This window comes from Microbacterium rhizosphaerae (assembly GCF_034120055.1).
Lineage (GTDB): Bacteria > Actinomycetota > Actinomycetes > Actinomycetales > Microbacteriaceae > Microbacterium > Microbacterium rhizosphaerae.
On record NZ_CP139368.1, the window covers coordinates 914,463 to 1,029,291 of the forward strand.

A 114,829-nucleotide genomic window follows, 5' to 3' on the forward strand; every position below is an offset into this window, starting at 1 on the left:
TCGGGGTGTCCCTGACACAGCTGGCGCGCGCCGACAGCGTGCAGCCGGAGCTTCCCATCGACTGGGACGAGGGCGTGCGCCTCGACACCGTGCTGGATGCGGTGCGCGATCGATTCGGCGCGGCATCGGTCTCACGCGCCGCGCAGCTCGGCCGTGATCCGGGCTGGTCGACGCCGCTGCTGCCCGAGCACGAGTGATCCGCACCGCTCTAGGCCGAAGTGTGAACCGTCGGCGCCGCCGGCTCGTGTTACGGATGGGACCGTCGAACAGCCGCATCAGCCCAACCGAGGTCGAGCCCATGACCGTCAGAACGGAAAGTCGCCTCACCGTCGCCGCGAGCATCGTCGACGTGTGGGCGTACCTGTGCGACGTGGGGCGCTGGCCGGAATGGGCGCCGACCGTGGTCGAGTGCCGGGTGAGCGGGGGAGGCCCGTTGACGGCGAACGGGTGGATAGAGCAGCGCGCCAGGGACCTCGGCGTGCGTCACCGCCGCCGCGAGCACGTGGCCGTTGTGGATCCACCCGGGTCCATGGCGTTCGCGGGGACGATGTGGACGTCACCGGCGCGCTGGGGGATGGAATTCGAACCGGTGGATGCCGGGCGCACCGATGCCATGATGTGGGTCGAGGTGGACCTCGCCAACGTCATGCGCGTCGTCCCCGCGCTCGCGCTCGCGCGCCAGATCCAGCGTGTGAGCGACATCGAGATGGCGGGGATCAAGGCTGCCGTCGAGGCCGACGCGGGCATGAGGGCACGTGCGTCATGAGCACCTCCGAGCGCACCCGCGAGCACCTTCTCGAGGTGTACCGACGCAAGGCGAAGCATTACGACCTCATCTCGCAGCTCTCGCCCGTGCCCGGCTATCCCCAGCACGCGCAGCGCCTGCGTGCGATCCGTGCCCTCGGCTTGCGCGCCGGCGATCTGGTCGTCGATCTCGCGTGCGGGACGGGTCTCAACTTCCCGCTCCTCGAACAGGCGATCGGCCCCGACGGGCGGATCGTCGGCGTCGACCTGACCGATGCCATGCTCGCGCGGGCACGGAGTCGCGTCGCAGCCGGCGGATGGGGCAACGTCGGCCTCGTGCAGGCCGATGCCGCGGACTACGTCTTCCCCGACGGGGTCGACGTCATCCTGTCCACCTACGCGCTGACGCAGGTGCCGGAGTGCGGCCGTGTCGTCGCCCAGGGCGCCGCGGCGCTGTCGCGCGGGCGGCGCTGGGTCGTGCTCGACCTCAAGCTGCCGGATGCGACGCCCGGCTGGGTCTCGCGGTTCGGTATCGCCGCGGTCGGCACCTCGGCTTCCCTCGACGAGTGGATCGACCGGCGCCCCTGGGAGACCATCCGCTCCGCGATGCAGGACAGCCTGTCGGATGCCTCCTGGACCGAGCTGTGCTTCGGGACGGCCTTCCTCGCCGTCGGCTCAGGTCGCGGCGACGTCCGTGTCCAAGACGCCCGACATCCTCGGAAGGTTCCGCGAGGCCTGGATGTTGACGCATCCATGGGTTGGAATGATGACGTCATCGACACGTTCAGAACGAGCAAGGGCACCGAGAACTACTGGGGCCCGAAGCTCATCGTGCTGCATTCGATCGGTGCGAAATCCGGCGAGATTCACCTCAATCCGGTCGTGGGCTTCCGCACCGACGGCGGATGGCGGGTGGTGGCGTCCAAGGGCGGCGCGCCGGAGAACCCCGCCTGGTACCACAACCTCCGCGTGAACCCCACGTTCGAGATCGAGGCGCTCGTGGACGGCGACGTCGTCACGGTGCACGTCACGGCGACAGAGATCACCGGGGACGAATGGCGGGATGCGTATGACGCGATCGCCGCTGAGGAGCCGCAGTTCGGGGACTACCTCGAGAAGACGGATCGCCGCATCCCCGTCTTCCAGCTCACTCCCGTCGCCGGCTGAGGCGCCCAGCCCGTCCGCATCCGACCCGCGCGAGCCGGCGTCGGCCGAGAGGCGCGGATGCGCCGGTCGGCACGAGGCTCGACGGCTCTCGGTAGCATGCACCGCATGCCCATCAAGCTGGAGAACGTCGGCATCGCCGTCCGCGACCTCGAGGCGGCCATCGCCTTCTTCACCGACCTCGGCCTGACCGTCGTCGGCCGCGACACGGTCAGCGGCGAGTGGACGGACACCGCTGTCGGACTCGACGGCAACCACGCCAGGATCGCGATGCTCGAGACACCGGATGGCCACGGTCAGCTCGAGCTCTTCGAGTACATCCATCCCGATGCGATCGAGACCGCGCCGACCCTCCCGAACGAGGTCGGAATGCACCGCGTCGCGTTCTCGGTCGACGACATCGACGAGGCCCTCGCGATCGCCGCACGACACGGATGCCACCCCCTTCGCGGTGTCGCGAATTATCAGGACGTCTACAAGCTGACGTACCTGAGGGGTCCGAGCGGCATCCTCGTGATGCTCGCCCAGGACCTGCGCCGCTGATCAGCCGTGGTAGAGCTCGCCGACGGGCACCGGCGCCGCCAGCACGTTGCCCGGCTGGGCGAGCGGACATGCCCACGCGGGGTCGTAGGCGCAGGAGGGGTTGTAGGCGAAGTTGAAGTCGAGCACCATCGTGGCCCGCCCGGCGTCGGAACCGAGATCCGCACCCTTGATCGTGTCGATCAGGTAGCGGCCTCCGCCATAGGTGCCCTCCTCACGTCCCGCGAGGGCGTCGCGCAGCGGGATGAAGATCCCCCCGCCGTAGGAGGCCAGTCGCCACACGTCGAGGGAGCCGACATCCGGGATCTCCACGCGGCCGAGCCGCTCGAACGGCACGATTCCGTCGGTGCCGGTCGCGAACTCGAAGCCTCCTGGTTCGGCGGGAAGGATCGGAAGCTCGAAGCGCCAGTCGGGTTCGTACGGCGCGATCGGCAGGCCGAGGAAGCCCGGCCTGTCCTCGGGGAGAAGGGGAGTGGCGGGATGCCGCAGCATGAGCTCGTCCCGGCCTCGGCGCCACAGCACATGAGCGTCCCCGGCGTTCGCCGTGCGGCGCACCTCCGCGTAGAGGGCGAACACCCGCTGGCGCCAGTCGACGACCTCGAGTGCGGTGCGAGCGGTCACGGCCATGCGCTCAGGCTACGCGCCCGGCGCCGAGGCAGGGGTTGCGTGAGGGGGTGCCACGCAGCGCCGGTGGTCAGCGCAGACGTTCGAGCGGGTTCTCCCGCAGCTTGCGGACGACCCCGCCGTCGACGAGTCGGCGCGCGGAGGTCGTCGGCTTCCGTTCGGCCTGATCGGTCACGCACGCGCTGAACTCGTCGGCGAGACGGCCCCGCGGGTACTCCTCGAGCACCTCGAGCAGGAACTCGGGAGGGAGCGCGTCCGCGTGCGCGCCGGAGATGTCCAGTGCGGTGGCCGTCTCGAGCAGGTGCCCCTCGACGTCGAACTCCGGGTCGACGCTCGGCCAGTTGTGGCGCACGATGACGTCGAGCACACGCTGCCGGCGATCGGCATCCCATCCCGCTCCCGCCGTGAGGGCGACTGCGACGTGCCCGCCGGCGTGCTCGTACGAGATCGTGTGGTTGTCGTACTCGGTGACCGTGCCGATGTCGTGGAGAAGTGCCGCGACGTACAGCAGTTCGTGGTCGAACTCGCGAAGGCCTTCGACGACCGCGAATCCCTCGGCCCAGAGCCAGGAGCGGATGGCGTGATCCGTGATGGCCTTCGACTGGTACTCGACGGCGATGCTGCGCGCGGCCCGCGCGGCGGCGGTGTCGGGCGGAGCGAAGTCGGCGATGCGCATGCTCCACTGTGGCACGGTGGCCGCGCGTCCCGCTGCCGGGTCTACGAAAGGCTCTGCGTCCGCGCGGACTGCCGCCGTGCGAGGGCGATGGCGCCGACGGCGACGTACAGCGCGGCGGCGGCCACGAATCCCACCGACATCGCGAACGACAGCCAGTCACTGCCCGTGAACATGGTGCCGACCCCCGCGAGGAACGTGAGGATGATGACGATGAAGGCCCACAGCGCCGCGCGTCGGGCGATCCCCTCGCGTCGCGCCACCAGCCAGGCGCGCACGGCGACCACGATCAGCCCGATTCCGACGAGGGCGTGCAGACCGAGGACGATCCCCGCGACGATGCGAGCCGCACCGGTGTTGTCTTCGGGACTGCCGAGGAGGTTCGCGCCCATCCCCAGCAGGAACTGGGCCGCGAGCGCGGAGAGCGCCTCGCGAGAGCGCCGGACGAGATCTTCGGAGGTGTTGCTGGATGCGGCGGACATCGGCGGTCCCTTTCGTTCGACGATTCGCATGTCGGGTCCATCCTGTTCCTGCGTCGACTCCGTGTCATCAGGCCGCCGCCGTATCTGCGCGTACTCTCCGCGGAGTAGCGCGGCGCAGGCATGCGAACCCCGTCGCTCTCGCCGATCGGGCGACGCGCAACGTGCGAGGGCGTGCGATGACCCCGGCAGGACGTTCCCCCGACCCGCCGGGGTCGTCACGACATGCCGGGCGCCGATCAGGCGACGAACATCGGGCTCCGCTGCATACGTGATTGCCCCACCAGCGTACGGTCGGGCATGAGACGCCCAGCGAGGCTTGACGCGGCTCCCCGCCCGCTGATATGCCCTCGGCCTGGGTAGGGTGGGGACGGTGTGCGCGACTGCTGCCGATGACCCTGCAACCTCCCCCGACGGGCGGACCACCGGAGTGGATGCGGCGCTGCAGGCTGCGATCGACCTCGGATACGAGCGGCGCGACCGCGGGAACATGGGCCCGACGATCGCGTACTTCCGCGAGCTTCTGGAGCAGCATCCCGACGAGGCCGTCGTGGTCTACGAAGTCGCCGGCGCGTACGACACGGCGGGAGAGGAGCAGACGGCGCTCGGCTATTACGAGCGCGCGCTGTCGATCGGCCTCAGCGGTGACGTCCTGCGCCGCTGTCTCTGCCAGTACGCCAGCACGCTGCGGTGGCTCGGGGGCTTCGACGAGTCGCTGGCGGCGCTCGAGCGGGCGCAGCGCGAGTTCCCCGATTCGGATGCCGTCCGCGTCTTCCGTGCCCTCACCCTGAACGACGCCGGGATGACGGATGCCGCGGTCGCCGAGCTTCTCGCGGTGATCGTGGACCACGACGACACCGACCTCGGACGCTGGCGCGACGGCTTGCGCGGCCTCGCCGGCTGGCTCGCCGACGGCCGTCCGGACTGACGCATCCGGGGGCGCGCAGGGCGCCCAGGGCACCGCCTGTCGATCCGCCGACCACAGCATCGTCATCGTGGTGAACCGCCCGCGAGTGCGGGGGGACGAAGGAGCGAACATGAGCAACGCCACCCACATCACGGGCGTCCGGACGGTCAGCATCCCCGTCGAGGATCAGGAGGCGGCGCTCGCCTTCTACACCGCGACGCTGGGCTTCGCCCTGCTCCGGGACGCGCCGCTCGCCAACGGGGGCCGATGGATCGAGCTGGCGCCGTCCGAGGATGACGTCATCCTGACCCTCGAGCCGGCACGGCCGGACGTCACGCGCGGTGCGATCGGCATCCGCTTCACGACGGACGACATCGACGAGGCCCGATCCGTGCTCCTGCGCCGCGGGGTCGACGTCGACGAGATGCTGGCGTGGCCCGGGATCCCGCGGATGTTCGCGTTCCGCGACCCCGACGGCAACGCCTTCTCGATCACCGCCACCGCGTGACGACGGCGGAGCGGCGACGTCCCTCCGCAGCCCCTCTCCCCCGAATTCCCGGCACAGCCTGCGCCTTCGCCACGCGTTCCGCAACGGGGTTGACGGGAGCGCGATCGGCGCGCACCCTCGACCGCGTACGACCCCGCTCCCGAGCCTGAGCCGAGGGGATCCTCGGACGGCTGTGAGAGACGGGTGCGCCCTCGGAGCCGATGGCGAGGGCGGAAGCACGGAACGAAGGGAGACGGCGTGGGCCGCATCCACCGCAAGAGCATCCGTCGCACCGAACCGGCCCTGCGGGGCATCGACCGACTGGTGCGGAACATCGAGACAGGCCGTTTCGAGCGGTCGCTCTCGGCGCTGACGGCAGTCGGAGCAGTCGTCACGGCCGGTGAGATCTACTTCGAGCACGACAAGGCGAGCTTCGGGAACAGATGGATGTGGGTCCCCGTCGTCCTCGGGCCGATCGGGGCCGTCGCCGGCATCGCCGGTGTCGTCAGCAAGACGGCGGCCAAGACCGTGCTGCCGATCGCCGCCGCCACGATCATCGCCAACGGCCTGCAGGGCACGTACCTGCACGCGCGCGGGGTCGCCCAGAAACCCGGCGGCTGGCGCAACCTCCGCTACAACCTGGAGATGGGACCACCGCTGCTCGCGCCGCTCCTGGTGACGCTGGTCGGGGGAATGGGACTGCTCGCGGCGATCCTGAGGCGGGAGCGATGACCCCCGGCTCCCTGCGCGACGACGTGCCGGGGCGCTTCCCCGGATTCCAGGTGCTCGGTCAGGCGGGCGCCTGGGACGACGTCACCCGTGCGGTGGTGCTCTCGCGTGTCGGCCCGCAACCGCCTCTGCGGTTCTTCACCGAGATCGAAGCCGCGGCGGCGACGGCTCTGTTCGACCGGCTGCTCGACCAGCATCCCGGCGACCGCGTCCCGGTGACGGCGCTCGTGGACCGCCGCCTCGCCGACGGCCAGACCGACGGCTGGCACTACGACACGATGCCCCCGGACGAGGAGGCGTGGCGGCGAAGCCTCGCCGCCCTGGACGACGCTGCGCGCGAGGTCTACGGCGCGGCGCTCGCGGACTGCGGCGAGGAGCAGCAGAGCCACCTGCTCGCCCACGTGAAGGACGGCGCCGGCCCCTGGCGCGGCTTCGACCGTCCGCAGCTGTGGAGCCTGTGGACCCGGTATGCGTGCACCGCGTTCTACAGCCATCCGGACGCATGGAACGAGATCGGCTTCGCCGGCCCCGCCTACCCCCGGGGCTACAAGAACCTCGGGGTCGACCGTCTCGAGCCGTTCGAGGTGAAAGACGCACGGCCCGGAGACGTGCCGCGCGTGGAGGCGCACGGATGACCTCGGCGCTGCGCGACCGGAACGGCTCCGCATGGCTCCTCACGCCCGACGGCTCACGCGCCGAGCCGCGGCTGACCGCGCAGATGCGCCGGTTCGATGACACGCACGAGGTAGACATCGCGATCGTCGGCTGCGGCGCCGGCGGCTCGGTGCTGCTGCAGCGGCTCGCTCGGGCGGGATGGGATGCTGTGGCCTTCGACGCCGGCCCGTTCTGGGACCCGGCGAAGGACTGGGTGAGCGACGAGGCCGGATCGCACCACCTCTACTGGACCGACCAGCGCCAGATCGGCGGGACGGATCCGGTGCCGCTCGGCTCGAACAACTCCGGGCGCGGCGTCGGCGGATCGATGGTGCACTACGCCGGCTATGTGCCCCGCTTCCACCCGAGCGACTTCCACACCCTCTCGGGCGACGGCGTCGGCGCCGACTGGCCGATCGACTACGCCGACCTCGCGCCGTATTACGCCGACATCGAGGCCGAACTGCCGGTCGCCGGCGAGGACTGGCCGTGGGGCGATCCGCACTCCTACCCGCACCGCCCCCATCCCGTGTCGGGCAACGGCGAGACCTTCCTGCGCGGGGCGCTGGCCGCCGGCATCCAGGCGAAAGTCGGACCGGTCGCGATCGCCAACGGGCGCTTCGGGCATCGCCCGCACTGCATCTACCGCGGCTTCTGCCTGCAGGGGTGCAAGGTCAACGCGAAGGCGTCCCCGCTCATCACGCACATCCCGGACGCGCTCGCGCACGGCGCCGAGGTGCGCGCCGACAGCATGGTGACGTCCATCGAGATCGACGGGCGGACGGGACGGGCGACCGGCGTCCACTACCTCGAGGACGGGCGACCGCGCTTCCAGCGCGCGCGGATCGTGGCCGTCGCCGGATACTCCATCGAGACGCCGCGGCTGCTGCTGAACTCGACATCTGCGCGGTTCCCCGACGGCCTCTGCAACGACTTCGACCTCGTCGGGCGCTACCTCATGGTGCAGGGCGCTCCGCAGACGGCGGGACGGTTCGAGTCGGAGATCCGCATGTGGAAGGCGCCCCCGCCGGAGGTCAGCACGGAGGAGTTCTACGAGACCGATCCGTCGAAGCCGTACACGCGGGGCTTCTCGATCCAGACGGTCTCGCCCCTGCCCATCACGTGGGCGGAGCACGTGATGGCGCAGGGCCACTGGGGAGCCGACCTGCGCCGCTACATGTCGGACTACGTGCACTGGGCATGCTTCGGCGCGCTGTGCGAGTTCCTGCCGCTGCCGGACAACCGTGTGACGCTCGCCGACGAGAAGGACGGCTACGGACTGCCGGTGGCCCACTTCTCGTACACCCAGTGCGACAACGACCGCGCGCTCGCGAAGGCCGCCCAGGCCACCATGGAGCAGCTGCTCGAGGCCGCCGGAGCGAGCGAGACGATGACCGTGCAGCGCTACGCGCACCTCGTCGGCGGGGCCCGGATGGGCGCAGACGAGACGCAGGGGGTGGTGGATGCCGATTGCCGCACGTTCGCGGTGCCCAACCTGCTCATCACCGACGGGAGCGTGCTTCCCACGCAGGGCAGCGCCAATCCGGCCCTCACCATCATGGCCGTCGCCGCACGAGCGGCCGAGCGGCTGATCCATCGCCCGGAGCCGTGAGCGACGCGGGCACCATTCGAAGGAGGGACAGCATGACAAACGTCAGCGATTTCGTGATCGCGCGCATCCGCGAGTGGGGGGTGCGACGAGTGTTCGGCTTCCCGGGCGACGGCATCGGCGAGTTCGACGGCGCTCTCGAGCGGGCGGAGCGCGCCGGCGAGGGGGTGGAGTACATCCGCCCCACACACGAGGAGATCTGCGCGCTCATGGCCACGGCGCACGCCAAGTTCACCGGCGAGGTGGGCGTCTGCATCGCGACCTCGAGTCCCGGCGCCTTCCACCTGATGAACGGTCTCTACGACGCGAAGATGGACAACCAGCCCGTGGTCGCCATCGTCGGCCAGCAGGGGCTCAACGCGTTCGGCACGTTCAACCAGCAGGAGAGCAATCTCGAGCGCACGTTCTCGGATGTCGCGGCCTACGTCCAGACGGTCGTGTCGCCCGAGCAGGCGCAGTCCGTCGTCGACACGGCGTTCCGCACGGCCATCACGCGGCTGCAGCCGTGCGTGATCATCCTGCCGCACGACGTGCAGGGCATGGACATGGTCGAGCCGGGCACCGAGGTGTGGGTCTCGCGCTCGAGCGCCGTGGCGCCGTCGACCGCGCTCGCTCCGCCGATCGAGCAGCTGCAGGCGGCAGCCGACATCATCAACGCGGGGGAGCGGGTCACGTTCCTGGTCGGGCACGGGGCCGGCGGCGCCACCGCCGAGGTGCTCGAGGCGGCGCGGCTGGCCGGCGCCGTGCTCATCACGACGTTGCGCGGCAAGCAGGTGATCCCCTCCGACGTGCCGTATCACACGCAGCAGCTCGGGCTCCTGGGCTCGCGGCCGAGCTACGAGCAGATGAAGACGTGCGACACCCTCGTGCTGCTCGGCACCAACTACCCGTACGGCCAGTTCCTCCCGAAGACCGGCCAGGCCCGCGCCGTGCAGGTCGATCTGCGGCCCGAGCAGCTCGGCCTGCGCTACCCGACCGAGGTCAGCATCTGGGCCGACGTGGCGCAGACGTTGCGCGGCCTGATCCCGCTGCTCGAGCAGAAGACCGACCTCTCGTGGCAGAACCGCGCCATCGAGGGGATGCGCGACTGGGACGACGAGATCGCCGCACAGGCGTCGGTGCGGTACGACGACGGCATGAACCCGAGCCACGTCTACCGCGAGCTGAACAAGCGGCTTCCGGCGGGCGCGATCGTGACGGCGGATGCGGGCACGTCCGCCGACTGGTACGGGCAGCAGATCCGGCTGCGCGCGGGGATGCGGGGCGACCTCTCGGGCCGGCTCGCCACCATGCTCGCCGCGATGCCCTACGCCGTCGCGGCGAAGTTCGCGTACCCCGAGAACCCCGTCGTCTGCACCATCGGCGACGGCGCGTTCCAGATGCTCGGCATGAACGAGCTCATCACGGTCAAGAAGTACATGGCGCGGTGGGCGAATCCGACGTTCATCGTGCTGGTGCTCCACAACAACGACCTCACGCAGGTCTCGTGGGAGATGCGCACCGAGGATGCGAACCCGGTGTGGTCGACGTCTCAGGACGTCGAGTCGGTGGACTACGCCGGCTGGGCCCGTCTGCTGGGATTCAACGGGGTCTCGGTCACGGATGACGACGACATCGGCCGGGTGTGGGATGCCGCGTTCGCGCACCCCGGCGTGACCCTGATCGACGCCCACACGAGCCGGAACGTGCCGCCGCTGCCGCCCCACATCACCTTCGAGTTCGCGAAGAACACGGCCGAGGCGCTCCTGAAGGGCGACCCGCTGGCGGTGGGCGCGATCACGGACTCCGCGAAGTCCATGTTCGCGGAGGGCAAGGCGCGCCTGAAGGACGCGCTCCACCTGGGCGACCGCGACGACGACGCCGACGACGATGAACAGTCCTGACTCCGGCACCCGCATCCACTCGATCCGGGCGAGCGCGTACACCGTCCCGACGGCCACCGGCGGGCGCGAGCGCCCGGAGAGCGACGGCACGATCGAGTGGAGCAGCACCGGCGTGCTCGTCGTGCGGCTGACGGCGGGGGATGCCACGGGCCTCGGCTACGCCTACACCTCTCCGGCGGCGCTCGGCCTCGTCCGTGACATCCTCTGGGGCGAGGTCGAGGGCGGCGACGCGCTCGACACCGCCCGGCTGTTCTGGGCGATGGCGCGTGCATCCCGCAACTCCGGCTGGCCGGGCGTCGGCGCGAGCGCCGTCGCCGCCGTCGACATCGCCGTCCACGACCTGGCCGCGCACTTCCTGGGCGTGCCGCTCACGCAGCTGCTCGGCGGCGCGCACGACCGGATCGCCGCGTACGGCAGCGGCGGCTTCACCGACTACACGGATGACGAGCTCGCGGAGCAGCTCGCATCGTGGGCAGGTGCCGGCATCCGGGCGGTGAAGATGAAGGTCGGATCGGTCCCCGGCGACGACCTCCGGCGCGTGCAGGTCGCGCGAGCGGCGATCGGGGACGCCGTCGAGCTGTTCGTGGACGCCAACGGCGCCTACGACCGCAAGACGGCGCTGCACCTCGCCGAGGAGTTCGTGGGCGAGGGTGTGACCTGGTTCGAGGAGCCCGTGTCGAGCGACGACCGGGAGGGCCTGCACCTGCTGCGGGCGCGCATCCCCGCTCCCGTGCGCGTCGCGGCCGGCGAGTACGCCTACCGGCCGACGGACTTCCGCGACCTGCTCGTGGCCGGATGCGTCGACGTGCTGCAGGCCGACGCGACCCGCTGCGGGGTGACCGGCTTCGGCGTCGCCGCCGCGCTCGCGGGCGCGTTCGGCGTGCCGCTCAGCGCTCATACGGCGCCGGCGTTGCACGCATCCGTCGCCGCCGCCCACGAGGAGGCGATCAACGTGGAGTACTTCCACGACCACCAGCGCATCGAGGAGCTCTTCTTCGACGGGGTGCCGCCGCTCGTCGGCGGAGACCTCGTGCCCGACCGCTCCGCTCCGGGCCACGCACTGGGGTTCAAGGAGGCGGACGCCGAACCGTATCTCGTCGACGCCTTCCGCGCCGGATGACGCCGCTGCCCGGGGACCCCTGTCCGCGGCAACGGCGCAGGTCTATCCTGTGGCTGTACCATCGTCGGGGAAGTCACCCGCGCTGTGCGGAGGTGTCTGGTGGTCGGTTCGAGCGTGCCGGGAATGCTGCGCGCCGCCGCGACGGGCGACGCGTCGCCGGCGCCGCAGGCGAGCTCCCCGCCGGAGTTCTCGGGGAACGCGCTGCCGCCCGGACTCGAGTCGTGGGTCCTGGTCGCCATCATCGGCGCCGCCATGGTCCTGGCGATGGTGGCGCTGCTGCTCTACGGGCTGCTCAACAAGTCGACGGGCAAGACCGAGGGCAACAGCGTCGTCCGCGCGTGGATCGCCGTGAGCCTCGTCGCCGGAGTGCTGATCATCACGGCGGCGACGCTCGGCGGCAGCGATCAGGGCCTGCAGAACGTGCTCATCGGCAGCATGGTCGCCGGCTCCGGCAGCGCGGTGGCATTCTACTTCGCCACGAAGTCGGCCGAGAGCGCGAACGCCGCCGTGCTGAAGGCCGCCGGCATCGGCGCGCCCGCAGCGGCCAAGGCCCTGCTCCTGAGCAAGGTGGCCGATCCGACGCGGATCTCCGGTGCGACGGCGGGGAACACGATCACGTACCACTACAGGGTCACGAACGCGGGGAAGGATCCCCTGACGGGGGTCCACATCTCCGATTCGCTCGCGCCGCCCGCCGCGACCGACTGCGTCTGGCCGGCCGCGCCGGGCGAGCTCGCTCCGGGGGCGGTGATGACGGCGACGTCACGGGTCACGATCACGGACGACGACATCAAGAGCGGATCCGTCACGAGCAGCGCGACCGCCACCGGCTCTCCCGGCACCGGCAAGAGTCTGGAGTCCGAACGGGAGTGGACGACCACGAAGCTCGTGTGAGCGCCGGGGATGATCGAGGGGTGAGGCTGAGCGAGCAGGACGCGCGGGCACGAGTGGATGCGGCGCGCACGGCGACGCTCGCGACGGTGGGGGATGACGGGCGCCCCCACCTCGTGCCGATCACCTTCGCCGTCGAGGACGACCTCATCTTCACGGCCGTCGATCACAAGCCGAAGTCGACGCGCAGGCTGCGGCGGCTGCGCAACATCGCACACAACCCGCGGGTGGCCCTGCTCGCCGACGAGTACAGCGAGGACTGGACCCGGCTGTGGTGGGTGCGAGTGGACGGGGTCGCAGACGTGATCGACGATGCCGAGGGGATGCGGCATCCCGTCGACGCCCTCGTCCGCCGCTACGAGCAGTACCGCGAGCACCGCCCGGAAGGGCCCGTCATCGTCATCCGCGTCGACTCCTGGAGCGGCTGGTCGGGCTCGTAGGGCGGAGTGTTCTGCCGTGATCACGTCGTCGCCCGTGCCGCATCCGTGCTGCGCTACTCCTCGGTGTCGCCGAGCAGCGCGCCGGGCACGAAGGATGCCGCGGGCTCGATGACGGCCTCGAGCTCGACGACCACCAGCGTGTTCTCGCCGGCGCGGACGACCGGCCGCGGCACGTACAGCGTGCGCTGCGGTCCGGTCGCCGCATAGCGGCCGAGCGCGAAGCCGTTGACGAACGCGAAGCCCGTGCCCCAGCCGGCGGTGTCGAGGAAGAGATCGGTCGCCTCGGCGAGTGCGAACACCGTCCGGAGCACGGCCGGCCCGGCGACCGGGCCGTGCGCGGACTCGGCGTCGGCGGAGAGCGCCGAGGCGGCCAGCCGGTCGAGGTCGATCGGCTGCGCCGCCCAGCCGCGCAGCGGCACGCCGTCCAGCGTGACGCCACCGATCAGGCCCTTCGGCTCGCCGAGGCGGTCGGCGTAGTTGACCCGCCCCTGCTCCTCGACGAGCAGCTCGACGGTGTCGCCGGCGGGCACGGCGATGGCACGGTCGTGGCGGGTGCGGCTCAGTATCCCGACCCGCACGCCGTCGACCGCGACCCACGCGCGGTCGCGCACCTCGCCGACCACGAGCACGCCGCCCGCAGGGAGGGATGCCGTGTACCGCACGAGCCCCGAGCTGCGACCGAGCTGGTCGAACGTGGGCGGCTCGTCGCAGCCCTCGACCGCGAGGGCCACGGCATCCGTCATCGACACCGGCGTGGAGGCGAGCGGGACGGTGAACGCAGGGCGGTCGGCGCGTGCCGCAGGAGCCTCGGCGGGCACCGGCGAGTAGCGGGCGATCACCTCGCGGAACGCCTCGTACTTCTCGGTCGGGTCGCCGGCCTCATCGAGCGGGGAGTCGTAGTCGTACGACGTCGTGATCGGCAGGTAGCGACCCTTGTCGTTCGCGCCGTTGGTCAGCCCGGAATTCGTGCCGCCGTGGAACATGTAGATGTTGACGGATGCGCCGGCCGCCAGGAGCGTGTCGAGCTCACGCGCGGAGTCCGCGGCGCTCGTCGTGTGGTGCGCGCCGCCCCACCAGTCGAACCAGCCGTCCCAGAACTCCGAGCACATGAGCGGACCGGTCGGCTGGTGCTCGCGCAGGGTCGCGAGGCGCTCGGCCGCCTGCGATCCGAACGATCCCGTCCGGTGCAGCGTCGGCAGACTCCCGTTGCGCAGCATGTCGGGCTGCGGCTGGTCGACCGTGGTCAACGGCACGACGACGCCCGCCTCGCGCGTGAGCCGCACGAGCTCCTCGAGGTAGTCCGCGTCGTCTCCGTAGGCGCCGTACTCGTTCTCGATCTGGACGAGGATGACGGGTCCGCCGCGATCGATCTGCCGCGGCACGACGATCTCGTACACGCGCCGCAGGAACCCGCTCACCGCCTCGAGGTACTGCGGCTCCGAGCGGCGGAGGCCGACGCCATCCATCCCCGTCAGCCACACCGGCAGGCCGCCGTTGTGCCACTCCGCGCAGATGTACGGGCCGGGGCGCACCATCGCGTGCATGCCTTCCGCCGCGACGAGGTCGAGGAAGCGTGCGAGGTCGTTGGCGCCTGTCGCGTCCCACTCGCCGCGCACGGGCTCGTGCGCGTTCCAGGCGACATAGGTCTCGACGGCGTTCAGACCCATGAGCCGGGCCTTGCGGATGCGGTCGGCCCAGTCGTCGGGGTGCACGCGGAAGTAGTGGATCGCACCCGACAGGATGCGGTGCGGCTCGCCGTCGAGCAGGAAGTCGGCGTCGCCGATGGTGAATGAGGGCACGGGTTCTCCTGGTCGTTCAGGTGAGCGGGGCGGGCTCGGGGCGGTGCACGCCCCGAGGTCGGTAGCCGAGCGCGTCCGAGACTCCGACGAGGTCGGCGAGGTACCAGACGGTGGCGAGCCACATCTCGGTGCCCTGCAGGCCGGGGATGGATGCGGCCCGGGCCGGGTCATCGGCGCTCCCGGCGCGGAAGCCGAACCCCTCGCCCTCGACCCACCGGCCGAGTGCGGCCTCGAGCAGTCGGCGGGCGGTCGAGGTCACCTCGTCCGAGCGATGGCCGGTGGCACGCGTGAGCCAGAGGGGGTGCGCGACGTCGAGGATGTTGCAGGCATCGTGCCGATCGGGCCGGAAGAAGCGGTCGTCCCGAACGTGCGCCAGCACGGTGTCGACGACGCGTCCGGGGGAGGGGAGGGGCACGCCGAACTGGGCGAACGTGCCGCGGGACGCGCGGTAGAACCCGTTGACGAGCTGCAGGCTGCTGCCGTCGGCCGCGATGCGTCCCCACATCCCCGTCGCCGGATCGGCATGGGTCACGAGCCAGCCGAAGAGGGCCTCGCGGATCCCGGAGGGCACGAGGTCGCCGCGGCGGTCGCTCCACAGGAGGGCGGTGCCCAGGGCGTCGACCTCGGCGCCGGCGTGCCAGGCCCGCGTCTCCCACGGGAGACCCTCGCAGAGGGCGACGACCTCTCCGGCGGTGGATGCGGTGACCAGGCTGAGTGGATGCGCGAAGCCCGAGCCGAGCAGGTCGAGCGCGTAGCCCACCGAAAGGACGTGATACGCCGAATCGTCGGAGTCGCGCGGATCGTCGAGCGTGCCGTCGGGCCGCAGGCGCGGCACGCGGCCGGTCGCCGCGTCCTGCCACCCGCGCAGCCGCTCGACCTGCTCGTCGGCCGGCAGCTGCGCAGGTGCGCCACCGAGCAGCAGGTCGGCGATCTCGATCGCGTCGGCCTGCGCGCGCACGGTCGGATCGTCGCCGGGCCGGTCGACGAACAGCCGGAGGTCCTCGCGCCAGGATCGGTCGAGGATGCCGGCCGCCTGCGCGCGCGCCCGATCGGCGAAGGCGGCGAGCCGCGAGCCGAGATCGCTGCGAGACGCCGCGCCCGCGGGGGCGATGCGCCAGCGCAGGTGCTTCGCGGGATTCCCGCCGACGATGGCACCGGCCGGAACGTCCTTCGTCACGACGGCCCCGGCCGCCAGCACCGAGTGGTCGCCGACCGTGACGCCGTCGAGGACCACGACGTGCGACCCGATCCACACGTCGTGCCCGACCCGGATGCCCTTCGCCGTGAGCGGCTGCCGGAAGACCGGCAGGCCCGGGTCGCTCATCGTGTGGTTGAAGCCGAGGATCGACGCGTGCGCGCCGATCCGCACGCCGTCGCCGAGCTCGACCCGGCCGCGGACCACCGTGTACGGGTTGATGCTGCAGTCGGCGCCGGCGCGCAGCGACCCCGTGACATAGGCTCCGGCCGCGATGTACGTCCGATCACCGAGCCGCAGCTCCTCGTTGTCCACCGAGGCCAGTTCGGAGACGAAGCATCCGTCGCCGAGCTCATGGTCGGGGCGCGCTGCGAGCCGCCGCAGCGCCGCGCGCTGGCGCTCCTGCGCGGATGCGTCCGCCTCTGCCCAGAAGCTCCACGGCGAGTAGTCGAGCGGGTCCACCGCACAATCCGCCTGACCGACTCGGTGGCGGTGGATGCCGTCCGCGCTCACGGTCCGGAGACGGGCGCGGTCGAGGCGCGCACGTTCAGGGCGGGGCTCACGCTGACCCGGTGCACGGGCCGGTCGGGGTCTTCGATGCGGCGCACGAGCAGGTCGATCGCGGCGGCTCCGATCGCCTCGCGCGGCGGACGCACGGCGGTGAGCGGCGGCGTGAAGAGCGAAGCGACCTCGTCGTCGTAGGCGATCACCGACAGATCCCCGGGAACCGACAGACCGCGGTCGAGGGCGAGGTCGATGAACGCCATCGCCTCCGCGTCGGAGTGGACGAGCAGACCCGTGACGCCCCGAGCCAGGGTGGTCTCCAGGACGTCATCGACCCGAGCCGAGAAGTCCGGGCTCGTCCGCGGCGGGAATCTCTCCTCGAAGTGCTGCGAGGGGTCGAGCCCCAGCTCCGCGCACGCCTTCTCCCATCCGGCGACGATCTCGTCGCGGTGGGGCGAGTCCCGGGCGACGATCAGGCCCACCGTGCGGTGGCCGAGCTCGGCGAGGTGGCGCGCGGCGAGCACGGCGCCGAGCGCATGGTCGGTCACCGCGCTCTCGACAGGCGTCCGCGCGGGCAGGACGACCGCATCCCGCTCGACGAGCACGCTCGGAAAGCCGATCTCCTGGATCCACTGGATGACGTCCTGGGAGTGCGGCGTTCCGGGGTTCGGTGCGACGACGAGGCCGCGCACGTCCTCGGTCCCGACGAGGCGCTCGAGAACGGGTCGCTCGTCCTGCATCTCGTAGGAGGCGGCTCGCACGAGCAGCCTCATGCCGCGCCGCTTGGCCTCGGCCTGCATGCCGCGCACCACTCCGGGCCAGTAGTAGGCGAGCGAGGGCACCAGCACGGCGATGGTCCCGGACGGGCCGCCGACGGTCTCCGGGACCTCCGCCACCGTGTCCGGTTCACCCGTCGCCGGCACGGCGCCGCCGTGGATGCGGACGAGGAGCCCCTCCTCCTCCATCTGCGCGAGGTCGCGGCGCAGGGTCACCGGCGAGACCCCGAGCTCGTCGATGAGCTCCGAGATGCGGACGACCCCGTCCCGCGAGAGCGATGCGAGCACGTGCGCGCGACGTGCCGGGGCGAGCAGGGCGTGCATGCCGTTGTCGTTCATCGGAGTTCCTCCGGGGTCGATGTGAACAGTTCTACCGTGACCGACAGGGACCGCCGGTCGGTGACGACGAGGTCGAGCCGGGTGAGTCGCGGGCCCCATACCGAGGTGAGGAGCGGATCGCCGAGCTCGAGCTCGGTCGTGCGGGCCGGGATGTCCGACGGCCAGCGCACGACGAGCGGGCGGGCGTCCTCGAGAGCGGTGACATGCGCGGCGCCGTCGATGAGACGCACTCCGCCGGCGAGAAGCATCCGGACCGTCGTCTCGGGCTCCGGCTCGGCCCCGGTCCAGGCGTCGAGCTCCCAGGCGTCGTCCACGACGACCCGTGACCGCGGTCCTCGATCGAGCCGGATGCGGCGGTGCCACCTGCGCAGGCCGGGCACGTCGTAGGCGCCCGCCAGATCCAGGGCGAGCCCGCCGTCGTGCGGCCGAACCGCGCGCGCGGCGAACTCGGTGCCAGGCGATTGGGGGATGCCGCGCACCTCCGGCACCGAGTGCCACGAGCTCTGCATGGTCCAGATGTCGTAGCGATCCGGGCCGAAGGTCTGGGCGGTGTACGTCGGACGCCCGGCATCCACCACCACGGGCACGCCGTCGACCGCCACGATGAACGAGCCGACGTCGTTGTGGTTGTGCGACTCGCCGTTGTGGCCGCCCTTGGCTGCGAGCGCCAGGCCACGGGCGGTGCCGCCGCTCTCACGGACGACCGTGAGCTCGACGGACGGCAGCCAGATGTCGCGGGGAAGCGGCGCTGCGGCGCGCGCGGCGCCCATCCACGCCGGGTCGGTGAGGGCGCGCAGGAGCCGGCCGAGGCCCTGCTCCTCGGTCGCCGCCGGAGTGCCCGGCACGCGGTGCGACGCGGCGAACGCCTCGGCGCCGGCATCGCCGAAGCGGCGCGCCGCGCGGTGCAGAGCCGACCACGGCAGGCCCGACGGCGGCTTGGCGCGGCCGTCGGCGACGTTGACGAACCACTCGTCGCCGAGCTGCATGGAGTGCGGGTAGGCGACCGTGGCGCGCAGCGCCGGGATGCCGGCGGCGTACGCATCCACCTTTCCATCCGTGGCGTACCGGAGGAGGTCGAGCGCCTCGAGCGCGCGCAGCGCGCCCTCCCACCAGTAGCCGTAGCCCTCATCGATCGCACCGTCGGCCGGGAGCACCGCGACGAAGCGATCGAGATCCGCGACCGCAGTGGAGACGACCCGCGACCGCAGCTCGGCGTCGTCGGGGCCGTCGAGCAGCCGCAGGGCGGCTGCCAGGACGTTGGCGTGGATCCACGCGTTCCAGTTGATCGGCGTGCGCTCGTGCCCGATCCACCACCAGTCGCGGCGGTGGAGGAACGGCTCGAAGACGCGGCGGGATGCCTCGTACCGGATGCGTGCCCGCAGCCCCGGGTAGCGCTCGTCGAGGGCCTGGCCGAGCACGTGATCGGCCCACGCGAGCTGGGCCACCGCCTCGCCGGCGCCGAGGTCGAGGTACGGGTCATCGGCCACGGGCACGACGGAGCCGTGCCGCTCGAACGAGTCGTCGTGCGCCGGCCAGCACCACGAACTCTGCTCGCACAGCAGGGTGATGCCGTCGGCGACGTCGTCGATCCGCGCGTCGTCGAGCGTCACCGCCGCCGCGACGACCGCGCGACTGAGCCGGCGCTGGCGGGCGAAGGCCGCGTCCTCCCAGGCCGAGCGATCACCGTCGCGGTGATACCGCACGGCTGCGCTCGCGAGGGGCTGCGGCCACGGCGTGCCGTGCTCCTCCGCTGCGGCGGCCAGGATGCGGTCCACGGTCGTGTGGGCCGCGGCGACCGCGGCCCAGGCCGCGCGATCGCTCGCGGACGGGACGGGCAGTGCACGGTCGGCGGGTACGAGGAGGGCTGCGGCATCCGCGCCGAGTGCATCGGAGAGCGGACCGCGGAAGACATCGCGGGCGGGGGATGCGGTGGCTCCGGTCATCCGGGGGCTCCTCTCCGAGCGGCAACGGGCGTCTGCGCCCGAAGTCATGGCTGATCGAAAATGATCGTATCACGATCGCATTTGGTGTTGTGGTGTCTGTTTTCCTTTGCTAATCTCCCAAAGTGATCACGATGATCGTGGTCCCGCCCCACCTATTCGAAGGAGAATCCGTGAGCACTGCGCAGGTCGCCACCCGCACGGACTGGACCCGTGACCAGTGGACCGCGCACGCCGATCGCCTTCTCGCCGGCGCCCGCCGGTGGGCGTCTCCGGGCCACGGACGCATCACCCCTCCCGGTGCGGAGGGCGGCTACGGCAACGCCGTCGACGGGCTCGAGGGATTCGCGCGCACGTTCCTTCTGGCGGGCTTCCGCATCGCCGGAGAGCGCGGGCAGGGCGTCGACGACCTCATCGACTTCTATGTGAAGGGCATCGCCACGGGCGTCGACCCCGACGCGACCGATCGCTGGGTGCGACCCGAAGAGCACGCGCAGGCGAAGGTGGAGGCCGCATCCCTCGCCGTCATCCTCGACATGACGCGTCCCTGGATCTGGGACCGGCTCGACGCCCGCACGCAGGAGCGCGTGATCGGCTACTTGACCGCGATCGTCGGGGACACCACCTACCCGCGCAACAACTGGCTGTGGTTCCGGATCGTCGTCGAGACCTTCCTCCGCTCGGTGGGCGGACCGTGGTCGGCGCAGGACATCGCCGACGACCTGGGCCGCCACGACTCCTACGTGCGCGCCGACGGATGGATCGCCGACGGCGACGAGCGCTCGTTCGACCACTACACGGGCTGGGCGCTGCACTTCTACCCCATCCTCTGGTCGCGCATGCAGGGCGCCGCCGACCTCTCGGGCGGTCGCACACCGAACGACGTCGCCGCGCTCGATCGCTACCTGAGGGATGCCGTGGCCCTCATCGGCGCCGACGGCTCGCCGCTCATCCAGGGCCGCAGCCTCATCTATCGCTTCGCGGCCGCCGCTCCCTTCTGGGCCGGTGTGCTGGCCGACGTGCCGTCGACGCCCGCGGGCGAGCTGCGGCGCGCGGCGAACCTCGTGGTCGCGCACTTCGACGAGATCGGTGCGCCCGACGCACAGGACCTCCTCACGATGGGGTGGCACGGCGAGTGGCGCCGGCTCGCGCAGTCCTATTCGGGCCCCGCATCCCCGTATTGGGCGACGAAGGGGATGCTCGGCATCTCGCTCCCCGCCGATCACCCGGTGTGGACGGCACCCACCGCGCCGCTGCCCGTCGAGGCCGGCGACGACCTGCGCGTGGTGCGCGCCGCCGGGTGGCTCATCTCCGGCACCCAGACCGACGGCATCGTCCGCGTCGTGAACCACGGCACCGATCACTCCGTGCCCGGCTCGTCGGTCGGCGACTCCCCGATCTACACACGTCTCGGCTACAGCACGGCGACCGCGCCGCTGCATGACGGCCGCGCCTGGCGCGAGCCGCTGGAGCAGACCGTCGCCCTCGTGGATGACGGCGGCCGCGCATCGCACCGGGCCGGAATGGAGCTCATCGACACCCGGATCGACGGCGAGGTCGCGGTGGGCGCATCCGTCGCAGACGCGCACTGGATCGAGCCGGCCACGGTGCAGAACCGTCACGGCTCGGGCATCACGGGTGACACGACCCCGGCGGGGCGCATCCTCACGATCTCCCTCGTGCGCGGTCCGTGGGAGGTCCGACTCGTCCACGTCGAGGCCGTCGGTTCCGCTGCCCGCACGCTCCGCATCGGCGGGTGGCCGCTCGCGGCGGATGTCGCCCCGGCGGTCTCGGCAGACGCATCCACCGCGCGCGCCGTCATCCCCCGCGGTGCGGGCCGGCTCGAGAGCAGCGTCCGCCTCCTCGCGGGCTCGGGAACGGCGGCTATCATCGAGCGCGACGACGCGAGCCCGCTGGGTTCGGTCGCATCGGTCCCGGTCATCGAGCGGGATGCGCGCGCAGCCGACGAGTGGACCGCCGTCCTCGTCACGCTCGACGGCGCCGGCACGGGCGACGTCGAGCGCGCCTCCGTCGCTGTCCAGGGCGGACAGGCCGCCGTGACCTGGCCCGATGGCGTCGCCACGACCCATGACCTCACCCTCTTCCGGTCCGCAACCCCGACGGATCGGTAGTCCGGACCCGGTCCCACGCGGGTCCGGAACCAATTGCAAAGGAGCAGCATCCACATGAATCGCAAGTACGCAGCCGCGGCGGCCGTCACCGTCGTCGCGACGCTGTCACTCGCCGCCTGCAGCGGCGGCCCGGCGGCGGCGCCGTCGGCCTCGGACGACAAGAAGCCGGTCACCATCTCGGTGTCGGGCTGGAGCCTCGCGACGACGCCGGAGTTCCAGGTCCTCGCGGACGGGTTCCACAAGGAGCACCCGAACGTGACCGTCCAGGTCAAGGACTACGACGCCGCGCAGTACGCCACACTGCTGACCGCCGACCTCGCCGCGGGCACCGCCCCCGACGTCGTCGCGATCAAGCAGGTCACCGACATGGTCACCTTCGCCTCCGGCGGGCAGCTGGTCGACGTCTCCGACCTCAAGCTGACCGACGGCATCAAGGGTGCGAGCTCGTACAAGCTCGACGGCAAGCAGTACGCGATCCCCTACCGCCTCGACGGCAACGTCCTGTTCTACAACAAGGACCTCTTCAAGGCCGCCGGCGTCGACGCGCCCGACGGCACCTGGACGTGGGACGACTACACCGCGGCCGCGGAGAAGCTCAAGACGGGTCTGAAGTCGGCCGGCAGCTCCGCCCTGCCCGCCTACCTGCACACCTGGAACTCGCAGGTGCAGGGCTTCGCGACCGCGCAGTCGCCGAAGGCCGACATGCTCTCGGGCAACTACGCGTACATGAAGCCGTACTACGACCAGGCGCTGAAGATGCAGGACCAGGGCCTGCAGCTGCCGTTCGCCACGGCGTCGGCCAACAAGACGACCTACCAGGCCGAGTTCGGCAAGCAGCAGGCCGCCATGGAGCTCATGGGCTCGTGGTACGTCGCGACGCTCCTCGCCCAGCAGAAGAGCGGCGACGCCGACACCTTCCAGTGGGGCATGGCTCCCGTGCCGCAGCGCACCTCTGCCACAGCGGGCACGGACAAGACGCCCGTGACGTTCGGCGACCCGACCGGCTTCGCGATCAACATCAAGACCGAGGGCGCCAAGCTCACCGCCGCGAAGCAGTTCCTCGCCTACGTCGAGAGCGAGAAGGCGGCCGAGTCGCTCGCGCAGATCGGCATCACGCCGGCGCTCGTGACCGACTCCGTCACGAAGACCTACTTCGGCCAGACCGGCATCCCGACCGACTCGCTGTCGAAGTTCGCGTGGGGCAGCCAGAAGATCGCGCCGCAGAACCCGCCGTCGCCCAAGACGCCCATCGCGTCGACCGCGCTCACCGCGATGCACAGCGCGATCATGACCGGCTCGACCCCGCTCGACAAGGCCATCACCGACGCCGGCGCCCAGTTCAAGAACCAGGCCGGCTGACCTGACTCCCCGGGTGGGGTGCGATTCCCCGGCGCGCCCCACCCGCCCCCTCACTTCCCCGAACTGTAAGGACGAGCAATGACGGCGATCGCCACCGACGTCGACACGTCGCCGACTCCGCCCCACCCGAGGCGCAGGTCGCGGCTGCGGATGCGCAACACGCTCATCGGCTGGAGCTTCATCCTCCCGAATTTCCTGGGCTTCGCGCTCCTGACGCTGATCCCCGTCGTGACGCTGTTCTACCTCGGCTTCACGAACTGGAACATCTTCGGCACCGCCACCTGGACCGGTCTCGCGAACTTCCAGCGGCTGCTGGGCGACACGACGTTCCACACCGCGGTGCTCAACACCTTCTACTACGCGATCCTGCACATCCCGCTGACGTTCGTCGTCTCGCTGGGACTCGCGCTCCTGCTCAACACGAAGCTGCGCGGTGTCGCGTTCTTCCGCACGGCCGCCTTCTTCCCGTACATCACGTCGATCGTCGCGATCGCGGTGGTCTGGAATCTGCTGTTCAGCCCGCAGTACGGCCCGATCAACCAGTTCCTGCACGTCATCGGCATCCAGAACCCGCCGACCTGGCTGCAGTCGACGACGTGGGCGATGCCCGCCACCGTCATCGTCAGCACGTGGCGCGACATGGGTTACTACATGATCCTGTTCCTCGCAGGGCTCCAGACCGTGCCCCGCGAGCTGCACGAGGCGGCGCGCGTCGACGGCGCCGGCGTGTGGCAGCGGTTCTGGAACGTCACGATGCCGTGCCTGCGGCCGACGACGTTCTTCGTGACGGTCATGCTGACGATCAACTCGTTCAAGATCTTCGACCTGATCCTCGTCATGACAAACGGCGGACCGGGCAACGCGACACTCGTGCTGTCGCAGTTCATCTACCAGACCGCCTTCGTGCAGAACCAGTTCGGCTACGCCTCCGCGGCATCCATCGTCCTGTTCCTCATCTGCATCGTCGTGACGATCATCCAGTTCCTCATCAACAAGCGACGGAGTGCCTGATGAGTGCCATCACCGAGCCCGCCACGCTGCAGCGGAGCCTTCAGGACCTGGCCGAGCGTCCCCCGCAGCGTGACACCGGCGCTCCCCGCCACGGCGTGCGTCGTCTCGCCCGCGTCCTCGGCTACGTCGCGCTCGCGATCGCCGCCTTCGCCCTGCTCGTGCCGTTCTTCTGGATGGTCTCGAGCTCGCTGAAGCCCGCCAACGAGGTCTTCTCGGTCCCCGTGAAGTGGCTGCCCGAGACGTGGGACTTCTCCAACTACGTCAACATCTGGACGCATTCGAACATCCTGGTCTGGATCCGCAACACGCTCGTGCTCGCCGTGACGGTGACGATCCTGCAGGTGTTCACCGGCTCGTTCGCCGCCTACGGCTTCGCCCGCATCACGTTCCGCGGCCGCGACGTGCTGTTCCTCGCGTACATCGCGACGATCGCGGTGCCGTGGCAGTCGTACATGATCCCGCAGTTCATCATGCTGTCGAAGATGCACCTGGCGAACACGCTGTGGGCGATCATCCTGCTCCAGGCGTTCAGCGCTTTCGGCGTGTTCCTGATGAAGCAGTACTACGAGACGATCCCCGAGGAGCTCTCCGAGGCCGCCCGCATCGACGGCCTCAGCGAGTACGGCATCTGGTGGCGCATCATGGTGCCGCTGTCGGTGCCGGCCATCGCGAGCCTCACGCTGCTCACCTTCGTCACGGTCTGGAACGACTACCTCGGGCCGCTGATCTACCTGCGCAACCCCGATCTGTGGACACTGCAGCTCGGTCTCCAGACCTTCGTGAGCAACCAGTACGCCGCCAACTACGGGCTGATGTTCGCGGGCCTCGTGATCTCGGTCGTGCCCATCGCGGTCGTGTTCCTCCTCGGGCAGAAGTACTTCATCGAGGGCATCGCGACCAGCGGATTGAAGGGATGACGGCGATGCGACGGATCTCGCACGGCTTCGCGTCGACGGCCTTCGAGGTCGTCTACCTCGGCGTCGCCACCAACGCCATGCTCGCGCTCGCGTGCCTCCCGCTGCTCGTGCTGGCCATCGGCACGAACCCGGCGGAGTCCTGGCCCTACCTCGCGGCGGCCGCCGCGCTGGCCGCTCCCGGCGTCAGCGCCGCGTTCACCGTGTTCCACGAGCACGGGCGGAGCGGCGCGGGCCCGGTGCGCGCCTTCCTCCGCGGCTACAAGGCCACGTGGCGCAAAGCCCTCGGGATCGGCGCGGCCACGGCGGCACTGCTCGTCGTGCTGCTCGTCGACGTGCGGGCGCTTGCGGCCTCCGCGCTCGGCGTGGTGGTCGTGCCCGTGCTGCTCATGCTGAGCGTGCTGGCACTCGCGGCCGGGATGCTGGCGCTCGTCGCGATCGCGGAGGTGCCCGTCGCGCGGCTGCGTGACGTGCTGCGCGCCGCCCTCCTCCTCGGCGTACGCCGCTGGTACCTCACGATCGTGTCGCTGCTGATCGCGGCCGTGCAGATCGCGCTGTTCGCGAACCTTCCGGCCATCGCCGTCGGCGTGACCGCCGCGGCCGCGCTGTACCTGATCTGGGCCAACTGCCGCTACACCCTGCGCCCCGTGCTTCCGGCCGCCGAGCCGGTGACCGACTGACCCCCGACGATTCGACAAGGACTGCCACGCATGACCTCTCTCTCCTCCGCGCCCGGACACACCGGAGCGATCCAGACCGAAGCCCGCACGGCACTCGAGGCCGCCATCGCGACGACCCGGGCCAACATCCAGAAGTTCGGCGAGCGCTACCCCGACGACACCACCGTCGACGGCGTCTACCCGCCGCGCGCGGCGTGGCGGGACATCCCCGAGGGCGGCAACCACGGCTGGACGACGAGCTTCGTGCCCGGCATGCAGTGGATCGCGTGGGAGGCCACCGGCGACGACGTCTTCAAGGAAGCCGCGCTGCGCCACGCCCGCGACTTCGAGCGCCGGATGCAGGAGGGCGATGACCTCGACACCCATGACCTCGGCTTCCTCTACAGCCTCGCGTGCGTCGCCGCATGGCGTCTCATGGGAGACGAGGATGCGCGTCAGGCCGCGCTCGCGGCGGCCGACCACCTGATGACCCGCTTCCTGGAGCCCGCCGGCATCGTCCAGGCGTGGGGCGACCTCGCCGACCCGCGCCAGGCGGGCCGCACGATCATCGACAGCCTCATGAATATGCCGCTCCTGACATGGGCATACGAGCAGACGGGCGACGAGCGCTACGCCGACGCCGTGCAGCGGCACACCCTCCAGCTGCGCGACCACATCCTCCGGCCGGACGACTCCACCTTCCACACGTTCTACTGGGACGTCGAGACCGGCGAGCCGCTGCGCGGTGCGACCGAGCAGGGCGCGCACGACGACTCGTGCTGGGCGCGCGGCCAGGCGTGGGGCATCTACGGCTTCGCCCTCAACTACCGCGCCACGGGCGACGAGCGGTTCCTGGATGCGTCGCGCCGCTGCGCCGCGTACTTCCTGACGCACCTGCCCGCCGACGCCGTCGCCTACTGGGACCTCGTCTACACCGACGGAAGCGACGCCCCGCGGGACAGCTCCGCCGCGGCCATCGCCGTGTCGGGCCTGCGCGAGCTCGCCATCGCCGAGGACGACGCGGAGTCCGCGGCGCGGGCGACCGAGGCTGCCGACCGCATCCTCGGCTCGCTCATCGCGAACTACACACCGACCGGCGATCACTCGGACGCCCTCATCCTGCACGGCGTCTACAACCTGCCCGGCGACCACGGCGTCGACGAGGGCAACCTCTGGGGCGACTACTTCTACATGGAGGCGCTGCAGCGGACGGTCGACCCCGACTGGCGGCTGTACTGGTGAGCCCGGCGCTTCGCGAGCAGGAGACGCCATGCGCCTCGTGACGTATCGCGCCGCCGCGGAGGAGCGACCCGCCGCGGTCGTCTCGGTCGCGGGCGAGGATCGCCTGCTCGATCTGTCCCGCATCGCCGCGCGCGTCCAGGACATCCTGGCCGACGGGGCCCTGTTCGCGCGGGCGCGCGCGGCGGTCGAGACGACGGATGCCGCGGCCCTCCCGCCCGTCGCATCCGTCGCTCTGGCCGCCCCGGTGAGGCCCGGCAAGATCCTCTGCCTCGGCTACAACTACCGCGGGCACGTGCCGGACGGCGTCGATCCGACGGCGAACGACCCCGAGTGGCCCGACGTCTTCGTCAAGACGCCGAACACGCTCGGCGGTCCCGCGGACTCCGTCGTCATCCCGCCGGATGCCACCGACGTCGACTACGAGGGTGAACTGGCGGTCGTCATCGGCCGCCGGGCGCAGCGGGTCCCGATCGAGGACGCGCTCGACCACGTCGGCGGGTACGCGATCCTCAACGACGTCTCCGACCGGGCATGGCAGCGGCGGCAGAGCCAGTGGGCGCTCGGAAAGTGCTCCGACGGCTTCGCGCCGCTCGGCCCGTGGGTCGTGACACCCGACGAGGTGCCCGACCCTCAGGACCTGCTCGTCGAGGTCGTGCGCGACGGCGTCGTCACGGTGTCGCAGTCGACGTCGACCACGATCTTCAGCGTGGCGTTCGTCATCCACCACCTGAGCCAGGTGCTCACGCTCGAGCCCGGCGATGTCGTCTCGACCGGGACGCCGCAGAAGCTCTCCGCCGCGCAGGAGGCCCACCGCCCGCTCGCCGCCGGCGACGCCGTCACGGTGCGCATCTCGCGCATCGGCGAGCTCACGACCCGCTTCGTCGCATCGCCGGATCCGGTCGTTGAGCGAGCGAGGAACGAGCGAGACGAAACGCCTCGGCCCTCGCTGCGGCCTCACGGTGTCGCGTCTTCGGGCGCCGGCGCGCCCTTCGCTCGACGACCGGCATCACTGGAGGCGCCCGCATGATCCTCGATTCGTTCCGCCTCGACGGCAAGGTCGCGCTCGTGAGCGGTTCCAGCCGCGGGCTCGGACAGGGTGCCGCGATCGCGCTGGCCGAGGCCGGCGCCGATGTGGCGCTACTCGACCGCGGCGACGCGTCCGAGACGGCGGACCGCATCCGCGCACTCGGCCGCCGCGTCCACCCGATCCGCCGCGACTTCGCCTCGGCCGCTCCGGGCGAGCTGGCGGATGCGGTCGCCGAGGCGATCGCCGAGCTGGACGGTCTCGACATCCTCGTCAACAACGCCGGCACGATCCGCCGGGCTCCCGCCGCGCAGTACTCCGCCGGCGACTGGGACGACGTGCTCACCGTCAACCTCGACGCGGTGTTCCACCTGTCGCAGGCGGCAGGCCGCCACATGATCGCGCGGGGCAGCGGCCGGATCATCAACGTGGCGTCCATGCTGTCGTTCCAGGGCGGCGTGTTCGTGCCCGCCTATACAGCGTCCAAGCACGCGGTCGCGGGGCTCACCAAGGCATTGGCCAACGAGTGGGCCGCCTCCGGTGTCACCGTGAACGCGGTCGCCCCCGGCTACATGGCGACCGACAACACCGCGGCCCTGCGCGCGGACGAGGGGCGCGAGGCATCCATCGTCTCCCGCATCCCCGCCGGACGCTGGGGCACGCCCGCCGACCTGCAGGGCGTCTTCGTCTTCCTCGCCTCGGACGCCGCGGCCTACGTCACCGGCGCGATCGTGCCGGTCGACGGCGGCTGGCTCGTGCGCTGAGCCCTGCGAACCCCGCCGACACTGAACAGGAGCATCATGGCCATCCCCATCGAGCAGCGCTACGCGACCAATCCCGCCCAGGTCCCGGGTATGACGACCAAGGACCTGCGTGACACGTACCTCATCCCCGAGATGTTCGTCCCGGGCGAGATCCGCCTGACCTACACGCACCACGACCGGATCGTCCTCGGCGGCGCCACACCGGCGGGCGGTGTGCTGGAGCTCGGCGGCTACCCCGAGATCCGCAGCGAGTATTTCCTGGAGCACCGCGAACTCGGGATCGTCAATGTCGGCGGAACGGGCACGGTGACCGCGGACGGCGAGGCCTACGAGCTCGTGACCGGCGCGTGCCTGTACCTCGGCCGCGGCATCCGCGAGGTGTCGTTCGCGGGCGAGCAGGCGCAGTTCTATCTGTTCTCCGCTCCCGCGCACACCGCCTATCCCGCCGCGCTCGTCTCGCCCGGCGAGGGGACCGTGCGCGAGCTCGGCGACCAGGTCACGAGCAACCGGCGCACGCTCAATCAGTACATCCACGAGAACGGCATCCGCAGCTGCCAGATCGTGATGGGGGTCACGCAGCTGCACCCCGGGTCGATGTGGAACACGATGCCGGCGCACACGCACGACCGGCGCACGGAGTGCTACCTGTACTTCGACGTGCCGGCGGACGCGCGCGTCATCCATCTGCTCGGCGAGCGCGAGGAGACCCGCCACCTCGTCGTCGCCGATCGCCAGGCGATCATCTCGCCGAGCTGGTCGTTGCACTCGGGTGTCGGCACCGCGGCATACTCGTTCGTGTGGGCGATGGCGGGAGAGAACCAGACATTCGACGACATGGACCCGGCGCCCGTGACCGACCTCAGGTGACCGGGATGCTCCTGGCCGCCGGCGAGACGATGGCGATGGTCGCGCCGCGCGAGGCGGAGCGCCTGCACGCGGCGCAGGCCTTCCGCGTCGACTCCGGAGGCGCCGAGTCGAATGTCGCCGGCCATGTCGCGGCGCTCGGCCACCCGTCGGCCTGGTTCAGCCGCCTCGGCGCGGACCCCTTGGGCGACCGCATCCTGCAGCATCTCACGGCGCGCGGGATCGACGTCTCGACCGTGATCCGGGATGCGGCGCACCCCACCGGCCTCTACGTCAAGGACCCGGGGCACGGCGTGCACTACTACCGCGCCGGTTCCGCGGCATCGTTCCTGTGCGCGGCCGATGCCGATGCGGTCGACCTCGACGGCGTGCAGGTGCTGCACGTGTCGGGCATCACGGCGGTCATCTCGCCGTCGGCCGCGGAGTTCCTGGACCGCATCATCACGCGCGCTCACGACGCCGGCGTGCTCGTCAGCTTCGACGTCAACCACCGTCCCGCGCTGTGGGATGCCGAGACCGCCGGAGCTGCGCTGAAGCCCGTCGCGGCCCGAGCCGACATCGTGTTCGTCGGACGAGACGAGGCCGAGCGCCTGTGGGGCACGGCCACGCCCGCCGAGGTGCGCGCGCTGCTGCCCGGCGTCGGCGAGCTCGTCGTGAAGGACGGCGCGCACGGCGCGACGACGTTCGCGGGCCAGGACGAGGTGTTCGTCCCCGCCCGCACGGTCGAGGTCGTCGAGGAGGTGGGTGCCGGCGACGCCTTCGCCGGCGGCTACCTCGCCGCGCTCCTCGATCGTGCCCCGATCGACGCCCGGCTGCAGGCCGGGCACGCCCGCGCCGCCCTGACCCTCACCACCACCGCCGACTGGCCCGACGACCCGGAAGAAGAACGACGATGACCGACTGGTTCGAGGATGCCTTCGCCCACGCGCCGCTGATGGCGATCCTGCGGGGCATGGGCGTGGAGCGCTCCGTGGCGCTGTCGACGACCGCGTGGGACCTGGGGATCGACGCCGTCGAGGTGCCGCTGCAGACCGCGGAGGACGACGCGGCGCTCCGTGAGGTCGTGCGCCTCGGCGAGGAGCGCGGCAAGGTCGTCGGCGCGGGCACGATCCTCACGATCGAGCAGGTGGATGCGGCGCTCGCCGCCGGTGCGCGCTACCTCGTCTCGCCGGGGCTGGACCCTGCCATCGTGCGGGCCGCGCAGGAGCGCGGCATCCCGATCCTGCCCGGCGTGGCGACGCCCAGCGAGGTGCAGGCGGCGCTCGGGCTCGGGCTCACGTGGCTGAAGGCCTTCCCCGCGACGTGGCTCGGCACCGGCTGGTTCGCGCATATCCGCGGGCCGTTCCCGCAGGTGCGCTTCGTCGCCACCGGCGGCCTGAACGCCGCCAACGTCGGCGACTACCTCGCCGCCGGCGTGCGGGTCGCGGCTGTGGGCTCGGCCCTCGAGGACCCGGCCCAGCTCGAGCTCATGGCGCAGCTGCTGGCGACCCGGCGCTGACCCTCGCGGCCGCGAGCGCCGACGTCGCGAGCGCCGATGCCGTGAGCGCCGATGCGGTCAGGGGCTCCGGCGCGCGCGTCGACGCGCGGGCGTTGAGCTCGGGCAGTACGTACGTGCGCTGCACGGGCCGTCGCGCCCCCTCGCTGAGCCGGGCGACCATCGTCTCGACGACGAGCCGGCCGACGTGCTGACGCGGCGGGCGCAGCGCGGTGATCGGCGGCTCGGCGCTCGGTGCGACCTCGTCGTCGTACGCGATGATCGCGAGGTCGTCCGGGATCGACCAGCCGTGGTCCAGCGCATGCTGCTGCAGCAGCACGGCCTGCGGGTCGGAGTGCACGAACAGAGCCGTCGTCGCGGTCTCGCGGCAGCGCTCGAGCAGGTCGGCGATGTAGACCTGCCGGGCGTCGACATCCATCTCCTCGAGCGTCGCGGCGACGTCGATGATGCACTCGAGGCCCAGCTCTCCGGTCGCCCGGTCCCACCCGCGGCGCAGCTGCCATGACGTCGGCGAGCCGGTCGAGGTGAGGATGCCGACGCGCCGATGGCCGAGGCTGGCCAGATGGCCGGCGGCGAGCGAGCCGCCGAAGACGTGGTCGGTCGTGACCCACTCCAGGCTCGTGACCGCGAGCGACGACGGGGCCCGGCGCTCGGCCAGCACGACCGGGATCGGGAGCGACTCGAGCCAGCCGAGGAGCGCCCGGCCGTCCGCCCCGAGGGTCTCGGGCGCCACGATCAGGCCGTGAAGCGTGCCGGAGTACACGAGGGTCGCGATCTGCCGACGCTGGTCGTCGACGGAGTAGCTCGCGCCGCGCAGGACGAGCTGGACGCCCTGCTCGGTGGCCGCCGACCGTGCGCCGACGATGATCTGCGGCCAGTAGTAGCTGAGCGACGGCACGACCATCCCGACGCGGAACCGGATCGGCGCATCCGTCGAGCCGGCGACGGGGACCGTCGTGTCGAGTCGGCTGCGCAGCGTCGCCCCGCCGTGCACGCGGGTCAGGAGGCCCCGGTCGGCGAGGTGGCCGATGTCCCGCCGGATCGTGAGCTCGGCGACATGGAGCTGCCGGGCGAGATCCGAGACGCGGACCGAGCCCGTCCGCCGCAGCTCGTCCAGGATGCGCTCGCGCCGCGACACCGCGAAGGCCGGCGGGTCCGAGGTCTCGTTCATGTCGCGCCACGATACCGGCGATGTGTCCGGAACGTATCACCTCACTGCGAATCAGTGCGATCGCGATCGTTTCTGTTCGATTCGATTCCGCCCCGGTGCACGGCGGTGGACGATGTCACCGCAGAAGGAGATCGCCTCGTCGTGGAGGCGGAGAACGGAGACAGAGATGTCGGAGGCGACGACGCCCCGTGCCGGCTTCGGACGGAAGGCCCGCAGGGCCGCTTTGACCGTGGCCGTGAGCGCCGCGGTGGTCGCGGCATCCATCGGGTTCCCGGCGATCGCCGAGGCGGCGGTGACCGATCCCGTCGTCGTCACGCTCAACGGCTCCGACGTGGCCACCGCCGCGAAGAACGTCAACGGCCTCACCTTCAAGGGCTTCGGCCTGCTGTCGGGCAACTCGACGAGCTCGCTGCTCATGGATTACAAGGCCCAGCATCCCGAGCAGTACTGGCAGCTGATCCAGACGCTCTTCGGCGGCTCGAACCCGATCATGAACACCGTCAAGATCGAGATGGGCAACGACCGCAACACGTCGACGGGTCCCGAGGCCGCGACCATGCGCACCCGCGCCGAGTACCCGAACGTACAACGGGAACCCGGGTTCCAGCTCGCGGCCGACGCGCAGAAGGTCGCGAAGGGCACGGTGCACGTCAGCCTCCTGCGGTGGAGCCGCCCGACGTGGGTGACCTCCGATGCCGACCAGTACATCTGGTTCAAGAACACCGTGCTCGCCGCCTACCGCGAGTACGGCATCATGGTCGACTCGATCAACCCCGACACGAACGAGACCGGCAGCCCGAACATCGCGCTGTACGAGTCGTTCTCCGGGTGGCTCCGCACCGACGTGAAGGGCTACGAGGGCGCCACGGCCGGCGACCCCAACAACGGCTTCCAGAGCTCCCAGGAGCAGCAGCTCTTCCACAGCATCAAGACCATCGCGGCCGACACCGTGGGCACGCCGCCCCTGTCGTTCGGCAACGCGATGACCGGCACCGACGCCACGCTGCGCAACGCCGTCGACGTCGTCGGCTTCCACTACAGCAGCGCCGACGACGCCAACGGCAACATGAAGAAGCTCGCGCAGCAGTTCGACAAGGAGGTCTGGAACTCCGAAGGGCAGTCGACCTTCTCGAGCTCCGCCGACCGGCCGAACAACAACGCGAACAACGAGGCCGGCGGCAGCGGCACCCAGTTCGGCGGCACGAACAGCGCGCTCGAGATGGGCAACTGGATCACGACGGGGTTCGCCGCATCCAACCGCACGTTCAGCATCTTCCAGCCCGCGATCGGGTCGTTCTACGACGGCATGCAGTACTCGTCGAAGGAGCTGGTGAGCGCCCGCGACCCGTGGTCCGGCTGGATCTCCTACGACGGCGGCCTGGACGTCCTGGCCCAGTTCACGCAGTTCGCGAAGCTCGGGTGGGAGAACTCGGACAACACCGCCGGCATCTGGCGGGCGATCCCGCAGGCCTCGGCGAGCCAGCTCGGCACGGGCAACCCGCCGAGCGGCGCCCGCACCGGCGGAGCGTCGTACACGACCCTCGCGGCACCGGATGCGTCGGACTTCTCGACCGTCATCGTCAACGACAGCTCCTACACCCGGACGTACCGGATCGCCGCGAACGGTCTCAGCCTCGGTGACGACAAGACGATGGAGCTGTGGGAGACGCGGGCGGCGGATGCGGGCCAGCCGTACGACGCGAACTACCTGAAGCCGGTGGACGAGATCCAGCCCGCGGCCGACGGCTCGTACACGTTCACGGTGAAGCCGTGGTCTGCGCTGACCGCGACGACACTGGATCACGCGACGAAGGCCGCCGACGGCACCCTCACGCCGAAGGCGGGCTACGGCAACACCCTGCCGACGTCGAAGGAGTACACGGCGGCGGACGGCGGTCGGGACGTGCTGGACACCGACGCGACGGGGAGCACGAACGGGGTGACCGACGACGCGTACCTGTACGACGACGACTTCGACTACGCGAACTCGGGGAACGTCAAGACCTACGACGCGGCGACCGGAAAGCTCGTCGACAGCGGCGAGTCGTACCTCGACAGCCGAGGGGCGAAGGCGAAGCCGGCCGGGACCCCGGGAGTGGCGACAGCGGACAACGGCGCGACCCCCCGCTACACCGACGACACGAACGGGGCCTTCGAGTCGGTGTCGACCGCCGACGCGGCCCACGGCCGCGTCCTGCGGCAGCAGGTCGGCCCCGGCATGGCGGGCAGCGCCTGGAACTCGGGCGACCCGAAGACCACGATCGGCGACGGTCGCTGGGCCAACTACACCGTGTCGGCCGACGTGCAGTTCGAGGCCACGGCATCGGGCCAGTACGCCACGATCGGGGCACGCGAGCAGGGCGGCACCGCGAACGGGCAGAACGTGTCGGCGGCTGAGCTCAAGGTCGACCCGACCGGCGCCTGGACGTTCATGCGCTTCGGCACGACCGTCGCCAGCGGCACAGTCGCGGGCAACGCCGCCGTCCCATTCACGGCCGGCGCGGGCGTCTGGAACACCCTCGCGGTGACAGTCGCGGGCAGCGTCTACAGCGCCTCGATCAACGGCAGGCAGGTGGCGACCTACACGGATGCGTCGCCCCAGGCGACCGGCCGCATCCAGCTCGGGTCGAGCTTCAACTTCGTCGACTTCGACAACCTCAAGATCACGACCGTTCCCGGGTACACGCCGTACTACGCACAGCTCATCGACGGCATGCACCAGACCAGCTGGGCCGACCGCTCGACGCCGGTGCTGCAGTTCGACAGCGGCTGGAGCAGCATCAACGGCCAGGGCATGTTCGAGTACCAGCGCACGGCGTCCAACAGCACGCGCCAGGGCGCCGCGATGACCTTCACGTTCACCGGCACGGGCCTCGACCTCATCGGCACCAACACCGGTCAGCCGACGCTGAACGTCACGGTCGACGGCACGCAGCTGCTGGCAGGCGCTCCCACGTTCGCCGCCGGCAGCGAGCGCACCGCGTTCGAGCTGCGCGGCCTGAAGAACGGCACGCACACGGTGGTCATCTCCACCGCCAACGCGAGCCCGATCGACGTCGACGCGGTCGGCGTGATCACGGCTGACGCCGACGCGAGCAAGGTCGACACGACGGCCCTGGCCGGGGCGGTCGCGAAGGGCGACGCACTCACCGCGGGCGACTGGGGAGCGGACTCCTGGGCGCTCGTGAGCGCGGCGCTGACGGGTGCCCGCGCAGCCGTCGCCGACCCCGCCGGCTTCGGCCTCGACGCCGAAGGGGCAGCGGCGATCATCGCTCGCCTCACGTCCGCGATCGCCGCGCTCGTTCCCAAGGACGTCAGCACCGACGTCCGCGACCTCGGCATGACCGCGGTCGCCACGGCCGGTCGTGCGCTGCCGACGACCATGGCGATCGACGGCTCGGACCTCGCCGTGACGTGGGATGCCGCATCCCTCGCGAGCGTGGCCTCCACCGCAGAGCTCGGCACGTTCACGGCCACGGGACGCACGACCGACAAGACCTCGGCCGGGGTGTACCAGCGCTTCACCGTCACCGTGCTGATGGTGCCGGGCAGCCTGGCGTACTTCATCGACTCGGGCGCCTCGGCGACCACGGGAGCGTCGGCGTACTCGTCTGTCGCGGCCCTGTACCCGCGGCTGCAGAACGGCGTGCCGGACCAGAAGTGGGACGGCACGACCGCGGGCTCGACGTGGGGCTATTCCACAGCGGCGACCACCGTCGCCGCGGGGACGCCGGCCGACTGGGGCTCCAGCTACGTCGGCGCCGACTTCAGCAAGCCGGTGACGTACCACCTGAGCCTGCCCGCGGGCAGCTACAACGTGGTGGGCGTGCAGGCGCCGCGCGCCGGCCTGACGACGAACATCTACTCCAAGGTGGGCGTCCGCGGCGGCACGGCGACGACCCAGACGGCGGTGTCGACCGGCGCTGCGACGCCGATCGCGCAGCGCATCACGCTGGACGCGCCCGCCGTCGTCGACCTGGAGTTCGGCACGAACGGCACGAGCGGCTACAACGCCCGACTCGCCCTCGTCTACGTCCAGACGCTGCCGCGCGATCTCGGTGTGCAGGGGACGCTCGGCCTGACCGATGCACTCCCGCACACCGTGAAGGTGGGCGGCGTGGACACGGCCGTGACGTGGGACGACGCATCCATCGCCCGTCAGCGCACGCTGTACGGCAAGCTGCCCGTCTCGGGCACGATCGGGGCCGACGAGGTGGCCGTGGTCGCCTCGTACGAGGTGATCCCGAAGGGGGTCGTCTACTTCATCGACTCGGGCACGAACGGCGTCGCATCGCCCGAGTACTCGGCGGTCGCGCAGGCGGTGCCGAGCCTGCGCAACGACAAGGTCGACCAGGCGTCGACGACGGCCGGCCAGTGGGGCTACGACGCCACCGGGATGGTGACGAAGGGCTCGACGGACATCAACGACAAGTACTCCACCGGCCTGTACCAGAACACGACGAAGCTCATCTACCACCTGCCGCTTCCGGCCGGGACCTACACGCTGACCGGCGGATTCACCGAGTGGTGGAACGTCACGCGGCCCATGTACCAGACGGTCTCGGTGAACGGGACGGAGCTCGCGAAGGGAAGCATCGCGCTCTCCGGCTCGAGCACCCCGCTGACGGCGGACCTCACGTTCACCCTCGCCCAGCCCGCGACCGTCGACTACCTCGTGACCAACGAGGGAGCCGGCAGCTCGATGCCGGTCATCTCGTGGCTCGCCGTCGCCGACATCACGAAGCCGGCCGCCCCGACCGACGTGGAGGCGGTCGTGGCCGGGGACACGTCGGTCACCGTCTCGTGGACCGCCTCGTCGCCGACCGGCCTGGGGTTCACGGGCTATCGGGTGTACGAGGCGGATGCCACCACCCCGGTGTGCACCACCGCCGACACCTCGTGCACCATCACGGGCGTCGACCTCGGCTCCACGCACACCTACACGGTGTCGGGCGTGAACCAGCTCGGCGAGGGCGACGCCTCCGCCGCATCCGCTCCTGTCACGCTGCCAGAGGTGGCGTCGAACGACGGCGCGACCTCCGCGCCGGGCAAAGCGGTGCTCTCCTCGGACGACGGGTGGGACACGGGCCTCAAGGACGGCACGTTCGACATCACGATGAACCTGTGGTGGGGCGTCAACGGGCAGCTGTTCAAGCTCTACCGGGACGGCACGCTCGTGACGTCCGTGCGCCTGCCGATGATGTCGCCGCTCGCGCAGCAGGCGGTCGTGCACATCGACGGGCTGAAGAACGGCACCTACACCTTCACCGGACAGCTCGAGAACTCGAAGGGGACGACGGCGACCCAGACGCTCACGGTGAAGGTGACGGATGCGTCGCCCGGAACGCCGGTGCTCTCGGCGAGCACGCCGCGCTCCGACGGCTCGTTCACGCTCTCGGCCGACATGTGGTGGGGGACGAACGCGACCTCCTACACCTTCCGCGAGGGCGCCACCGTGATCGGCTCCGGCAGCCTGACGGCGGCCACGCCGGGTGCGCAGCACGCGTCCGTCGATGTCGCCGGCGCGGCGATCGGGACGCACACCTACACGGTGACGTTCACGAACGCCGCCGGCGAGACGACGAGCAAGCCGCTCAGCGTGAAGGTCCGCTGACCCCGGTCGGCGGGCAGACCGAACCGGCCCGGATGCGCGTGGCGAGCATCCGGGCCGGTTCGGTGTCTGCGGCGGCGGGCCTCAGGCCTCGCCGAGCGCCTCGTCGACGACCTCGCGCGCCTCGACCTGCACACGGGCGAGGTGCTCGGGGCCGCGCAGCGACTCTGCGTACAGCTTGTAGACGTCCTCGGTGCCCGACGGGCGGGCGGCGAACCAGGCGTCGTCCGTCTGGACCTTGAGACCGCCGATCGCGGCCCCGTTGCCCGGTGCGTGCGAGAGCTTGGCGGTGATGGGCTCGCCGGCGAGCTCGGTCGCGGTGACGGCGTCGGGGGAGAGCTTCGACAGCGCGGCCTTCTGGGCCGGCGTGGCCGGCGCATCCACCCGCTGATACGCAGACGAGCCGAACTCCGCCTCGAGCTCCGCGTACCGCTGCGACGGTGTCTTGCCCGTCACCGCGAGGATCTCCGAGGCGAGCAGGCACAGCAGGATGCCGTCCTTGTCGGTCGTCCAGACGCCGCCGTCCATGCGGAGGAACGAGGCTCCCGCGGACTCCTCGCCGCCGAAGGCGACGGAGCCGTCCAGCAGACCCGGGACGAACCACTTGAACCCGACCGGCACCTCGAGGAGCCTGCGGCCGAGGGAGGCGGCGACCTTGTCGATGATCATCGACGAGACGAGCGTCTTGCCGATCGCGGCATCCTGCGACCAGCCCGGCCGGTGCGAGTACAGGTAGTCGATCGCGACGGCGAGGAAGTGGTTGGGGTTGATGAGTCCCGCATCCGGCGTGACGATGCCGTGGCGGTCGGCATCCGCGTCGTTCCCGGTGAGGATGTCGTACTCGGACCGGCGCGCGACGAGTCCGGCCATGGCCGACGGCGACGACGGATCCATGCGGATCTTCTCGTCCCAGTCGAGCGTCATGAACTTCCACGTCGGGTCGACGGTCGGGTTGACGACCGTGAGGTCGAGCTCATACATCTCGCCGATGAGCGACCAGTAGTCGACGGATGCGCCCCCCATGGGGTCGGCGCCGATCCGGATGCCGGACTTCTTGATCGCCTCCATGTCGATGACGTTCACGAGGTCGCGCACGTAGGCGTCGCGGAAGTCGTACTCGCCGATCTTGTCGGAGTCGATGTCCGACCACTTGGTGCGCTTGACCCCCTCGAGGTCGGCGGCGATGAGCGCGTTGGCGCGATCCGCGATCCAGCCGGTCGCGTCGGTGTCGGCCGGGCCGCCGTGCGGGGGGTTGTACTTGAAGCCGCCGTCGCGCGGTGGGTTGTGGCTCGGCGTGACGACGATGCCGTCGGCGCGGCCGGGGTCGTCGGCATCCCGCCCGCGGTTGTAGGTGAGGATCGCGTGGCTCACGCCCGGCGTCGGCACCCACGAGTCGCGGGCGTCCTGGCGGACGTCGACGCCGTTCGCGACGAGCACCTCGACCGCGCTGCGCTCGGCGGGCAGCGACAGGCCGTGGGTGTCGCGGCCGAGGAACAGCGGGCCGTGGATGCCCTGCTCGGTGCGGTAGTCGACGATCGCCTGGGTGGTGGCGAGGATGTGGACCTCGTTGAAGCTCGTCGACAGCGATGAGCCGCGGTGGCCGCTGGTGCCGAACGCCACTCGTTGTTCAGGAACCGAGGGATCGGGCTTCCTGTCGTAGTAGGCGTTGATCAGCTCGTCGACGTCGATCAGATCGGATGCTTCGGCAGGATGTCCAGCTCGGCTCATGGTGCAAGTCTGCCCCGATCCGGCCGCGAGGTCACGTCGGCTGTGCGCTCATGTCGCGGGTTCCGCAGCGGAGGCAGCGCGTGATCCCAGCCTCCAGCGACGCAGGCGCGGCGTCGCCCCGGCGATCGCGCCCGCACCGGCGACGCACGCGAGGCCGCCGAGGATGCAGCTGACCGCGCCGGACGTGGCACCCGCGATGACGCCGGCGCGGAGGTCGCCGAGGCTCGGGCCGCCCGCACCGACGAGGTAGTCGAGGGAGCTGACACGCCCGCGAAGGGCGTCGGGGGTCGCCGTCTGCACGATCGTGCCGCGGCTGACGACCGTGAAGGTGTCCGCCGCGCCTGCGGCCACGAGCGAGAGGAGGGCCAGCGGGAGGGTCGGGCTCGCCCCGAACGCCGCCGTGGCGGCTCCCCAGACGGCGCAGGAGGTCAGCATGATGAGCCCCTGCCGCGGGTATGCCGTGAGCCGGCCGGAGAAGAGGCCGGCGATCACGCCGCCGAGACCGATCGCGGGAAGCATGAGGCCGAGCGTGAGCGGAGAGCCCCCGAAGCGCTCGGCGTTGATGACCGGGAAGAGCGCGGCGGGCAGCGCCAGGACCATCGCGCAGATGTCGACGAGGAACGCGCCGAGAATGACGGGCGTGCGCACGACGAACTGCAGCCCGCCGAGGATGCGTGCCCGCTCGGGCTCGGCGCCGTCCGTCGTCGCAGCGCGCGGCACGTGCCGGGGGAGCCGGGAGATGCCCCACAGCGCGGCGACGAACGTCACGGCGTCGACGACGAGGCAGGCGCCGACGCCGACGGTGGCGACCAGCACGCCGCCGATCGCCGGTCCCGTGAGAAGGGCCAGCTGGCCGGCGAGCCGGGTCAGCGCCAGTCCCGCGGAGAGGTCGGTGCCGGCCAGCAGCATCGGCGGGACGGTCTGGGCGACCGGCGCGCTGAGCGACGAGAGCGCCGCGTTCAGCGCGATCATCACGAACAGGATCGGGATGCTGCGCACCCCGCCGATGACGATCGTCGCCGTGCCGACGCTGACGACCAGCTGCCCGGAGCGTGCCCACAGCAGGATCGCGCGCCGGTCGACGGTGTCGGCGAGGTGCCCGCCGATGAGGCCGAAGAGGACGAGCGGGATCGCCACGACGAGCCCGACGAGACCCACGACGACGGCGGAGCGCGAGACGTCCCACACGAAGTAGAGCAGGGCGAACGACGACATGCTGCCGCCGAACTGCGAGATCGCGGTGCCGGCCCAGAACGCGCGGAACGGCCGGCTGGTGCGCAGCGGGCGCAGGTCGACGAGGTACGAGCGGATCACGCGCGCCGCCCCTCCAGATGGCGGCGGACGCGATCGGCGAAGGACTCGCGGTCGAGGGCGGCGTCGACCTCCGCGACCAGAGCGCCGAGCGGCATGGTCAGCTCGGCGTCGAGCTCGGCCACGGCGGCCTCGGTGGCGTACCACTCGTCCCACAGGAGCGGCGCGAGACGCCGCCCCTTCGGGGTCAGGGTCACGACGCGGGAGCGCGCATCCTCGCCGGGCTCGGAGGTCACGAGGCCCGCCTTCTTCATCGCCGTCACGGACTGGCTCATCGCCGAGTGCGTGACCCCGCAGCGCTCGGCGAGCGAGCGGATCGTCGCATCCTCGTCGGCGAGGAACATCACCGCCATGCTGAAGCGCGTGCTGACCCCTTCGATGCCGAGCTCGTCGTAGAGGTCGCCGAGGCTGGCATCCATGCGCTTGCGCATCGTCGCAAGCGGTCGCCAGACGCTGGGCAGTTCTTCGATGGATGCCGGCCGCCGCTGCTGATCAGATGTCACAGCGCTAATATAACAGCGCTGATAGAAATACGCCACCGCGGCAGGATGCCGCTACTAGGCTTGCGGGGTGAGCGAAGAGCCCCTGGAATCCCGTCGCGTCTACAGCTATCTCGGACCCGCGGGCACCTTCACGGAGGCCGCGCTCGCGCAGGTCCCCGAGGCCCGCGGCCAGGAGTGGCGTCCGGTGCGCAACGTCGGCGAGGCTCTCGCCGACGTCGTCGAGGGGCGTTCGAACGCAGCCATGATCGCGATCGAGAACTCGGTCGACGGCGGCGTCACCACGACGCAGGACGCCCTGGCGACGATCCCCGGGCTGCGGATCGTCGGCGAGTATCTCGTGCCCGTGAACTTCGTGCTGGTCGCCCGGCCGGGGACGCGGCTCGAGGACGTCACGGTGGTCGCCGCGCACCCGGTGGCCTACGGGCAGTCGCTGCAGTGGCTGACGACCAACATCCCGGGCCACGAGCACCTTCCGGCGGCCAGCAATGTCGCGAGCGCGCTCGGCATCGCGGAGGGCACGAGCGGTGCGGATGCCGCCGTCGCCGCTCCCGGCGTCGTCGCGCACCACGAGTACGAGGTGCTGGCGGAGGACATCGGCGACAACTCCAACGCCGTGACGCGCTTCGTGCTCGTCAGCCGCGTCGCACCGCCGCCGGCGCCCACCGGCGCCGATAAGACCTCGCTCATCGTCGAGCTGCCCGAGGACCACCCCGGCGCCCTGCTCGATCTGCTCGAGCAGTTCGCGACCCGCGGCATCAACCTGTCGCTCCTGGCCTCCCGTCCCATCGGCGACGAGCTCGGCCGGTACCGGTTCGTCATCGACGCCGACGGGCACATCGAGGACGAGCGCATGGCCGACGCCCTCCTGGGCCTGCGCCGCTTCAGCCCCAAGGTCGTCTTCCTCGGCTCCTACCCGCGCGCCGACCGGGTCATCATCCGCTACCCCCAGCGCTACTCCGACGAGGTCTTCGTCGAGGCGCGCGACTGGCTGCGCGGCCTCATCGCCGGCGAGCCCGAGGTCTGATCACCGCAGCCCCCAGCACATGCCGGGGGCGGCCGCGGCCCTTCCCCTGCGCAACAGCGGTGATCCGGCGGATATCGGGCAGCCAACGCAGGATCGCCCTATTTCCGCCGGATCACCGCCAATCCGCCGGATCGCAGCAACCGGCCTTCGGGCGACTCAGGCGCTGCGGAGCACGAGCTCGTCGAGCGTCAGGCGCTGGCGGGGAGCCACCTCGCGCTCGCGCAGCGCGTCGGGCAGCGCATCCACGTCTCCGGGCACGCCGAGCGCGATCACCGAGACGACCTTGAGGGTCTCGCCGAGGCTGAAGGCGGCCTTGAGCGCCTCGCCGTCGAAGCCGCCCATCTGGTGGGTGTGCAGGCCCTCGTGCTGCGCCTGCACCGAGAGGTGCGCGACGGCCTGGCCGAGGTCGTAGGTCGCCCACGGGCGCTCGCGGCCCTCGGCATCCGTCGTCTCGGCGATGTTGACGATGAGCACGGCGGCCGAGTCGGCCCATGCCTGGTTGAAGCCCATCAGCGCGTCGTGGATCGCGGTGAACTCCGAGGATCCCCGGTGTGCCACCACGAAGCGCCACGGCTGCGAGTTGTTGGCGGAGGGCGCCCAGCGGGCGGCCTCGAGGAGCACGTCGACGACGTCGGGCGAGACGACGGCGTCGCGATCGTACGCGCGGGGGCTCCAGCGCTCGACGAGGGCGCCGATCAGGGGGGCGTCGGTCTGGGCGAAACGGGGGGCGATATCGGATGCGAGGGGCATGGCCGTCTTTCTCGAGGGGGATGCCGGGACCTCATCGGCCCGTTTGGTTGACGCGTCAATCTAACCGCGTCGACCCTATGGGTATTCCGAGAGCGCGGAGGAATCCGTCATCCCCCGAGCGGCGGACCGGGCGTCAGCCGCCGGTGATCTCCGCGATGGCCGCGACGAACGCGTCGATGTCGTCCTCGGTGGTGTCGAACGAGCACATCCAGCGGACCTCGTTGCGCGACGCATCCCAGTCGTAGAAGCGGAAGTGCTCGCGCAGCCGGTCCGCCACGCCGTCGGGGAGCGTCGCGAACAGGCCGTTGGACTGCGTCTTCTGGGTGAACGCGACCCCGCGGATCGAGCCGTCGGCGATGCCCGCCTCGACTCCGGTGCGCAGGCGCTGCGCCATCGCATTGGAGTGCCGCGCGTTGCGCAGCCACAGGTCGTTCTCGAGCAGCGCGACGAGCTGGGCCGACACGAAGCGCATCTTCGACGCGAGCTGCATGTTGAGCTTGCGAAGGTAGGTGAGACCCGTGGATGCCTCGGGGTTCAGCACGACGATCGCCTCGCCGAGCAGGGCGCCGTTCTTCGTGCCGCCGAAGCTCATCACGTCGATCCCCGCATCGCGCGTGAAGGCGCGCAGCGGCAGGTCGAGGGCGGCGGCCGCGTTGGAGATGCGCGCCCCGTCCATGTAGACGCGCATGCCGAGCGCGTGCGCGTGGTCGGTGATGGCGCGCAGCTCCTCGACGGAATAGAGCGTGCCGAGCTCGGTCGACTGCGTGATCGCGACGGCCAGCGGCTGCGCACGGTGCTCGTCGCCCCAGCCCCACGCCTCGCGGTCGATGAGCTCGGGAGTGAGCTTGCCGTCGTCGGACGGCACGTTGAGGATCTTGATGCCGGCGACGCGCTCGGGCGCCCCGCCCTCATCCACGTTGATGTGCGCGGTGGATGCCGCCACGACGGCGCCCCAGCGGGGGAGCATCGACTGGAGTCCCGTGACGTTCGCACCGGTGCCGTTGAACACCGGGTACGACTCGACGCCCTCGCCCAGGTGCTCGACGAACAGCTCCTGCAGGCGCTCGGTGTACGCATCCTCGCCGTACGAGATCTGGTGGCCCTCGTTGGCGGCGGCGATGGCGGCGAGCACCTCGGGGTGCACGCCCGAGTAGTTGTCGGAGGCGAAGCCGCGGACGGCGGTGTCGTGGATCGTGGTCACGATCCACCAGCCTAAGTCGTCGGGCCTCTGGCTGGCATCGGAGGGTGAGCGACCGTGCACCCGCCGTGGTGCGGTGGTCGAATGGGCCGAGGGGAGTGAGTGCGGTCAGCGTGCGAGCGCGAGGTACTGGTGCACCTGGGCGATGGCCATGCCGCCCTCGCCGACAGCCGCCGCGACCCGCTTCACCGAGCCCGACCGGACATCCCCCACGGCGAAGATCCCGGGCGCGCTCGTCTCGAGCCCGAACGGGCGGCGGTCGGACGTCCACTGCGGGGTGGCCGCCGCATCCCCGCCCGTCGGGATGTAGTGGTGCTCGTCGCGGGCGATCTGCGCGGGGAGCCAGTCGGTGACCGCATCCGCCCCGATCATCACGAACAGGACGGCGTAGGGACGGGTCGTCGTCTCGCCGGTGGCCCGGTCGATGACGTCCACGGCCTGCAGACTGCGCTCGCCGTGCACGCCCACGACCTCGCTGCGCGTCTCGACACGGATGTCCTCGTTGGCCGCGATCTGGTCGATGAGGTACCTCGACATGCTGGCGTCGAGCGACTCGCCGCGCACCAGCAGCGTGACGGACCGCGCGAAGCGCGAGAAGAAGATCGCCGCCTGCCCGGCCGAGTTGCCGGCGCCGACGATCGCGATGTCGGCGCCCCGGGCGACGGTCGAGTCGCTCCGGGCGGCGCCGTAGAAGACGCCGTTGCCGAGGAAGCGGTCGATGTCGGGAACGGGCAGCCGCCGCCACGCCACGCCGGTCGAGATGATCACGACGGGCGCGCTGAGCGTCTCGCCGCCGTCGAGGACGATCTGCTCGCGCTCCGGGCGCAGGGCCTCCGCCGTGCGCGTGACGACGATCTCTGCGCCGAGGCGCCGGGCCTGCCGCAGCGCCCGGCTCGCCAGGTCGTCGCCGGAGATGCCGAACGGGAAGCCCGTGTAGTTCTCGATCCGAGTGCTCGTGCCCGCCTGGCCGCCGGGCGCGAGGCACTCGATGACCAGCGTGCGCAGCCCTTCGGCGGCGGCGTTCACGGCCGCGGTGAGCCCGCACGGACCGGCGCCGAGGATCACGACGTCGTAGCGTCCTGATGACGGCTCGATCTCGAGTCCGACGAGCTTGGCGATCTCGCGCAGCGCGGGCCCCTCGAACCGCCGGCCGTTCGGGAGCTCGATGATCGGGTAGGCCGCGGCATCCACCTCGTCCGGAATCGTGACGCGGTCGAACGGCACCTGATTGCGCGTGAGGAACACCACGGCCTCGCGGGTGGCGGCATCCGAGCGCGGTGCGATCACCCGCGCGGCAGCCTCGGGCTGCTCCGCGGCGACCGCCTGCAGCCAGTCCAGATACCGGCGGGCGAGGGATGCGACGAAGGCCGGCACCGACGGAGCCATCGACGCGAGCGTGTAGAACACCTGGGGGTCGAGCCGGATGATCCGCGTCGGCTCCGCCGCCCGCCCGCTCGCCGGGAAGGGCGTGCTCAGGGTCATCGGCACCTCGCCGAAGAACATCCCCGGCCGTCGCTCCCCGATCACGCGCTCCTCGCCGTTGACGACCTTCGTCAGCTCGGCGCGACCGTCGATCACGACGAAGAACGCGCGGTCGTCACCCTCGTGCGCGAAGTACTCGCCCGGGGCGAGGTGGATGTCCTCGACCGAGGTCGCGAGATAGTCGATCGCCGCCTGCGGCAGCTGCGCGAAGGCCTTGATGCCGCGCAGCTCCGCCGCGGTGATCATGTGCGGGTGCCGGCGGTCATGCGCTGAAGATAGCGACAGCGCCGACGGCGGTCAACGGACCTGGGTCCGCGTCGGGAACGACGAAGCGCGCCGAGCCCCCAGCACCCGGCGCGCTTCGAGGTCTGTCAGACGTCGCTCCCGCGGATGCCCGCGGTCGACTCGATCACCGGCTTCATCTTCTTGTCGAGCGCCTCGAAGAACATCGAGAGCGGGAACTCGTCATCCATCACGGCATCCGTGTAGCCCTTCGGCGGGCCGGCGAGGATCTCATCCGGCAGCCCGCGCGCCCACGCCGAGGCGGGATTCGGGGTCAGCGTGCTGCGCACGAGGTCGTAGGCGGCCAGCCAGTGCGCCGTCTTGGGCCGGTCGATCGACTGCCAGTAGAGGTGGTCGATCGCGTCGCCGAGGGCGACGACCGCGGCCGGCACGGCATCCCAGTCGAACGTCAGCGCGGTGTCGGTCCAGTGCAGCACGCCCCGCTGGTGCAGCCAGGCGAACAGGAGTTGACCGCCGAGGCCGTCGTAGTTGCGCACGCGGCTGCCGGTGATCGCGAACCGGAAGATGCGGTCGAAGATCACCGCGTACTGCACGAGCTTCGCGTGCTGCAGCATCTCGTGCTCGGTCGACCCCTCGACAAGCTCGGGGACCGAAGAGCCGAGGCCGGGGACCGAAGAGCCGAGCTCGGGGACCGAAGAGCCGAGCTCGAGGACCGCAGAGCCGAGCTCGGGGACCGAAGAGCCGAGGCCGGCGACCGAAGAGAGGCGCTTCTCGATCGCGACGCACTCGCGGTAGGCGGTGAGGTCGCAGCGCAGCTCCTCGAGCGAGTACAGGAAGTACGGCATCCGCTGCTTGATCATGAACGGGTCGAACGGCAGGTCGCCGCGCATGTGGGTGCGGTCGTGGATGATGTCCCACATCACGAACGTCTTCTCGGTGAGCGCCTGGTCGTCGAGCATCGCGGCGGCGTCGGCGGGCAGGTCGAGCTTCGTGATCTGGGACGCCGCGCGCACGACGCGGCGGTAGCGGGCGGCCTCGCGGTCCTGGAAGATGGCGCCCCACGTGAACGTCGGGATCTCGCGCATCGCGACCGTCTCGGGGAAGAGCACCGCCGAGTTCGTGTCATAGCCCGGCGTGAAGTCGACGAGGCGCAGCGACACGAAGAGCCGGTTCGTGTACTCCGTCTCGAGCTGCGCGATGAACTCGGGCCAGATGACCTCGACGAGCAGCGCCTCGACGTGGCGGTTCGACGACCCGTTCTGCGTGTACATCGGGAAGACGACGAGGTGACGGATGCCGTCCACGCGGTGCTGCTGCGGCTGGAAGGCCACGAGCGAGTCGAGGAAGTCGGGAACGCCGAAGCCGCCCGCCATCCATCGCTCGAAGTCGACGGGCAGCGCGTCGAGGTACGCGGCATCGTGCAGGAACAGCGGGGCGAGGGCGCGGATGCTGCGCACGATCGTCTCGACGAGCTCGGCGGCGCGAGCCCTGTCGCCCTCGGCCGGAACACTGCCGTCCTGCGCCTGCAGGCCCTGAAGCTCGGTCGCGGCATCCTTCAGCGCGAGCCAGGCGACGGAGTTCTCGACGTCCTCGACGACCTCTGGCTCGCCGATGATCACCTGGTCGTGCGCGTGGGTGAGGGACATGGGGGAAACCTCCGATCGTGGAGTCTGGCCGCGCTCGCGGCGTGATGTACGGAACATTTCCGGTGAAGAGGCCCGGATGCCGATAATCTTACGGCATGACCGTCCCCCCGCCCACTCCGAACAGCGCGGGCGCGCTGCCCGAGGCCTCGCGGCGCGTGGGCCTGGCCGCGCCCACGCCGGAGCGTCTGGACGCTCCCGACGCCGTCATCGTGGCCGCGATCTCACGCAACGCGCGAGCGACGCTGTCGGAGCTGTCGGCCGAGGTCGGGCTGTCCGTGTCGGCCGTGCAGGCGCGGCTGCGCCGCCTCGAGTCGCGCGGCGTCATCTCGGGCTACCGGCCGATCCTCGACGCCGAGGCGGTGGGCAAGCCGCTGTCCGCCTTCGTCGAGATCACGCCACTCGACCCCGCCCAGCCCGACAACGCGCCCGAGCTGCTCGAGCACCTCGACGAGATCGAGGCCTGCCATTCGATCGCGGGCGACGCCAGCTACATGCTCTTCGTGCGCGTCGCGTCGCCGCGGGAGCTGGAGCGGCTCATCCGCGACATCCGGCTGGCGGCCAACGTGCGCACGCGCACGACGATCGTGCTGCAGACCTTCTACGAGAACCGGCCCATCGCACCGGCGTGAGCAGGCGCGCGCCCCGGTAGAGTCGCGGGCGTGACCACCCCCGCAGAGGCTCCCGACCGTTCGTCCGCGCTCGACCTCGACGCCTGCCGCGCGGCGTACGCCGAGCTGCAGGCGCTCGGACTTCGCCTCGATCTGACCCGCGGCAAGCCGTCGGCCGAGCAGCTCGACCTGTCCCGCGACCTGCTCGAGCTACCCGGGCGCGACGCCTTCACCGCCGCCGACGGCACCGACGTGCGCAACTACGGCGGCCTGGACGGCCTCCCCGAGCTCCGCTCGATCTTCGCCGAGCTGCTGAACGTCCCCGTCGCGCAGCTGCTGGCACAGGGCAACGCGACTCTCACGCTGATGTACGACACCCTCGCGTACGCGATGCTCTTCGGGGTTCCGGGCTCGCCGCGGCCGTGGTCGCGCGAGGAGGCCGTGGCCTTCATCTGCCCCGTGCCGGGTTACGACCGGCACTTCGCCGTGACCGAGGAGCTCGGCATCCGGATGATCCCCGTCCCGATGACGGCGGACGGCCCGGATGCGGAGGCCGTCGCGGCACTCGTCGCCGACGACCCCCGGATCAAGGGCATGTGGGTCGTGCCGACCTACGCGAACCCGGACGGCTCGACGGTGACCACCGAGGTCGCGCGTCGCCTGGTGTCGATGCCGACGGCCGCGCCCGACTTCCGGATCGTGTGGGACAACGCCTACGCCCTGCACCACCTCACCGACGAGCAGACGCCGTCGGCCGACGCGCTGCGCCTGGCCGCCGAGGCCGGGAATCCCGATCGCGTCCTGATGTACGCGTCGACCTCCAAGATCACCTTCGCCGGCGCCGGCGTCTCCTTCATCGGCGCATCCCCGGACAACATCGCGTGGTTCCGCAGGCACCTGGGCATCCAGTCGATCGGCCCGGACAAGGTCAACCAGCTGCGGCACGCACTGTTCTTCCGCGACGCCGACGGTGTGCGGGCGCTCATGCAGGAGCACCGCCGCATCCTCGCGCCGAAGTTCGCGGCCGTGCAGCGCGTGCTCGAGGCGCGTCTCGGCGGCCTCGGCATCGCATCCTGGACCACGCCGAAGGGCGGCTACTTCGTGTCGCTCGACGTCGTGCCCGGCACCGCGTCGAGGGTCATCGAGCTGGCGAAGGCGGCGGGCGTCGCGCTGACCCCCGCGGGGTCGACGTTCCCCTACCGGCACGACCCCGACGACCGCAACATCCGGCTCGCGCCGAGCATGCCGCCGCTCGACGAGGTGCAGAAGGCGATGGATGCCGTGGCCACCTGCGTGCTCCTCGCGGCCGCCGAAGCGGCGGCCGGGTGACCTCAGCGCTTCGCGGTCACGTGCGCTGACAGCGCGGGGATGACGGTCTCGCCGTACACGCGCATCGTCTCCTCCTTGCTGTCGTGCTGGAGGTAGCCCGCGAACTGCGTGACGCCGAGGTCGCGGAGCTGTTCGAGCTTCGCGATGTGGTGCTCGGCGGAGCCGAGGATGCAGAACCGGTCGACGATCTCGTCCGGGACGAAGTCGACGTGGTCGTTCTCCGCCCGGCCGTGCGTGTTGTAGTCGTAGCCGCTGCGACCCTCGATGTAGGCGGTGAGCTCGTCGGGGACGGCGCCGTGGTGCCCGTACTTCGCGACGATGTCCGCGATGTGGTTGCCGACCATGCCGCCGAACCAGCGGCACTGGTCGCGCATGTGCTCCCAGTCGGTGCCGATGTACATGGGGGCGGCCACGCAGAAGGCGAGCGCGTCGGGGTCGCGGCCGGCGGCGGCCGCGGCATCCCGCACCGTCGTGATCATCCACGCGGCGATGTCGACGTCCGCGAGCTGCAGGATGAAGCCGTCGCCGACCTCGCCGGCGACCTTCAGGGCGAGCGGGCCGTACGCGGCGACCCACACATCGAGGGTCGAGCCGCGGCTCCACGGGAACTGCAGGGTCGCACCGTTGTACTCGACCGGTCGCGAGTTCGCGAGCTCGCGGATGACGTGGATCGACTCGCGCAGCTCCGCCATCGTCGTCGGCTTGCCGTTGGTCACCCGGACCGCGGAGTCGCCGCGGCCGATGCCGCAGATCGTCCGGTTGCCGTACATCTCGTTGAGGGTCGCGAACACGGATGCCGTGACCGTCCAGTCGCGAGTCGCCGGATTCGTCACGAAAGGCCCGACGACGATGCGCTTGGTCTCGGCGAGGATCGCCGAATGGATCACGTAGGGCTCCTCCCACAGGAGGTGCGAGTCGAAGGTCCACACGTGGCTGAACCCGTGCGCCTCGGCGAGCTTCGCGAGCTGCACCGTGCGCGCGGCGGGCGGGTTCGTCTGCAGGACGACGCCGAAGTCCATCGGGCTACACCAGGTACTGCGAGAGGCCGCGCTTGAGGAAGCGGCCGTCGCCCTTGGCGCCGAGGTACGCGCCGCCGTCGACGATGACCTTGCCGCGCGACAGCACGGTGTCGACGTGACCGTCGATCTCGAAGCCCTCCCACGCGGAGTGGTCCATGTTCATGTGGTGGGCTTTGCCGAGCCCGATCGACGTGTGCCCCTCGGGGTCGTACACGACGATGTCGCCGTCGGCGCCCGGCTGGATCACGCCTTTCCTGCCGTACATGCCGAACATGCGGGCGGGGGTCGTGGACGTCAGCTCCACCCAGCGCTCGAGGGTGATACGCCCCGTCACGACCCCCTGGTACATCAGGTCCATCCGGTGCTCGATCGACCCGATGCCGTTCGGGATCGCGCGGAAGTCGCCGCGCCCGAGCTCCTTCTGATCCTTCATGCAGAACGGGCAGTGGTCGGTCGAGACCATCTGCAGGTCGTTCGTCCGCAGCGCCTGCCACATGTGGTCCTGGTGACCCTCGGCGCGCGAGCGCAGCGGGGTCGAGCACACCCACTTCGCGCCCTCGAACGAGCCCCATTCGTCGCTGGATGCGCCGAGCTGCTCCTCGAGCGACAGATAGAGGTACTGGGGACACGTCTCGCCGTACACGTTCTGCCCGCGATCGCGGGCCGCGGCCAGCTGCTCGACCGCCTGCTTCGCGCTCACGTGCACGACGTAGAGCGGGGCGCCGGTGAGGTGCGCGATCATGATCGCGCGGTGCGTCGCCTCCTCCTCCATCTCCCAGGCGCGCGCGATGCCGTGGAAGTACGGGTCGGTCTTCCCCTGCTCGACGAGCTGAGCCGCGAGCACGTCGATGACCGGCCCGTTCTCGGCGTGCATCATCGTCAGCATCCCGGTGTCGCGCGAGACCTGCATGGCCTTCAGCACCTGCGCGTCGTCGGAGTAGAAGACGCCCGGATACGCCATGAAGAGCTTGAAGCTCGTGATGCCCTCGTCGACGAGGCCCGGCATCGCGGCCAGGGCCTCCGCATCCACACCGCCGATGATCTGGTGGAACCCGTAGTCGATCGCGCAGTTCCCCGCGGCCTTCTCGCGCCAGGCGGCGAGCCCGTCCTGGACGCGCTCGCCGTACCGTTGGACGGCGAAGTCGACGATCGTCGTGGTGCCGCCCCAGGCTGCCGCGCGCGTGCCCGTCTCGAAGGTGTCGGACGCCTCGGTGCCGCCGAACGGCAGCTGCATGTGGGTGTGGGCGTCGATGCCGCCCGGGATCACGTACTTGCCGGTCGCGTCGATGACGGTGTCGACGGATGCGGCGAGGTCCGTGCCGAGCAGCTGCGAGCCCGGCGCGAGCACCGCGGCGATGGTCTCGCCGTCGACCAGGACGTCTGCGGGAGTGCTGCCGGTCGCCGATACGACGGTCCCGCCGGAGATGAGGGTGGTGGCCATGGTGCTCCTCGATCCGCTCAGGGTGCCGTGATGTCGCCGTAGGTGTCGGGCCGGCGATCGCGATAGAACTGCCAGTCGTCGCGCATCGCCTGCACGAGGTCGAGGTCGAGGTCGCGCACGAGCAGCTCCTCGTGCTCGCTCGAGCCGCGCTCGCCGACGAAGTTGCCCCGCGGGTCGATCACCTGGCTCGTGCCGTAGAAGTCGACGGCGAGGTCGCCGTACTCGTTGTCCTCGCGGCCGACCCGGTTGGGCTGCAGCACGAAGTACCCGTTCGCGACGGCGGCGCACGGCCCTTCGACCTCCCACAGCCGGTTCGAGAGACCGGGCTTGGTCGCATTGGGGTTGAAGACGATGTGCGCGCCGTTGAGGCCGAGCTCGCGCCATCCCTCGGGGAAGTGGCGGTCGTAGCAGATGTACATCCCGACCTTGCCGATCGCGGTGTCCCACACGGGGTAGCCGAGGTTGCCGGGGCGGAAGTAGAACTTCTCCCAGAACCGGTCGAGGTTCGGCAGGTGGTTCTTGCGGTACTTGCCGAGGATCGTGCCGTCGGCATCCACCAGCACCGAAGTGTTGTAGTAGACGCCGGTCTGCGCCTCCTCGTAGATCGGCAGCACCATGACCGTGCCGAGCTCCTTCGCGACCGCGGCGAAGCGCTGCACGATCGGGCCGTCGGCGGCCTCCGCGAACCGGTAGTACTTCTTGTCCTGTGTGATGCCGAAGTAGGGCCCGTAGAAGAGCTCCTGGAAGCACACGACCTGGGCGCCCTGCGCGGCGGCATCCCGTGCGAATCCCTCGTGCTTGTCGAGCATGGAATCCTTGTCGCCCGTCCACGTGGTCTGGCTGATCGCCGCTCGCACCGTCGTCATCGCATCCCCGCTCTCGTCGTTTTGCCCGTGTCCGCACCGTAGAGCCTGCGAGCGAGGTCCGGCAAGGGGGATACATCGCCAGACGGATGCGGCCCGCATCCGCACTCGCGTAGCGTCGAGGCGTGATCCGTCAGCTCTCGACCCGCCAGCTCGTGACGGACATCATCGTCGCGGCGGTGTTCTTCCTGCTGACCGGGTTCGTCGGCATCGCGGGCTCGATCGTGACCTTCCACGCCATGGCCACCGTGCTCGTCGGGATGGTCATGGCGGGCGCCCTCGCCGTGCGCCGGCTCTCGCCGGGACTCGCCCTCGCGATCGCCTGGGGCGGAGCCTTCGTGCAGATGGGCGCGGGCCTGGACCCGATGGCGAGCAACGCGGCGATCCTCGGTGTGCTGTACGTGACCGCGGCCTACGGGACGCGGCTCGTCTTCTGGCTCGGCTTCGCCTCGGCCATCGTCGGCGCGTTCGTGATCACGGTGTACCTGTACCTGCTGCGCAACGCGTTCGGGCTCCAGATCAGCTGGCAGAACGTGACGCTCGCCGGGTTCATGTGGATCGCGGCATCCTTCGGCCTCCTGCTGTGCTGGACGATCGGCGCCCTCGTGCGCACCGCCCGTCGCGCCCGCGAGAACCGCGCGGCGCAGATGCGCGCCGAGAGCGAGGCGGCCTCGGAGCAGGAGCGCGTGCGCATCGCCCGCGACATGCACGACGTCGTGGCGCACTCGCTCGCCGTCGTCATCGCCCAGGCCGACGGCGCACGGTACGCGGCTGCGACCGATCCGACGGCGGCGACGGGCGCGCTGGAGACCATCTCGACGACGGCGCGCGCGGCGCTGGCCGACGTGCGACTGCTGCTCACGCAGCTGCGGCATTCGCAGGGCGAGGGTCCGCAGCCGACGCTCGCCGACCTCGACGCGCTGTACGGGCAGGTGCGCGCCGCGGGGGTCGACCTTCGGGTCACCGTGGATCCGGCGCCGCTGGCCGACCCGCCCGCCGCGATCCAGCTCGCCGTCTACCGCATCCTGCAGGAGGCGCTCACGAACGCGCTGCGCCACGGCGGATCGCCCGTGGAGGTGAACCTGTCGTGGCACCCCGACCGGGTGGAGCTCGTCGTCCGCAACCGCCTGGGCGCCGGCGCCGAACCGGGATCGGGGCACGGGGTCATCGGCATGCGCGAGCGGGCCCAGCTCGCGGGCGGTGCGCTGGAGGCCGGGGAGGATGCCGGGTCCTTCGTCGTCCGCGCCACCCTGCCGGCCCGGATCGTGGTCGCATGATCCGCGTCGCGCTCGTGGACGATCAGGCACTGTTCCGCGCCGGCGTGCGGATGCTCGTCGATTCCCAGCCCGACCTCGAGGTCGTCGGCGAGGCGTCGGACGGATCCGAAGGCGTCGCGATCGTCCGTGCGACGCGGCCGGACGTCGTGCTCATGGACATCCGGATGCCCATCATGGACGGGCTCGCGGCGACCGCCGAGCTGCTGCGAGACGCCGCGCCCCCGCGCGTCGTGATGCTGACGACGTTCGACCTCGACGAGGCGGCCGCGCGGGCGATCCGGGGAGGTGCGAGCGGGTTCCTCCTGAAGGACGCCGACCCGGAGTTCCTGCTCGCGGCCATCCGCACCGTGCACGCCGGCTCGGCGGTGATCGCGGCGTCGGCCACCCGCGACCTGTTCGCGCACTTCGCGGATCCTGTGCCCCGCGCCGTGCCCGAGGAGTACGCGGCCCTGACCGACCGCGAGCGGGAGATCTTCGCGCTCGCGGCGCGCGGCCTCAGCAACGCCGAGATCGCCGCGCGCGAGTTCCTCTCCGAGGCCACCGTGAAGACGCACATCAGCCGCATCCTCGCGAAGCTCGGCCTGCGCGATCGCGTGCAACTCGTCGTCTTCGCCTTCGAGCACGGCCTGACCTGACGGGCGCCCTGCACAACTCCACGGATCTCAGCGCCGCGGCCCCGTCACGGGCGCCGACGGGGCTTCTCCATCCCGGATCCGTGGAGTTGTGCAGACCGAATCGAGCAGAATCGGGGCATGGAACTGCAGCTCAGCATGGTGGTCCTCGAGGTGGGCGACCTCGAGGCGTCGATCCGCTTCTACCGCAGGCTCGGCCTCGACCTCCCGGATCCGGACCCGAAGCGGCCGATGGTGATCCACCGGATGGGAAGCGGTGTGAGCCTGCTCCTCATGAAGGGATTCGCGCCGGCCTACGACCCGGCGTGGACGCCGCCGTCGGGCGGCTACTCGCAGATGCTCGAGTTCTACGTCGGCGAGGATGCGGCCGTGGACAGCACCTTCGACGACCTCGTCGCCGCCGGCTATCACGGCCGGATGGCGCCCGCCCAGACCGTCGGCCCGTACGCCGCCATGGTGGACGACCCGGACGGCAACGTCATCCTGCTGACCTCCGACGAGGCGGGATCGTCTGAGGGATCCTGAGTCCGCTCAGCCGGCGCGCGTGCCCCCGCGGCGGTTCGCGAGGTACTCGGCCGGCATTCCCGGTCCGATGCGCGCGGAGACCTCAGCAGCCGGCACCACGCCGTGCGCCTCGCACACCGCGGCGGCATGCACGGCCTCACCGCACCCGTCGTGCGCGTAGAGGATCGGCGGATCGACGGGGGATGCCCACTCGTCGCCCCACTCGGTCAGGGCCATGAGGGCGATGCCGAGCGCGCCGCCCTTCTCCGTCAGCACGTAGTCGGCGAAGCCTTGGCGCTGCATGATGCCGGCCTCGACGAACGACTCCAGCCGTGATGTCAGGACGTTCGTGGCGATGCCGAGGTTGTGCTGGAAGTCCCCGAACCGCGTGACCCCGGCGAAGAGCGCGTCGCGGATGATGAGCAGGCTCCAGCGCTCGCCCACGACCTCGAGCGATCGTGCGATCGAGCACACCTGCGTGTCGTACGTCCGGCCGAGCATGGTCCGACGTTACCACTTGCGTCATGCAAGCGACAGCGCTACCGTGACTTGCATCACGCAAGTCACTGCATCCGTCGACGGATGCCGACGCAAGGGAGCACGCACATGTCCGCGGACTACACGACCACCATCACCGTCGCCGCGACGCCGCAGCAGGCGTACGACGCGATCAGCGACGTCTCGGGCTGGTGGGGGCGCATCACCGGGCGCACGACCGCCGTCGGCGACGAGTTCGTCTACGTCGTGCCGGGCCTGCACTACTCCGGCTTCCGGGTCACCGAGCTGGAGCCCGGCCGTCGCATCGCGTGGCTCGTCACCGGGAGCCACGTCGACTTCGTCGACGACAAGCAGGAGTGGAACGGCACGACGGTGCGGTTCGGGATCGAGCCGACGGATGCCGGCACCGCCGTGACGTTCACCCACGAAGGGCTCACCCCGGAGGGCGAGTGCTACGGCGCTTGCTCGAACGCCTGGAGCATGTTCGTCAACGGCAGCCTCAAGACGTTCATCGAGACCGGCCAGGGCACGCCCTACCTGTTCGCCGGCGACGAGGCGCTCACCGGCGACGACCACGAGGAGCTGCACCGCCAGGTGCGCGAGTCGATCGCCGCCCGCTGACGTCATCCTTGCGATGTACACGGATGCATCGCACGGCCGACGACGGCTGCGCAGCCGCTCCGTAGCGTCGGAGGCATGGAGATCACGACCACCGACCTGGGCCTTGCGGCCCGGGTCCAGCAGCTGACGAAGACCTACGGCCGCGGCGACGGGGAGGTGCGCGCGCTCGACGGCGTCTCGGTGGGCGTGCGGCGCGGAGAGTTCACCGCGATCATGGGGCCTTCCGGATCGGGCAAGTCCACCCTGATGCACATCATGGCGGGGCTGGATGCGCCGACCCAGGGTCGCGCGTGGATCGGCGACACCGAGATCACGGGTCTCAGCGACCTGGACCTGACGCTGCTGCGCCGGCGTCGCGTCGGGTTCGTCTTCCAGTCCTTCAACCTCGTCCCGACGCTCGATGTCCTGGGCAACATCCGCCTGCCCATCGACCTCGACGGCCGGCGGCCGAGCGCGCTCGAGAAGGCTCGCATCGACGGGCTCGTCGAGACGCTCGGCCTCGGCGCGCGTCTCGGGCACCGGCCGCACGAGCTCTCCGGCGGCCAGCAGCAGCGCGTGGCGATCGCCCGTGCGCTCGCCACCGCCCCCGACCTCGTGTTCGCCGACGAGCCCACCGGCAACCTCGACTCGCGCAGCGGCCGCGAGGTGCTGGCCCTCCTGGCAGCGGCCAGCCGCGACCACGGCCAGTCCATCGCCATGGTCACGCATGACCCGATCGCTGCGAGCCACGCCGACCGCGTGCTCTTCCTCGGCGACGGGCGCATCGTCGCCGACAAGCCGCGCCAGAGCGCCGAGGAGATCTCGGCCTACATGCTGGCGGCCGAGCTCGGCACGGCCCAGACGGCTGGGGGCGCGTCCACGACGGCGGTGCCGGCCGCCGCCGCGCCCACGACGGCGGTGCCGGCATGAGCGGGACGGCGACGGCGGAAGCAGGCGCATCCCGCACCTCCTGGCTGCGCGATCGCGGCATGGGCGCGTCGATGCTCGTCACGGCGATCGCGACGGCCTTCGGTGCGGTGCTGATCTCGGCGACCGGCTTCATCGGCGCGATCCTGAAGTCCGATCCGGCGACGCGCGACAGCGGGACCGTGGCCTTCGTCCTGAGCTTCATCGTCTTCGTGCTCCTCGGCGTGGCGGTCTACGTCGCCGCGATCGTGACGGCGAACACCTTCGCGACGGTCATCGCGGGCCGCACGCGTCGCATCGCGCTGCTGCGCCTGATCGGTGCCACGGCTCGCTCGCAGCGGGCCGAGGTCGCCCGGCAGGGACTCGTCGTGGGTGCGATCGGCGCCCTCCTGGGACTCATCGGCGGAACGGCCGTCGCGGTCGTCGGGGTGGTCGTGGCCGAGCGCGTCTGGTCGCTCGACACCGTGCACTACGCCGTCGTCCAGCCGCTGCTCGTGGTGCCCGCGGTCATCGTCGTGCTCACGACGTGGGTGTCGGCGTGGGCGGGCTCCCGCCGCGTGCTGACCGTGACGCCGCTGCAGGCGCTCGGCGGCTCGGTCGAGGCATCCCATCGCGACCTCGCGCGCCGGCGGGGACGCAACGGCGTCGCGATCACCCTCATCGTCGTGGGGGCCGCGCTCCTGGCGGCGGGGATCGCGGTCGGGCTCGTCAGTCCGCTCGGCGTCATCGTCGCCTTCTTCGGCGGGGTGCTGTCGTTCACGGGTCTCGCGCTCGGGGCCACGCTGGTGATGCCGCCCGTGCTCCGGCTCGTGGGTCGCCTGTTCGGCGGCTCCGCCCCGGCGCGCCTGGCGGCCGAGAACGCGCTGCGCTACCCGGAGCGGTCGAGCCGCATGGCCATCGGAGTCGTCATCGGTGTGACGCTCGTCACGATGTTCGCGGTGGCCACGGAGTCGGTGAAGCGGGTGTTCGCGGCCGCGTTCGGGGGGACGCTGCCGGCACCGTTCGCGACCGTGATCGACACGTTCTCGGGCATCATGATGGGCCTGGTCGCGGTCTCGGCCGTGATCGCCGCGGTCGGACTCGTCAACCTGCTGACGCTCGGGGTGGTGCAGCGCCGGCGCGAGTTCGGGCTGCTGCGGGCCCTCGGGCTCTCGAACACGCAGGTGCGCCGCGTCGTGCTGCTGGAGGCCACGCACATCACGGTCGCCGCCGTGGCGACGGGCCTCGTGCTCGGCGTCTTCTACGGCTGGGCCGCGGCGCAGTCCCTCCTCGGCTCGGTGCACGCGCCGGGATCGACAGCCGCCGCAGGCATCGTCTGGCCCGCCGTGCCGCTGTGGCCGGTCGTGGCGATCGTGGTCGCCACCGCCGTGCTCACGCTGGTCGCGGCCGTGACGCCGACGCGGCTCGCGACGCGCGTCTCGCCGGTGGCGGCTCTCGCCGAGTAGCCGACCGCCCCCACGGGGCTTCGCGCCGGACCGGGCATCGGGAACCCGGTCCGGCGCGCGGCCCTGTGCATCCTCCGACAGTGCGTCAGGCGTCCTTCCGGCGTCGACGGATGTGCGGCACGCTCGACGCAGGAGGTCCACATGAAGATCGAGATCATCGAGCACACCCCGCCTTACCGCCTCGGCGTGCTCATCGGCAGCCTGTCCACCGCATCCATCAACCGCCTGCTGGCGAAAGCGCTCGAGAAGCTGGCGCCCGCGGAGTTCGAGTTCTCCGAGATCGACTACAGCCGGCTCCCGCTCTACAACCGCGATCTGGATGCCGACTACCCTCAGGTCGCGCTCGACTTCAAGGAGTCCGTGCGTCAGGCCGACGCTCTTCTGTTCGTGACGCCGGAGTACAACCGGTCGATCCCGGGGCCGCTGAAGAACGCGATCGACTGGGGCAGCCGTCCGTGGGGGACGAGCGTGTGGGCGGACAAGCCGACGGGCGTCATCGGGGCGTCGGGGGGCTCGATCGGCACCGCCGTGGGGCAGCAGACGCTGCGCAGCACCCTCAGCTTCCTCAACGCCCGCCAGATGACCTCGCCGGAGGCTTACATCCACTTCACGCCGGGTCTCATCGACGCCGACGGCGAGGTGACGGTCGAGAGCACGCGCGAGTTCCTCACGATGTTCATGGAGCGCTTCGCCGAGTACACGGCCCGGGTGCTGACCGTCATCCCGCGGCCGTGAACCGCCTACGCCGGCTGCTCGACGCTCGCGTCCCCCGTGTCTGCGGCCGGCTCCGGATCGTACGCCCAGGTGGGGGCGAGAGCGCGCACGCGCGCGCCGCGCCACTGCCACACGCCCCACAGCACCGGCCAGAGCAGCGGCGCCGTCGGCCCGCCGATGACGAGGCGGTCGCGCCACAGCGTCTTGCCGGGCCGGCCCGCCGCGGGCGAGACGGCCATCTGGTGGTCCCAGACGTCGAGGCTCGCCAGCGGGCCGGTGAGCGGAATGCCGCTGTCGCGGAAGATGCGCACGCGGCCGCCGGGCTCCTCGACCGAGCGCTCGCTCACGTGGATGAGCTGTCGCCCCATCGGCACCGCACCGAAGGCCGACAGCTGCACCGGCATGTCGTCGCCCGGCGTCCATGACGTCGGCAGGCCGTCCGGCACGATCGGCGCGACATCCATCACGGGACCGTACAGTTCGGCGACGGCGCGGGGGGAGTGCAGCGCCCGCCAGGCGGCCTCGGGGTCGCAGTCGATCTCGAACTTCAGCAGGATCCGCATGCGCTCCAGTGTCGCACCAGGACCGACCGCCATCCCGCTGCCCGCAACCGCTTACGCTGGCGGGATGCATCCGTTCGACCAGTCCCGCTATCAGGTGCGCCTCGAGTGGGGCGCCGAGGGTCTGGCGCGGCTCGCGGCATCCGACATCGTCGTGGTGGTCGACGTGCTCCGCTTCTCGACGACGGTGACGGATGCGGTGGCCCGCGGCGAGCGGGTCGCACTGGACGACGCGGCGCTCACCGCGTCGGTCAACGGAGCCGCCGTCGCGCAGGCCGCGGCGGAAACGGGTGCGCTCGTCCTGCTCGGATGCCTGCGCAATGCGGCCGCCGTCGCGCATGCGGTGCTCGCGGAGCAGGTGCGCCGCGGCGACCGCACGAGCGTCGCGGTGATCGCCGGCGGCGAGCTGTCGGGAGGGGAGCTGCGTTTCGCCGCCGAGGATCAGCTGGGCGCCGGGGCCGTCGTCGACGCGCTCGCGGCACTCGGTCTCGACCACTCCTCGCCGGAGGCTGCGGTGGCATGCGAGGCGTTCCGCGGACTCCGTGGGGCGGCGCGGCACCTCATGACCGCGAGCGGGTCGGGCCAGGAGCTGCTCGAGCGCGGTCTGCGGGACGAAGTCCTGAACGCGTCGGCGATCGACGCGACCGACGTCGTGCCGGTGCTGCGGGACGGATCGTTCGTCCGCTTCGATACCGGGCGACCGGCTAACGGGGCGTGAGGGCTGCGAGCTTCGTCGCCGCGGTGATCTCGCGGCGCGACCAGTCGAACAGGTAGCGCTCGTCGAACCGCGGAGCGCACCGCACGCACGACGTGAGCCGCACCGGCTTGCGATGTCGATAGGCGACATGCCCCGCCGGGCACACGCCGACCCAGGGCGCGAGCTCGGTCGCCGTCTCGCCGCTGTGGGTCGTGCCGCCGACGTAGCCGAGGGAGCGCGCGGTGCGCTTCCAGGCGGGGCCGTGCGCGGCCTTGGGCCCGGCGAGGGCATGGGCCACTTCGTGGAGGAGCGTCTGACGGTTGGTCTCGTCGTCGTAGCGCGCTGCCAGGTAGCGGGACACGCTGATGCGCTTCGCCCGGTAGTCGCACAGGCCCGCGCGGCGCTTGGCGTTGTCGAACGCGAACGACCACGACGCATCCAGGTATCTCGCGATCAGCGCGTCGGCCGTCGCCCGCACTTCCTGAAGATCCGACATATCCGTCAGGCTAGAACGTACCTACGACAATCAGCTCGCGACACTCGTCTCGACGCCGCGCCGGTCGGCGGCGTCGATCGCGAGGAGCGTCGACTCGAGCTGGTCGTCGGGAGTCCCTGCCTGCTGGCGCAGGAAGAGCGCACGCTTGAAGGCCTTTCGGGCGTCGCCGAAGTCCTCCATGTCGAAATACACGCGGCCGAGATGCTGCTGCGCGAACGCCGCGACCGCCCACCACTCCTGCCCCTCCGCCTCCTCGGCGACGGTGAGGAGCTCCTGCTCGGCGGCGCCGAACTGCTCGCGGTACTGCTGGACGGATGCATGCAGGATGCGGGCCCGCAGCAGATCCTTGCGCGTCCCGGCCATGCGCGCCACGCGCACCGACTGCTCCGAGACCTCGAGCGCCTCCTCGAGCTCGCCGAGCACCTTCAGCAGCCACACGCGCTCGAGCAGGGCCGGGAGGCTGCGCTGGACACCGAGGTCCTCGAGCCGTTCCGCGCAGGCGCTCTCGTCGACGATCTCGCGCAGGGTCTCGGGGTCGTAGCTGCGGATGAAGTTCACCGTCTCATACCTTTCGCACCCGGAACGCAGCCCCGCAGCGCCGACGCACGGGCGGGAGGCCGTCCCATCTCTTCCCTCATCCAGTGTGCCGTGCGCAACGGCGATCCCCGGTCGGGCACGCCGCTCTCGGGATTCCTCTCCCCTGTCGTGGCGCTGTCGTCGCGATGTCATCCGCCGTCACGACCCGCACGTGGCGCGAGAAGGATGGGGGGTTCAGCGCTCGAAGAGCGACTCCTTTGGCTTGGGGGAGTCGACGGCCGAGGCATCCGTCACCGGCGGCGCTCCCCGCTCGAACTCGTCGAGTTCCGCGCCCTCCGCCACCTTCGCGGGATGCGGGCCCGCGGCGAGCAGACGCGGCAGCCACTGCGTGGGCAGGGGAGAGGGGGATGCCGCGATCACGAGGTTGCCGAACCGGCGGCCCTTCAGCACCTGCACCTCGGCCAGCACGATCGCATGCGGCAGCACGGCCCGGACCGTGGCCACCTGCCCGCGCGCGAACGCCAGGCCCGCGCCGTCGGCGACGTTGACGAGCAGGACTCCGTCGGGGGCCAGCATCCGCGCCGCCGCCCGGTAGAACTCGACGCTCGTGAGATGCGCGGGAGTCTGCGCGCCGGAGTACACGTCGCTGACCAGAAGGTCGACCTGGCCGGTCATCGCGGGCGGCAGCTTGGCGAGCGCGGCACGCGCGTCGCCGATGCGGATGCGGATCGCGGCGCCGCGCGGCAACGGAAGGTGCTCGCGCACCAGGTCGATGAGAGCCGGCTCGATCTCGACCACCTGCTGCCGTGAACCGGGCCGCGTCGCCTCGACGTATCGGGGGATCGTCAGGGCGCCCGCGCCCAGGTGCACGGCCGTGAGCGGCTGACCCGGCAGCTTGAGGCGGTCGATGACGGCGCCCATCCGGGCCACGTACTCGAAGCTCAGGTAGGTCGGATCGTCGGGGTCGACGTGCGACTGGGGCGTGCCGTCGACCTCGAGCTCGTATCCGCTCGTGTACGGGGCCGGGACGATGCGCGCGATGACGCCGCTCGAGAGCCGTGCGGACGGCGGCTCGGGGGTGTCTCGGCGGCCCATGCCGACCACGCTACCCGCGCCGCGCTGTTCGGCATTCAGGACGAACGGCAAGCCTGCTCGGCCTCGCCTGCGCAATCGCGCGGATGTTCGGCGCACCGTGGCCGGGATTTCCTGAATAGTGGACGACGCCGGACCGTGACTCCCCGCGTAGCGTGGGGGTATGCGCGCGATCGACCTCAACGCGGACCTCGGCGAGACGGTGGACGGCGTGCCGACCGGCGACGACGAGGCCATGTTCGCGGTCATCTCGAGCGCCAGCATCGCGTGCGGCGGGCACGCGGGGGATGCCGCATCGATGTCCGCGGCGGTCGAGCGGGCGTCCCGCACGGGCGTCGCGACGGGCGCGCATCCGTCGTACGTCGACCGCGCGAACTTCGGGCGGACGGCGATGGATGTCGACGCCGGAACGCTGCACGGCCAGGTCGGCGCGCAGCTGCTCGCGCTGCGGTATGCGGGTGCGGACATCCGGTTCGTCAAGCCCCACGGCGCGCTGTACCACGCGGCCGGTGCCGACCCGCGGATCGCCCGGGCGGTCGCGCGCGCGGTCGCGGGGCTCGCCGAGGCTCTCGGGCGGCCGGTTCCGATCCTGGGCCTCGGCCCGGCGATCGAGGCCGCGTCGGCGGAGGCCGGCCTGCCGTTCCATCGCGAGGCCTTCCTCGATCGCGGATACCGCCCGGACGGCACGCTCGTCCCGCGCGGCGAGCCGGGCGACATCCTGCACGACCCGCGGGCGGCGGCCGAACGGGCGGTGCGGCTGGTCGCCGAGGGCACGGTCGTCGCGGCGGACGGTTCGATCGTGCGGGTGGATGCCGCCTCCCTCTGTCTGCACGGCGACTCGCCGGCCGCGATCGACATGGCCCGCGCCGTGCGTGCCGCGCTCGACGCCGAGGGCATCGCGGTCGAGGCGCCCTGGTGAGCGTGTCCGGGCTCGTGATCCGCCCGATGGGCGAGGCCGCGCTTCTCGCCGAGGTCGACTCGCTCGACGCCGTCCTCGCGCTGCACGCCGGGCTCGACGCATCCCGCCCGGACGGCGTGGTCGAGCTCGTGCCGGCTGCTCGCACCGTGCTGGTCCGGGTGGATCCGGGGCGCCTGCCGCTCGTGACGGCGCGGGCGTGGGTCGAGCGGATAGCGAGGGATGCCGAGGCCCCGGCGGACTCGGCATCCGGGGAGGTCGTGCTCGACGTCGTCTACGACGGCGCGGATCTCACCGAGACGGCCGCTCTTCTCGGGGCCTCGACGGAAGCGCTGGTCGCCGCGCACACGGGCGCCCACTGGCGCGTAGCCTTCACCGGTTTTGCGCCCGGCTTCGGTTACCTGGTGAGTCCGGACTGGCCGTACGACGTGCCGCGGCTCGCGTCGCCGCGCTCGCGCGTCCCGGCCGGGTCGGTGGGTCTCGCGGCGGGGTTCTCGGGCGCATATCCGCGCGAGACGCCAGGTGGATGGCGGCTGGTCGGGCGCAGTGCGGCGCCCCTGTTCGATCCGACGGCGGATGCCGCATCCTCCGCGCTGCTCGCACCGGGGGCGGGCGTGCGCTTCCGCGCGGTGCGCGAGCTCATCGCGCCGCTTCGCGACGTCGCGCCACCGCCTCGCGACGTCGCGCCGCCGCCTCGCGAGCCCACCCGGCGGGGCCGCGAACGCGCGGATCGGCGCATCCGCATCATCGATCCCGCCCTCTTCTCCTCCGTCCAGGACCTCGGTCGACCCGGCCGCGCGGCGCTCGGGGTGGCACGCTCGGGGGCGCTCGACCGCGGCGCGCTGCGCACCGCCAACCGCCTGGTCGGCAACCCCGAGGACGCCGCCGGCGTCGAGGTCGCGATCGGCGGCTGGAGCGCCGTCGCCACCGCGGACACCTGGTTCGCCGTCACGGGAGCGTGGGGCCGGGTCACCCTCGCCGGTCGTCAGCTCGATCTCGATGTCGCCCACCCGTGGCCGGCAGGCGCCGAGCTGCACCTGGACTGGTTCGCCCACGGCGCCCGGGCGTACCTCGCGGTCCGCGGAGGCGTCGATGTCCCGCCCGCTGTCGGCTCCCGCAGCACCGACACGATGGCGGGCCTCGGCCCGGCGCGCCTGCAGCAGGGCGACGAGCTCACGATCGGCCCCGAGCCGCTGAGCCCGATCCCGGCGATCGACCTCGCACCCTGGGGCGCGCCGCCCGACGACCTCGATGTCCCGCTCGCTCCCGGCTCCCGCGCCGACTGGTTCGCCGCATCCGCCCTCCCGATGCTCTTCGAGTCGACGTGGACGGTCTCGGCGCAGGCCGACCGGGTCGGCATCCGCCTCGACGGTCCGGAGCTGCCGCGCGCCCGCACCGTCGAGCTGCCGAGCGAGGGCATGGTGCCGGGCGCCCTGCAGGTGCCGCCGAGCGGCCGGCCGACGATCCTCCTCGCGGACGGACCGGTGACGGGCGGATATCCGGTGATCGCGGTGGTGACCGATGCGGCGCTCGATCTGCTCGGGCAGGCGCGGCCGGGCACCCGCATCCGCTTCCGCCACGCCCGCTGACCGGCACGGGCGCCGCGGTCCCTCCGATCACTCGTCGTGCGCGTCCGCGCTGGCTCGGCGGATCTCGGCGCGCTGCACGGCGACCGCGTCGGCGTCGGCGGCGCCGAGGGCCCGCTCGTCCGCGCGGTCGACGGCCGACGAGGCCTCCGCGAGCCGCAGAAGCCGCTGCAGCAGCCGCGCGTGCAGCAGGTGGGCGGCGCTCGTGTCTGCTCCCGACGAGATCGCCGCCGACACGAGCCGTTCGGCGAAGCGGTGGTCGCTCGTCTCCTCCGCGAGGCAGGCGGAGCGCAGCAGCAGGTCCGGATCGGACGGTCGCCGGGCATCGAGGCGCCACACAGCCACCCGCAGGTCGTCGGCGGGGGACGGATTGCGACGGGCGACGACGTCGGCCTGCTGGGCGAGCAGCGACACGTGCCGCGCCCGCGGGATGGTCTCGCGGATCGCGGCGCCGTGCTGGGGGTGCGCGAGGAACATGCGGATGCGACCGCGCGCCTCCTGCACGCGCACCAGCCCCCGCTGCTCGAGGTCGGCGATCGCTTCGGGAGCACCAGGGCGTGCGAACTCGTCGAGCGCGAGCGGCTGGCACAACGACAGGCGCTGGACGACGTCCAGCTCCTCGTGCGTCAGTCCGCCCAATCGTCCCCGGATGAGCTCCTTGAGACCGGGCGAGCCGACCCCCTCGTCCCCGAGCCGCCAGGACCGTGATCCGCGGATGAGGGCGCCCGACGCGCTCGCCGCGATGACCAGCTCCCGGAGGAAGAGGGGGTTGCCGCCGGAGACCCGATGCAGCTCCGCGACAGCGCCGGCGGCGACCGTCGCACCGAGCACCAGCACGAGCAGCTGCTCCGTCTCGTCGGCGTCGAGCTCGCGCACCTCGATGCGCACCGCGCTCTCCGCCGTGAGGACGCTCTGCATCCCGTCCGGCTCGGGATCCCCGCGGTCGAGCGTCACGAGTACCTGCAGCCCGTCCTCCTCGGCCAGCCGGGCGATGAGGGCCACCGAGACCGGATCGGCGGCCGCGGCGTCATCGAGGACGACCAGCAGCCGCCGTCCGTCCCCGATCCGCCTCAGGGCGCCGCGCGCGGCGGCGAAGAGAGCGTCCCCGTCCTCGGCGCGCACGAGCGGTGCGCTCATCTCGGGCGCGAGTGCGGGCGCGATGGTGGCGAGGGGCACAGGAGGCAGCGCCGGATTGCCCTCGATCGTGACCGACATCCATCCGTCGTCCTCGAGGGCCTCGACGACCTCCGCGGCGATCCGGCTCCTGCCCACACCAGAAGCGCCGTGCAGCGCGACCGCGCGGGAGCCGGCGAGGAGGACCGCGAGAATGCGCTCGACGACGGCGGTGCGGCCCACGAGCGGCCACGTGCCCTCGAGGGCCACCGGATCGGATGAGTCGAAGGCCACGGTTCCCTGTCTCGGCGAGAGGCCCCAGCTCCCTCGCTCTTCCGTCACTGTATTGGTTTCCCGCCCTCGCGCACAGAGCGCGGCGCCCGTTCGCCGGCGACGCGCTCTCCACCCCTTCTCACGCTGATCTCCACCCGGATCTCCACCCGCCCGGCCCGCGCTCCTCCCGCCGTCGGATCGATGCTGAGGGCATGGACATCCAGATCATCGGCAACGTGCTCCTCGCCCTCGTCATCCTCGCCGTCGTCGCCTATCGTCAGACGACCTGGCGCCCCGCGATCCCCGGTGCTCTGATGCGCGCGCCGCTCATCATGGGCGTCGTGGGCGTCTTCATGCTCGTGCAGCAGCACGCGGTCCTCACCGGCCTCGATGCGGCCGTTCTCGTCGTGGAGCTCGTCGTCTCGCTCGGGGTCGGAGCGTGGATGGGCGCGATCGCACACTTCCGTCGCGTGCCCGCGGCGGCGACCGCTCCCGCGCAGTTCGAGACCCGCACCGGATGGTGGGGGCTCGCGCTCTGGCTCGTGGTCATCGCGGTGCGCATCGGGATCGACGTCCTCGCCTCCGGCCTCGGCGCGCACGCGGCGACGACGACCGGGGTCATCCTCCTTCTCCTCGCGGCGAACCGGGCCGCCCGCGCCGGCATGATCGGCCTCCGCCTCGACCGCATGCGCGCCGCCTCGGTCCGTCCCGGGTCGTCGCTGCCCGCCGCGGCGGAACGTGCGGATGCATGATGGTTCCGTGAACCCCCGCCCGACCCCGCTCGGCGCGGCGCTGACGGTCGGCGGCGCGGTCCTGGTGCTGTGGGGGATGCTCGTCAGGCCCGACATCCACCCCGCGTGGGCCGTCGCCCTCGGGATCGTGTCCGTGGCCGCGTGGGTGCTCCGCGTCGGCGCCGCGATGCGGGGCTGGCGGCGCACGACCCTCGTCCTCACCCTGCTCGGCGTGGCGACCGGCGCGCTCGCGGCTGCGGGTACCGAGGGCGCCTCGGTCGTCCCCGCGGCCGTGTGCGTCTCGCTCCTGCTCTCGGACGACGAGCTGCCGATCACCCTGGGGGCCGCTGCCGCTCTCGTGGCGCTGGGTCTCGTCGCGGCCGGGGCGGTCGTCGCTCCCGTTCCCGTGCTCTCCCTCGCGGCTCTGCTCGGCGCGATCGTGCTGGGCTTCCTCGGCGGCTACAGCCGTCGGCAGCTGCGCCGCTCCCAGCAGCGCGAGGCCCTGCTCGCACAGCAGGAGCTCGCCGCCCGCGAGGAGGCCTCGCGCGTCGCCATCGCCCGCGACCTGCACGACGTGCTCGCGCACACCCTCGGCGGACTCGCCATCCAGCTCGATGCCGTCGACGCGCTGCTCGAGGCCGGGGATGCCGCATCCGCCCGCACCCGCGTCGTTGCAGCCCGCGACCTCGCGGGAGCAGGCCTCGCCGAGGCCCGCCGCGCGGTCGCGGCGCTGCGCATGCCGTCCGCGCGGGCGGACGAGCCCGATGTCCCGCCCGCCGAGCTGCAGGCGTCGCTGGACGATCTCGTCGCCGCGCACCGGTCGCTCGGCGGAGAGGCGACGGTGGCCGTGTCCGGCGAGCCGTCGACCCTCACGGCTGTCGAGGGGGAGGCCATCCAGCGAGCCCTGCAGGAGGCGCTGAGCAACGCCCGCCGCCACGCGCCGGGCGCGCCGGTGTCGGTACGTCTCGACTGGGGTGCCGGGCGGGTGACGCTCACCGTGTCCAATCCGCTGACGCAGGACCCGGCCGGCCCCGGGCGGGCGGGCTACGGCCTCATCGGCATGGAGGAGCGGTTCACGGCCCTTCCCCGCGGCGGGTCCGTCGCGAGCGGCGCGCGCGACGGCGTCTTCACCGTGGCCGCGGAGCTGATCCGATGATGGATGCCGACGACCCCGGCCGGGCGATCCGCGTCCTCGTCGCGGACGACCAGGCGATCATCCGCGACGGGCTCGTGACCGTCCTGGGGCTCCTTCCCGACGTCGAGATCGTCGGAGCCGCCGCCGACGGCCGCGAGGCCGTCGCGCTCGCCGTCCAGCAGCATCCCGATGTCGTGGTCATGGATCTGCGGATGCCGGTCATGGGCGGCGTCGAGGCGACGCGCCGCCTGCGCGCGGACGTGCCGGACGCGGCGGTTCTCGTCCTGACGACCTACGCCGACGACGATTCCATCCTCGCGGCGCTGCGCGCCGGCGCCGCCGGCTACCTGACGAAGGACGCCGGCCGCGCCGAGCTCGCGGCCGCCGTCCGGGCGGTGGCGCGGGGCCAGGCGATCCTCGGCGCCGAGGCGCAGGCGGTCGTGATCGGCAGCCTGTCCGCGCCCGCTCCGGCCCGAACGACGACGGATGCGGTCTCCCGCCGCTTCCCTCAGCTGACAGCGCGAGAGGCCGAGGTGCTGGCGCTGGCGGCCGACGGCCTCGGCAACCGCGAGATCGCGGCGGAGCTGTTCATCGGGGTGTCCACGGTGAAGACCCACGTCAACGGCATCTTCGCGAAGCTCGATGTGCGCACGCGCGAGGATGCCGTCGCCCTCGCCCGCGGCGAGGTCGGCGGGCCGGTCGCGGGGCCGTGAGCGGGGGCATTATGCCCCCGCATCCGAAACTCGTCAAGGATCCGACTGGACACGGCGCGTCGGAAGGCGTAAGGTGGGTCCTTGCGCTCTTGGATTCCCCCTGCCCTCATATGGTGGTCGGCTGGTGCCTGCGCTCCCTCACTCCGGTGAGGTGCGACGTGCGGGCCGCGGGGACGATCGAGCAGTCCACCCACGACAAGGAACTCGAGCCCCCCGGGGCCCATGGAGGTTATCCCCTTGGCTGCTGCGCCCAACGCATCCACCACCCCCCTCAAGAACGGCCGCGGAGCATCCCGCCTCTCGTTCGCAAAGATCTCCGACACCCTGACGGTCCCTGACCTCCTCGCACTGCAGACAGAGTCGTTCGACTGGCTCGTCGGCAACGACATCTGGAAGGCACGCGTCGCCGAGGCCAAGGCCGCGGGTCGCACCGACGTGCCGGAGAAGAGCGGCCTCGAGGAGATCTTCGAGGAGATCTCCCCGATCGAAGACCTCAGCGAGACGATGCAGCTGAGCTTCACGAACCCCTACCTCGAGCCGGAGAAGTACTCGATCGAGGAGTGCAAGGAGCGCGGCAAGACGTACGCCGCGCCGCTGTACGTCGAGGCCGAGTTCATGAACCACCAGACCGGTGAGATCAAGACCCAGACGGTCTTCATGGGCGACTTCCCGCTGCAGACCGAGAAGGGCACGTTCATCATCAACGGCACCGAGCGTGTCGTGGTGTCGCAGCTCGTGCGCTCGCCCGGTGTCTACTTCGACCGCGTGGCCGACAAGACGTCCGACAAGGACATCATCTCCGCCCGCGTCATCCCGAGCCGCGGCGCGTGGCTCGAGTTCGAGATCGACAAGCGCGACCAGGTCGGCGTGCGCATCGACCGCAAGCGCAAGCAGTCGGTCACCGTCTTCCTCAAGGCCCTGGGCCTGACGACCGAGGACATCCGTGCGGAGTTCGCCGGCTTCGACTCGATCGAGGAGACGCTCGCCAAGGACACGATCCTCACCAAGGAGGACGCCCTCCGCGACATCTACCGCAAGCTGCGTCCGGGCGAGCAGGTGGCCGCCGAGGCCGCCCGCGCGCTGCTCGACAACTTCTACTTCAACTCGAAGCGCTACGACCTCGCCAAGGTCGGCCGGTACAAGATCAACCAGAAGCTCGGCCTCGACAAGCCGCTGAGCGACTCTGTGCTCACGGTCGAGGACATCGTGGCGACGATCAAGTACCTCGTCCGACTGCACCGGGGCGACACGTCGTACGACGGCATCCGCAGCGGCAAGCCCGCCGAGATCCGCCTGGACATCGACGACATCGACAACTTCGGCAACCGTCGCATCCGCGCCGTCGGCGAGCTCATCCAGAACCAGGTCCGCACGGGCCTGTCGCGCATGGAGCGCGTCGTCCGCGAGCGCATGACGACGCAGGACATCGAGGCGATCACGCCGCAGACCCTGATCAACGTGCGCCCCGTCGTGGCCGCGATCAAGGAGTTCTTCGGCACGTCGCAGCTGTCGCAGTTCATGGACCAGAACAACCCGCTCGCGGGTCTGACCCACAAGCGCCGCCTGTCGGCCCTGGGCCCCGGCGGTCTGTCGCGTGAGCGCGCCGGCGTCGAGGTCCGCGACGTCCACCCGTCGCACTACGGCCGCATGTGCCCGATCGAGACGCCGGAAGGCCCGAACATCGGTCTGATCGGCTCGCTCGCGTCGTTCGCCCGCATCAACGCGTTCGGCTTCATCGAGACGCCGTACCGCCGTGTCGTCGACGGTCACGTCACCGACCACATCGACTACCTCACCGCGTCCGAGGAGAACGACTACATCGTCGCCCAGGCCGGTGCGGAGCTCGACAAGAGCGGCAAGTTCGTCACCGACCGCGTCCTCGCCCGTCGCGGAAACGGCGGCGAGGTCGACCTCTTCCACTCGGAGGAGATCGGCTACATGGACGTCTCGCCGCGCCAGATGGTGTCGGTCGCGACCTCGCTCATCCCGTTCCTCGAGCACGACGACGCGAACCGCGCCCTCATGGGTGCGAACATGCAGCGCCAGGCCGTGCCGCTGCTGCGCTCCGAGTCGCCTGTCGTCGGCACCGGCATGGAGGGCTACGCAGCCATCGACGCCGGTGACGTCGTCACCGCGCAGAAGGCGGGCGTCGTGGCCGAGGTGTCGGCCGACAAGGTCACCATCCAGCTCGACGAGGGCGGCACGCAGGACTACTACCTGCGCAAGTTCGACCGTTCGAACCAGGGCACGAGCTACAACCAGCGCGTGATCGTCTCGGCCGGTGAGCGCATCGAGGTCGGCGAGGTCATCGCCGACGGCCCCGCGACGGAGAACGGCGAGCTCGCGCTCGGCAAGAACCTCCTCGTCGCGTTCATGACGTGGGAGGGGCACAACTTCGAGGACGCCATCATCCTCAGCCAGGACCTCGTGAAGGACGACGTGCTCTCGTCGATCCACATCGAGGAGTACGAGGTGGATGCGCGTGACACGAAGCTCGGCAAGGAGGAGATCACGCGTGATCTCCCCAACGTCAGCCCGGAGCTCCTGAAGGACCTCGACGAGCGCGGCATCGTCCGCATCGGCGCCGAGGTGCGTCCCGGCGACATCCTCGTCGGCAAGGTCACGCCGAAGGGCGAGACCGAGCTGTCGGCCGAGGAGCGGCTGCTGCGCGCGATCTTCAATGAGAAGAGCCGCGAGGTGCGCGACACGTCCCTCAAGGTGCCGCACGGCGAGCAGGGCACGATCATCGCGGTCAAGGAGTTCAACGCCGAGGACGGCGACGACGAGCTCGGCTCGGGCGTGAACCGCCGCGTCGTGGTCTACATCGCCCAGAAGCGCAAGATCACCGAGGGCGACAAGCTCGCCGGCCGCCACGGCAACAAGGGTGTCATCGCGAAGATCCTGCCGGTCGAGGACATGCCGTTCCTCGCCGACGGCACGCCGGTCGACGTCATCCTGAACCCGCTCGGCATCCCGGGCCGCATGAACTTCGGCCAGGTGCTCGAGACCCACCTCGGCTGGGTCGCGAAGCAGGGCTGGAAGGTCGAGGGTCAGCCGGAATGGGCGAAGGACCTGCCCGAGAGCGCCCGTGAGGCGGCTCCCGGCACGAAGGTCGCGACCCCGGTGTTCGACGGCGCGCGCGAGGAGGAGATCGCGGGTCTGCTCGACTCGACCAACCCCACGCGCGACGGTGAGCGCCTCATCGGTTCGAGCGGAAAGGCCCTGCTGTTCGACGGCCGCTCCGGCGACCCGTTCCCGGCTCCGGTCTCGGTCGGCTACATGTACATCCTGAAGCTGCACCACCTCGTCGACGACAAGATCCACGCCCGGTCGACCGGCCCCTACTCGATGATCACCCAGCAGCCGCTCGGCGGTAAGGCCCAGTTCGGCGGCCAGCGCTTCGGTGAGATGGAGGTGTGGGCCCTTGAGGCCTACGGTGCGGCGTACGCGCTCCAGGAGCTCCTCACGATCAAGTCCGACGACATCCTCGGCCGCGTCAAGGTGTACGAGGCCATCGTCAAGGGCGAGAACATCCAGGAGCCCGGCATCCCCGAGTCGTTCAAGGTGCTCATGAAGGAGATGCAGTCGCTCTGCCTGAACGTCGAGGTCCTCGGCGCGGACGGCACGGCGGTCAATCTCCGCGACACGGATGACGACGCCTTCCGCGCGGCGGAGGAGCTCGGCATCAACATCTCCACCCGGTTCGAGTCGTCGTCGATCGACGAGATCTGACCTCGACCTCAACCCCGAATTCGAACTGAATTTTCGACACAGGAGAACTGAGAACTAGTGCTCGAGTCAACCACTTTCGATGAGCTTCGCATCGGTCTCGCCACTGCCGACGACATCCGTCGCTGGTCCTACGGCGAGGTCAAGAAGCCCGAGACCATCAACTACCGCACGCTCAAGCCCGAGAAGGACGGCCTCTTCGGCGAGCAGATCTTCGGCCCCTCCCGCGACTGGGAGTGCGCATGCGGCAAGTACAAGCGCGTCCGCTTCAAGGGCATCGTCTGCGAGCGCTGCGGCGTGGAGGTCACCAAGTCCTCCGTCCGCCGCGAGCGGATGGGCCACATCGAGCTCGCCGCGCCCGTGACGCACATCTGGTACTTCAAGGGCGTGCCCTCGCGCCTCGGGTACCTGCTCGACATGGCGCCGAAGGACCTCGAGAAGGTCATCTACTTCGCCGCGTACATGGTCATCTCCGTCGACGACGAGGCGCGCCACCGCGACCTCCCGACGCAGGAGAACAACATCCGCCTCGAGCTGAAGACGCTCGGCGACCGTCGCGATGCCCGCATCGCGACCCGCCTGGCCAAGCTGGAGGAGGAGCTCGCCGCCCTCGAGGCGGAGGGCGCCAAGGCCGACCAGAAGAAGAAGGTCAAGGACGCCGCCGAGAAGGAGATGGCCGGCATCCGCAAGAGCGCGGACGAGCAGATCGCCAAGCTCGAGCGCGTGTGGGAGGACTTCCGCACGCTCGAGGTCGGCGCCCTGAAGCCCGAGGACGACGTGTTCCACGAGCTGCAGGACCGCTTCGGCCAGTACTTCGAGGCGTACATGGGCGCCGAGTCCATCAAGCGCCGCCTCGAGGCGTTCGACCTGGCCGCCGAGGCCGAGAACCTGCACCTGCAGATCTCGGAGGGCAAGGGCCAGCGCAAGATCCGTGCGATCAAGCGCCTGAAGGTCGTCAACTCGTTCCTGTCGACGGGCATGAGCCCCGCGGCGATGGTGCTCGACGTGGTGCCGGTGATCCCGCCGGAGCTGCGCCCGATGGTCCAGCTGGACGGCGGCCGCTTCGCGACCTCCGACCTCAACGACCTGTACCGCCGCGTGATCAACCGCAACAACCGCCTGCGTCGTCTGATCGACCTCGGTGCCCCCGAGATCATCGTCAACAACGAGAAGCGGATGCTGCAGGAGGCCGTCGACGCCCTGTTCGACAACGGCCGCCGCGGCCGTCCGGTCACCGGTACCGGCAACCGCGCGCTGAAGTCGCTGTCCGACATGCTCAAGGGCAAGCAGGGCCGCTTCCGTCAGAACCTGCTCGGCAAGCGCGTCGACTACTCGGGCCGTTCGGTCATCATCGTCGGTCCGCAGCTGAAGCTGCACCAGTGCGGTCTGCCCAAGCAGATGGCGCTGGAGCTCTTCAAGCCGTTCGTGATCAAGCGCCTGATCGACCTCGGTCACTCGCAGAACATCAAGGCGGCCAAGCGCGCGGTCGAGCGCACGCGTCCCGAGGTCTGGGACGTGCTCGAGGAGATCATCCGCGAGCGCCCCGTGCTGCTGAACCGTGCGCCCACGCTGCACCGTCTCGGCATCCAGGCGTTCGAGCCCCAGCTCGTCGAGGGCAAGGCCATCCAGCTGCACCCGCTCGTCTGCGCCGCCTTCAACGCGGACTTCGACGGCGACCAGATGGCTGTGCACCTGCCGCTGTCCGTCGAGGCCCAGGCCGAGGCGCGCATCCTGATGCTGGCGTCGAACAACATCCTCAAGCCGTCGGACGGCCGTCCGGTCACCCTGCCCTCGCAGGACATGATCATCGGTCTGCACCACCTGACCACGGTCAAGGCGGGCGCCGCCGGCGAGGGGCGCGTGTTCGGCTCGGTGGGCGAGGCGATCCTGGCGAAGGACGAGGGCACCCTCGACCTGCAGGCCAAGGTCCGCATCCGCATCCCCGGTCTGTCCTTCCTCGAGGGCGAGGCCCCCGAGGGCTACGAGCGTCACGGGCTGGTGGATGCCTCGCTCGGCCAGGCGATCTTCAACGACACGCTCCCCAAGGGCTACCCGTTCGTTCGCGAGCAGGCCGACAAGGGCAAGCTGTCGCAGATCGTCAACAAGCTGGCCGAGGAGTACCCGAAGGTGGAGGTCGCGGCATCCCTCGACCGCATCAAGGACGCCGGCTTCCACTGGGCCACGCGCTCCGGTGTGACCGTGGCGCTGAGCGACATCCTGACGCCCCCCAACAAGGGCGAGATCGTCGCGGGCTACGAGAAGCAGGCTGCCAAGGTCCAGGCGCAGTACGAGAAGGGTCTCACGACCGACGCCGAGCGTCGCCAGGAGCTCATCAAGATCTGGACCGAGGCGACCGACGAGGTCCAGAAGGCGATGCGCGACAACTTCCCGGAGGACAACACCATCAACCGGATGGTGTCGTCGGGAGCGCGTGGTAACTGGCTGCAGATCCGGAACATCGCCGGTATGCGCGGTCTGGTGAACAACCCCAAGGGTGAGATCATCCCCCGTCCGATCATCTCCTCGTACCGCGAGGGCCTGTCGGTGGCGGAGTACTTCATCGCGACCCACGGTGCCCGCAAGGGTCTGGCCGACACGGCCCTGCGTACGGCCGACTCGGGCTACCTCACGCGTCGTCTCGTCGACGTCTCACAGGATGTCATCATCCGCGAGGAGGACTGCGGCACGAGCAAGGGTCTCGAGTTCACGATCGCGGCTCCGGGCCTGGACGGCGAGCTCGTCAAGGACGCGAACGTCGAGAACTCGGTGTTCGCGCGCACCCTGGCCGCCGAGGTCGTGGACGCGTCCGGCACCGTGCTCGCCGAGGCGGGACAGGACGTCGGCGACGTGCTGATCAACAAGCTGGTCGAGGCGGGTGTCGAGTCGATCAAGGTCCGCTCGGTGCTCACGTGCGAGTCGGCCGTCGGCGTCTGCGCGCAGTGCTACGGCCGCTCGCTCGCGACCGGCAAGGTCGTCGACATCGGCGAGGCGGTCGGCATCATCGCGGCCCAGTCGATCGGCGAGCCCGGCACGCAGCTCACGATGCGCACCTTCCACACCGGTGGTTCGGCGTCGGCCGAGGACATCACGCAGGGTCTGCCGCGCGTGCAGGAGCTGTTCGAGGCCCGCACTCCGAAGGGCGCCTCCCCGATCGCCGAGTCCGACGGACGCATCACGATCGAGGAGACCGACCGGGCCCGCAAGGTGATCCTCACGCCCGACAACGGCGACGAGCCGCACGTCTACCCCGTGCTGCGTCGTGCGACCCTCCTCGTCGAGGACGGGCAGCACGTCACGGTCGGCCAGCCCCTCCTGGTCGGCACGCTCGACCCGAAGGAGATCATGCGCGTGCAGGGTGCTCGCGAGGTGCAGAAGTACCTCGTGGGCGGCGTGCAGGGCGTCTACCGCTCGCAGGGTGTGCCGATCCACGACAAGCACATCGAGGTCATCGTGCGCCAGATGCTGCGCAAGGTCACCGTCGTCGACCACGGCGACACGACCCTGCTGCCGGGTGAGCTCGTCGACTCGCGTCGCTTCATCGACATGAACCGCCAGGCGGTCGGCGAGGGCAAGCGCCCCGCGTCGGGTCGTCCGGAGCTCATGGGTATCACGAAGGCGTCGCTCGCCACCGAGTCGTGGCTGTCGGCCGCGTCGTTCCAGGAGACGACGCGCGTCCTGACGCAGGCGGCGATGGAGGGCAAGAGCGACCCGCTCATGGGCCTCAAGGAGAACGTCATCATCGGAAAGCTGATCCCGGCCGGAACCGGACTTGCGAAGTACCGCAACGTCTCGGTCGAGGCGACGGAGGAGGCCAAGAGCGAGCGGTACCCCAACCGCATCTTCGCGTCCGACGGTGCGTACTCGGAGGCCGACCTGAGCTTCGTCGACTTCGACAGCTTCTCGACGGACGACTTCACGCCCGGCACCTACAACTGATCGAGGCGAGGCGAGCGAGCTTGCTCGTTCAGCCGAGCCGATGGAAAGTCGTCGAGCGACGACGTCGCGAACACAACTGAGCCGATCGGGATGCCTCACGCCGAGGCATCCCGTGAACTCGATGAAGACCCTCGGCCTGCGGCCGGGGGTCTTCGTCGTCTCCCGGTCGGGGTCGTGAGCGGGTCACGGAGGGCGCGCCGCGCGCCCGATGCCGTCGCGCACCCTTACCGTGAAGGGGGGTGATGGGGATGATCGGCGGCCGCAACGGCTGGATCGCCTGGCCCGCCGGCCTGCTGTGCGCCGGCGTGGTCGGTGGGCTCGTGTGGCTTGCCGCGCCCGCCGTGCCCTCGGCCGTCCTCTTCGTCGGGAACACCCTCCGCAACGCCGCCCCGACGTGGGACGAGCCGCGGGCCCTGCCGACCGACGTGCCGCTGACCGAGGACTGCCGGTCGCTCTATCCGGGCCTGCTGTGGATCGCGCTCGGCTGGAACCCGGAGGTCGTGCTGGCGCAGTCGACGGCGCTTCCGGCGACGTCGGCCGTCGCGGTGCGCGATGCGCTCCAGCCGAAGGTCCGCATGACGTGCTTGTGGCGCGACAGTGCCGGCGGATCGGTTTCCACGACTCTGGCGACGGTGGATGCTGCGGCCTCCGATGTCGCGCAGCCGGCCCTGACGGCGGCCGGCTTCGCGTGCGTCGCGAGCGGTGACGGCATCCGCTGCACGAAGACGACGGGGACCACGATCGAGGACGAGATCGTGCGCGACGGCATGTGGCTGTCGACGACCGAGACCGGCTGGCATCCACCCGGGTACACCGACCAGCTGGCGGCGCGCCTCTGGCCGTGATGCGTCTCAGCCGAAGACGCGGGCGACGACGCTGCTGGTGTAGCCGCTCGGCGCGAGATTCGAGAACGCGGTGTCGATCATGATGCCGTCGCGCCAGAACAGCGTGCGGCCGTCCGTCACCGGGTACCGCGCGTCCTGCCAGGTCTTCTCGCAGCGGGTGCCGCCGTCCGGCGTGTAGCACGTGTACCCCTGGGCGGCGAACTGGTTGAGCTTGTCGAGCGCCGGTCCGCGCGACATCCGCGTGATCCGGGTGGTGAGGTTCGTCGTGTCGGCGCTCGGCGAGCCCCAGATGCACACGAGGCCGCCGTTCACGACGCCGGAGGGACCGAAGGCCGGATCGTTCAGTGGAACGTCCTTCAGCTGCGCGAGAACCCCCTCGGAGACGATGGCGCGGCAGTCGGTCGGCATCGCCACGAGAGTGGACGTCGGCGATGGAGTGGCGCTCGGGGTGTCGTCGGGTGCGTTCGCGGCGGCCGACGCCGACCTCGACCGCGTGGGGGTCGGGTCGGGCGCGCAGCTGACGAGCACGACGGCCACGGCGACGATGAGGATGGATGCCGCCGTCAGCAGCGCCAGCATGCCTCTGCGTCGTCGCATGGCCACACCATAACGATCCGGGACGACACACGGCGGATCGACACTCGCCCGGCACGCCTCCTCTGCCGCGTCGGCACCGCAGGCTAGCCTCGCACTGCGGGGAGGGGCGCTCCCCGCGTGAGGAGCAGCGGAATGAGCGACAACGAGCCGCGCGTCGGCGAGCCGGTCCAGGAGCCGAGCGGCGTCGATGACGTCGTCGGAAGCGCCAACGAGGGGCTCTCGGATGCCGAGGCCGCTCGCACGGGCGCCGCCGCCGGCGACGTACCCGTCTCCGCGCCCGCATCCCCCGCGGAGCCCGCCGGTGCATCCGAGCCGGTCGGTGCATCCGAGCCGGTCGCCGCGTCGGCCGACGCGCACGATGCGCCCGCCGCGGCGGACGAGCCGGCGTCCGTGGCACCCGGCGAGAAGCCGGAGGCGGTCGCGCCGGCGGACAAGCCCGTCGAGAACCCCGCCGAGAAGGCCGTTGCCGAGCCCGATCCGTGGGAGTCGCCGGAAGCCGCGTCGCTCGCGTACACGCCCGAATACTCGTCCCCCGAGACCGTCGCGTCGACCGCCGGCGCCGCTCCGATCGCCGCGAGCGAGCCGGCCCTCGCCCCTGCGGCTGCCGCCGCGGCTGCCGCGCCCGCCGCGAGCTACCCCGCCCAGCAGCCGATCTTCGTCCAAGCGCCCGAGGCGCCCCGCCCACGTGGCAATCGCGGCGCAGCAGGCGCGATCGGCCTCGTCGCCGCCGCATCCTTCGCCGTCCTCTATCTGGCGGTCTGGTTCTCGACCGACCTGCTCTCGAAGAAGGCCTCGTTCACCGGGATCCTCGACTGGCTCGGCGCCGCTCTCGCGACGTGGACGCTGTGGGTGCCGGTCGTCGTCTTCTTCCTCGCCTTCTGGCTGCTCGGCGCGATCATCAACCGCGGCCGCTGGGGGCTGTGGGTGATCTTCGGCCTGCTCGTCGGATTCGTCGCCTACGGCGGCTACCTGCTCGGCGTGGTGTGCCAGGCGCCGTTCTGGATGGTGACGGCCGGCGAGGCGCGCCGACTCGTCGAGACGCACCTGTTCAGCCCCCTCGCCGTCGCCTCGTTCATCATCGCGCGAGAGCTCACGATCTGGTTCGGCACCTGGGTCGCCGCCCGCGGCCGCAGGGTGACGCTGCAGAACCTCGAGGCGCAGCGCGAGTACGAGCGCACGCTCGAGGCCGGCCCGCAGCTGCACGTGCCGTGATCGAACGGCGCCGTCGCCGCTGACGGCGTGCACGCGAGCCCGGCGCCGGGTGCCCCTGCGCACGTAGTCTGGAGGGGTGGCCGCTGACCGGGAATCCGACGCGTCGCAGGGGCCTGTGCGCCCGCCGATCGCTCTCGCGTTCGCGCTCCTCGGCTTCGTCGCGCTGATGATCTTCGGCCTCGGCATGACGAGCCTCGCAACGGGCACCGATGTCATCTCGACGCCGGGATTCGGCCAGTTCCCGGGCATCTTCGGTCCGGTCTTCGCGGCTGTCGCCTTCGCCGGGGTCCTCTGGGCGTTCGTGCGCACCGCCTCTCCACGTCCCGCCGGTGCGTCGCCCCGAGCGGCGGGGCGCGGCGGTCCGCCCTCGTTCTGGGGAGCCCTGGTCGTCGCGATCGCGGCGTTCCTCGCCTACCTCATGGGCGTGGGTGTGGTCGCGATGATCGTCGGCGCCGACCCGGCGGCGGCCGTCGGCACCGTGGGCAGCCTCGCGACGGACTGGTACGGCCTGGTCGTCTTCGGGGCGGCGCTGATCGCCGCGTGGGCGGGCATCGCCCTGGTCCGGACGCACGCCGACCGTCCGCGCTGGCCCTGGGAGAAGCGTCCGCAGTAGCGCTCAGGACGGGCCGGTGCCGATCACAGACCGTCGAACTCGCCGGATGCGCCGTCGCGCGGGTCGAACGGCGCATCCAGCGATCGCGTGAGCTCTTCGAGCATCGCCTCGACCTGGGGTTCCACGTACTCGCCGACCGCCGATTGGATGCGCAGCCGGTGGTGCAGCAGCACCGTGCATATCTCCCGCCCGACCATGTTGGCGTAGTCGTCGGCCAGACCGACCTCCTGCCGGAGCGCCGCCTTGGCCTCTTCGGTCAGGGGTGGGAGCGCCGGGACGACCGCGTCCGCCTCTGCCGCGAGGCCGGCGAGGGTGAAGAGGAAGGGCGCACCCGGCAGCGGGTCGGGGTCGAGCGGCAGACCCTCGAACTCCGGCTCGAGATCCTCGGTCGGGCGGTAGCTGCGAGCCCGGTTGCGCGCGGCCTGCTGGTCGAGCTCGGCCTGCAGCATCGGCAGGTTGCGCGAGGTGTATTCCGCGACGGCGCGGTCGACGATCGTCTTGATCCGCACCGAGAGCCCGTGCTGCACGGCATGCGGAACGTCGGCGCCGAGCCCTGCGGCGGACAGCACGGGGGAGCCCAGGCACAGGCGGCACGGCGCGACCCGGCCGCGGTGCGTCGCCGGCTGCCAGCGCGGCAGCCAGCGCAGCCAGGCGTCGACGGCCTGGCTCACCTGCGTCTCGAGCGAGCGCTCCACACGACAACGGTATCCCGACGGTGCTTTCCACCGCGGAAATCCCGCTCTCTCGCCGCGCATCCGCTCCACGCGCCGCGGCGCGACGAGCGGAGCCTCCCGCTGTCCACAGCCCGGGATCGGCCGTCAGGACCCCTTGTTAGCATGGTCGGGCCTCACCGCCGGTCCTGCTGAGGCTCCACCAGCATGCACGGGGGTTCGATGCCGAAGCGCCTCCCGTCGACGCCGCCGGTCCTCCCCGGCCTCGCCTATGTACGTCCGCTCGGCTCGGGCGGCTTCGCCGACGTCTTCCTCTATGAGCAGGACATGCCTCGTCGCGCGGTCGCCGTCAAGGTGCTGCCGAGCGATGTGCGCGACCCCGGACTTCTGCGGATGTTCAACGCGGAGGCGGACGTGCTGGCGCACCTCAGCGCGCATCCGTCCATCGTCACCGTGTACCAGGCGGGCATCTCGGCGGACGGCCGCGCCTACATCGTCATGGAGTACTGCCCCGGTTCGCTGGCCCAGCGGTATCGGCGGGAGCGCATTCCGGTCGACGAGGTGCTCGCGATCGGGGTGCGGATGGCGAGCGCGCTCGAGTCCGCGCATCGCGCGGGGCTCGTCCACCGAGACGTGAAGCCGAGCAACATCCTGATCACGAGCTTCGGCGTGCCGGTGCTCGCCGACTTCGGGATCTCGGCGGCGCTCACCCCGACGGGCGGCGACGAGATCCTCGCGATGAGCGTGCCGTGGAGTGCTCCGGAGGTCGTCGCCGAGCACACGCCCGGGACCGTCGCGAGCGAGATCTGGAGTCTCGGCGCCACGATCTACTCCCTGCTCGCCGGGCACAGCCCTTTCGAGCGGCCGGAGGCGGGACAGAACTCCCGTGAGCAGCTGCGCCGTCGCATCGAGCGGGCTGCGTATCCCCGCATCCCTCGGGCGGACGTCCCGGACGAGCTCCAGGCGGTCCTGGCGAGGGCGCTCGCCCGCGATCCGGCGGACCGCTACCCGAGCGCCCTCGCGATGGCCGAGGCGCTGCGGGACGTGCAGCGCCGCGTGGGCCTCGCGCAGACGCCGGTCGAGGTGGCCGTCGACGAGTGGGCGCCGCAGGCGGCCGCGGTGGACTTCGCGGATGCCGCGCCGCGCGCCGTGCGGTCGAGCGTCGAGCACACGACCTCGCGGCGCACCCGCGACCCTGCGTCGCTCGTGGCGCAGGCGCGTGACGAGGACTCCACCACCATGGCCGCCGTGCCGCGTCGGCGCCGCGTGTGGCCGTGGGCTCTCGGCGCGGGGGTCGTGTCCGCCGTCGCCGTCGGCGCCGCGTGGTGGCTGCAGGCGGTCGGCCGGTGAGGCGGCGCAGCGCGATCGCCGCGCTGGTCGCGGGTGCGGCTGTGGTCGCATCCATCGTCGTCGTCAGCGTGGTGTGGCCCGGACTCGACGCGAAGCAGACTCCGCCGACCGACAGCGCGGTGTGGGCGCTGCAGACCGGATCCGGGCGGCATTACGCCCGGGTCAACACGGCGATCGGCGAGCTCGACACCGTGCGCGATGTGGCCAACCCCTCCGCGGTCGCGCAGACCGACGACGGGGCGTTCCTCTTCTCCGAGAGCTTCGGCAAGCTGACGCGCATCGATGCGGCGCTGCCCGCGAACCTCGACGACGAGGCGCTGCGTGCGGCGCCGTCGACGCCGGCAGGGACGGTGGAGGTCGCCACCGGCGGGCGATGGGTCGCCTATCGCACCGACAGCGGCGCGGTGTGGGCGGGCGCGCTCGGTGCGGCGCCTGTGCAGGTGGATGCGGGCGACACGCGCCCGCTCGCCGCCACGGCGATCGCCGTCGACGACGGCGGGACGCTGTTCGCATACTCATCCGCATCCCATGTCGTCGAGCGCTACGCGATCCCGACCGCCGGCGCGATCGGCCGCGACTCCGTGCCGCGCCCGCCCGCCGCCGACGCCGCCCTCGCGCTCACAGCCGCCCACGGCGTGTGGTTCCTCGCCGACGGGAATGCGCAACGGGTCTGGCGGCGCGGAGCGGATGCGCCGGCATCCGTCTCGTTCGTCGGCGACCTCGCACCCGGCCGAGCCGTCGCGCAGTCGGACGCGGCGTGGATCGCCGACGACGCGGGGCTCGTCCGGCTGCCGACCGACGGCGCCCCACCCTCGCGCGCGGTCGGCGGCGGCGACCGCGACCTCGGCACGCCGGCGCGGCCGATCGTGTTCGACGGGGTGGTGCACGCGGCGTGGCTCGGGCGGGCATCGGGCACACTGTGGCGATCGGATCGCGGCGAGAGCGAGCTGTCGTACGGAGGAGTCAGCCTCTCGGGCGAGCGTCGACCCGTGTTCACGGCGTCGGCCGCGAGCCTCATCCTGAACGACACGCGCAGCGGGTGGGTGTGGAACGCGCGCACCGGCGCCCTCCTTCCGTCGAGCCAGGATTGGACGCTCGACGAGCGTCGCGCACCGCAGACCCAGCAGACTGCGGAGAAGGCGACGGTGGTCATCGACCCGAGGCCGCCGGTGGCGGAGCCCGACACGTTCGGGGTCAGGGCGGGGCGCCTCGCGGCGCTGCCCGTGCTGCTCAACGACCACGACCCCAATGAGGACGTCCTGAGCGTCGACCCGGCGAGTGCCACGGGACTCGATCCCCGGTTCGGCACGCTCACGGTCACCGACAACGGCCAGCGCCTCGCGGTGCAGGTCGCGCCGGGCGCCCAGGGGAGCGCGACCTTCTCCTATCGGGTGACCGACGGCACGGCGCAGGACGGCGGCCTGTACTCGAAGCCCACGACGGTCACTCTCACCGTGGTCGGCGAGGGGGTGGATGCGGCGCCGCAGTGGTGCGGCGTGCCCGGGTGCCTCGCGACGTGGCCGTCGCCCGAGGTGGCTCCCGGCGGCACGGTGTCGGTACCGGTCCTCGACGGCTGGGTGGATCCCGACGGCGACCCGCTCATGCTCGTCTCGGTGGACAACCCCTCGGGGGTCGGCTCCGTGGCCGCCACCCCGACCGGCAGGGTCGTGTATCAGCATCCCAACGCCTCCGACGCGGGGCCGCGTGTCGTCGAGCTCACCGTCACGGTCGCAGACACCCGCGGACGGCAGGCGACCAAGCAGCTCGCTGTGCGCATCGCCGGAGAGCCCCGCATCACCGCGTCCTCCTTCGCCGTCACCGATACGCAGGGCGGGGGACTGACGGTGGATGTCGCCCCCCACGTGACGGGTACGCAGGGGCATCTCGTCCTCACGGCCGTGCACGTGCTCGACGACGCCGCCGCGCAGGCCGTGCCCACCGCGGGCGGCACGACGTTCGATCTCTCGGCGAATGCGCCGGGGACGTACCGTGTCGGCTACACCGTGTCGGACGGGGTCAGCGACGCGAGCGCCACCGCGCGCATCACCCTGCTGCCGCGGGGCGCTCCGGCCCAGCTGGCGACCGCTCCCGTGGTGGCCTTCGTCCACCCGACGCAGGACGTGACCGTCGACGTCCTCGCGGCGGTGGCCAACCCGACGCACCGCGTGCTGCTGCTCAGCGACATCCGGCCCGTCGCAGAATCCGGTGAGAGCCTGTCGGTGGACGTCGTCGGTCAGCGCTACCTCCGCATCTCGGGGAACACCGCGTCAGGCGCACCGGGCCTGCTGGGCACCGTGCGGTACACCGTGTCCGACGGCACCGAGGACCAGGGCGCGCGGATCGAGGGCGAGGCGACCGTGTCGCTCCTGCCGCCCGCGCCGGAGCTCGCCCCCATCGCCGTCGACGACACCGTGGTCGTCCGCGCGGGCGCCCAGGTCGACATCCCCGTCCTCGACAACGACGTGGCCGCCGCGGGCGGCACGGTGACGCTCAATCCGGCCTCGGTGCACTCGTCGACGCCGAAGGCGCTCGCGTTCGCGTCGGGACGGATGCTGCGCTACCTCGCGCCGAGCGCACCGGGGGAGTACCGCGTCGACTACGCGATCTACGCATCCGGTTCCCCCGCGCTCGCCGACACCGCCACCGTGCACGTGACGGTCATCTCGAACAAGGACAACCGTGCACCTCGACCCGTGACCCTCGAGGGGCGCGCGCTCGCGGGGGAGACCACGACCATCCCGTTCTCCTCGTTCGGCGTCGACCCCGATGGCGACGCCGTGCGGCTGGATCGCGTGCTGACCCAGCCCGAGAGCGGGTCGGCCACGCTGTCCGCCGACGGGGAATCGCTCGTCTATGCGGGCGTGCCCGGCTTCCGCGGACAGGTGTCTTTCACCTACCAGGTCGTCGACAGCTCGGGCATGACCGGGACCGCGACGGCTCGCGTCGGCGTGCTGGATGCCGAGGCCAACCCGAGCCCGGTGACCTTCACGGACTACGTGGACCTGCAGGCCGGCGTGGACGACGTCGCCCACGTCAGCCCGCTCGCGAACGACCTCGATCCGACCGGTGGAACGCTGCGCCTCACAGGGGTGCGTCCCAGCGTCTCGCAGACCCTCTCCGACGGATCGGCGAACCCGGAGTTCGGCCGCGAAGAGGCCCTGCTGCGCGGCCGCACGTCGAGCGAGGTGGACATCGCCGCCGGCGTCGCACCGGGCACGATGTCTTACCTCTACGACGTGCAGAGCTCGACCGGCAACACGGCGCGCGGCCTCATCGTGGTGAAGGTGGTGCGGGATGCGGTGCCCGACTACCCCGTGGTCTCCGATACGGTCCTCACGGCGCAGACGCGGAGCCGGTTCTCCTCGGGTGTCGACGTGGTCAGCGGCAAGGTGTCGTGGTCGGGCGGCGACATCCGTCACCTCAAGCTCAGCCTCTGGGGCGCTCCGGACGGCGTCGTCGTGGACGGCGACCGGCTCAAAGGTGCGCCCACCGCGCAGGCTCGCGTCATCCCGTTCGCCCTCAGCGGCACCGGCTCGACCGGCGAGACCGTCACGACATACGGGTTCCTGCGCATCCCGGGCGTCGACGACCTGACGATCGCGCTGCGCGCCGATGCACGCATGCCCGAAGTGACGGAGAAGGGCTCGGTCACGTGGGACATGGCCTCGCTCGTCGGCCTGCCCCCGGGCGCCCGGCTGGAGGTGGGGACGGATGTCGCGACCAGCGGCGCCCGCGCGGGTGCGGTCTGCGCCCGCGGCAGCGGCGCGGCCGTCCGCTACGACGCCGGCGAAGGCGCACCGTGGGCCGATGCCTGCATCGTTCCGGTGCGGATCGCGGGCGAGGCACTCGCCCGCCGCGACTGGACGTACCTCTCCGTGCCGATCCGGATCCGCGCGCTCGCGCCGCAGCCCGAGCTGAGGGCGGCGGCCGTCGTCGTCGGTCCGGGAGAGACGGCGAGCTACGACCTCAAGACCATGACGACGTGGCAGGGCCGTACCGACTGGGACCACGTCGCTTACGCCGTGACTCCGCCCGGATCGTCGTTCCAGGTGGCGCTGAAGGGCACCACGCTCACGGTCACGGGCGCCGACACCGCGACGCCGGGGGCGGAGGATGCCGCCCTCATCGCGATCACGAGCCATCCGGGCGTCGCGCCTGCGCGGCTCGTGCTTCGCGTCGGGGCCGCGCCGAGCACCCTGCCGCAGGGCGGCACGGCCACAGGCCGCTGCACCGAGGCGGCCGGCTCGTCGTGCACGATCACGGTCGTCGGCGCGACCGGCGAGGTCAACCCACTGCCGCGCACGCCGCTGCAGGTCGTGGCGGCCTCCGCCGATGCGGCGTGCGTCGGCGTCACGTTCTCGGCGGTGTCGGCGACCAGCATCCAGGCGTCGTGGGCACAGGATGCGCCGGGCCAGACCTGTGCTGCGACCTTCGTGCTGCGCGACGCGCAGGGCCGCATCACGGCGGGCGCGCGTGACGGGCACGCCCTTCTCGATCTGCAGGGCTATCCCAAGCCGCCGGCCGCCGTGACGCAGACCGCCTACGGCGACGGCACGCTCACGCTGAGGGTGGATGCCGGTGACGCGCGCCTCGCGTACCCTGCGCTCGCAGGCTTCACGATCCGCGCGCAGGGCTCGGTCGTGGCGACCTGTACGGCGGCCGGTGTCTGCCCGCCGATCTCCGCCCCCAACGGCGAGGAGCGCACCTACACGGCCACGGCCGTCAACGCGGTCGGCGAATCCCGAGGCAGCGTCTCCACCATCGCATGGGCGTACGCCTCGCCGGGCGCGCCCGCCGATGTGACGGCCGCACCGGTCGTCACGTCGGACGGCACCGGCGGCATCGTCTCCCTCGTCATCCGCGGGATCGATCCCACCCAGACCGGCATGCTGCAGATATCGAGCCCGACGGGCGATACGGTGCAGGTGCCCGTGCGGCGCAACGACTCGACCGTCACCGTGGACCAGTACCGCGTCGGCTCCAACGCACTCACTCCCGTCACCGTGACCCCCTACTCGCGGTTCGGCCTGCCGCCGGGGCTCGGCGGATCGCCGTCCGGCGCCGCGCGCACCATCAACACGAACGGCATCGGAGCTCCCCTCGCACCGCGCCTGACGCTCGACGTGACCGCCAACGCGGACGACACGGTGGACGTCGCGGCGACGGGCACCGCTTCCTCGGGCGGCGACGGCTCCACGATCCGTTACGGCATCGTGCGCGACGGTCAGCCGTGCGCCGTGTCGACGAGCGGCTCGACGGCGGTGTTCCGCTCGTTGCCGGCCGGTTCGCGGTACACCTTCCGGCTGTGCGCGGAGTCCTGGTTCGGCGGCGACTCGTTCGGCCGCGTCGAGACGACCGCGAGCGTCAACGCGGTGCAGACCCAGCTGCCCACCGGCTACACCTTCCAGATCGCGCCCGCGCCGCAGATGTCGCAGGACCTCGCCCAGTGGATCGTGCGGGATGCGCCGACCTCGTCGCAGCGCGTGCCGCACAACAGCCAGCCGGAGTTCGACGCGTGGCCGTCGACGGTCTTCGACCGTGACCCGGGCATCCGCGTCCGGTTCGTCAACAGCGTCCTCGGCACCCAGTCCGCCTGGGTCGGCGTCACCCCGCGTGCGGGCAGTGCGCCGTACCAGGTGCAGGCGCGATGGGCGGTATCGGCCTGCACCGGCGGCTCGCCGCTCGGCGTCTCCACATCGTCGACGGGAAGCCTCGCCGCCGTCACCGTGGACCGGACGGCCGTCGTGTACTACGACACGAACGGGCGGGTGCTCCCGGCGGCCTCGAACGGCGACGTCCCGGTCGGCGCCGCCCGCGTCGCAGGCCTGTCGGTGACGGTCGACTGGTCGGCGCAGAACTGGGGCCTCGCCCCCGCTGCGGCGACCTTCGGCGGCACGTGCGACCCGAACCTGCCGAGCAACCCGACCCCCGCGCCGACGCCATGAGCGCCGGCGACGACCATCCATACGACCCCGACGGAGCAGCATCCATGACCATCGCGCACGAACAGGCCACCTGGTTCGCCGACACCTTCCGGCAGCTGGCCGACAACGTCGAGCAGTCGGTCATCGGCAAGCGGCATGTGATCGAGCTCGTGCTCACCGCGATGCTGAGCGACGGCCACGTGCTGCTCGAGGACGTCCCCGGCACCGGCAAGACCTCGCTCGCCCGCGCCCTGGCGCAGTCCGTGCAGGGCACCAACACGCGCATCCAGTTCACGCCCGACCTGCTGCCCGGCGACATCACGGGCATCACGGTCTACGACCAGAGGACGGGGGAGTTCGAGTTCCACGCGGGACCGGTCTTCGCCAACATCGTCCTGGCCGACGAGATCAACCGCGCAAGCCCCAAGACGCAGGCGGCGCTGCTCGAGGTCATGGAGGAGGGGCGCGTCACCGTCGACGCGATCACCCGGCCGGTGGGGGTGCCGTTCCTCGTCATCGCGACGCAGAACCCGGTCGAACAGGCCGGAACCTACCGTCTGCCGGAGGCGCAGCTCGACCGCTTCCTCCTCCGCACGTCGCTGGGGTATCCCGACCATGCCGCGACGGTGCGGATCCTCGGCGGCGCCGCGATCGCCACCGGCGACCTCGACGCGGTGATCACGCCCGATGCGCTCGTCGGCATGGCCGATCTCGCACAAGACGTGTACGTCGATCCGCTCGTCCTCGACTACATCGCCCGGATCGTGGATGCGACGCGCTCGGCCGAGCAGGTGCGTCTGGGCGTCAGCATCCGCGGCGCGCTCGCCCTCACGCGCGCGACACGCACCCGCGCCGCGTCGCAGGCCCGCACCTATGCGACGCCGGACGACGTGAAGGCGCTCGCCACCGCCGTCCTCGCGCACCGGCTGATCCTGCATCCCGAGGCCGAGTTCGACGGTGTCACCGCCGAAGCGGTCGTGGGCAGCGTTCTGCTCGACGTGGCTCCACCGACCCATCGCGAGGCCGTCGTCTGACATGGCACCGTCGACCCCCACTCCCGCGATCACCCGCGCCGATGACTCCCGCACGGGCATCGGGCGCACGGCCGTCACCGAGACGACGTCGCGCACGCGGGTGACGACGATCCCCGCGTCCGCCGGCGCGTCGCGGGGAGTCCGGGGACGCGTGGGCGCCGCCCGCGCGCGCCTGGTGCGCGGGGCTGTCGTCGTGGCCGCGGGCTGGGGGCGGGTGCGGGATGCGACAGCCTCCGCCGCCCGCGAAGTCGGGGCGAGCGTCGCGCCGGCCGGATGGCTCGTGCTCGTCGCCGCAACGGCGGGCCTCGTCGCAGGGCTCGTCTTCGGGTGGGTCGAGGCGATCGTGGCGGCGATCTGCGCGGTCGTGCTGCTCGCGCTGTCCGTGCCGTTCCTGTTCGGTGCGCGCGGCTACGACGTGACGCTCGACGTCGCCCATGAGCACGTCGTCGCCGGCTCCACGGTCGACGCGAGCCTGCGCGTCCGCAACACCGCCCGGACGACGGCCCTCCCCGGCCGCGTCGATCTGCCGATCGGCGACGGACTCGTCGAGGTCGCCGTCCCGCTGCTGAGATCGCGGCACGCGATCGATCGCATGGTCTCGATCCCGGCGCTGCGGCGCGGCGTCATCCCCGTGGGTCCGGCGGTGACGATCAGGACCGACCCCGTGGGCCTCGTCCGCCGGGAGCGCGAGTGGGACGACATGCACGAGCTGTACGTGCATCCGCGCACCGTGACGGTGCCCGCGACGAGCGCAGGCCTCGTCCGTGACCTCGAGGGCAGCGCGAGCCGGCGCCTCGTCGATTCGGACATCTCCTTCCACGCCATCCGCGAGTACGCGCCCGGCGACGCCCGCCGGCAGATCCACTGGAAATCGACGGCGAAGACCGGCCGGCTCATGGTCCGTCAGTTCGAGGAGACGCTGCGCGCCCGCCTCGCGGTCGTGCTGAGCCTCGCCGGCTCCGACTTCGCCTCCGACGACGAGTTCGAGCTCGGCGTCTCGGTCGCGGCATCCCTCGCAGAGCAGGCGCTGCGCGACGGGCGCGACCTCGAGGTCGTGTGCGGCGCCGAGATCCCGCGGGTCGCGCAGGGCAGGATGCGGGCGATCCGCACGCTGTCCGCACCGACCCCGAGGACGCTGCTCGACGAGTTCTCGCGAGTCTCGGCGCTCGAGCGGACGATGCCCCTCGAGGAGGTGTGCCGTCTCGTCGTCGAGACGATGCCGGACCTGTCCCTCTCGTTCCTCGTGTGCGGCTCGAACGTGCCGGTCGAGCGCCTCCGCAGGGCGGCCCTGGCCTTCCCCGTGGACACCGCCGTCGTCGCCGTCGTGTGCGACGAGCGCGCGCATCCTCGCCGCCAGCCGATGGGCGCCCTCACCGTCCTCACCGTCGGCGTGCTCGAGGACCTGTCGGGCCTGCTCGCCCGGGGGGTCCAGACGTGAGGCCCGACTTCTCCGGCCTCCGCACCCGCATCGTCGCGGCCGGCAGCCTCTACGTCGTCGTGATGGCGGCGCTCGCGGTGTTCGCGGCGGCGCCGATCTACGGCGTGCCCGTCGCGCCGGCCTACCTCCGGCTCGCGGTGACGGCTGTCGCGGCCGCCTTCCTCCTGGCCGCGGCATCCCGTATCTGGCGCTGGGGCGGGTGGCTGGTCGTCCTCGTCGCCGCGCTCGTTCTCCTCGTCCTCTCGGTCGCACTCGCCGTGCCGCTCACACCGACGCCGCCCGGTGCGGTGGACGCGCTGCGGCAGACCGCGTCGGGACTCGTCACGGGCTGGAAGGACCTGCTGACCGTCGACCTTCCCGTCGGCACGTACCGCAACCTTCTTGTTCCGGCACTCGCCGTCCTGTTCATCGGAACGCTGAGCGCCCTCCTCCTCGCCTGGCGCAGGGATGCTCGGAGCACGTGGGCCGCGGCGCCGGCCATCGCCATGTCGGGCTTCGGCCTGTTGTTCGGTTCGTCCGTCGCGAGCGACGCGCTGCGCATCGGCGCCCTGGTCGTCCCCGCCCCGCGCGAGCTCGCCGTGGGGGCGATCGCGCTCGTCGGCTCTGTCGCGTGGCTCTCCTGGCGCACGCGTGAGCAGCGGCGCGAGGCTCTGCTCCGCGTGGCTGACGCGAGCGGCATCCGCGTGGCACGAAAGGCCTCGGGAGCCCATGCGCGGCGTACGGCGCTCGCGGCCGGGATGCTGGCCGTCGCCGTGATCGCGGGCATCGCGACCACGCCGCTCGTGGCCCAGGGGCGGACCCGTGACGTGCTGCGCACGGCAACCGGTCCCGAGGAGGCCATCCGCACCGCCGTGAGCCCGCTCGCCGCCTACCGTGCGAGCTTCGGCGACGCCGCCTTCACCTCTCCGCTCTTCTCGGTCCAGCGCGTGCGCGGCCCCGTGCCGGATCGCATGCGCCTCGCCACCCTCACGTCGTACGACGGCGCGCAGTACCGCGTGGACGGCGGCGACGGCCTGTTCACCCGGGTGCCGGACGGCCGCGCCCCCGATCCCGGCACCTCGTCGACCGTCCGCATCCGCGTGGCGGGTCTGCGCGGCATCTGGCTGCCCACCTTCGGGTCGCTCGCGCGCATGGATTTCCGCGGGATGGATGCCGCGGCCCTCGACGACGCGTTCTACTACGACGGGAGCACCGACGCGGCGGTGGACACGGCAGGCCTGCGGGACGGCGCGAGCTACGACGTCTCCGCGACCGTCGCCCCGCATCGCAGTCTGGCCGCGCTGCAGCCCTCCGGCGCCCGCCCCGATGTCGATCTTCCCCAGAGCCTCGCCGACTGGATCGCCGCGCAGCACGTCGCCCGCGACGGCGGCGGTCTGCAGACCCTCATCCAGCGCCTGCGCGCCCGCGGCTACCTGAGCCACGCGCTCGCGGTCTCCGACGGCGGTGCGGCCTGGGAGCGACCGCTGGGCGACGCGTACGTCTTCCAGCCGAGCGCCGCCGGCCACTCGCTCGCCCGCATGGACGAGCTCTTCCGGTCGCTCGTCGAGCGCAGCAACGCCGTCGGCCAGGTCACGCCGACTGCCGACACGCCGTCGGACTCCGCATCCCTCCCCACTCCCTCTCCCCTCGCCGCCGACGCGTCGATCGGAGCCTCCGGGAGCGCCGGCCTCGTCGCCGCCGTGGGAGACGACGAGCAGTTCGCCGTCGCCGCGGCGCTCGTGGCGCAGGCACTGGGCTTTCCCTCGCGAGTCGTGGTCGGGGTTCGTCTCACCGGATCCGACCTTCCCGCGTGCGGCGGGGGAGTGTGCACGGGCGGCGATCTCGCCGCGTGGACCGAGGTGGGCGACCGCGACGGCTCGTGGGTCGCCGTCGATGCCACACCGCAGCACGAGAACGGGCTCGACCCCACGACGACGCGCGAGCGCGACCCCGAGAACGCCACGGAAGTGCGGCCGCAGACCGCCCATGAGGTGGTGCCGCCGGACCCCGTGCACCAGGACGCCGCGAACGCCGAGAGCCGCGCGGCCGACGGGATCGACCTCGAGCCGCTGTGGGCGGGCCTGCGCATCGCGGGGGCGGCGGCGCTGGCCCTCGCGCTGCTAGCCGCCCCGTTCCTCGGGATCGTCGGGCTGAAGACGGTCCGCCGCCGGCGCCGCCGACAGGCGGCGAGTCCGCGACGACGGTTCGCCGCCGGCTGGGACGAATTCGTCGACACCGCGGTCGACTACGGGATGCCGCGTCCCGGCGTCCGCACGCGCACCGAACTGGCGAGTGCATATGCCACGTCCGGTGCGGCGGGGCTCGCGATGGATGCCGACCGGGCCACGTTCTCGGAGGCGGAGCCGAGCGACGCCGACGCCCAGGCGTTCTGGGCGATCGTCGAGGCCGAGCGACGAGCGCTCGGCGAGGGACGCACCGTCCGACGACGTCTGCGCGCGGCCGTATCGTTGTCATCATTCGCGTCGGACCGGAGAGGAGACGACGCCGATCGCCGGCGTCCCACGACATGAACGATTCCGCCTACACCGCGGCCATTGTCATCGATGTGCTCATCGCCGTCGCGGTATACGTCTGGATGGCGCTCGCCCTCTCGGCCCTGTTCCGCAAGGCCGGCGAGCGCGGATGGAAGGCGTGGGTGCCGTTCCTCAACATCTTCGTGCTGCTCGAACTCGGCGGGCTGTCCGGCTGGAACATCCTGCTGCTGCTCATCCCCGTGGTCGGCGAGATCGCCGTCTTCATCATCCTCATCGTCGCGTACTACCGGATCAGCCGTTCGTTCGGCTACGGCGGCGGGATGACGGTCCTCGCCGTGCTGCTCCCACCGATCTGGCTCAGCGTCCTCGGCTGGGGTTCTGCACGCTGGCTCGGCGGCCCGCACCGCGGCTCGCTGCGGACGGCGAACGCCGATCTCGACGCGCGTCTCGGCGGGGGCATGGATGCCGTGGCCCCCGCGCCCGTCCCCTCTTCCGGCTTCACGCCCGCCCCGGCTTCGGCATCGCCGCGCCTCGCACCGCCCGCGGGGACGCCCACCGAATCTGCTCCTGCGGCGGCGTCCCGGCCCGAGTTCACGCCGGCTCCCGCTCGGCCGTCATTCGATCCCCGTCCGGATGTCGCGCCCGCACCCGCGCGGGCGTCATTCGATCCCCGTCCGGATGTCGCGCCCGCACCCGCGCGGGCTGCCGATGGGCTCGGGACGCAGTTCGCACCCGCACCGGCCCGTCCTGCGCCGGCTCACGCCGTCCCCGCCGTCGAGGCGCCGCCGTCGAGCCCTGCGCCGTCGAGCCCTGCGCCGTCGAGCCCTGCGCCGTCGAGCCCTGCGCCGTCGAGCCCTGCGCCGGCTCCCTCCCCGGCGCGCTCTGCCGCCCCGGCCGACCCGAGCGCCCCGGTGTCGGCCTTCGCACCGCGGCCCCCGGCGCCCGCCGCACAGGCCGCGAGAAGGGGCTTCGACGACGAGTTCGACGACCTCGACGACGAGTACTACGGCGACTACTCAGGCGGGGACGACGCCCGCATCGTCGGCACGACCTCCGCGGGCGCTCCCGCCCCGGGTCCGCGTCGGGCGCCGATCAGCGCCGTTCCCGACTCCCCGGCATCCGCGGTCGCTCGCGACTCCTGGGCGCAGCCGGCCGATGGTTCCGGAGGTGCCGCCGAGGACACCTCGGGCGAGGTCTCCGCGGTCGTCGGCGCCCCGGCGCTGGGCGGACCGATGTCTGCTCGATCGTCGGTCTCGGCTCAGCGCAAGGCACCCGAGGTTCCCGACGACGGGCTGTCCGACGAGACGATCGTCGCCCCGCGGCGACGCCCGCGATGGATGCTGATCCCTCCGCTGGGCGCCGCCATCCCGCTCACGTCCGACGTCGTGGTCGTCGGTCGTCGTCCCGTCGCCGATGCGCGGCATCCCGGTGCTCAGCTCGTTCCCATCGCGGACGAGACCCGCACGATGTCCAAGACGCACGCCCGCCTCGAGCGCCGCGACGATCTGTGGACCGTCACCGACCTCGCCTCGACCAACGGCGTGGCGCTCGTCGCCGACGACGGCGCCGAGATCGAGATCGGCGAGAGCGGCACGGCCACGATCGGCGAGCGGTTCCTCCTCGGAGACGCCGAGCTCCGCCTGACCCGCACCGAGCCGTGAGCGACACCGACGACGACACCCTCGCGCGCCGTCGCGGCGAGGAGGCGACGGTCGTGAGTCACCGGCCACGGCCCGGAGCGGCTGAGCCGCCCGCGAGCGAAGGCACGGAGGCATCCGTGACCGAGGACGAGACGGTCGTCCGTCCGCGCCCGAGCCCACGCGCGTCGGTCGCCGAGAGGCCCGCCGTCCCTCCCTCAACGCCCCGCCGCAGGGCCTCGAGCGGTCAGCCGGAGAACACCGTGTACCGCCCGCGTCCGCCCGATCCTGCGATCGTCCCGCGCCCCGGGAGCTGAGCTCGCCTCGTTTGCCGACACGCCCGGCCGCGGGTATGATGGAGTCAGTGTGCGCATTGCGCGCCGTCCGCTGCGCCTCGGCGCGGTCTCGGCTGCTGTGCGCAGCATCTCCGGGACCGACCTGCGAACAGGTCACCCCCACGGCATATCCACCCCCTGACGAGCGCTGCGAAGCGCTGGGCGGATCTGTGGTGAAACCCACGACGCTGTCACCGTGCAGCACTACATAGGAGAGAACGTGCCAACCATTCAGCAGTTGGTTCGCAAGGGTCGCGCGCCCAAGGTCTCGAAGACCAAGGCGCCCGCCCTGAAGTCGAACCCGCAGCAGGCAGGCGTGTGCACCCGCGTGTACACCACCACCCCGAAGAAGCCGAACTCGGCGATGCGCAAGGTCGCCCGTGTCAAGCTCCGCAACGGCACCGAGGTCACGGCCTACATCCCCGGTGAGGGCCACAACCTGCAGGAGCACTCGCTGGTGCTCGTCCGCGGCGGTCGCGTGAAGGACCTCCCGGGCGTCCGTTACAAGATCATCCGCGGCGCGCTCGACACGCAGGCCGTCAAGAACCGTAAGCAGGCTCGCAGCCGCTACGGCGCGAAGAAGGGTTGAGTTAGATGCCTCGCAAGGGACCCGCCCCGAAGCGTCCGGTCGTCAACGACCCGGTCTACGGTGCTCCGATCGTCACGCAGCTGGTGAACAAGATCCTCGTCGACGGCAAGAAGTCCATCGCCGAGTCGATCGTCTACACCGCCCTGCGCGGTGTCGAGGCCAAGAACGGCCAGGACGCCGTCGCCACGCTGAAGAAGGCGCTCGACAACGTGCGCCCGACCCTCGAGGTCAAGAGCCGCCGCGTCGGCGGTTCGACCTACCAGGTGCCGGTCGAGGTCAAGCCTCACCGCGCCAACACGCTCGCGCTGCGCTGGCTCGTCAGCTACGCCAAGGGCCGTCGTGAGAAGACGATGACCGAGCGCCTCCAGAACGAGATCCTGGATGCCTCGAACGGCCTGGGTGCCGCGGTCAAGCGCCGCGAGGACACCCACAAGATGGCCGAGTCGAACCGCGCCTTCGCCCACTACCGCTGGTAATCGCCACGTCGGGTTCGGGAACCGGATGACGGTTCCCGAACCCGGCGAGTGCACCCGACACCACAAGTAAGGACACCCCGTGGCACAAGAAGTGCTCACCGACCTCAACAAGGTCCGCAACATCGGCATCATGGCGCACATCGATGCCGGCAAGACGACGACGACCGAGCGCATCCTGTTCTACACGGGCGTCAACCACAAGATCGGCGAGACGCACGACGGCGCTGCCACCACCGACTGGATGGAGCAGGAGCAGGAGCGCGGCATCACGATCACGTCCGCCGCCGTGACCTGCTTCTGGGACAAGCACCAGATCAACATCATCGACACCCCCGGCCACGTGGACTTCACGGTCGAGGTCGAGCGCTCGCTGCGCGTCCTCGACGGCGCGGTCGCCGTGTTCGACGGCAAGGAGGGCGTCGAGCCCCAGTCCGAGACCGTGTGGCGTCAGGCCGACAAGTACGACGTCCCGCGCATCTGCTTCGTCAACAAGATGGACAAGCTGGGCGCCGACTTCTACTTCACGGTCGACACCATCGTCAACCGCCTGAAGGCCAAGCCGCTCGTTCTGCAGCTGCCGATCGGCGTCGAGAACGACTTCGTCGGCGTCGTCGACCTGGTCGAGATGCGCGCGCTGGTGTGGCCGGGCGACGCCAAGGGCGACGTGACGATGGGTGCCAAGTACGAGATCCAGGAGATCCCGGCCGACCTCGCCGACAAGGCCGCCGAGTACCGCGAGAAGCTGCTCGAGACCGTCGCCGAGTCGGATGAGCACCTGCTCGAGAAGTACTTCGGCGGTGAGGGCCTCACGGTCGCCGAGGTCAAGGGCGCCATCCGCAAGCTCACCGTCTCGGGCGAGCTCTACCCGGTCCTGTGCGGCTCGGCGTTCAAGAACCGCGGTGTGCAGCCGATGCTCGACGCGGTCGTGGACTACCTGCCGTCGCCGCTCGACGTCCCCTCGATCGAGGCGCACGACCCGAAGAACGAAGAGATCGTCATCGAGCGTCACGCCGACCGCGAGGAGCCGTTCGCGGCGCTCGCGTTCAAGATCGTGTCGCACCCGTTCTTCGGCCGTCTCACCTACATCCGCGTGTATTCGGGTCACCTCGACTCCGGCTCGCAGGTCGTCAACGCGACCAAGGGCAAGAAGGAGCGCATCGGGAAGATCTTCCAGATGCACGCCAACAAGGAGAACCCGGTCGACTCGGTCACCGCGGGCCACATCTACGCCGTGATCGGTCTGAAGGACACCACGACGGGCGACACGCTATCGGACTCCGACAACCAGGTCGTCCTCGAGTCGATGACGTTCCCGGAGCCGGTCATCGAGGTCGCGATCGAGCCCAAGACCAAGGCCGATCAGGAGAAGCTGGGTGTCGCCATCCAGAAGCTCGCCGAGGAGGACCCGACGTTCCGCGTCGAGCAGAACTCCGAGACGGGCCAGACGGTCATCAAGGGCATGGGCGAGCTGCACCTCGACATCCTCGTGGACCGCATGAAGCGCGAGTTCAAGGTCGAGGCCAACGTCGGCAAGCCGCAGGTCGCGTACCGCGAGACGATCCGCAAGACCGTCGATCGTCACGACTACACGCACAAGAAGCAGACCGGTGGCTCGGGCCAGTTCGCGAAGATCCAGTTCGCGCTGGAGCCGCTCGAGGTCACGGCCGACAAGACGTACGAGTTCGAGAACAAGGTCACGGGTGGCCGCATCCCGCGCGAGTACATCGAGCCGACCAACCAGGGCTTCCAGGATGCGATGAACGTCGGCGTCCTCGCGGGCTACCCGATGGTCGGTGTGAAGGCGATCCTCATGGATGGCGCGTCGCACGACGTCGACTCCTCGGAGATGGCGTTCAAGATCGCCGGTTCGATGGGCTTCAAGGAGGCCGTCCGCAAGGCGAACCCGGTCATCCTCGAGCCGCTCATGGCCGTCGAGGTGCGTACGCCCGAGGAGTACATGGGTGACGTCATCGGCGACCTGAACAGCCGCCGCGGTCAGATCCAGTCGATGGAGGACGCTGCCGGCGTCAAGGTCGTGCGCGCCCTCGTGCCGCTGTCCGAGATGTTCGGCTACATCGGCGATCTGCGTTCGAAGACCTCCGGCCGGGCCGTCTACTCCATGGAGTTCGACAGCTACGCCGAGGTCCCGAGGAACGTCGCCGACGAGATCATCCAGAAGACCAAGGGCGAGTGAGTCCTTCCGGGATGCCGCTGCCCGCGGTATCCCGGGTCCACAACTTCACACTGCTTCAACAGAACCCCTCTACTAAGCTAGAGAAATCCCCGTAGCGAACCGGTCGCAAACCAGTGCCCGGCTCGTCTACACGACCGTCCTGAGGAGGACCCAGTGGCTAAGGCCAAGTTCGAGCGGACCAAGCCGCACGTGAACATCGGAACGATCGGTCACGTCGACCACGGCAAGACGACGCTCACCGCCGCCATCTCGAAGGTGCTCGCCGACAAGTACCCGTCGGCCACCAACGTCCAGCGTGACTTCGCATCGATCGACTCGGCTCCCGAGGAGCGCCAGCGCGGCATCACGATCAACATCTCGCACGTCGAGTACGAGACCCCGAAGCGTCACTACGCTCACGTCGACGCCCCGGGTCACGCCGACTACATCAAGAACATGATCACCGGTGCCGCTCAGATGGACGGCGCGATCCTCGTGGTCGCCGCCACCGACGGCCCGATGGCGCAGACGCGCGAGCACGTGCTGCTCGCCAAGCAGGTCGGCGTGCCCTACCTGCTCGTCGCGCTGAACAAGGCGGACATGGTCGACGATGAGGAGATCCTGGAGCTCGTCGAGCTCGAGGTCCGCGAGCTGCTGTCGTCCCAGGACTTCGACGGCGACAACGCCCCCGTCGTGCGCGTCTCGGGCCTGAAGGCTCTCGAGGGCGACGAGGCGTGGACGCAGTCGATCCTCGACCTCATGGAGGCCGTCGACGAGTCCATCCCGGACCCGGTGCGCGACAAGGACAAGCCGTTCCTCATGCCGATCGAGGACGTCTTCACCATCACCGGCCGTGGCACGGTCGTGACGGGTCGCGCCGAGCGCGGCACGCTCGCGATCAACTCCGAGGTCGAGATCGTGGGTCTGCGCCCGACGCAGAAGACGATCGTCACCGGTATCGAGATGTTCCACAAGCAGCTCGACGAGGCGTGGGCCGGCGAGAACTGTGGTCTGCTCCTGCGCGGCACCAAGCGTGACGACGTCGAGCGCGGCCAGGTCGTCGTGAAGCCGGGTTCGGTCACGCCGCACACCAACTTCGAGGGCACGGCGTACATCCTGTCCAAGGAGGAGGGTGGCCGTCACAACCCCTTCTACACGAACTACCGCCCGCAGTTCTACTTCCGCACCACGGACGTCACCGGCGTCATCTCGCTGCCCGAGGGCACCGAGATGGTCATGCCGGGCGACACCACGGACATGACGGTCGAGCTCATCCAGCCGATCGCCATGGAAGAGGGCCTCGGCTTCGCGATCCGTGAGGGTGGCCGCACCGTCGGCGCCGGCACGGTGACCAAGATCATCAAGTAAGTCCTTCGACTTACCGGAAGGGCCGCATCCGAGAGGATGCGGCCCTTCCGCATGTCATGGTCTCTCGGTGAGATATCAGGGCGCGCACCGTACGATCGAGGAGTGTCCTCTGAGAACGGGCGCGCTGCGACTGGGGATTCGCCGCGCCGACACCGCCGACGCTGGCCTTGGATCCTCCTGGGCTGCTTCGTCCTCCTCCTCGGCATCGCGGCCGCCTCCGGCTTCGCGACCTACCAGTTGTACAAGCAGGCCAAGACGGTGGAAGCGGATCTGAGCACCGCGAAGCACGAACTCGGCCTGCTGTCGGTCCAGGTGTCCACGGGAGACCAAGCCGGCATCCAGGCCTCCTCGGAACGCGCGCTCGCCGCGACGACCCACGCCAATCAGACGGTGCAGGGCAGGCTGTGGGCCATCGGGGCCTACGTCCCCTTCATCGGTCAGAATGTCGCGGCGGTGCGGGACGCCACGGAGGCCACCGACATCCTGGTCCGCGATGCCGTTCCCGTCGGCGTGCGGCTGCTGACGAACCTGCGTCCCGAGAAGATCAAGCTCGCCGGCGGAGGGATCGACCTCGCCCCGTTCCAGGCGGCGATGAAGGACCTGCCGAGTCTCAATGCCGCGTTCGCCGAGGCCCAGCAGAAGGTCGCGGGGATCGACCGGAAGGCGCTGCTGCCGATCGTCGATCAGGCGATCGGACAGCTGCTGACGGTGATCGACCAGACGGCGCCGACCTTGCAGCGCGTCCAGTCGGTGATGCCGACGCTGTTGAAGATCGCGGGTGGAGACGGACCCCGCCACTACCTCCTGATCTTCCAGAACAACGCGGAGATCCGGGCGACAGGGGGCAACCCGGCGGTCAGCATGGTCGTCACGGTCGACAACGGCAGGGTGACGTTCGACAGCCAGGCCAACTCGACGACATTCGCGAGCGCGGGCCGGAACGCGCAGTTCGCTTCACTGCCTGCCGAGACGCTTGCGCTCTACCTCAAGACGGTGAACCGGAACAGCCAGGACTTCACGATGACGCCGGACTTCCCCACGACCGCGCAGCTCTTCGAGAACCTCTGGCAGCAGACGAGCGGCACGAGGCCCGACGGTGTCGTATCGGTCGATCCGGTGGTGTTCGCCGAGATGCTGTCGGTGGCGGGGCCGTTCCGGGCGGGAGACGGCACCGAGATCGGGGCGGACAACGCGGTCAAGGCGCTGCTGAGCGACGCATACGCGCGCTATCCGACCGGGCCGGAGTCGAATGCATTCTTCGCGGATGTCGCCTCCCGCGGCTTCCTTCACCTCACGACGCCGACGTGGGACCCGATGAAGATGCTCGCCGTGCTGCAGAAGGCGGCCGGCGAACAGCGCGTGTACCTCGCGTTCTCGCGAGCGGACGAGCAGGCTATGGCTGTCGAGTATGGACTGGACGGCGCACTGCGCGCGGACAACAAGACCAAGACGCAGCTCGGGATCTACCTCAACGACTACTCCGTCGGCAAGCTGGAGTATTACCTCAAGACCTCCGTCTCCGCGGCGTGCGACGTGGGCAAGCGGACGGCGACGGTGACCATGACCCTGGCCAGTTCCGTCCCCAGCAGCCCGCTCGACTACTACGTCCTCGGTCTGCGCAACGGTAGCTATGGCTTGTCCGGGCGCGACATGATGATCGACGTGCTGTTCTTCGCGCCGCCGGGTGCGAAGATCGTCGCCACGACGCCCAGTACGGGGGATGTCAAGTCCCTCAATCGCGCGGGGGTCGAGAAGGGCAACACGGCGATCAGCAGGACGATCGCGCTCCGGCAGGGGCACACGCGCACCGTGGCCTACACCGTGCAGCTGCCCGAGGGCCCGCTGGGCGCGCTCGAGCTGCGTCACACCCCGACGGTCACGGACACCCCGGTCACCATCGACGCGAACTGCGGCGCTCTGATGGGATCCGCGTCGAAATGATCCGTGCTGCCGGCCGAGCCTGAGGATGCGCCGAGCGCGACACGCCCGAGTTTGCGACACGCCCGGGCGACACGTACACTAGTGAGGTTCCACATTCCGGGGTGCGCTCAGCGCGCGCCGGATCACTGCCAGGGCAGTGCATAGGCGGCGCAGCATCCCTTCACCGGGATGGATGCGCGAGGACCTAGGCCGCGGGCAGTAGAACAGCGACATCCCCCTTCTTCAGCCGGGCGACCGGCACCGTGCGCATGCGTGCGGGCGAAAGGGGAGCCGGATGCCTCGGCAGCCGGTTTGACAGCAGAACAGCGGTGCAGCATCCCCGCAACCGCGGGAGAAGTGCCCCGGTGCGACAGCACTGTGAAAAGTGCGCAAGCACCGACGTGCGTCCGATGCGTCAGCAGACGTATGACGCGAGAAGAGAGAGAGCAGACAATGGCGGGACAGAAGATCCGCATTCGCCTGAAGTCGTACGATCACGCCGGACTGGACTCGTCCGCGCGCAAGATCGTCGACACCGTGACCCGTGCAGGCGCGACCGTCGTGGGCCCCGTGCCCCTTCCGACCGAGAAGAACGTCGTGGTCGTCATCCGGTCGCCGCACAAGTACAAGGACAGCCGCGAGCACTTCGAGATGCGCACCCACAAGCGTCTGATCGACATCATCGACCCGACGCCCAAGGCTGTCGACTCGCTGATGCGTCTCGACCTCCCGGCCGATGTCAACATCGAGATCAAGCTCTGAGGTTCGACATGGCTGACATCAATAGCAAGGTTTCCAAGGGCCTGCTGGGCACGAAGCTCGGCATGACCCAGGTGTGGAACGAGAACGGCAAGCTCGTTCCCGTCACCGTCATCCAGGTCGCTCCGAACGTGGTCACCCAGGTTCGCACGCCTGAGAAGGACGGCTACAACGCGGTCCAGATCGCGTCGGGTCAGATCGACCCCCGTAAGGTCAACCAGCCCCTCACCGGCCACTTCGACGCCGCCGGCGTCACGCCGCGCCGTCACGTCACCGAGATCCGCACCGCGGATGCCGCGGACTACGCGCTGGGCCAGGAGCTCACGGTGGACGGCACGTTCGAGGCCGGCCAGCTCGTCGACGTCGTCGGCACGAGCAAGGGCAAGGGCACCGCGGGTGTCATGAAGCGCCACAACTTCAAGGGCGTCTCGGCCTCGCACGGTGCTCACCGCAACCACCGCAAGCCCGGCTCGATCGGCGCATCGTCGACCCCGAGCCGCGTCTTCAAGGGCATGCGCATGGCCGGCCGTATGGGTGGCGAGCGCGTGACCGTCCTCAACCTCACGGTGCACGCCGTCGACGCCGAGAAGGGCCTGCTGCTCGTCAAGGGCGCCGTCCCCGGTGCGCGCGGTCGCATCGTCTACGTCCGCAACGCAGTGAAGGGTGCCTGATCATGGCTGACTCCACTCTGGACGTCGTGAAGGCAGACGGCAAGAAGGCCGGCTCCATCGAGCTGCCCGCCGGCCTGTTCGACGTCAAGACGAACATCCCGCTCATCCACCAGGTCGTCGTGGCCCAGCTGGCCGCGGCTCGTCAGGGCACGCACTCGACCAAGCGTCGTGGCGAGGTCTCCGGCGCCGGCCGCAAGCCCTTCAAGCAGAAGGGCACGGGCAACGCCCGTCAGGGCTCGATCCGCGCGCCCCAGATGACCGGTGGTGGCATCGTCCACGGCCCGAAGCCGCGCGACTACTCGCAGCGCACCCCCAAGAAGATGATCGCGGCCGCCCTGCTGGGCGCGCTCAGCGACCGCGCCCGCGGCGAGCGCCTGCACGTCGTCGACAGCTTCGGCATCGACGGCGCCCCCTCGACGAAGTCCGCCGCTGCGGTTCTCGCCGAGCTGACTGCCGTCAAGAACGTCCTCGTGGTCATCGAGCACGACGATGCGATCACGCTGAAGAGCGTCCGCAACCTCCGCTACGTGCACGTGATCTCGTTCGACCAGCTCAACGCCTACGACGTGCTGGTCTCGGACGACATCGTCTTCACCAAGGCCGCGTTCGACGCCTTCGTCGCCGCACGGCTCGACAAGGACGCATCCACTGAGAGCGCCGCCACCGAGGAGGTCTCGGCATGACCGCCGCGAACGCAACCGACCAGACGGGTCGTTCCGTCCGGGTGAACAAGGACCCGCGCGACATCATCCTGAAGCCGGTCGTCTCCGAGAAGAGCTACGGCCTGATCGATGAGGGCAAGTACACCTTCCTGGTGGACCCCCGCTCGAGCAAGACCGAGATCAAGCTCGCGATCGAGAAGATCTTCGGGGTCAAGGTCGCATCCGTCAACACGATCAACCGCGTCGGCAAGGCCCGCCGCACCCGCTTCGGCATCGGCAAGCGCAAGGACACCAAGCGCGCCATCGTCACGCTGAAGTCGGGCACGATCGACATCTTCACGGCAGTCGGCTGACGGTCGGGATAGAGGACTAGAAAATGGCAATTCGCAAGTACAAGCCGACGACCCCGGGTCGTCGTGGCTCGTCGGTCGCCGACTTCGCCGAGATCACGCGATCGACGCCCGAGAAGTCTCTGCTGCGCCCGCTCTCCAAGACGGGTGGCCGCAACAACCAGGGCCGGATCACCACGCGTCACATCGGCGGTGGCCACAAGCGTCAGTACCGTGTCATCGACTTCCGTCGCAATGACAAGGACGGCATCGACGCAAAGGTCGCACACATCGAGTACGACCCCAACCGCACCGCGCGCATCGCGCTCCTGCACTACGTCGACGGCGAGAAGCGCTACATCCTCGCGCCGAACAAGCTGCAGCAGGGCGACGTCGTCGAGTCCGGTCCGTCGGCCGACATCAAGCCGGGCAACAACCTGCCGCTCAAGAACATCCCGACCGGTACGGTGGTGCACGCCATCGAGCTGCGTCCGGGCGGCGGTGCCAAGATGGCGCGCTCGGCCGGTGCGGCCGTCCGCCTCGTGGCGAAGGACGGCCCCTACGCCCAGCTGCGTCTGCCCTCGGGCGAGATCCGCAACGTCGACGCGCGCTGCCGCGCGACCGTCGGCGAGGTCGGCAACGCCGAGCAGTCGAACATCAACTGGGGCAAGGCCGGCCGCAACCGGTGGAAGGGCATCCGCCCGACCGTCCGCGGTGTCGCGATGAACCCGGTCGACCACCCGCACGGTGGTGGTGAGGGCAAGACGTCCGGCGGTCGTCACCCGGTGTCGCCGTGGGGTCAGGCCGAGGGTCGCACCCGTCACGCGAACAAGGAAAGCGACAAGTACATCGTCCGTCGTCGCAACGCCGGCAAGAAGCGGAAGTAGGAGTAGAGGAAGATGCCTCGCAGCCTCAAGAAGGGCCCCTTCGTCGACGACCACCTGCTCCGCAAGGTCGTGGTCCAGAACGAAGCCGGTACCAAGAACGTCATCAAGACCTGGTCGCGCCGATCGATGATCGTCCCCGCCATGCTGGGTCACACGATCGCCGTCCACGACGGTCGCAAGCACATCCCTGTGTTCGTGACCGAGACCATGGTCGGCCACAAGCTGGGCGAATTCGCGCCCACCCGCACCTTCCGCGGCCACGAGAAGGACGACAAGAAGGGCCGCCGCCGCTGACGCGGTGGTGCAAGAGGAGAGAGAAATGGTGGAGTCCATCGCACGCGTGCGACACATCCGCGTGACCCCTCAGAAGGCTCGTCGTGTCGTCGCTCTCATCAAGGGCAAGCAGGCCGAAGAGGCCCTCGCCATCCTGAAGTTCGCTCAGCAGAGCGCCAGCGACCCGATCTACAAGCTCGTGGAGTCGGCGATCGCGAACGCTCGCGTCAAGGCCGACCAGGCCGGCGAGTACCTGGATGAGCGCGACCTCTTCGTCAAGAACGCCTTCGTGGACGAGGGGACGACGCTCAAGCGTTTCCAGCCCCGCGCCCAGGGTCGCGCGTTCCAGATCAAGAAGCGCACGAGCCACATCACGGTGCAGCTCGCAACGCCGGAGCTGGCGAGCGCCTCGACAGGCTCGGCAGGCGCCGACAAGAACAAGAAGGCGAGCAAGTAATGGGACAGAAGGTCAACCCGTACGGCTTCCGCCTCGGCATCACCACGGACCACGTGTCGCGGTGGTTCTCGGACTCGACGAAGCCGGGCCAGCGTTACGCCGACTACGTCGCCGAGGACATCAAGATCCGGAAGCTCCTGCAGACGCAGCTCGACCGGGCCGGCGTCAGCAACATCGAGATCGAGCGCACGCGTGACCGCGTCCGCGTCGACATCCACACCGCCCGTCCGGGCATCGTGATCGGCCGCCGCGGCGCCGAGGCCGAGCGCATCCGCGCCGACCTCGAGAAGCTCACGGGCAAGCAGATCCAGCTGAACATCCTCGAGGTCAAGAACCCCGAGGCCGACGCTCAGCTGGTCGCCCAGGGCATCGCCGAGCAGCTCAGCGCCCGCGTGGCGTTCCGCCGCGCGATGCGCAAGGGTCTGCAGGGCGCACAGCGCGCGGGCGCCAAGGGCGTCCGCATCCAGGTCTCCGGCCGCCTCGGCGGCGCCGAGATGAGCCGCTCGGAGTTCTACCGCGAGGGTCGTGTGCCGCTGCACACGCTGCGCGCGAACATCGACTACGGCTTCTACGAGGCGAAGACCACCTTCGGCCGCATCGGCGTGAAGGTCTGGATCTACAAGGGCGACCTCACGAACAAGGAGCTCGCGCGCGAGCAGGCGAACCAGAAGCCGACGCGTGAGCGTGGCGACCGTCGCGGCCCTCGTGACCGTGGCGACCGCCGCAACGAGGCCCCCGTGGCAGAAGGAGCGTCGGCGTAATGCTCATCCCCCGCAAGGTCAAGTACCGCAAGCAGCACCACCCGGGCCGCTCGGGCCAGGCCACCGGCGGCACCAAGGTGTCGTTCGGCGAGTTCGGCATCCAGGCGCTCACGTCCGCTTACGTGACCAACCGTCAGATCGAGTCCGCTCGTATCGCGATGACGCGTCACATCAAGCGTGGCGGCAAGGTGTGGATCAACATCTACCCGGACCGTCCGCTCACGAAGAAGCCGGCCGAGACCCGCATGGGTTCCGGCAAGGGATCGCCGGAGTGGTGGGTCGCGAACGTCAAGCCGGGTCGCGTCCTCTTCGAGGTCGCCGGTGTCAACGAGCAGCTCGCTCGTGAGGCCCTGACCCGTGCCATTCACAAGCTGCCCTTGAAGGCACGCATCATCAAGCGCGAGGAGGGCGACGCGTAATGGCGATCGGCACCAAGGAGCTCGCCACGAGCGAGCTCGACACGTACGAAGACGAGCGTCTCGTCGAGGAGCTGCGCAAGGCCAAGGAAGAGCTGTTCAACCTGCGCTTCCAGTCGGCCACCGGCCAGCTCGAGAGCCACGGCCGCATCCGTGCGGTCAAGCGCGACATCGCGCGCCTCTACACGGTGATCCGCGAGCGCGAGCTGGGCATCCGTGCCACGCCCACGCCGATCGAGGCGCCGGCCAAGGCCGCGAAGGCCAAGAAGACGAAGAAGGCGGACGCCGAGGCGCCCGCCGCGCAGGAGGAGGCTGAGTGATGGCCGCTGCAGAGAACAAGGTCGAGACGACCGGTCACGAGAGCGCCGCGCACGACGTCCGTGACGTCAACGCGCGCGGCTACCGCAAGACCCGCCGTGGCTATGTCGTCAGCGACAAGATGGACAAGACGATCGTCGTCGAGGTCGAGGACCGCGTGAAGCACCCGCTTTACGGCAAGGTCATCCGTCGCACGTCGAAGGTCAAGGCGCACGACGAGACGAACAGCGCCGGCATCGGCGACCTCGTCCTCATCAACGAGACCCGCCCGCTGAGCGCCACCAAGCGCTGGCGTCTGGTCGAGATCCTGGAGAAGGCGAAGTGATCCAGACTGAATCCCGGCTCAAGGTCGCCGACAACACCGGCGCCAAGGAGCTGCTCACCATCCGCGTGCTCGGCGGCTCCAACCGCCGCTACGCGGGCCTGGGCGACATCATCGTGGCGACCGTCAAGGACGCCATCCCGGGCGGCAACGTCAAGAAGGGCGATGTCGTCAAGGCGGTCGTCGTGCGCACCGTCAAGCAGACGCGTCGCGCCGACGGCTCGTACATCAAGTTCGACGAGAACGCCGCCGTCATCCTGAAGAACGACGGGGAGCCCCGCGGCACCCGCATCTTCGGACCGGTCGGCCGTGAGCTTCGCGACAAGAAGTTCATGAAGATCGTCTCGCTGGCACCGGAGGTGATCTGATCATGGCGAACATCAAGAAGGGCGACCTGGTCGTCGTCATCACGGGTCGCACGCAGGCCAAGGGCGGCGACCGCGGCAAGCAGGGCAAGGTCCTCGAGGTCCTCGCCGAGCAGAACCGCGTGATCGTCGAGGGCGTCAACTACGCCACCCGTCACAACCGCGTGGGCCAGACCCAGCGCGGCACCAAGACGGGCGGCATCGAGACGTTCGAGGCCTCCATCCACATCTCCAACGTCGCCCTCGTCGACCCGTCGACGAAGAAGGCGACCCGCGTGGGACACCGCGTGGAGGAGCAGATCAAGGACGGCAAGAAGCGCACCGTGCGTGTGCGCTACGCCAAGAAGTCAGGCAAGGACCTCTGATGAGCACCACCGCTGCCGTGGAGGCTGGCAAGATCCAGCCCCGCCTCAAGCAGAAGTACAACAACGACATCAAGAAGGCGCTGCAGGACGAGTTCGGCTACGAGAACGTCATGCAGATCCCCGGCCTCGTGAAGGTCGTCGTGAACACGGGTGTCGGCGAGGCCGCGCGCGACAGCAAGGTGATCGAGGGTGCGGTCGACGACCTCACCAAGATCACCGGCCAGAAGCCGGTCGTGACCAAGGCCCGCAAGTCGATCGCCCAGTTCAAGCTGCGCGAGGGCCAGGCCATCGGCGCGCACGTCACCCTCCGCGGCGACCGCGCGTGGGAGTTCGTGGACCGCCTCGTCAACCTGGCGCTGCCCCGCATCCGGGACTTCCGCGGCCTGTCGGGCAAGCAGTTCGACGGTCACGGCAACTACACCTTCGGTCTGCAGGAGCAGTCGGTCTTCCACGAGATCAACCAGGACAAGATCGATCGCGTCCGCGGCTTCGACATCACGATCGTGACGTCGGCGGAGACGGATGCCGAGGGCCGCGCGCTCCTGCGCCACCTGGGCTTCCCGTTCCGTGCGGATGACGCTCAGGCGTGATCTGACACAATTGCGGGATGCCTGGCCACAGCGCCAGGCATCCCCATGTCACAACTGAATATGGCATCTCATTGCAGGTCGTCAGTCGTGTAACGGCTGCCGAAACCTCATGATCAAAGGAAACCAATCATGACGATGACAGACCCGGTCGCAGACATGCTGACCCGTCTGCGCAACGCGAACTCGGCGCACCACGACTCTGTGTCGCTGCCGAGCTCGAAGCTCAAGACGCACATCGCCGAGATCCTCAAGCAGGAGGGCTACATCGCGCAGTGGGAGGTGTCCGACGCCCGCGTCGGCCAGACCCTCACGCTGACGCTGAAGTACGGCCCGAACCGCGAGCGGTCGATCGCCGGCATCAAGCGCGTCTCCAAGCCCGGTCTTCGCGTGTACGCGAAGTCCACCGAGATCCCCAAGGTCCTCGGTGGCCTGGGCGTCGCCATCCTGTCCACCTCCTCCGGTCTTCTCACCGACCGTCAGGCCGAGTCGAAGGGCGTGGGCGGAGAAGTTCTCGCCTACGTGTGGTGACGATTCATGTCTCGTATCGGACGTCTTCCCATTGACATCCCCGCCGGTGTGACCGTCTCGGTCGACGGCCAGGACGTCTCCGTCAAGGGCCCGAAGGGCGAGCTCTCGCTCACCGTCGCGCGCCCCATCGAGGTCAAGATCGAAGAGGGCCAGGTCATCGTGACCCGTCCCGACGACGAGCGCGAGTCGCGCTCGCTGCACGGTCTGACCCGCACCCTCATCAACAACGACATCATCGGCGTGACGCAGGGCTACACCAAGGGCCTCGAGGTCGTCGGCACCGGTTACCGCGTCGCCCAGAAGGGTTCGGCGGTCGAGTTCGCGCTCGGCTTCTCGCACCCCGTCCTGGTCGAGCCGCCGGCCGGCATCACCCTGACGGTCGAGGGCAACAACAAGCTCACCGTCAGCGGCATCTCGAAGCAGGCCGTCGGTGAGGCCGCTGCGAACATCCGCAAGATCCGCAAGCCCGAGCCGTACAAGGGCAAGGGTGTGCGCTACGCCGGCGAGGTCGTGCGTCGCAAGGCCGGAAAGGCTGGTAAGTAACCATGGCTGTGAAGTCGAAGTCCGACGCGCGTTCGCGTCGTCACGCCCGCCTTCGCAAGAAGATCGTCGGCACCGAGCTGCGTCCGCGTCTCGTCGTCAACCGCTCCGCGCGCCACGTTTTCGTGCAGCTGGTCGACGACAGCAAGGGCCACACGGTCGTCTCCGCCTCGACGCTCGAGGCCGACCTCCGTTCGTTCGACGGTGACAAGACCGCCAAGGCCCGCAAGGTCGGCGAGCTCGTCGCCGAGCGGGCGAAGGCCGCCGGCATCGAGGATGTCGTGTTCGACCGTGGCGGCAACCGCTATGCCGGCCGCGTCGCGGCGATCGCCGAAGGCGCCCGCGAGGGAGGGCTGAACCTGTGAGTGACATCAAGGAGACCGAAGTGACCGCCACCGAGCAGGCCGCGCCCGAGCAGGCCCAGACGGAGCGCGAGCCCCGTCGCGGCGGCCGCGAGCGCAACCCCAACCGTGACCGTGGTTCGCGCGATCGCAACGAGAGCCAGTTCTTGGAGCGCGTCGTGACGATCAACCGCGTGTCCAAGGTCGTCAAGGGTGGCCGCCGCTTCAGCTTCACGGCGCTCGTCGTCGTGGGCGACGGCAACGGCGTCGTGGGCGTCGGCTACGGCAAGGCCCGTGAGGTGCCCCTGGCGATCTCGAAGGGTGTCGAGGAGGCCAAGCGCAACTTCTTCCGCGTGCCGCGCTCCGGCTCGACCATCCCGCACCCGGTGCAGGGTGAGGCCGCTGCCGGCGTCGTCCTGCTGCGCCCCGCTGCCGCCGGTACCGGTGTCATCGCGGGCGGTCCTGTCCGCGCGGTGCTCGAGTGCGCCGGCATCCACGATGTCCTGTCGAAGTCCCTCGGCTCGTCGAACACGATCAACATCGTGCACGCGACGGTCGCGGCGCTGAAGCAGCTCGAGGAGCCGCGTGCCGTCGCAGCCCGTCGTGGTCTGGAGTTCGACCAGGTCGCGCCCGCGCGTCTGGTGCGCGCCGAGGCCGACGCGGCCGCGGCTGCGCGCGAGCAGAAGGTAGGTGCCTGATGGCTGCGCGTCTGAAGGTCACGCAGATCAAGTCCAAGGTGAGCGAGAAGCAGAACCAGCGAGACACGCTGCGTTCGCTCGGTCTGAAGCGGATCGGCGACTCGGTCGTCCGTCCCGACGACGCGCAGACGCGCGGCTACGTCCGGACCGTCGCACACCTCGTGAAGGTTGAGGAGATCGACTAATGGCTGACAAGAAGGATGAGACGGCGGAGACCGTCGCGACCGAGAAGCCCGCCAAGAAGGCCGCCGCCAAGCCGGCTGCCGAGAAGGCCGCGGCGAAGCCGGCTGCCGAGAAGGCCGCTGCCAAGAAGCCGGCAGCGAAGGCTACCCCCGCGAAGAAGGCTGCGGACACCGCCAAGAGCGCGAAGAAGGATGCCCCGGCATCCCGCCCCGGCGTTCTGAAGGTGCACCACCTGCGCCCGGTCCCCGGCGCCAACACCGCCAAGACGCGCGTCGGCCGTGGTGAGGGCTCGAAGGGCAAGACCGCCGGCCGCGGCACCAAGGGCACGAAGGCCCGCTACCAGGTGAAGGTCGGCTTCGAGGGCGGCCAGATGCCGCTCCACATGCGCACTCCGAAGCTGCGCGGGTTCAAGAACCCGTTCCGCGTCGAGTACCAGGTGGTCAACCTCGACAAGCTCGCCGAGCTGTACCCGTCCGGTGGCGACGTCACCGTCGGCGACCTGGTCGCCAAGGGTGCGGTCCGCAAGAACGAGAAGGTCAAGGTTCTCGGCAACGGCGACATCTCGGTCAAGCTCAACGTGACGGTCGACAAGGTCTCGGGTTCCGCCGAGCAGAAGATCGTCGCCGCAGGCGGCACCGTCAAGTAAATCGACAGGCAGGGGCCGGGGGACACCTCCCGGCCCCTTCCGTCACTCCGGCCCCGCGCCGCAGCCCTCCACAACCTGGCCGTGGGATCTTCCGCCCTGGGTTACGCTGGTGGTCTGCGCGTCGTGCACTGACCAGTGCACCGTGCGCGCCGGCATCCCTCTGGAGGAATCCTCTTGTTCAGCGCCATCGCGCGGGTCTTCCGCACTCCCGACCTGCGTCGGAAGATCCTCTTCACACTGGGCATCATCGCCATCTACCGCCTGGGTGCCCACGTGCCGACGCCGTTCGTCGACTTCGGCAACGTCCAGCAGTGTCTCGCGGCGAGCGGCGGCGCGTCGGGCCTGCTCTCGCTCGTCAACCTGTTCTCGGGGGGCGCACTGCTGCACCTCTCGATCTTCGCGCTGGGCGTCATGCCGTACATCACGGCCACGATCATCATCCAGCTGCTGCGCGTGGTCATCCCGCACTTCGAGACCCTCTACAAAGAGGGCCAGGCCGGACAGGCCCGCCTCACGCAGTACACCCGCTACCTGACGATCGCGCTCGCGCTCCTGCAGTCGACGACGCTCGTCACCGTCGCCCGCGCGGGCGGCAGCCAGCTGTTCGGCATCCAGGGTGTCGCGGCCTGCGACCAGCTCCTCACCAACGACGCGTGGTGGGCGATGATGCTCATGATCCTCACGATGACTGCCGGCACCGGCCTCATCATGTGGTTCGCCGAGCTCGTCACCGAGCGTGGCGTCGGCAACGGCATGTCGATCCTCATCTTCACGTCGATCGCGGCGTCGTTCCCCGCTGCCCTGTGGGCGATCAAGGTTGCGAAGGGCTGGGAGGTCTTCTTCCTGGTGATCGCGATCGGAATCGTCATCATCGGTCTCATCGTGTTCGTCGAGCAGTCCCAGCGACGCATCCCCGTGCAGTATGCGAAGCGGATGGTGGGGCGCCGGACGTACGGCGGCACCAACACGTACATCCCGATCAAGGTCAACATGGCGGGTGTCGTCCCGGTCATCTTCGCCTCGTCGGTGCTCTACATCCCCGCCCTCATCGCGCAGTTCAACCAGCCCAAGGCAGGCCAGACTCCGCAGGCGTGGGTCGTGTGGGTCACGCAGTATCTGACCAAGGGCGACCACCCGCTGTACTGGCTCCTCTACTTCCTCCTGATCGTCGGCTTCACGTACTTCTACGTGGCCATCACGTTCAACCCGGTCGAGGTCGCGGACAACATGAAGAAGTACGGCGGCTTCATCCCCGGCATCCGTGCCGGCCGGCCGACCGCCGAGTACCTCGACTACGTCCTGACGCGCATCACGCTGCCGGGCTCGGTCTACCTCGGTCTCGTGGCGCTGATCCCGCTGATCGCCCTGTCCACGGTGAGCGCGAACCAGAACTTCCCGTTCGGCGGCACGTCGATCCTCATCATGGTGGGCGTCGGCCTCGAGACGGTGAAGCAGATCGACTCGCAGCTGCAGCAGCGCCACTACGAAGGGCTCCTCCGATGACGCGGACCGGCATTCCGGCGAGGCTCCTGATCGTGGGGCCCCAGGGTTCGGGCAAGGGCACGCAGGGTGCACGGATCGCCGAGATCTTCGGCATCCCGACGGTGTCGACCGGAGATGTGTTCCGCGCGAACATCGCACAGGGCACGGAGCTCGGGCGACGGGTGCAGGCGATCATCGAGGCGGGGAATCTCGTTCCCGATGCGCTGACCGGCGAGGTCGTACGCGACCGTCTCGCTCAGCCGGACGCCGCTGCGGGGTTCCTCCTCGACGGCTACCCCCGCAACCTCAGCCAGGTCGCCGACCTCGACGCCTTCCTGGACGACCGCGACGAGCAGCTGACGGCCGTCATCGAGCTGAGCGTTCCCCGCGAGGAGAGCATCTCGCGGCTCGAGCTGCGGGCGGCCGAGCAGGGTCGCACGGACGACACGGCCGAGGTCATCGCCAATCGCCTGGCGATCTATGAGCGCGAGACGGCGCCGATCCTCGACGTCTACCGCGAGCGCGGGATCGTGGAGGAGATCGACGGTGTGGGCACGCTCGACGAGATCACCGACCGTATCGTCGACTCTCTCGAGGCACGCGGACTGGTGCGCCGGGCTGCGGCCTGACGTGCGTCCGCACCGAGTGACATGCTGATGGGGTTGCGGCGGTCGATCTACAAGTCGCCCGCGCAGCTGCGGGCGATGGTCGAGCCCGGGCGGATCACGGCCGCCTCTCTCGACGCCGTGCGCCGGCTCGTCCGGCCCGGCGTCACGACGCTGGAACTGGATGCGGCGGCCAACGCCGTCATCACGGGCCGCGGTGCGGTGTCGAACTTCCAGATGGTACGCGGCTACCGCCACACGGTGTGCACCTCGGTCAACGAGCAGGTCGTCCACGGCATCCCGGGCGACCGCGTCCTGGAGCCCGGCGATATCGTCTCCATCGACTCCGGTGCCGAGTTCAAGGGGTGGAACGGCGACTCGGCGATCACGATCGTCGTCCCCGATCCGTCCCGGCCGGAACTCGTCGCCGCCCGCGAGGAGCTCTCGCGCGTCACCGAGCGGTCGCTGTGGGTGGGCGTCGCCGCCCTCGCGAAGGCGAAGCACCTCGGTGAGGTGGGTGCGGCCATCCAGGACGCGATCGAGGATGCGGGGCACGGCTACGGCATCCTCCGCGATTACGTCGGGCACGGCATCGGCCGCAAAATGCACGAGTCGCCGTCGATCTTCAACTACCGCGTCGCAGATCCGGGTCCCGAGGTGCGCCCGGGCCTGGCGGTCGCCATCGAGCCGATGGTCGTCGCGGGAAGCGAGGCGACCTTCGTCGAGGACGACGACTGGACGGTCTCGACGATCGACGGCTCGGACGGCTCTCATTGGGAGCACTCGGTGGCGGTCCACGACGGCGGCATCTGGGTCCTGACGGCTCCCGACGGCGGGGCCGCCGGTCTTGCGCCCTACGGAGTGGTCCCGCAGCCGATCGACTGAGATCTCGTCGGCGGCGCCGACAACACTTTGGCGACCGACAGGTCGCTCACGGGATCGGCATAGAGATCTCGTGGAAAATGGGGCTGCACCC

General features: G+C 70.6%; 106 protein-coding genes (1 of these 106 running past the window's edge). 80 read left to right on the top strand and 26 right to left on the bottom strand.

Annotation, left to right across the window (positions count from 1 at the left end):
• The 4 genes from dinB to SM116_RS04005 all read left to right on the top strand — a co-directional run.
• Window positions 1–197, top strand: partial view of a DNA polymerase IV gene (dinB, locus tag SM116_RS03990; protein ID WP_320943172.1) — the 3' portion only. The gene continues 1,000 nt to the left of window position 1, outside the view; 197 of the gene's 1,197 nt are visible here — the last part of the coding sequence; its start codon lies off the left edge, out of view; it ends in the stop codon at window positions 195–197.
• 101 nt (window positions 198–298) lie between these two features.
• Complete coding sequence (locus tag SM116_RS03995) at window positions 299–766, top strand: SRPBCC family protein (RefSeq protein WP_320943173.1); 468 nt, start codon at window positions 299–301, stop codon at window positions 764–766.
• Complete coding sequence (locus SM116_RS04000) at window positions 763–1,911, top strand: nitroreductase/quinone reductase family protein (protein ID WP_320943174.1); 1,149 nt, start codon at window positions 763–765, stop codon at window positions 1,909–1,911. Before SM116_RS03995 ends, SM116_RS04000 begins: the two co-directional genes overlap by 4 nt.
• Window positions 1,912–2,016: 105 nt before the next feature.
• Window positions 2,017–2,451, top strand: a complete 435-nt coding sequence (locus SM116_RS04005) for a VOC family protein (protein WP_320943175.1) — start codon at window positions 2,017–2,019, stop codon at window positions 2,449–2,451.
• Here SM116_RS04005 and SM116_RS04010 read toward each other — a convergent pair whose 3' ends face one another.
• The 3 genes from SM116_RS04010 to SM116_RS04020 form a co-directional block, all read right to left on the bottom strand.
• Window positions 2,452–3,075, bottom strand: coding sequence for a DUF1684 domain-containing protein (locus SM116_RS04010; RefSeq protein ID WP_320943176.1), 624 nt, complete (start codon window positions 3,073–3,075; stop codon window positions 2,452–2,454).
• 67 nt (window positions 3,076–3,142) lie between these two features.
• Window positions 3,143–3,748: an HD domain-containing protein gene (locus SM116_RS04015; RefSeq protein WP_320943177.1), complete on the bottom strand. Its 606-nt coding sequence runs from the start codon at window positions 3,746–3,748 to the stop codon at window positions 3,143–3,145.
• Between the two features lie 41 nt (window positions 3,749–3,789).
• The gene (locus SM116_RS04020) at window positions 3,790–4,227 is read right to left on the bottom strand and encodes a hypothetical protein (RefSeq protein ID WP_320943178.1); all 438 of its coding nucleotides are present in this window, start codon (window positions 4,225–4,227) and stop codon (window positions 3,790–3,792) included.
• A gap of 370 nt (window positions 4,228–4,597) precedes the next feature.
• On the opposite strand from SM116_RS04020, the gene SM116_RS04025 reads away from it, so the two are divergent.
• The 9 genes from SM116_RS04025 (at window position 4,598) to SM116_RS04065 (ending at window position 12,944) form a co-directional block, all read left to right on the top strand.
• Window positions 4,598–5,152 carry a tetratricopeptide repeat protein gene (locus SM116_RS04025; protein ID WP_320943179.1) on the top strand — a complete coding sequence of 185 codons (555 nt, stop codon included), beginning with the start codon at window positions 4,598–4,600 and terminating at the stop codon, window positions 5,150–5,152.
• A gap of 109 nt (window positions 5,153–5,261) precedes the next feature.
• Window positions 5,262–5,639 carry a VOC family protein gene (locus tag SM116_RS04030; protein ID WP_320943180.1) on the top strand — a complete coding sequence of 126 codons (378 nt, stop codon included), beginning with the start codon at window positions 5,262–5,264 and terminating at the stop codon, window positions 5,637–5,639.
• 237 nt (window positions 5,640–5,876) lie between these two features.
• A complete protein-coding gene (locus tag SM116_RS04035) occupies window positions 5,877–6,350 on the top strand; it encodes a hypothetical protein (RefSeq protein ID WP_320943181.1) in 474 nt (157 codons plus the stop codon).
• Window positions 6,347–6,982: a gluconate 2-dehydrogenase subunit 3 family protein gene (locus tag SM116_RS04040; RefSeq protein ID WP_320943182.1), complete on the top strand. Its 636-nt coding sequence runs from the start codon at window positions 6,347–6,349 to the stop codon at window positions 6,980–6,982. The genes SM116_RS04035 and SM116_RS04040 overlap by 4 nt, the downstream gene beginning before the upstream one ends.
• Window positions 6,979–8,613: a GMC family oxidoreductase gene (locus SM116_RS04045; protein ID WP_320943183.1), complete on the top strand. Its 1,635-nt coding sequence runs from the start codon at window positions 6,979–6,981 to the stop codon at window positions 8,611–8,613. The genes SM116_RS04040 and SM116_RS04045 overlap by 4 nt, the downstream gene beginning before the upstream one ends.
• Window positions 8,614–8,645: 32 nt before the next feature.
• Complete coding sequence (locus tag SM116_RS04050) at window positions 8,646–10,493, top strand: thiamine pyrophosphate-requiring protein (RefSeq protein ID WP_320943184.1); 1,848 nt, start codon at window positions 8,646–8,648, stop codon at window positions 10,491–10,493.
• Window positions 10,480–11,613, top strand: coding sequence for an enolase C-terminal domain-like protein (locus SM116_RS04055; protein WP_320943185.1), 1,134 nt, complete (start codon window positions 10,480–10,482; stop codon window positions 11,611–11,613). Before SM116_RS04050 ends, SM116_RS04055 begins: the two co-directional genes overlap by 14 nt.
• 99 nt (window positions 11,614–11,712) lie before the next feature.
• Window positions 11,713–12,507, top strand: a complete 795-nt coding sequence (locus tag SM116_RS04060) for a DUF7507 domain-containing protein (RefSeq protein ID WP_320943186.1) — start codon at window positions 11,713–11,715, stop codon at window positions 12,505–12,507.
• A gap of 20 nt (window positions 12,508–12,527) precedes the next feature.
• Window positions 12,528–12,944 carry a TIGR03668 family PPOX class F420-dependent oxidoreductase gene (locus SM116_RS04065; RefSeq protein ID WP_320943187.1) on the top strand — a complete coding sequence of 139 codons (417 nt, stop codon included), beginning with the start codon at window positions 12,528–12,530 and terminating at the stop codon, window positions 12,942–12,944.
• 53 nt (window positions 12,945–12,997) lie between these two features.
• Here SM116_RS04065 and SM116_RS04070 read toward each other — a convergent pair whose 3' ends face one another.
• From SM116_RS04070 to SM116_RS04085, 4 genes are read right to left on the bottom strand one after another with little or no spacing between them, the layout of a single operon-like run.
• Window positions 12,998–14,743 (bottom strand): glycoside hydrolase family 35 protein, encoded by a 1,746-nt coding sequence (locus SM116_RS04070; RefSeq protein ID WP_320943188.1) that lies wholly within the window; start codon window positions 14,741–14,743, stop codon window positions 12,998–13,000.
• A gap of 16 nt (window positions 14,744–14,759) precedes the next feature.
• Window positions 14,760–16,400 (bottom strand): acyltransferase, encoded by a 1,641-nt coding sequence (locus tag SM116_RS04075; protein WP_320943189.1) that lies wholly within the window; start codon window positions 16,398–16,400, stop codon window positions 14,760–14,762.
• 47 nt (window positions 16,401–16,447) lie between these two features.
• Window positions 16,448–17,557 (bottom strand): substrate-binding domain-containing protein, encoded by a 1,110-nt coding sequence (locus tag SM116_RS04080; protein ID WP_320943190.1) that lies wholly within the window; start codon window positions 17,555–17,557, stop codon window positions 16,448–16,450.
• Window positions 17,554–19,500 (bottom strand): heparinase II/III domain-containing protein, encoded by a 1,947-nt coding sequence (locus SM116_RS04085; protein ID WP_320943191.1) that lies wholly within the window; start codon window positions 19,498–19,500, stop codon window positions 17,554–17,556. Before SM116_RS04085 ends, SM116_RS04080 begins: the two co-directional genes overlap by 4 nt.
• Before the next feature lie 170 nt (window positions 19,501–19,670).
• On the opposite strand from SM116_RS04085, the gene SM116_RS04090 reads away from it, so the two are divergent.
• From SM116_RS04090 to SM116_RS04140, 11 genes are all read left to right on the top strand, one after another.
• A complete protein-coding gene (locus tag SM116_RS04090; RefSeq protein ID WP_320943192.1) occupies window positions 19,671–21,629 on the top strand; it encodes a DUF2264 domain-containing protein in 1,959 nt (652 codons plus the stop codon).
• A 54-nt stretch (window positions 21,630–21,683) separates the two neighbouring features.
• Window positions 21,684–22,988, top strand: a complete 1,305-nt coding sequence (locus SM116_RS04095) for an ABC transporter substrate-binding protein (RefSeq protein WP_320943193.1) — start codon at window positions 21,684–21,686, stop codon at window positions 22,986–22,988.
• Between the two features lie 78 nt (window positions 22,989–23,066).
• Window positions 23,067–23,999 carry a carbohydrate ABC transporter permease gene (locus SM116_RS04100; RefSeq protein ID WP_320943194.1) on the top strand — a complete coding sequence of 311 codons (933 nt, stop codon included), beginning with the start codon at window positions 23,067–23,069 and terminating at the stop codon, window positions 23,997–23,999.
• Window positions 23,999–24,916 carry a carbohydrate ABC transporter permease gene (locus SM116_RS04105; protein WP_320943195.1) on the top strand — a complete coding sequence of 306 codons (918 nt, stop codon included), beginning with the start codon at window positions 23,999–24,001 and terminating at the stop codon, window positions 24,914–24,916. The genes SM116_RS04100 and SM116_RS04105 overlap by 1 nt, the downstream gene beginning before the upstream one ends.
• On the top strand, window positions 24,913–25,593 hold the full coding sequence (locus tag SM116_RS04110; RefSeq protein ID WP_320943196.1) for a DUF624 domain-containing protein: 681 nt from the start codon (window positions 24,913–24,915) through the stop codon (window positions 25,591–25,593). Before SM116_RS04105 ends, SM116_RS04110 begins: the two co-directional genes overlap by 4 nt.
• Window positions 25,594–25,623: 30 nt before the next feature.
• On the top strand, window positions 25,624–26,814 hold the full coding sequence (locus SM116_RS04115) for a glycoside hydrolase family 88 protein (RefSeq protein ID WP_320943197.1): 1,191 nt from the start codon (window positions 25,624–25,626) through the stop codon (window positions 26,812–26,814).
• Window positions 26,815–26,842: 28 nt separating this feature from the next.
• The gene (locus SM116_RS04120; RefSeq protein WP_320943198.1) at window positions 26,843–27,841 is read left to right on the top strand and encodes a fumarylacetoacetate hydrolase family protein; all 999 of its coding nucleotides are present in this window, start codon (window positions 26,843–26,845) and stop codon (window positions 27,839–27,841) included.
• The gene (gene kduD / locus SM116_RS04125; protein WP_320943199.1) at window positions 27,838–28,602 is read left to right on the top strand and encodes a 2-dehydro-3-deoxy-D-gluconate 5-dehydrogenase KduD; all 765 of its coding nucleotides are present in this window, start codon (window positions 27,838–27,840) and stop codon (window positions 28,600–28,602) included. Before SM116_RS04120 ends, kduD begins: the two co-directional genes overlap by 4 nt.
• A gap of 36 nt (window positions 28,603–28,638) precedes the next feature.
• A complete protein-coding gene (gene kduI / locus SM116_RS04130) occupies window positions 28,639–29,469 on the top strand; it encodes a 5-dehydro-4-deoxy-D-glucuronate isomerase (protein WP_320943200.1) in 831 nt (276 codons plus the stop codon).
• Window positions 29,470–29,474: 5 nt separating this feature from the next.
• A complete protein-coding gene (locus tag SM116_RS04135) occupies window positions 29,475–30,362 on the top strand; it encodes a sugar kinase (protein WP_320944093.1) in 888 nt (295 codons plus the stop codon).
• Window positions 30,359–30,964, top strand: coding sequence for a bifunctional 4-hydroxy-2-oxoglutarate aldolase/2-dehydro-3-deoxy-phosphogluconate aldolase (locus SM116_RS04140; protein WP_320943201.1), 606 nt, complete (start codon window positions 30,359–30,361; stop codon window positions 30,962–30,964). Before SM116_RS04135 ends, SM116_RS04140 begins: the two co-directional genes overlap by 4 nt.
• On the opposite strand, the gene SM116_RS04145 is transcribed toward SM116_RS04140, so the two are convergent.
• The gene (locus SM116_RS04145; protein WP_320943202.1) at window positions 30,933–32,132 is read right to left on the bottom strand and encodes a substrate-binding domain-containing protein; all 1,200 of its coding nucleotides are present in this window, start codon (window positions 32,130–32,132) and stop codon (window positions 30,933–30,935) included. The two genes, SM116_RS04140 and SM116_RS04145, sit on opposite strands and share 32 nt — an antisense overlap.
• 166 nt (window positions 32,133–32,298) lie before the next feature.
• Between SM116_RS04145 and SM116_RS04150 the strand changes: the two genes are divergently transcribed.
• Complete coding sequence (locus tag SM116_RS04150) at window positions 32,299–37,746, top strand: fibronectin type III domain-containing protein (RefSeq protein ID WP_320943203.1); 5,448 nt, start codon at window positions 32,299–32,301, stop codon at window positions 37,744–37,746.
• Between the two features lie 81 nt (window positions 37,747–37,827).
• Here SM116_RS04150 and pgm read toward each other — a convergent pair whose 3' ends face one another.
• The 3 genes from pgm to SM116_RS04165 are packed head-to-tail and all read right to left on the bottom strand — an operon-like array spanning window position 37,828 to window position 41,285.
• Complete coding sequence (pgm, locus tag SM116_RS04155) at window positions 37,828–39,471, bottom strand: phosphoglucomutase (alpha-D-glucose-1,6-bisphosphate-dependent) (RefSeq protein ID WP_320943204.1); 1,644 nt, start codon at window positions 39,469–39,471, stop codon at window positions 37,828–37,830.
• A 48-nt stretch (window positions 39,472–39,519) separates the two neighbouring features.
• On the bottom strand, window positions 39,520–40,785 hold the full coding sequence (locus SM116_RS04160) for an MFS transporter (protein WP_320943205.1): 1,266 nt from the start codon (window positions 40,783–40,785) through the stop codon (window positions 39,520–39,522).
• Window positions 40,782–41,285 carry a MarR family winged helix-turn-helix transcriptional regulator gene (locus tag SM116_RS04165; RefSeq protein WP_320943206.1) on the bottom strand — a complete coding sequence of 168 codons (504 nt, stop codon included), beginning with the start codon at window positions 41,283–41,285 and terminating at the stop codon, window positions 40,782–40,784. Before SM116_RS04165 ends, SM116_RS04160 begins: the two co-directional genes overlap by 4 nt.
• A 67-nt stretch (window positions 41,286–41,352) precedes the next feature.
• Between SM116_RS04165 and pheA the strand changes: the two genes are divergently transcribed.
• The gene (gene pheA / locus SM116_RS04170) at window positions 41,353–42,309 is read left to right on the top strand and encodes a prephenate dehydratase (protein WP_320943207.1); all 957 of its coding nucleotides are present in this window, start codon (window positions 41,353–41,355) and stop codon (window positions 42,307–42,309) included.
• Window positions 42,310–42,465: 156 nt separating this feature from the next.
• Here the strand turns inward: pheA and SM116_RS04175 are convergent, their stop codons facing one another.
• The 4 genes from SM116_RS04175 to SM116_RS04190 all read right to left on the bottom strand — a co-directional run bounded on the left by SM116_RS04175 (window position 42,466) and on the right by SM116_RS04190 (window position 47,628).
• A complete protein-coding gene (locus tag SM116_RS04175) occupies window positions 42,466–43,059 on the bottom strand; it encodes a nitroreductase family protein (RefSeq protein ID WP_320943208.1) in 594 nt (197 codons plus the stop codon).
• A gap of 133 nt (window positions 43,060–43,192) precedes the next feature.
• Complete coding sequence (locus SM116_RS04180) at window positions 43,193–44,260, bottom strand: threonine aldolase family protein (protein WP_320943209.1); 1,068 nt, start codon at window positions 44,258–44,260, stop codon at window positions 43,193–43,195.
• 105 nt (window positions 44,261–44,365) lie between these two features.
• The gene (locus SM116_RS04185) at window positions 44,366–45,985 is read right to left on the bottom strand and encodes an FAD-dependent oxidoreductase (RefSeq protein ID WP_320943210.1); all 1,620 of its coding nucleotides are present in this window, start codon (window positions 45,983–45,985) and stop codon (window positions 44,366–44,368) included.
• 125 nt (window positions 45,986–46,110) lie between these two features.
• Complete coding sequence (locus SM116_RS04190) at window positions 46,111–47,628, bottom strand: DUF6421 family protein (protein ID WP_320943211.1); 1,518 nt, start codon at window positions 47,626–47,628, stop codon at window positions 46,111–46,113.
• Window positions 47,629–47,813: 185 nt separating this feature from the next.
• Here SM116_RS04190 and SM116_RS04195 point away from each other — a divergent pair, with 185 nt between their 5' ends.
• Entirely contained in the window at window positions 47,814–48,257 is a 444-nt protein-coding gene (locus SM116_RS04195) for an Lrp/AsnC family transcriptional regulator (RefSeq protein ID WP_320944094.1), read from the top strand.
• A 30-nt stretch (window positions 48,258–48,287) separates the two neighbouring features.
• On the top strand, window positions 48,288–49,565 hold the full coding sequence (locus SM116_RS04200) for an aspartate aminotransferase type Ic (protein WP_320943212.1): 1,278 nt from the start codon (window positions 48,288–48,290) through the stop codon (window positions 49,563–49,565).
• 2 nt (window positions 49,566–49,567) lie between these two features.
• Here SM116_RS04200 and SM116_RS04205 read toward each other — a convergent pair whose 3' ends face one another.
• From SM116_RS04205 to SM116_RS04215, 3 genes are read right to left on the bottom strand one after another with little or no spacing between them, the layout of a single operon-like run.
• Entirely contained in the window at window positions 49,568–50,584 is a 1,017-nt protein-coding gene (locus SM116_RS04205; RefSeq protein ID WP_320943213.1) for a TIGR03842 family LLM class F420-dependent oxidoreductase, read from the bottom strand.
• 4 nt (window positions 50,585–50,588) lie between these two features.
• Window positions 50,589–52,025 carry a dihydropyrimidinase gene (hydA, locus tag SM116_RS04210; protein WP_320943214.1) on the bottom strand — a complete coding sequence of 479 codons (1,437 nt, stop codon included), beginning with the start codon at window positions 52,023–52,025 and terminating at the stop codon, window positions 50,589–50,591.
• Between the two features lie 17 nt (window positions 52,026–52,042).
• The gene (locus SM116_RS04215; RefSeq protein WP_320943215.1) at window positions 52,043–52,891 is read right to left on the bottom strand and encodes a nitrilase-related carbon-nitrogen hydrolase; all 849 of its coding nucleotides are present in this window, start codon (window positions 52,889–52,891) and stop codon (window positions 52,043–52,045) included.
• Between the two features lie 122 nt (window positions 52,892–53,013).
• Between SM116_RS04215 and SM116_RS04220 the strand changes: the two genes are divergently transcribed.
• The 3 genes from SM116_RS04220 (at window position 53,014) to SM116_RS04230 (ending at window position 55,322) form a co-directional block, all read left to right on the top strand.
• Window positions 53,014–54,165, top strand: a complete 1,152-nt coding sequence (locus SM116_RS04220) for a sensor histidine kinase (RefSeq protein ID WP_320943216.1) — start codon at window positions 53,014–53,016, stop codon at window positions 54,163–54,165.
• The gene (locus SM116_RS04225; RefSeq protein ID WP_320943217.1) at window positions 54,162–54,800 is read left to right on the top strand and encodes a response regulator transcription factor; all 639 of its coding nucleotides are present in this window, start codon (window positions 54,162–54,164) and stop codon (window positions 54,798–54,800) included. Before SM116_RS04220 ends, SM116_RS04225 begins: the two co-directional genes overlap by 4 nt.
• Window positions 54,801–54,917: 117 nt before the next feature.
• Entirely contained in the window at window positions 54,918–55,322 is a 405-nt protein-coding gene (locus tag SM116_RS04230) for a VOC family protein (protein WP_320943218.1), read from the top strand.
• Between the two features lie 6 nt (window positions 55,323–55,328).
• Here SM116_RS04230 and SM116_RS04235 read toward each other — a convergent pair whose 3' ends face one another.
• Window positions 55,329–55,802: a winged helix-turn-helix transcriptional regulator gene (locus SM116_RS04235; protein WP_320943219.1), complete on the bottom strand. Its 474-nt coding sequence runs from the start codon at window positions 55,800–55,802 to the stop codon at window positions 55,329–55,331.
• A gap of 105 nt (window positions 55,803–55,907) precedes the next feature.
• On the opposite strand from SM116_RS04235, the gene SM116_RS04240 reads away from it, so the two are divergent.
• From SM116_RS04240 to SM116_RS04255, 4 genes are all read left to right on the top strand, one after another.
• Entirely contained in the window at window positions 55,908–56,420 is a 513-nt protein-coding gene (locus tag SM116_RS04240) for an SRPBCC family protein (protein WP_320943220.1), read from the top strand.
• Window positions 56,421–56,495: 75 nt separating this feature from the next.
• Window positions 56,496–57,329 (top strand): ABC transporter ATP-binding protein, encoded by an 834-nt coding sequence (locus tag SM116_RS04245; protein ID WP_320943221.1) that lies wholly within the window; start codon window positions 56,496–56,498, stop codon window positions 57,327–57,329.
• Entirely contained in the window at window positions 57,326–58,771 is a 1,446-nt protein-coding gene (locus SM116_RS04250) for an ABC transporter permease (protein WP_320943222.1), read from the top strand. The genes SM116_RS04245 and SM116_RS04250 overlap by 4 nt, the downstream gene beginning before the upstream one ends.
• 141 nt (window positions 58,772–58,912) lie before the next feature.
• Window positions 58,913–59,506 carry an NADPH-dependent FMN reductase gene (locus tag SM116_RS04255; RefSeq protein ID WP_320943223.1) on the top strand — a complete coding sequence of 198 codons (594 nt, stop codon included), beginning with the start codon at window positions 58,913–58,915 and terminating at the stop codon, window positions 59,504–59,506.
• Between the two features lie 5 nt (window positions 59,507–59,511).
• Here the strand turns inward: SM116_RS04255 and SM116_RS04260 are convergent, their stop codons facing one another.
• The gene (locus SM116_RS04260; protein WP_320943224.1) at window positions 59,512–60,048 is read right to left on the bottom strand and encodes a hypothetical protein; all 537 of its coding nucleotides are present in this window, start codon (window positions 60,046–60,048) and stop codon (window positions 59,512–59,514) included.
• A gap of 64 nt (window positions 60,049–60,112) precedes the next feature.
• Here SM116_RS04260 and SM116_RS04265 point away from each other — a divergent pair, with 64 nt between their 5' ends.
• Window positions 60,113–60,763: a 2-phosphosulfolactate phosphatase gene (locus SM116_RS04265; RefSeq protein ID WP_320943225.1), complete on the top strand. Its 651-nt coding sequence runs from the start codon at window positions 60,113–60,115 to the stop codon at window positions 60,761–60,763.
• Here the strand turns inward: SM116_RS04265 and SM116_RS04270 are convergent.
• The 3 genes from SM116_RS04270 to SM116_RS04280 all read right to left on the bottom strand — a co-directional run bounded on the left by SM116_RS04270 (window position 60,750) and on the right by SM116_RS04280 (window position 62,870).
• Window positions 60,750–61,238 (bottom strand): SprT-like domain-containing protein, encoded by a 489-nt coding sequence (locus SM116_RS04270; RefSeq protein WP_320943226.1) that lies wholly within the window; start codon window positions 61,236–61,238, stop codon window positions 60,750–60,752. The two genes, SM116_RS04265 and SM116_RS04270, sit on opposite strands and share 14 nt — an antisense overlap.
• A gap of 30 nt (window positions 61,239–61,268) precedes the next feature.
• Window positions 61,269–61,796, bottom strand: coding sequence for a hypothetical protein (locus SM116_RS04275; protein ID WP_320943227.1), 528 nt, complete (start codon window positions 61,794–61,796; stop codon window positions 61,269–61,271).
• Window positions 61,797–62,009: 213 nt separating this feature from the next.
• Window positions 62,010–62,870 carry a spermidine synthase gene (locus SM116_RS04280; RefSeq protein WP_320943228.1) on the bottom strand — a complete coding sequence of 287 codons (861 nt, stop codon included), beginning with the start codon at window positions 62,868–62,870 and terminating at the stop codon, window positions 62,010–62,012.
• Window positions 62,871–63,030: 160 nt separating this feature from the next.
• Here SM116_RS04280 and SM116_RS04285 point away from each other — a divergent pair, with 160 nt between their 5' ends.
• Both SM116_RS04285 and SM116_RS04290 read left to right on the top strand, forming a co-directional pair.
• Window positions 63,031–63,786 carry a 5-oxoprolinase subunit PxpA gene (locus SM116_RS04285; RefSeq protein ID WP_320943229.1) on the top strand — a complete coding sequence of 252 codons (756 nt, stop codon included), beginning with the start codon at window positions 63,031–63,033 and terminating at the stop codon, window positions 63,784–63,786.
• On the top strand, window positions 63,783–65,372 hold the full coding sequence (locus SM116_RS04290; RefSeq protein ID WP_320943230.1) for a 5-oxoprolinase subunit B/C family protein: 1,590 nt from the start codon (window positions 63,783–63,785) through the stop codon (window positions 65,370–65,372). Before SM116_RS04285 ends, SM116_RS04290 begins: the two co-directional genes overlap by 4 nt.
• Window positions 65,373–65,399: 27 nt before the next feature.
• Here SM116_RS04290 and SM116_RS04295 read toward each other — a convergent pair whose 3' ends face one another.
• Window positions 65,400–66,776 (bottom strand): AAA family ATPase, encoded by a 1,377-nt coding sequence (locus SM116_RS04295; protein ID WP_320943231.1) that lies wholly within the window; start codon window positions 66,774–66,776, stop codon window positions 65,400–65,402.
• 191 nt (window positions 66,777–66,967) lie between these two features.
• On the opposite strand from SM116_RS04295, the gene SM116_RS04300 reads away from it, so the two are divergent.
• The 6 genes from SM116_RS04300 to SM116_RS04325 all read left to right on the top strand — a co-directional run bounded on the left by SM116_RS04300 (window position 66,968) and on the right by SM116_RS04325 (window position 77,844).
• Entirely contained in the window at window positions 66,968–67,507 is a 540-nt protein-coding gene (locus tag SM116_RS04300) for a hypothetical protein (protein WP_320943232.1), read from the top strand.
• Between the two features lie 7 nt (window positions 67,508–67,514).
• Window positions 67,515–68,642: a sensor histidine kinase gene (locus tag SM116_RS04305; RefSeq protein ID WP_320943233.1), complete on the top strand. Its 1,128-nt coding sequence runs from the start codon at window positions 67,515–67,517 to the stop codon at window positions 68,640–68,642.
• A complete protein-coding gene (locus tag SM116_RS04310) occupies window positions 68,639–69,334 on the top strand; it encodes a response regulator transcription factor (protein WP_320943234.1) in 696 nt (231 codons plus the stop codon). The genes SM116_RS04305 and SM116_RS04310 overlap by 4 nt, the downstream gene beginning before the upstream one ends.
• Window positions 69,335–69,571: 237 nt before the next feature.
• Window positions 69,572–73,066, top strand: a complete 3,495-nt coding sequence (rpoB, locus tag SM116_RS04315) for a DNA-directed RNA polymerase subunit beta (protein ID WP_320943235.1) — start codon at window positions 69,572–69,574, stop codon at window positions 73,064–73,066.
• A gap of 57 nt (window positions 73,067–73,123) precedes the next feature.
• On the top strand, window positions 73,124–76,999 hold the full coding sequence (gene rpoC, locus SM116_RS04320) for a DNA-directed RNA polymerase subunit beta' (protein ID WP_320943236.1): 3,876 nt from the start codon (window positions 73,124–73,126) through the stop codon (window positions 76,997–76,999).
• Window positions 77,000–77,238: 239 nt separating this feature from the next.
• Complete coding sequence (locus tag SM116_RS04325; RefSeq protein WP_320943237.1) at window positions 77,239–77,844, top strand: hypothetical protein; 606 nt, start codon at window positions 77,239–77,241, stop codon at window positions 77,842–77,844.
• 6 nt (window positions 77,845–77,850) lie between these two features.
• On the opposite strand, the gene SM116_RS04330 is transcribed toward SM116_RS04325, so the two are convergent.
• Window positions 77,851–78,441: a hypothetical protein gene (locus tag SM116_RS04330; RefSeq protein WP_320943238.1), complete on the bottom strand. Its 591-nt coding sequence runs from the start codon at window positions 78,439–78,441 to the stop codon at window positions 77,851–77,853.
• Between the two features lie 132 nt (window positions 78,442–78,573).
• On the opposite strand from SM116_RS04330, the gene SM116_RS04335 reads away from it, so the two are divergent.
• Both SM116_RS04335 and SM116_RS04340 read left to right on the top strand, forming a co-directional pair.
• Entirely contained in the window at window positions 78,574–79,653 is a 1,080-nt protein-coding gene (locus SM116_RS04335) for an ABC transporter (protein ID WP_320943239.1), read from the top strand.
• 76 nt (window positions 79,654–79,729) lie between these two features.
• Entirely contained in the window at window positions 79,730–80,266 is a 537-nt protein-coding gene (locus tag SM116_RS04340) for a DUF6121 family protein (RefSeq protein ID WP_320943240.1), read from the top strand.
• A 23-nt stretch (window positions 80,267–80,289) separates the two neighbouring features.
• Here the strand turns inward: SM116_RS04340 and SM116_RS04345 are convergent, their stop codons facing one another.
• Window positions 80,290–80,961 carry a spermidine/putrescine ABC transporter substrate-binding protein gene (locus SM116_RS04345; protein ID WP_320943241.1) on the bottom strand — a complete coding sequence of 224 codons (672 nt, stop codon included), beginning with the start codon at window positions 80,959–80,961 and terminating at the stop codon, window positions 80,290–80,292.
• A 198-nt stretch (window positions 80,962–81,159) separates the two neighbouring features.
• On the opposite strand from SM116_RS04345, the gene SM116_RS04350 reads away from it, so the two are divergent.
• The 34 genes from SM116_RS04350 to map all read left to right on the top strand — a co-directional run bounded on the left by SM116_RS04350 (window position 81,160) and on the right by map (window position 114,738).
• Window positions 81,160–82,287 carry a serine/threonine-protein kinase gene (locus SM116_RS04350; protein ID WP_320943242.1) on the top strand — a complete coding sequence of 376 codons (1,128 nt, stop codon included), beginning with the start codon at window positions 81,160–81,162 and terminating at the stop codon, window positions 82,285–82,287.
• Window positions 82,284–88,232 (top strand): Ig-like domain-containing protein, encoded by a 5,949-nt coding sequence (locus SM116_RS04355; RefSeq protein WP_320943243.1) that lies wholly within the window; start codon window positions 82,284–82,286, stop codon window positions 88,230–88,232. Before SM116_RS04350 ends, SM116_RS04355 begins: the two co-directional genes overlap by 4 nt.
• 44 nt (window positions 88,233–88,276) lie before the next feature.
• Window positions 88,277–89,245, top strand: coding sequence for an AAA family ATPase (locus SM116_RS04360; RefSeq protein WP_320943244.1), 969 nt, complete (start codon window positions 88,277–88,279; stop codon window positions 89,243–89,245).
• Window position 89,246: 1 nt separating this feature from the next.
• Window positions 89,247–90,683 (top strand): DUF58 domain-containing protein, encoded by a 1,437-nt coding sequence (locus SM116_RS04365; RefSeq protein ID WP_320943245.1) that lies wholly within the window; start codon window positions 89,247–89,249, stop codon window positions 90,681–90,683.
• Entirely contained in the window at window positions 90,680–93,193 is a 2,514-nt protein-coding gene (locus tag SM116_RS04370; RefSeq protein WP_320943246.1) for a transglutaminase domain-containing protein, read from the top strand. The genes SM116_RS04365 and SM116_RS04370 overlap by 4 nt, the downstream gene beginning before the upstream one ends.
• Complete coding sequence (locus tag SM116_RS04375; RefSeq protein WP_320943247.1) at window positions 93,190–94,818, top strand: DUF5684 domain-containing protein; 1,629 nt, start codon at window positions 93,190–93,192, stop codon at window positions 94,816–94,818. The genes SM116_RS04370 and SM116_RS04375 overlap by 4 nt, the downstream gene beginning before the upstream one ends.
• A gap of 531 nt (window positions 94,819–95,349) precedes the next feature.
• Entirely contained in the window at window positions 95,350–95,718 is a 369-nt protein-coding gene (gene rpsL, locus SM116_RS04380) for a 30S ribosomal protein S12 (protein ID WP_320943248.1), read from the top strand.
• Window positions 95,719–95,723: 5 nt separating this feature from the next.
• Complete coding sequence (gene rpsG, locus SM116_RS04385; protein WP_045275957.1) at window positions 95,724–96,194, top strand: 30S ribosomal protein S7; 471 nt, start codon at window positions 95,724–95,726, stop codon at window positions 96,192–96,194.
• 79 nt (window positions 96,195–96,273) lie between these two features.
• Window positions 96,274–98,388, top strand: coding sequence for an elongation factor G (fusA, locus tag SM116_RS04390; RefSeq protein WP_320943249.1), 2,115 nt, complete (start codon window positions 96,274–96,276; stop codon window positions 98,386–98,388).
• A gap of 153 nt (window positions 98,389–98,541) precedes the next feature.
• A complete protein-coding gene (tuf, locus tag SM116_RS04395) occupies window positions 98,542–99,735 on the top strand; it encodes an elongation factor Tu (protein WP_320943250.1) in 1,194 nt (397 codons plus the stop codon).
• A gap of 102 nt (window positions 99,736–99,837) precedes the next feature.
• Window positions 99,838–101,676, top strand: coding sequence for a DUF4012 domain-containing protein (locus tag SM116_RS04400; protein ID WP_320943251.1), 1,839 nt, complete (start codon window positions 99,838–99,840; stop codon window positions 101,674–101,676).
• 432 nt (window positions 101,677–102,108) lie between these two features.
• Window positions 102,109–102,417, top strand: a complete 309-nt coding sequence (rpsJ, locus tag SM116_RS04405) for a 30S ribosomal protein S10 (protein WP_045246810.1) — start codon at window positions 102,109–102,111, stop codon at window positions 102,415–102,417.
• An 8-nt stretch (window positions 102,418–102,425) separates the two neighbouring features.
• Complete coding sequence (gene rplC / locus SM116_RS04410; protein WP_320943252.1) at window positions 102,426–103,085, top strand: 50S ribosomal protein L3; 660 nt, start codon at window positions 102,426–102,428, stop codon at window positions 103,083–103,085.
• A gap of 2 nt (window positions 103,086–103,087) precedes the next feature.
• A complete protein-coding gene (rplD, locus tag SM116_RS04415) occupies window positions 103,088–103,768 on the top strand; it encodes a 50S ribosomal protein L4 (RefSeq protein WP_320943253.1) in 681 nt (226 codons plus the stop codon).
• Window positions 103,765–104,100, top strand: a complete 336-nt coding sequence (rplW, locus tag SM116_RS04420) for a 50S ribosomal protein L23 (RefSeq protein WP_320943254.1) — start codon at window positions 103,765–103,767, stop codon at window positions 104,098–104,100. Before rplD ends, rplW begins: the two co-directional genes overlap by 4 nt.
• Window positions 104,101–104,123: 23 nt before the next feature.
• On the top strand, window positions 104,124–104,963 hold the full coding sequence (gene rplB, locus SM116_RS04425; RefSeq protein ID WP_320943255.1) for a 50S ribosomal protein L2: 840 nt from the start codon (window positions 104,124–104,126) through the stop codon (window positions 104,961–104,963).
• A 12-nt stretch (window positions 104,964–104,975) separates the two neighbouring features.
• On the top strand, window positions 104,976–105,257 hold the full coding sequence (gene rpsS / locus SM116_RS04430; RefSeq protein WP_320943256.1) for a 30S ribosomal protein S19: 282 nt from the start codon (window positions 104,976–104,978) through the stop codon (window positions 105,255–105,257).
• Window positions 105,258–105,282: 25 nt separating this feature from the next.
• Window positions 105,283–105,693, top strand: a complete 411-nt coding sequence (rplV, locus tag SM116_RS04435) for a 50S ribosomal protein L22 (RefSeq protein ID WP_320943257.1) — start codon at window positions 105,283–105,285, stop codon at window positions 105,691–105,693.
• Window positions 105,693–106,454, top strand: a complete 762-nt coding sequence (gene rpsC, locus SM116_RS04440) for a 30S ribosomal protein S3 (RefSeq protein ID WP_320943258.1) — start codon at window positions 105,693–105,695, stop codon at window positions 106,452–106,454. Before rplV ends, rpsC begins: the two co-directional genes overlap by 1 nt.
• Window positions 106,454–106,873 carry a 50S ribosomal protein L16 gene (gene rplP / locus SM116_RS04445; RefSeq protein ID WP_320943259.1) on the top strand — a complete coding sequence of 140 codons (420 nt, stop codon included), beginning with the start codon at window positions 106,454–106,456 and terminating at the stop codon, window positions 106,871–106,873. The genes rpsC and rplP overlap by 1 nt, the downstream gene beginning before the upstream one ends.
• Entirely contained in the window at window positions 106,873–107,190 is a 318-nt protein-coding gene (gene rpmC / locus SM116_RS04450; protein WP_320943260.1) for a 50S ribosomal protein L29, read from the top strand. The genes rplP and rpmC overlap by 1 nt, the downstream gene beginning before the upstream one ends.
• On the top strand, window positions 107,190–107,513 hold the full coding sequence (gene rpsQ, locus SM116_RS04455) for a 30S ribosomal protein S17 (RefSeq protein WP_320943261.1): 324 nt from the start codon (window positions 107,190–107,192) through the stop codon (window positions 107,511–107,513). The genes rpmC and rpsQ overlap by 1 nt, the downstream gene beginning before the upstream one ends.
• Window positions 107,510–107,878, top strand: coding sequence for a 50S ribosomal protein L14 (rplN, locus tag SM116_RS04460; RefSeq protein ID WP_018171454.1), 369 nt, complete (start codon window positions 107,510–107,512; stop codon window positions 107,876–107,878). Before rpsQ ends, rplN begins: the two co-directional genes overlap by 4 nt.
• A gap of 2 nt (window positions 107,879–107,880) precedes the next feature.
• On the top strand, window positions 107,881–108,240 hold the full coding sequence (gene rplX / locus SM116_RS04465; protein ID WP_320943262.1) for a 50S ribosomal protein L24: 360 nt from the start codon (window positions 107,881–107,883) through the stop codon (window positions 108,238–108,240).
• Complete coding sequence (rplE, locus tag SM116_RS04470; protein ID WP_320943263.1) at window positions 108,240–108,830, top strand: 50S ribosomal protein L5; 591 nt, start codon at window positions 108,240–108,242, stop codon at window positions 108,828–108,830. The genes rplX and rplE overlap by 1 nt, the downstream gene beginning before the upstream one ends.
• A gap of 129 nt (window positions 108,831–108,959) precedes the next feature.
• Window positions 108,960–109,358: a 30S ribosomal protein S8 gene (gene rpsH, locus SM116_RS04475; RefSeq protein WP_320943264.1), complete on the top strand. Its 399-nt coding sequence runs from the start codon at window positions 108,960–108,962 to the stop codon at window positions 109,356–109,358.
• Window positions 109,359–109,364: 6 nt separating this feature from the next.
• On the top strand, window positions 109,365–109,901 hold the full coding sequence (gene rplF / locus SM116_RS04480) for a 50S ribosomal protein L6 (RefSeq protein ID WP_320943265.1): 537 nt from the start codon (window positions 109,365–109,367) through the stop codon (window positions 109,899–109,901).
• Window positions 109,902–109,903: 2 nt separating this feature from the next.
• Complete coding sequence (gene rplR / locus SM116_RS04485) at window positions 109,904–110,263, top strand: 50S ribosomal protein L18 (RefSeq protein WP_320943266.1); 360 nt, start codon at window positions 109,904–109,906, stop codon at window positions 110,261–110,263.
• A 20-nt stretch (window positions 110,264–110,283) separates the two neighbouring features.
• Window positions 110,284–110,937 (top strand): 30S ribosomal protein S5, encoded by a 654-nt coding sequence (gene rpsE, locus SM116_RS04490; protein ID WP_320943267.1) that lies wholly within the window; start codon window positions 110,284–110,286, stop codon window positions 110,935–110,937.
• Entirely contained in the window at window positions 110,937–111,122 is a 186-nt protein-coding gene (gene rpmD / locus SM116_RS04495) for a 50S ribosomal protein L30 (RefSeq protein WP_106816569.1), read from the top strand. The genes rpsE and rpmD overlap by 1 nt, the downstream gene beginning before the upstream one ends.
• Window positions 111,122–111,766: a 50S ribosomal protein L15 gene (gene rplO, locus SM116_RS04500; RefSeq protein WP_320943268.1), complete on the top strand. Its 645-nt coding sequence runs from the start codon at window positions 111,122–111,124 to the stop codon at window positions 111,764–111,766. The genes rpmD and rplO overlap by 1 nt, the downstream gene beginning before the upstream one ends.
• A gap of 174 nt (window positions 111,767–111,940) precedes the next feature.
• The gene (gene secY, locus SM116_RS04505; RefSeq protein ID WP_320943269.1) at window positions 111,941–113,269 is read left to right on the top strand and encodes a preprotein translocase subunit SecY; all 1,329 of its coding nucleotides are present in this window, start codon (window positions 111,941–111,943) and stop codon (window positions 113,267–113,269) included.
• On the top strand, window positions 113,266–113,877 hold the full coding sequence (locus SM116_RS04510; protein WP_320943270.1) for an adenylate kinase: 612 nt from the start codon (window positions 113,266–113,268) through the stop codon (window positions 113,875–113,877). The genes secY and SM116_RS04510 overlap by 4 nt, the downstream gene beginning before the upstream one ends.
• Before the next feature lie 27 nt (window positions 113,878–113,904).
• Window positions 113,905–114,738 carry a type I methionyl aminopeptidase gene (gene map, locus SM116_RS04515; protein WP_320944095.1) on the top strand — a complete coding sequence of 278 codons (834 nt, stop codon included), beginning with the start codon at window positions 113,905–113,907 and terminating at the stop codon, window positions 114,736–114,738.
• Window positions 114,739–114,829: the final 91 nt, after the last annotated feature.

What these genes read in the sequence shown, in the direction of transcription:
- SM116_RS04375 (WP_320943247.1), top strand. Translation starts at nt 93,190, where the DNA reads ATGAACGATTCCGCCTACACCGCGGCCATTGTCATCGATGTGCTCATC.
- SM116_RS04245 (WP_320943221.1), top strand. Translation starts at nt 56,496, where the DNA reads ATGGAGATCACGACCACCGACCTGGGCCTTGCGGCCCGGGTCCAGCAG.
- SM116_RS04285 (WP_320943229.1), top strand. Translation starts at nt 63,031, where the DNA reads ATGCGCGCGATCGACCTCAACGCGGACCTCGGCGAGACGGTGGACGGC.
- SM116_RS04350 (WP_320943242.1), top strand. Translation starts at nt 81,160, where the DNA reads ATGCCGAAGCGCCTCCCGTCGACGCCGCCGGTCCTCCCCGGCCTCGCC.
- SM116_RS04190 (WP_320943211.1), bottom strand. Translation starts at nt 47,628, where the DNA reads ATGTCCCTCACCCACGCGCACGACCAGGTGATCATCGGCGAGCCAGAG.
- rplX (WP_320943262.1), top strand. Translation starts at nt 107,881, where the DNA reads ATGGCGAACATCAAGAAGGGCGACCTGGTCGTCGTCATCACGGGTCGC.
- SM116_RS04110 (WP_320943196.1), top strand. Translation starts at nt 24,913, where the DNA reads ATGACGGCGATGCGACGGATCTCGCACGGCTTCGCGTCGACGGCCTTC.
- SM116_RS04360 (WP_320943244.1), top strand. Translation starts at nt 88,277, where the DNA reads ATGACCATCGCGCACGAACAGGCCACCTGGTTCGCCGACACCTTCCGG.
- SM116_RS04280 (WP_320943228.1), bottom strand. Translation starts at nt 62,870, where the DNA reads ATGGGCCGCCGAGACACCCCCGAGCCGCCGTCCGCACGGCTCTCGAGC.
- rpmC (WP_320943260.1), top strand. Translation starts at nt 106,873, where the DNA reads ATGGCGATCGGCACCAAGGAGCTCGCCACGAGCGAGCTCGACACGTAC.
- SM116_RS04265 (WP_320943225.1), top strand. Translation starts at nt 60,113, where the DNA reads ATGCATCCGTTCGACCAGTCCCGCTATCAGGTGCGCCTCGAGTGGGGC.
- SM116_RS04300 (WP_320943232.1), top strand. Translation starts at nt 66,968, where the DNA reads ATGGACATCCAGATCATCGGCAACGTGCTCCTCGCCCTCGTCATCCTC.
- pgm (WP_320943204.1), bottom strand. Translation starts at nt 39,471, where the DNA reads ATGAGCCGAGCTGGACATCCTGCCGAAGCATCCGATCTGATCGACGTC.
- SM116_RS04135 (WP_320944093.1), top strand. Translation starts at nt 29,475, where the DNA reads ATGCTCCTGGCCGCCGGCGAGACGATGGCGATGGTCGCGCCGCGCGAG.
- SM116_RS04030 (WP_320943180.1), top strand. Translation starts at nt 5,262, where the DNA reads ATGAGCAACGCCACCCACATCACGGGCGTCCGGACGGTCAGCATCCCC.
- SM116_RS04085 (WP_320943191.1), bottom strand. Translation starts at nt 19,500, where the DNA reads ATGACCGGAGCCACCGCATCCCCCGCCCGCGATGTCTTCCGCGGTCCG.
- rplP (WP_320943259.1), top strand. Translation starts at nt 106,454, where the DNA reads ATGCTCATCCCCCGCAAGGTCAAGTACCGCAAGCAGCACCACCCGGGC.
- rpsH (WP_320943264.1), top strand. Translation starts at nt 108,960, where the DNA reads ATGACGATGACAGACCCGGTCGCAGACATGCTGACCCGTCTGCGCAAC.
- kduD (WP_320943199.1), top strand. Translation starts at nt 27,838, where the DNA reads ATGATCCTCGATTCGTTCCGCCTCGACGGCAAGGTCGCGCTCGTGAGC.
- SM116_RS04230 (WP_320943218.1), top strand. Translation starts at nt 54,918, where the DNA reads ATGGAACTGCAGCTCAGCATGGTGGTCCTCGAGGTGGGCGACCTCGAG.
- SM116_RS04235 (WP_320943219.1), bottom strand. Translation starts at nt 55,802, where the DNA reads ATGCTCGGCCGGACGTACGACACGCAGGTGTGCTCGATCGCACGATCG.
- rplV (WP_320943257.1), top strand. Translation starts at nt 105,283, where the DNA reads ATGGTGGAGTCCATCGCACGCGTGCGACACATCCGCGTGACCCCTCAG.
- SM116_RS04045 (WP_320943183.1), top strand. Translation starts at nt 6,979, where the DNA reads ATGACCTCGGCGCTGCGCGACCGGAACGGCTCCGCATGGCTCCTCACG.
- rpsG (WP_045275957.1), top strand. Translation starts at nt 95,724, where the DNA reads ATGCCTCGCAAGGGACCCGCCCCGAAGCGTCCGGTCGTCAACGACCCG.
- rplE (WP_320943263.1), top strand. Translation starts at nt 108,240, where the DNA reads ATGAGCACCACCGCTGCCGTGGAGGCTGGCAAGATCCAGCCCCGCCTC.
- SM116_RS04175 (WP_320943208.1), bottom strand. Translation starts at nt 43,059, where the DNA reads ATGCCCCTCGCATCCGATATCGCCCCCCGTTTCGCCCAGACCGACGCC.
- SM116_RS04185 (WP_320943210.1), bottom strand. Translation starts at nt 45,985, where the DNA reads ATGATCACCGCGGCGGAGCTGCGCGGCATCAAGGCCTTCGCGCAGCTG.
- SM116_RS03995 (WP_320943173.1), top strand. Translation starts at nt 299, where the DNA reads ATGACCGTCAGAACGGAAAGTCGCCTCACCGTCGCCGCGAGCATCGTC.
- rplD (WP_320943253.1), top strand. Translation starts at nt 103,088, where the DNA reads ATGGCTGACTCCACTCTGGACGTCGTGAAGGCAGACGGCAAGAAGGCC.
- SM116_RS04095 (WP_320943193.1), top strand. Translation starts at nt 21,684, where the DNA reads ATGAATCGCAAGTACGCAGCCGCGGCGGCCGTCACCGTCGTCGCGACG.
- rpsQ (WP_320943261.1), top strand. Translation starts at nt 107,190, where the DNA reads ATGGCCGCTGCAGAGAACAAGGTCGAGACGACCGGTCACGAGAGCGCC.
- rpsJ (WP_045246810.1), top strand. Translation starts at nt 102,109, where the DNA reads ATGGCGGGACAGAAGATCCGCATTCGCCTGAAGTCGTACGATCACGCC.
- SM116_RS04020 (WP_320943178.1), bottom strand. Translation starts at nt 4,227, where the DNA reads ATGTCCGCCGCATCCAGCAACACCTCCGAAGATCTCGTCCGGCGCTCT.
- SM116_RS04000 (WP_320943174.1), top strand. Translation starts at nt 763, where the DNA reads ATGAGCACCTCCGAGCGCACCCGCGAGCACCTTCTCGAGGTGTACCGA.
- SM116_RS04510 (WP_320943270.1), top strand. Translation starts at nt 113,266, where the DNA reads ATGACGCGGACCGGCATTCCGGCGAGGCTCCTGATCGTGGGGCCCCAG.
- rplO (WP_320943268.1), top strand. Translation starts at nt 111,122, where the DNA reads ATGGCTGACAAGAAGGATGAGACGGCGGAGACCGTCGCGACCGAGAAG.
- SM116_RS04005 (WP_320943175.1), top strand. Translation starts at nt 2,017, where the DNA reads ATGCCCATCAAGCTGGAGAACGTCGGCATCGCCGTCCGCGACCTCGAG.
- hydA (WP_320943214.1), bottom strand. Translation starts at nt 52,025, where the DNA reads ATGGCCACCACCCTCATCTCCGGCGGGACCGTCGTATCGGCGACCGGC.
- rplB (WP_320943255.1), top strand. Translation starts at nt 104,124, where the DNA reads ATGGCAATTCGCAAGTACAAGCCGACGACCCCGGGTCGTCGTGGCTCG.
- SM116_RS04330 (WP_320943238.1), bottom strand. Translation starts at nt 78,441, where the DNA reads ATGCGACGACGCAGAGGCATGCTGGCGCTGCTGACGGCGGCATCCATC.
- SM116_RS04225 (WP_320943217.1), top strand. Translation starts at nt 54,162, where the DNA reads ATGATCCGCGTCGCGCTCGTGGACGATCAGGCACTGTTCCGCGCCGGC.
- SM116_RS04205 (WP_320943213.1), bottom strand. Translation starts at nt 50,584, where the DNA reads ATGGACTTCGGCGTCGTCCTGCAGACGAACCCGCCCGCCGCGCGCACG.
- SM116_RS04115 (WP_320943197.1), top strand. Translation starts at nt 25,624, where the DNA reads ATGACCTCTCTCTCCTCCGCGCCCGGACACACCGGAGCGATCCAGACC.
- SM116_RS04145 (WP_320943202.1), bottom strand. Translation starts at nt 32,132, where the DNA reads ATGAACGAGACCTCGGACCCGCCGGCCTTCGCGGTGTCGCGGCGCGAG.
- SM116_RS04080 (WP_320943190.1), bottom strand. Translation starts at nt 17,557, where the DNA reads ATGAACGACAACGGCATGCACGCCCTGCTCGCCCCGGCACGTCGCGCG.
- SM116_RS04105 (WP_320943195.1), top strand. Translation starts at nt 23,999, where the DNA reads ATGAGTGCCATCACCGAGCCCGCCACGCTGCAGCGGAGCCTTCAGGAC.
- SM116_RS04010 (WP_320943176.1), bottom strand. Translation starts at nt 3,075, where the DNA reads ATGGCCGTGACCGCTCGCACCGCACTCGAGGTCGTCGACTGGCGCCAG.
- SM116_RS04150 (WP_320943203.1), top strand. Translation starts at nt 32,299, where the DNA reads ATGTCGGAGGCGACGACGCCCCGTGCCGGCTTCGGACGGAAGGCCCGC.
- rpsC (WP_320943258.1), top strand. Translation starts at nt 105,693, where the DNA reads ATGGGACAGAAGGTCAACCCGTACGGCTTCCGCCTCGGCATCACCACG.
- SM116_RS04260 (WP_320943224.1), bottom strand. Translation starts at nt 60,048, where the DNA reads ATGCGGATCCTGCTGAAGTTCGAGATCGACTGCGACCCCGAGGCCGCC.
- rplC (WP_320943252.1), top strand. Translation starts at nt 102,426, where the DNA reads ATGGCTGACATCAATAGCAAGGTTTCCAAGGGCCTGCTGGGCACGAAG.
- SM116_RS04270 (WP_320943226.1), bottom strand. Translation starts at nt 61,238, where the DNA reads ATGTCGGATCTTCAGGAAGTGCGGGCGACGGCCGACGCGCTGATCGCG.
- kduI (WP_320943200.1), top strand. Translation starts at nt 28,639, where the DNA reads ATGGCCATCCCCATCGAGCAGCGCTACGCGACCAATCCCGCCCAGGTC.
- SM116_RS04335 (WP_320943239.1), top strand. Translation starts at nt 78,574, where the DNA reads ATGAGCGACAACGAGCCGCGCGTCGGCGAGCCGGTCCAGGAGCCGAGC.
- SM116_RS04050 (WP_320943184.1), top strand. Translation starts at nt 8,646, where the DNA reads ATGACAAACGTCAGCGATTTCGTGATCGCGCGCATCCGCGAGTGGGGG.
- map (WP_320944095.1), top strand. Translation starts at nt 113,905, where the DNA reads ATGGGGTTGCGGCGGTCGATCTACAAGTCGCCCGCGCAGCTGCGGGCG.
- rpmD (WP_106816569.1), top strand. Translation starts at nt 110,937, where the DNA reads ATGGCTGCGCGTCTGAAGGTCACGCAGATCAAGTCCAAGGTGAGCGAG.
- SM116_RS04055 (WP_320943185.1), top strand. Translation starts at nt 10,480, where the DNA reads ATGAACAGTCCTGACTCCGGCACCCGCATCCACTCGATCCGGGCGAGC.
- SM116_RS04140 (WP_320943201.1), top strand. Translation starts at nt 30,359, where the DNA reads ATGACCGACTGGTTCGAGGATGCCTTCGCCCACGCGCCGCTGATGGCG.
- SM116_RS04365 (WP_320943245.1), top strand. Translation starts at nt 89,247, where the DNA reads ATGGCACCGTCGACCCCCACTCCCGCGATCACCCGCGCCGATGACTCC.
- SM116_RS04255 (WP_320943223.1), top strand. Translation starts at nt 58,913, where the DNA reads ATGAAGATCGAGATCATCGAGCACACCCCGCCTTACCGCCTCGGCGTG.
- SM116_RS04120 (WP_320943198.1), top strand. Translation starts at nt 26,843, where the DNA reads ATGCGCCTCGTGACGTATCGCGCCGCCGCGGAGGAGCGACCCGCCGCG.
- rplW (WP_320943254.1), top strand. Translation starts at nt 103,765, where the DNA reads ATGACCGCCGCGAACGCAACCGACCAGACGGGTCGTTCCGTCCGGGTG.
- rplR (WP_320943266.1), top strand. Translation starts at nt 109,904, where the DNA reads ATGGCTGTGAAGTCGAAGTCCGACGCGCGTTCGCGTCGTCACGCCCGC.
- SM116_RS04250 (WP_320943222.1), top strand. Translation starts at nt 57,326, where the DNA reads ATGAGCGGGACGGCGACGGCGGAAGCAGGCGCATCCCGCACCTCCTGG.
- SM116_RS04240 (WP_320943220.1), top strand. Translation starts at nt 55,908, where the DNA reads ATGTCCGCGGACTACACGACCACCATCACCGTCGCCGCGACGCCGCAG.
- SM116_RS04040 (WP_320943182.1), top strand. Translation starts at nt 6,347, where the DNA reads ATGACCCCCGGCTCCCTGCGCGACGACGTGCCGGGGCGCTTCCCCGGA.
- SM116_RS04015 (WP_320943177.1), bottom strand. Translation starts at nt 3,748, where the DNA reads ATGCGCATCGCCGACTTCGCTCCGCCCGACACCGCCGCCGCGCGGGCC.
- SM116_RS04215 (WP_320943215.1), bottom strand. Translation starts at nt 52,891, where the DNA reads ATGACGACGGTGCGAGCGGCGATCAGCCAGACCACGTGGACGGGCGAC.
- rpsS (WP_320943256.1), top strand. Translation starts at nt 104,976, where the DNA reads ATGCCTCGCAGCCTCAAGAAGGGCCCCTTCGTCGACGACCACCTGCTC.
- SM116_RS04310 (WP_320943234.1), top strand. Translation starts at nt 68,639, where the DNA reads ATGATGGATGCCGACGACCCCGGCCGGGCGATCCGCGTCCTCGTCGCG.
- rplF (WP_320943265.1), top strand. Translation starts at nt 109,365, where the DNA reads ATGTCTCGTATCGGACGTCTTCCCATTGACATCCCCGCCGGTGTGACC.
- SM116_RS04100 (WP_320943194.1), top strand. Translation starts at nt 23,067, where the DNA reads ATGACGGCGATCGCCACCGACGTCGACACGTCGCCGACTCCGCCCCAC.